At 47.1% G+C, this 104,477-nt stretch carries 100 protein-coding genes, 2 pseudogenes and 2 other annotated features; of the genes and pseudogenes, 85 read left to right on the top strand and 17 right to left on the bottom strand.

The genetic code is table 11. The annotated features are described in order from the left end of the window. Window positions 1-189 precede the first annotated feature (189 nt). Window positions 190-388: a binding site (T-box leader), on the top strand. Window positions 389-428: 40 nt separating this feature from the next. The 13 genes from alaS (at window position 429) to KSZ58_RS15425 (ending at window position 11,879) form a co-directional block, all read left to right on the top strand. After that, complete coding sequence (alaS, locus tag KSZ58_RS15485; protein ID WP_148558592.1) at window positions 429-3,056, top strand: alanine--tRNA ligase; 2,628 nt, start codon at window positions 429-431, stop codon at window positions 3,054-3,056. Window positions 3,057-3,117: 61 nt separating this feature from the next. After that, the gene (locus tag KSZ58_RS15480; RefSeq protein ID WP_002609268.1) at window positions 3,118-3,375 is read left to right on the top strand and encodes an IreB family regulatory phosphoprotein; all 258 of its coding nucleotides are present in this window, start codon (window positions 3,118-3,120) and stop codon (window positions 3,373-3,375) included. Further along, window positions 3,375-3,788 carry a Holliday junction resolvase RuvX gene (gene ruvX, locus KSZ58_RS15475; protein WP_009270295.1) on the top strand — a complete coding sequence of 138 codons (414 nt, stop codon included), beginning with the start codon at window positions 3,375-3,377 and terminating at the stop codon, window positions 3,786-3,788. The genes KSZ58_RS15480 and ruvX overlap by 1 nt, the downstream gene beginning before the upstream one ends. Before the next feature lie 36 nt (window positions 3,789-3,824). After that, the gene (locus KSZ58_RS15470; RefSeq protein WP_008817111.1) at window positions 3,825-4,085 is read left to right on the top strand and encodes a DUF1292 domain-containing protein; all 261 of its coding nucleotides are present in this window, start codon (window positions 3,825-3,827) and stop codon (window positions 4,083-4,085) included. Then, window positions 4,063-5,133, top strand: coding sequence for an endolytic transglycosylase MltG (gene mltG / locus KSZ58_RS15465; RefSeq protein WP_008817112.1), 1,071 nt, complete (start codon window positions 4,063-4,065; stop codon window positions 5,131-5,133). Before KSZ58_RS15470 ends, mltG begins: the two co-directional genes overlap by 23 nt. A gap of 9 nt (window positions 5,134-5,142) precedes the next feature. Then, window positions 5,143-5,775 carry a uridine kinase gene (gene udk / locus KSZ58_RS15460; RefSeq protein WP_009270296.1) on the top strand — a complete coding sequence of 211 codons (633 nt, stop codon included), beginning with the start codon at window positions 5,143-5,145 and terminating at the stop codon, window positions 5,773-5,775. Between the two features lie 25 nt (window positions 5,776-5,800). Then, window positions 5,801-6,280, top strand: coding sequence for a transcription elongation factor GreA (greA, locus tag KSZ58_RS15455; RefSeq protein WP_002609263.1), 480 nt, complete (start codon window positions 5,801-5,803; stop codon window positions 6,278-6,280). An 84-nt stretch (window positions 6,281-6,364) separates the two neighbouring features. Continuing rightward, a complete protein-coding gene (locus KSZ58_RS15450; protein WP_008817114.1) occupies window positions 6,365-6,829 on the top strand; it encodes a helix-hairpin-helix domain-containing protein in 465 nt (154 codons plus the stop codon). Next, the gene (locus KSZ58_RS15445; RefSeq protein WP_008817115.1) at window positions 6,826-8,793 is read left to right on the top strand and encodes a ComEC/Rec2 family competence protein; all 1,968 of its coding nucleotides are present in this window, start codon (window positions 6,826-6,828) and stop codon (window positions 8,791-8,793) included. The genes KSZ58_RS15450 and KSZ58_RS15445 overlap by 4 nt, the downstream gene beginning before the upstream one ends. Window positions 8,794-8,932: 139 nt before the next feature. Further along, window positions 8,933-9,892 carry a DNA polymerase III subunit delta gene (gene holA / locus KSZ58_RS15440; RefSeq protein ID WP_009587393.1) on the top strand — a complete coding sequence of 320 codons (960 nt, stop codon included), beginning with the start codon at window positions 8,933-8,935 and terminating at the stop codon, window positions 9,890-9,892. Then, on the top strand, window positions 9,889-11,091 hold the full coding sequence (locus KSZ58_RS15435) for an L-serine ammonia-lyase, iron-sulfur-dependent, subunit alpha (RefSeq protein ID WP_009270358.1): 1,203 nt from the start codon (window positions 9,889-9,891) through the stop codon (window positions 11,089-11,091). Before holA ends, KSZ58_RS15435 begins: the two co-directional genes overlap by 4 nt. Window positions 11,092-11,110: 19 nt before the next feature. Next, window positions 11,111-11,611 carry a flavodoxin family protein BilS gene (gene bilS, locus KSZ58_RS15430; protein WP_009270359.1) on the top strand — a complete coding sequence of 167 codons (501 nt, stop codon included), beginning with the start codon at window positions 11,111-11,113 and terminating at the stop codon, window positions 11,609-11,611. Next, the gene (locus tag KSZ58_RS15425; RefSeq protein ID WP_009270360.1) at window positions 11,580-11,879 is read left to right on the top strand and encodes a GIY-YIG nuclease family protein; all 300 of its coding nucleotides are present in this window, start codon (window positions 11,580-11,582) and stop codon (window positions 11,877-11,879) included. The genes bilS and KSZ58_RS15425 overlap by 32 nt, the downstream gene beginning before the upstream one ends. Before the next feature lie 310 nt (window positions 11,880-12,189). Here KSZ58_RS15425 and KSZ58_RS15420 read toward each other — a convergent pair whose 3' ends face one another. Next, window positions 12,190-12,843 (bottom strand): hemolysin III family protein, encoded by a 654-nt coding sequence (locus KSZ58_RS15420; protein ID WP_009270361.1) that lies wholly within the window; start codon window positions 12,841-12,843, stop codon window positions 12,190-12,192. A 285-nt stretch (window positions 12,844-13,128) separates the two neighbouring features. Here KSZ58_RS15420 and KSZ58_RS15415 point away from each other — a divergent pair, with 285 nt between their 5' ends. The 15 genes and pseudogenes from KSZ58_RS15415 to obgE all read left to right on the top strand — a co-directional run bounded on the left by KSZ58_RS15415 (window position 13,129) and on the right by obgE (window position 31,767). Further along, entirely contained in the window at window positions 13,129-16,059 is a 2,931-nt protein-coding gene (locus KSZ58_RS15415; protein ID WP_009270362.1) for a chromosome segregation protein SMC, read from the top strand. Next, window positions 16,059-17,030: a signal recognition particle-docking protein FtsY gene (gene ftsY, locus KSZ58_RS15410; protein WP_008817123.1), complete on the top strand. Its 972-nt coding sequence runs from the start codon at window positions 16,059-16,061 to the stop codon at window positions 17,028-17,030. Before KSZ58_RS15415 ends, ftsY begins: the two co-directional genes overlap by 1 nt. Beyond that, window positions 17,023-17,337: a YlxM family DNA-binding protein gene (gene ylxM / locus KSZ58_RS15405; RefSeq protein WP_008817124.1), complete on the top strand. Its 315-nt coding sequence runs from the start codon at window positions 17,023-17,025 to the stop codon at window positions 17,335-17,337. Before ftsY ends, ylxM begins: the two co-directional genes overlap by 8 nt. A 15-nt stretch (window positions 17,338-17,352) precedes the next feature. Beyond that, window positions 17,353-18,546 (top strand): acetate/propionate family kinase, encoded by a 1,194-nt coding sequence (locus KSZ58_RS15400; RefSeq protein WP_008817125.1) that lies wholly within the window; start codon window positions 17,353-17,355, stop codon window positions 18,544-18,546. 2 nt (window positions 18,547-18,548) lie between these two features. Then, window positions 18,549-19,499, top strand: a complete 951-nt coding sequence (locus KSZ58_RS15395; RefSeq protein WP_008817126.1) for a bifunctional oligoribonuclease/PAP phosphatase NrnA — start codon at window positions 18,549-18,551, stop codon at window positions 19,497-19,499. A gap of 121 nt (window positions 19,500-19,620) precedes the next feature. Beyond that, window positions 19,621-20,772 carry an SMI1/KNR4 family protein gene (locus KSZ58_RS22800; protein WP_009270363.1) on the top strand — a complete coding sequence of 384 codons (1,152 nt, stop codon included), beginning with the start codon at window positions 19,621-19,623 and terminating at the stop codon, window positions 20,770-20,772. Next, window positions 20,747-22,123: a hypothetical protein gene (locus KSZ58_RS22795; protein WP_009270364.1), complete on the top strand. Its 1,377-nt coding sequence runs from the start codon at window positions 20,747-20,749 to the stop codon at window positions 22,121-22,123. Before KSZ58_RS22800 ends, KSZ58_RS22795 begins: the two co-directional genes overlap by 26 nt. A 17-nt stretch (window positions 22,124-22,140) precedes the next feature. Continuing rightward, window positions 22,141-23,834: pseudogene (locus KSZ58_RS15385) on the top strand (Hsp70 family protein). Between the two features lie 8 nt (window positions 23,835-23,842). Beyond that, entirely contained in the window at window positions 23,843-25,231 is a 1,389-nt protein-coding gene (locus KSZ58_RS15380) for a hypothetical protein (protein ID WP_217752796.1), read from the top strand. Window positions 25,232-25,475: 244 nt separating this feature from the next. Continuing rightward, entirely contained in the window at window positions 25,476-28,556 is a 3,081-nt protein-coding gene (dnaE, locus tag KSZ58_RS15375) for a DNA polymerase III subunit alpha (RefSeq protein WP_009270365.1), read from the top strand. 18 nt (window positions 28,557-28,574) lie between these two features. Continuing rightward, window positions 28,575-29,063, top strand: coding sequence for a GNAT family N-acetyltransferase (locus tag KSZ58_RS15370; protein WP_009270366.1), 489 nt, complete (start codon window positions 28,575-28,577; stop codon window positions 29,061-29,063). Between the two features lie 337 nt (window positions 29,064-29,400). Continuing rightward, window positions 29,401-29,474 (top strand) — a sequence feature (ribosomal protein L21 leader region). A 17-nt stretch (window positions 29,475-29,491) separates the two neighbouring features. Continuing rightward, window positions 29,492-29,803 carry a 50S ribosomal protein L21 gene (rplU, locus tag KSZ58_RS15365; protein WP_002609244.1) on the top strand — a complete coding sequence of 104 codons (312 nt, stop codon included), beginning with the start codon at window positions 29,492-29,494 and terminating at the stop codon, window positions 29,801-29,803. A gap of 3 nt (window positions 29,804-29,806) precedes the next feature. Beyond that, entirely contained in the window at window positions 29,807-30,121 is a 315-nt protein-coding gene (locus tag KSZ58_RS15360; RefSeq protein WP_002609243.1) for a ribosomal-processing cysteine protease Prp, read from the top strand. 2 nt (window positions 30,122-30,123) lie between these two features. Continuing rightward, entirely contained in the window at window positions 30,124-30,408 is a 285-nt protein-coding gene (rpmA, locus tag KSZ58_RS15355; protein WP_002609242.1) for a 50S ribosomal protein L27, read from the top strand. A gap of 69 nt (window positions 30,409-30,477) precedes the next feature. Then, window positions 30,478-31,767 carry a GTPase ObgE gene (obgE, locus tag KSZ58_RS15350; RefSeq protein ID WP_002609241.1) on the top strand — a complete coding sequence of 430 codons (1,290 nt, stop codon included), beginning with the start codon at window positions 30,478-30,480 and terminating at the stop codon, window positions 31,765-31,767. Window positions 31,768-32,070: 303 nt separating this feature from the next. Here the strand turns inward: obgE and KSZ58_RS15345 are convergent, their stop codons facing one another. After that, complete coding sequence (locus tag KSZ58_RS15345; protein WP_008817134.1) at window positions 32,071-32,499, bottom strand: hypothetical protein; 429 nt, start codon at window positions 32,497-32,499, stop codon at window positions 32,071-32,073. Window positions 32,500-32,559: 60 nt separating this feature from the next. On the opposite strand from KSZ58_RS15345, the gene KSZ58_RS15340 reads away from it, so the two are divergent. From KSZ58_RS15340 to ruvB, 7 genes are all read left to right on the top strand, one after another. After that, window positions 32,560-33,633 (top strand): serine/threonine-protein kinase, encoded by a 1,074-nt coding sequence (locus KSZ58_RS15340; RefSeq protein WP_009270367.1) that lies wholly within the window; start codon window positions 32,560-32,562, stop codon window positions 33,631-33,633. Between the two features lie 63 nt (window positions 33,634-33,696). Beyond that, on the top strand, window positions 33,697-34,449 hold the full coding sequence (locus KSZ58_RS15335) for a protein kinase (protein WP_008817136.1): 753 nt from the start codon (window positions 33,697-33,699) through the stop codon (window positions 34,447-34,449). A 43-nt stretch (window positions 34,450-34,492) separates the two neighbouring features. Continuing rightward, window positions 34,493-35,062, top strand: coding sequence for a DUF4352 domain-containing protein (locus tag KSZ58_RS15330; RefSeq protein ID WP_008817137.1), 570 nt, complete (start codon window positions 34,493-34,495; stop codon window positions 35,060-35,062). Between the two features lie 127 nt (window positions 35,063-35,189). Further along, window positions 35,190-35,954 carry an exodeoxyribonuclease III gene (locus KSZ58_RS15325; protein WP_002609236.1) on the top strand — a complete coding sequence of 255 codons (765 nt, stop codon included), beginning with the start codon at window positions 35,190-35,192 and terminating at the stop codon, window positions 35,952-35,954. Between the two features lie 210 nt (window positions 35,955-36,164). Beyond that, window positions 36,165-36,749, top strand: coding sequence for a hypothetical protein (locus tag KSZ58_RS15320; RefSeq protein WP_008817138.1), 585 nt, complete (start codon window positions 36,165-36,167; stop codon window positions 36,747-36,749). A gap of 489 nt (window positions 36,750-37,238) precedes the next feature. Next, on the top strand, window positions 37,239-37,820 hold the full coding sequence (ruvA, locus tag KSZ58_RS15315) for a Holliday junction branch migration protein RuvA (RefSeq protein WP_002609234.1): 582 nt from the start codon (window positions 37,239-37,241) through the stop codon (window positions 37,818-37,820). A 3-nt stretch (window positions 37,821-37,823) separates the two neighbouring features. Beyond that, window positions 37,824-38,837 (top strand): Holliday junction branch migration DNA helicase RuvB, encoded by a 1,014-nt coding sequence (gene ruvB, locus KSZ58_RS15310; RefSeq protein WP_008817139.1) that lies wholly within the window; start codon window positions 37,824-37,826, stop codon window positions 38,835-38,837. A 1-nt stretch (window position 38,838) separates the two neighbouring features. Here ruvB and KSZ58_RS15305 read toward each other — a convergent pair whose 3' ends face one another. Further along, entirely contained in the window at window positions 38,839-39,192 is a 354-nt protein-coding gene (locus KSZ58_RS15305; protein ID WP_008817140.1) for a DUF3792 family protein, read from the bottom strand. Window positions 39,193-39,255: 63 nt separating this feature from the next. Here KSZ58_RS15305 and KSZ58_RS15300 point away from each other — a divergent pair, with 63 nt between their 5' ends. Beyond that, entirely contained in the window at window positions 39,256-39,918 is a 663-nt protein-coding gene (locus KSZ58_RS15300; protein WP_008817141.1) for a DUF421 domain-containing protein, read from the top strand. On the opposite strand, the gene KSZ58_RS15295 is transcribed toward KSZ58_RS15300, so the two are convergent. Then, on the bottom strand, window positions 39,915-41,219 hold the full coding sequence (locus KSZ58_RS15295; RefSeq protein ID WP_009587426.1) for an oligosaccharide flippase family protein: 1,305 nt from the start codon (window positions 41,217-41,219) through the stop codon (window positions 39,915-39,917). The genes KSZ58_RS15300 and KSZ58_RS15295 overlap by 4 nt on opposite strands. A gap of 141 nt (window positions 41,220-41,360) precedes the next feature. Between KSZ58_RS15295 and KSZ58_RS15290 the strand changes: the two genes are divergently transcribed. From KSZ58_RS15290 to KSZ58_RS15250, 9 genes are all read left to right on the top strand, one after another. Next, window positions 41,361-41,651, top strand: a complete 291-nt coding sequence (locus tag KSZ58_RS15290) for a post-transcriptional regulator (RefSeq protein WP_002609229.1) — start codon at window positions 41,361-41,363, stop codon at window positions 41,649-41,651. After that, window positions 41,648-43,939 (top strand): protein translocase subunit SecDF, encoded by a 2,292-nt coding sequence (locus KSZ58_RS15285; protein ID WP_074748715.1) that lies wholly within the window; start codon window positions 41,648-41,650, stop codon window positions 43,937-43,939. The genes KSZ58_RS15290 and KSZ58_RS15285 overlap by 4 nt, the downstream gene beginning before the upstream one ends. Window positions 43,940-44,031: 92 nt before the next feature. Continuing rightward, window positions 44,032-45,639: a DHH family phosphoesterase gene (locus tag KSZ58_RS15280; RefSeq protein WP_002609227.1), complete on the top strand. Its 1,608-nt coding sequence runs from the start codon at window positions 44,032-44,034 to the stop codon at window positions 45,637-45,639. 61 nt (window positions 45,640-45,700) lie between these two features. Next, a complete protein-coding gene (locus tag KSZ58_RS15275) occupies window positions 45,701-46,216 on the top strand; it encodes an adenine phosphoribosyltransferase (protein ID WP_008817144.1) in 516 nt (171 codons plus the stop codon). A 46-nt stretch (window positions 46,217-46,262) separates the two neighbouring features. After that, window positions 46,263-48,464, top strand: coding sequence for a bifunctional (p)ppGpp synthetase/guanosine-3',5'-bis(diphosphate) 3'-pyrophosphohydrolase (locus tag KSZ58_RS15270; RefSeq protein ID WP_009587392.1), 2,202 nt, complete (start codon window positions 46,263-46,265; stop codon window positions 48,462-48,464). A 40-nt stretch (window positions 48,465-48,504) separates the two neighbouring features. Then, on the top strand, window positions 48,505-49,005 hold the full coding sequence (locus KSZ58_RS15265; protein ID WP_009270368.1) for a GNAT family N-acetyltransferase: 501 nt from the start codon (window positions 48,505-48,507) through the stop codon (window positions 49,003-49,005). A gap of 29 nt (window positions 49,006-49,034) precedes the next feature. Further along, window positions 49,035-49,439, top strand: a complete 405-nt coding sequence (locus KSZ58_RS15260; RefSeq protein WP_308125174.1) for a hypothetical protein — start codon at window positions 49,035-49,037, stop codon at window positions 49,437-49,439. Between the two features lie 35 nt (window positions 49,440-49,474). Then, entirely contained in the window at window positions 49,475-49,903 is a 429-nt protein-coding gene (locus KSZ58_RS15255; protein ID WP_009270369.1) for a hypothetical protein, read from the top strand. A gap of 449 nt (window positions 49,904-50,352) precedes the next feature. Next, the gene (locus tag KSZ58_RS15250) at window positions 50,353-50,826 is read left to right on the top strand and encodes a GNAT family N-acetyltransferase (RefSeq protein ID WP_009270370.1); all 474 of its coding nucleotides are present in this window, start codon (window positions 50,353-50,355) and stop codon (window positions 50,824-50,826) included. 233 nt (window positions 50,827-51,059) lie between these two features. Here the strand turns inward: KSZ58_RS15250 and KSZ58_RS15245 are convergent, their stop codons facing one another. Together KSZ58_RS15245 and KSZ58_RS15240 are read right to left on the bottom strand one after the other, a co-directional pair. After that, window positions 51,060-51,638 carry a YdcF family protein gene (locus KSZ58_RS15245; protein WP_008817152.1) on the bottom strand — a complete coding sequence of 193 codons (579 nt, stop codon included), beginning with the start codon at window positions 51,636-51,638 and terminating at the stop codon, window positions 51,060-51,062. Next, a complete protein-coding gene (locus KSZ58_RS15240; protein WP_008817153.1) occupies window positions 51,635-52,741 on the bottom strand; it encodes a nucleotidyltransferase family protein in 1,107 nt (368 codons plus the stop codon). The genes KSZ58_RS15245 and KSZ58_RS15240 overlap by 4 nt, the downstream gene beginning before the upstream one ends. Window positions 52,742-52,902: 161 nt before the next feature. On the opposite strand from KSZ58_RS15240, the gene KSZ58_RS15235 reads away from it, so the two are divergent. The 9 genes from KSZ58_RS15235 to rbfA all read left to right on the top strand — a co-directional run bounded on the left by KSZ58_RS15235 (window position 52,903) and on the right by rbfA (window position 59,819). Then, on the top strand, window positions 52,903-53,841 hold the full coding sequence (locus tag KSZ58_RS15235; RefSeq protein WP_008817154.1) for an alpha/beta fold hydrolase: 939 nt from the start codon (window positions 52,903-52,905) through the stop codon (window positions 53,839-53,841). Between the two features lie 154 nt (window positions 53,842-53,995). Then, entirely contained in the window at window positions 53,996-54,505 is a 510-nt protein-coding gene (locus tag KSZ58_RS15230; protein WP_002609215.1) for a DUF177 domain-containing protein, read from the top strand. A gap of 15 nt (window positions 54,506-54,520) precedes the next feature. Then, window positions 54,521-54,691: a 50S ribosomal protein L32 gene (rpmF, locus tag KSZ58_RS15225; protein ID WP_002609214.1), complete on the top strand. Its 171-nt coding sequence runs from the start codon at window positions 54,521-54,523 to the stop codon at window positions 54,689-54,691. A gap of 143 nt (window positions 54,692-54,834) precedes the next feature. Then, window positions 54,835-55,302 (top strand): ribosome maturation factor RimP, encoded by a 468-nt coding sequence (gene rimP, locus KSZ58_RS15220; protein ID WP_040014098.1) that lies wholly within the window; start codon window positions 54,835-54,837, stop codon window positions 55,300-55,302. A gap of 18 nt (window positions 55,303-55,320) precedes the next feature. Further along, window positions 55,321-57,021, top strand: coding sequence for a transcription termination factor NusA (nusA, locus tag KSZ58_RS15215; RefSeq protein WP_009270372.1), 1,701 nt, complete (start codon window positions 55,321-55,323; stop codon window positions 57,019-57,021). Between the two features lie 22 nt (window positions 57,022-57,043). Continuing rightward, window positions 57,044-57,301: an RNase P modulator RnpM gene (gene rnpM / locus KSZ58_RS15210; protein WP_009270373.1), complete on the top strand. Its 258-nt coding sequence runs from the start codon at window positions 57,044-57,046 to the stop codon at window positions 57,299-57,301. Further along, on the top strand, window positions 57,298-57,591 hold the full coding sequence (locus tag KSZ58_RS15205; RefSeq protein WP_002609210.1) for a ribosomal L7Ae/L30e/S12e/Gadd45 family protein: 294 nt from the start codon (window positions 57,298-57,300) through the stop codon (window positions 57,589-57,591). The genes rnpM and KSZ58_RS15205 overlap by 4 nt, the downstream gene beginning before the upstream one ends. Before the next feature lie 8 nt (window positions 57,592-57,599). Beyond that, complete coding sequence (gene infB / locus KSZ58_RS15200; protein ID WP_002609209.1) at window positions 57,600-59,465, top strand: translation initiation factor IF-2; 1,866 nt, start codon at window positions 57,600-57,602, stop codon at window positions 59,463-59,465. Window positions 59,466-59,480: 15 nt separating this feature from the next. Continuing rightward, a complete protein-coding gene (gene rbfA, locus KSZ58_RS15195) occupies window positions 59,481-59,819 on the top strand; it encodes a 30S ribosome-binding factor RbfA (RefSeq protein ID WP_002609208.1) in 339 nt (112 codons plus the stop codon). A 396-nt stretch (window positions 59,820-60,215) separates the two neighbouring features. On the opposite strand, the gene KSZ58_RS15190 is transcribed toward rbfA, so the two are convergent. Beyond that, on the bottom strand, window positions 60,216-60,848 hold the full coding sequence (locus tag KSZ58_RS15190; protein ID WP_002609207.1) for a response regulator transcription factor: 633 nt from the start codon (window positions 60,846-60,848) through the stop codon (window positions 60,216-60,218). Next, window positions 60,845-61,921, bottom strand: a complete 1,077-nt coding sequence (locus KSZ58_RS15185) for a sensor histidine kinase (RefSeq protein WP_009270375.1) — start codon at window positions 61,919-61,921, stop codon at window positions 60,845-60,847. The genes KSZ58_RS15190 and KSZ58_RS15185 overlap by 4 nt, the downstream gene beginning before the upstream one ends. A 160-nt stretch (window positions 61,922-62,081) precedes the next feature. On the opposite strand from KSZ58_RS15185, the gene KSZ58_RS15180 reads away from it, so the two are divergent. Genes KSZ58_RS15180 through KSZ58_RS15170 form a run of 3 tightly spaced genes read left to right on the top strand, consistent with a single transcriptional unit; the run spans window position 62,082 to window position 65,357 of the window. Beyond that, window positions 62,082-63,014, top strand: coding sequence for an ABC transporter ATP-binding protein (locus KSZ58_RS15180; protein ID WP_009270376.1), 933 nt, complete (start codon window positions 62,082-62,084; stop codon window positions 63,012-63,014). Window positions 63,015-63,026: 12 nt separating this feature from the next. Then, the gene (locus KSZ58_RS15175; RefSeq protein WP_008817160.1) at window positions 63,027-64,154 is read left to right on the top strand and encodes an ABC transporter permease; all 1,128 of its coding nucleotides are present in this window, start codon (window positions 63,027-63,029) and stop codon (window positions 64,152-64,154) included. Further along, complete coding sequence (locus KSZ58_RS15170; RefSeq protein ID WP_008817161.1) at window positions 64,155-65,357, top strand: ABC transporter permease; 1,203 nt, start codon at window positions 64,155-64,157, stop codon at window positions 65,355-65,357. It begins immediately after the preceding gene. Window positions 65,358-65,516: 159 nt separating this feature from the next. Here the strand turns inward: KSZ58_RS15170 and KSZ58_RS15165 are convergent, their stop codons facing one another. Then, complete coding sequence (locus KSZ58_RS15165; protein ID WP_009270377.1) at window positions 65,517-67,880, bottom strand: HAD-IC family P-type ATPase; 2,364 nt, start codon at window positions 67,878-67,880, stop codon at window positions 65,517-65,519. Window positions 67,881-68,315: 435 nt separating this feature from the next. Here KSZ58_RS15165 and KSZ58_RS15160 point away from each other — a divergent pair, with 435 nt between their 5' ends. Then, the gene (locus tag KSZ58_RS15160; RefSeq protein ID WP_008817163.1) at window positions 68,316-69,869 is read left to right on the top strand and encodes an ABC-F family ATP-binding cassette domain-containing protein; all 1,554 of its coding nucleotides are present in this window, start codon (window positions 68,316-68,318) and stop codon (window positions 69,867-69,869) included. A gap of 104 nt (window positions 69,870-69,973) precedes the next feature. Here the strand turns inward: KSZ58_RS15160 and KSZ58_RS15155 are convergent, their stop codons facing one another. Further along, entirely contained in the window at window positions 69,974-70,912 is a 939-nt protein-coding gene (locus KSZ58_RS15155) for a PD-(D/E)XK nuclease family transposase (protein ID WP_044947788.1), read from the bottom strand. A gap of 625 nt (window positions 70,913-71,537) precedes the next feature. Here KSZ58_RS15155 and KSZ58_RS15150 point away from each other — a divergent pair. Continuing rightward, window positions 71,538-71,720 carry a hypothetical protein gene (locus tag KSZ58_RS15150; RefSeq protein WP_177215800.1) on the top strand — a complete coding sequence of 61 codons (183 nt, stop codon included), beginning with the start codon at window positions 71,538-71,540 and terminating at the stop codon, window positions 71,718-71,720. A gap of 212 nt (window positions 71,721-71,932) precedes the next feature. After that, complete coding sequence (locus KSZ58_RS15145; protein WP_009587419.1) at window positions 71,933-72,208, top strand: hypothetical protein; 276 nt, start codon at window positions 71,933-71,935, stop codon at window positions 72,206-72,208. A gap of 23 nt (window positions 72,209-72,231) precedes the next feature. On the opposite strand, the gene KSZ58_RS15140 is transcribed toward KSZ58_RS15145, so the two are convergent. After that, window positions 72,232-72,684, bottom strand: a complete 453-nt coding sequence (locus KSZ58_RS15140; protein ID WP_009587390.1) for a DMT family transporter — start codon at window positions 72,682-72,684, stop codon at window positions 72,232-72,234. Continuing rightward, window positions 72,681-73,100, bottom strand: coding sequence for a DMT family transporter (locus KSZ58_RS15135; RefSeq protein ID WP_008817167.1), 420 nt, complete (start codon window positions 73,098-73,100; stop codon window positions 72,681-72,683). The genes KSZ58_RS15140 and KSZ58_RS15135 overlap by 4 nt, the downstream gene beginning before the upstream one ends. A gap of 137 nt (window positions 73,101-73,237) precedes the next feature. On the opposite strand from KSZ58_RS15135, the gene KSZ58_RS15130 reads away from it, so the two are divergent. After that, window positions 73,238-73,909: a cyclic nucleotide-binding domain-containing protein gene (locus tag KSZ58_RS15130; protein WP_009587395.1), complete on the top strand. Its 672-nt coding sequence runs from the start codon at window positions 73,238-73,240 to the stop codon at window positions 73,907-73,909. Next, window positions 73,906-74,766, top strand: a complete 861-nt coding sequence (locus tag KSZ58_RS15125; protein WP_009587421.1) for a DUF4299 family protein — start codon at window positions 73,906-73,908, stop codon at window positions 74,764-74,766. The genes KSZ58_RS15130 and KSZ58_RS15125 overlap by 4 nt, the downstream gene beginning before the upstream one ends. A gap of 273 nt (window positions 74,767-75,039) precedes the next feature. Here the strand turns inward: KSZ58_RS15125 and plsY are convergent, their stop codons facing one another. After that, window positions 75,040-75,651 carry a glycerol-3-phosphate 1-O-acyltransferase PlsY gene (gene plsY / locus KSZ58_RS15120; protein ID WP_002609193.1) on the bottom strand — a complete coding sequence of 204 codons (612 nt, stop codon included), beginning with the start codon at window positions 75,649-75,651 and terminating at the stop codon, window positions 75,040-75,042. Window positions 75,652-75,874: 223 nt separating this feature from the next. Here plsY and parE point away from each other — a divergent pair, with 223 nt between their 5' ends. Beyond that, window positions 75,875-77,806, top strand: coding sequence for a DNA topoisomerase IV subunit B (gene parE / locus KSZ58_RS15115; RefSeq protein ID WP_002609192.1), 1,932 nt, complete (start codon window positions 75,875-75,877; stop codon window positions 77,804-77,806). Next, entirely contained in the window at window positions 77,803-80,298 is a 2,496-nt protein-coding gene (parC, locus tag KSZ58_RS15110; RefSeq protein ID WP_008817170.1) for a DNA topoisomerase IV subunit A, read from the top strand. The genes parE and parC overlap by 4 nt, the downstream gene beginning before the upstream one ends. A 215-nt stretch (window positions 80,299-80,513) precedes the next feature. On the opposite strand, the gene rpoN is transcribed toward parC, so the two are convergent. After that, the gene (gene rpoN / locus KSZ58_RS15105) at window positions 80,514-81,773 is read right to left on the bottom strand and encodes an RNA polymerase factor sigma-54 (protein WP_009270379.1); all 1,260 of its coding nucleotides are present in this window, start codon (window positions 81,771-81,773) and stop codon (window positions 80,514-80,516) included. Window positions 81,774-81,894: 121 nt separating this feature from the next. On the opposite strand from rpoN, the gene KSZ58_RS15100 reads away from it, so the two are divergent. The 4 genes from KSZ58_RS15100 to KSZ58_RS15085 all read left to right on the top strand — a co-directional run bounded on the left by KSZ58_RS15100 (window position 81,895) and on the right by KSZ58_RS15085 (window position 87,121). After that, window positions 81,895-83,685: a DNA mismatch repair protein gene (locus KSZ58_RS15100; RefSeq protein ID WP_008817172.1), complete on the top strand. Its 1,791-nt coding sequence runs from the start codon at window positions 81,895-81,897 to the stop codon at window positions 83,683-83,685. Then, on the top strand, window positions 83,682-85,862 hold the full coding sequence (locus KSZ58_RS15095) for a DNA topoisomerase III (protein WP_008817173.1): 2,181 nt from the start codon (window positions 83,682-83,684) through the stop codon (window positions 85,860-85,862). Before KSZ58_RS15100 ends, KSZ58_RS15095 begins: the two co-directional genes overlap by 4 nt. Before the next feature lie 4 nt (window positions 85,863-85,866). Continuing rightward, window positions 85,867-86,286: a VOC family protein gene (locus KSZ58_RS15090; protein ID WP_008817174.1), complete on the top strand. Its 420-nt coding sequence runs from the start codon at window positions 85,867-85,869 to the stop codon at window positions 86,284-86,286. A gap of 286 nt (window positions 86,287-86,572) precedes the next feature. Next, window positions 86,573-87,121 (top strand): GNAT family N-acetyltransferase, encoded by a 549-nt coding sequence (locus KSZ58_RS15085; RefSeq protein WP_008817175.1) that lies wholly within the window; start codon window positions 86,573-86,575, stop codon window positions 87,119-87,121. 676 nt (window positions 87,122-87,797) lie between these two features. On the opposite strand, the gene KSZ58_RS15080 is transcribed toward KSZ58_RS15085, so the two are convergent. Continuing rightward, complete coding sequence (locus KSZ58_RS15080; protein WP_008817177.1) at window positions 87,798-88,322, bottom strand: NUDIX hydrolase; 525 nt, start codon at window positions 88,320-88,322, stop codon at window positions 87,798-87,800. A 46-nt stretch (window positions 88,323-88,368) separates the two neighbouring features. Further along, window positions 88,369-89,079 carry an N-acetylmuramoyl-L-alanine amidase gene (locus KSZ58_RS15075; protein WP_008817178.1) on the bottom strand — a complete coding sequence of 237 codons (711 nt, stop codon included), beginning with the start codon at window positions 89,077-89,079 and terminating at the stop codon, window positions 88,369-88,371. Window positions 89,080-89,210: 131 nt separating this feature from the next. Here KSZ58_RS15075 and KSZ58_RS15070 point away from each other — a divergent pair, with 131 nt between their 5' ends. From KSZ58_RS15070 to KSZ58_RS15055, 4 genes are read left to right on the top strand one after another with little or no spacing between them, the layout of a single operon-like run. Continuing rightward, window positions 89,211-89,654 carry a SpoVA/SpoVAEb family sporulation membrane protein gene (locus KSZ58_RS15070; RefSeq protein WP_008817179.1) on the top strand — a complete coding sequence of 148 codons (444 nt, stop codon included), beginning with the start codon at window positions 89,211-89,213 and terminating at the stop codon, window positions 89,652-89,654. Between the two features lies 1 nt (window position 89,655). Continuing rightward, on the top strand, window positions 89,656-90,654 hold the full coding sequence (gene spoVAD, locus KSZ58_RS15065) for a stage V sporulation protein AD (RefSeq protein ID WP_009587434.1): 999 nt from the start codon (window positions 89,656-89,658) through the stop codon (window positions 90,652-90,654). Beyond that, the gene (gene spoVAE, locus KSZ58_RS15060; protein WP_035302927.1) at window positions 90,654-91,004 is read left to right on the top strand and encodes a stage V sporulation protein AE; all 351 of its coding nucleotides are present in this window, start codon (window positions 90,654-90,656) and stop codon (window positions 91,002-91,004) included. The genes spoVAD and spoVAE overlap by 1 nt, the downstream gene beginning before the upstream one ends. Further along, on the top strand, window positions 91,004-92,380 hold the full coding sequence (locus KSZ58_RS15055) for a spore germination protein (protein ID WP_009270380.1): 1,377 nt from the start codon (window positions 91,004-91,006) through the stop codon (window positions 92,378-92,380). Before spoVAE ends, KSZ58_RS15055 begins: the two co-directional genes overlap by 1 nt. A gap of 521 nt (window positions 92,381-92,901) precedes the next feature. Here KSZ58_RS15055 and KSZ58_RS15050 read toward each other — a convergent pair. Continuing rightward, window positions 92,902-93,387 (bottom strand): hypothetical protein, encoded by a 486-nt coding sequence (locus KSZ58_RS15050; protein ID WP_009270381.1) that lies wholly within the window; start codon window positions 93,385-93,387, stop codon window positions 92,902-92,904. Window positions 93,388-93,934: 547 nt separating this feature from the next. Here KSZ58_RS15050 and KSZ58_RS15045 point away from each other — a divergent pair. From KSZ58_RS15045 to KSZ58_RS14985, 13 genes and pseudogenes are all read left to right on the top strand, one after another. After that, complete coding sequence (locus KSZ58_RS15045; RefSeq protein WP_008817184.1) at window positions 93,935-94,672, top strand: ScpA family protein; 738 nt, start codon at window positions 93,935-93,937, stop codon at window positions 94,670-94,672. Next, window positions 94,665-95,213: an SMC-Scp complex subunit ScpB gene (gene scpB / locus KSZ58_RS15040; protein ID WP_002609177.1), complete on the top strand. Its 549-nt coding sequence runs from the start codon at window positions 94,665-94,667 to the stop codon at window positions 95,211-95,213. The genes KSZ58_RS15045 and scpB overlap by 8 nt, the downstream gene beginning before the upstream one ends. A 757-nt stretch (window positions 95,214-95,970) precedes the next feature. After that, window positions 95,971-96,954 carry a D-alanyl-D-alanine carboxypeptidase family protein gene (locus KSZ58_RS15035; RefSeq protein ID WP_008817185.1) on the top strand — a complete coding sequence of 328 codons (984 nt, stop codon included), beginning with the start codon at window positions 95,971-95,973 and terminating at the stop codon, window positions 96,952-96,954. Further along, window positions 96,951-97,523, top strand: coding sequence for a hypothetical protein (locus tag KSZ58_RS15030; RefSeq protein WP_009270383.1), 573 nt, complete (start codon window positions 96,951-96,953; stop codon window positions 97,521-97,523). Before KSZ58_RS15035 ends, KSZ58_RS15030 begins: the two co-directional genes overlap by 4 nt. Further along, window positions 97,516-98,028, top strand: a complete 513-nt coding sequence (locus tag KSZ58_RS15025; protein WP_009270384.1) for a spore maturation protein — start codon at window positions 97,516-97,518, stop codon at window positions 98,026-98,028. Before KSZ58_RS15030 ends, KSZ58_RS15025 begins: the two co-directional genes overlap by 8 nt. A gap of 30 nt (window positions 98,029-98,058) precedes the next feature. Further along, entirely contained in the window at window positions 98,059-98,388 is a 330-nt protein-coding gene (locus tag KSZ58_RS15020) for a cell division protein SepF (protein WP_002609172.1), read from the top strand. 61 nt (window positions 98,389-98,449) lie between these two features. Continuing rightward, window positions 98,450-99,187 carry a pseudouridine synthase gene (locus KSZ58_RS15015; RefSeq protein ID WP_002609171.1) on the top strand — a complete coding sequence of 246 codons (738 nt, stop codon included), beginning with the start codon at window positions 98,450-98,452 and terminating at the stop codon, window positions 99,185-99,187. Window positions 99,188-99,411: 224 nt separating this feature from the next. Then, entirely contained in the window at window positions 99,412-100,170 is a 759-nt protein-coding gene (locus tag KSZ58_RS15010; protein ID WP_009587399.1) for a 16S rRNA (uracil(1498)-N(3))-methyltransferase, read from the top strand. Continuing rightward, window positions 100,154-100,939, top strand: coding sequence for a hypothetical protein (locus KSZ58_RS15005; protein ID WP_008817189.1), 786 nt, complete (start codon window positions 100,154-100,156; stop codon window positions 100,937-100,939). The genes KSZ58_RS15010 and KSZ58_RS15005 overlap by 17 nt, the downstream gene beginning before the upstream one ends. A 4-nt stretch (window positions 100,940-100,943) precedes the next feature. Further along, window positions 100,944-102,269, top strand: coding sequence for a tRNA (N(6)-L-threonylcarbamoyladenosine(37)-C(2))-methylthiotransferase MtaB (mtaB, locus tag KSZ58_RS15000; protein ID WP_008817190.1), 1,326 nt, complete (start codon window positions 100,944-100,946; stop codon window positions 102,267-102,269). Beyond that, a complete protein-coding gene (locus KSZ58_RS14995; protein WP_009270385.1) occupies window positions 102,247-103,707 on the top strand; it encodes a UDP-N-acetylmuramoyl-L-alanyl-D-glutamate--2,6-diaminopimelate ligase in 1,461 nt (486 codons plus the stop codon). The genes mtaB and KSZ58_RS14995 overlap by 23 nt, the downstream gene beginning before the upstream one ends. Before the next feature lie 123 nt (window positions 103,708-103,830). Beyond that, window positions 103,831-104,010 carry a 30S ribosomal protein S21 gene (gene rpsU, locus KSZ58_RS14990; protein WP_002609166.1) on the top strand — a complete coding sequence of 60 codons (180 nt, stop codon included), beginning with the start codon at window positions 103,831-103,833 and terminating at the stop codon, window positions 104,008-104,010. Window positions 104,011-104,242: 232 nt separating this feature from the next. Next, window positions 104,243-104,362, top strand: a pseudogene (locus KSZ58_RS14985) (ABC transporter ATP-binding protein); the annotation flags it as partial. Window positions 104,363-104,477: the final 115 nt, after the last annotated feature.

The raw sequence follows: 104,477 nt of genomic DNA, 5'->3' as shown, positions 1-104,477 counted from the left end.
ATAGATATAAAAAAGGATATATGAAAGACTAAATGCAATTGTAAGTGTAAATTCAACTAGATTGTTGTGTAAGAGTCTTTTCTACTTAGCTACTTTGAAAGTGGAATTTAACTTTTCACTTCAGCTTATGCTTAAATTATGATAAAAGATTTGCACTGTCTTTTGGATTTTGTTATAATGATAACGTTCATCAGGACGATGAAAAAGAGGAGTACATTCGGGTAACCATTCAAGAGAGGAAGCGGCAGGTGAGAGCTTTCATGGTGAAGAATGGAAGCTGCTTTGGAGTTCTGCGCGTATCTGGCGTTAAAAGAGTAAGTGAGTGTGCCTGTGGAATTCTGTACATGGGTGAACTGGGATGGTACCGCGTATACTATACGTTCCTGGATTCGGGAGCGTTTTTTTATGCTTATAAGGAGGATGCAAATATGAAACAGTTGACAGGAAGTCAGATTCGTCAGATGTTTCTGGACTACTTTAAAAGTCAGGGACATATGATTGAGCCAGGAGCAAGCCTGGTTCCTCACAACGATCCAACGCTGCTTTGGATCAATGCCGGAGTTGCAGCTTTGAAAAAGTATTTTGATGGAAGTGAAAAGCCGAAGAACAATCGGATTGCGAATGCACAGAAGTCCATTCGTACCAATGATATCGAGAATGTAGGAAAGACGGCACGTCACCATACCTTCTTTGAAATGCTTGGGAATTTCTCTATCGGAGATTATTTCAAGGAGGAGGCAATTCCTTTTGCATGGGAGTTTTTAACAAGTCCGAAATGGATTGGTTTTCCAAAGGAGAAGCTATATGTTTCCGTATATACGGATGATGCGGATGCTTACCGGATCTGGACCGAGGTGTGTAAGGTGGATCCTTCCCACATTTTGAAGACAGATGATAATTTCTGGGAGATTGGAGAAGGTCCGGGCGGACCGGACAGTGAAATCTTCTATGACCGCGGTGAGGCATATGATCCGGAGGGTCTTGGAGAACGTCTGTTCTTCGAAGAGCTGGAGAATGATCGCTACATCGAGGTATGGAATGTCGTGTTCTCACAGTTTGACTGTAAGCCGGAGCTTGACCGTAAGGATTACAAGGAGCTGCCGCAGAAAAACATTGATACCGGTATGGGATTGGAACGTCTTGTTGCGCTGGTACAGGGTGGAGAAACCAATTTTGATACAGACTTGTTTCTGCCAATCATTCATGCGACAGAAGCGTATACCGATGCGCGTTATGCAGATGCCCAACATAAAATGGCATTCCGCGTGATTGCCGATCACATCCGAACCGTAAGCTTTGCGCTGGCAGATGGGGCGCTGTTCTCCAATGAGGGCAGAGGCTATGTATTGCGTCGAGTTCTGCGCCGTGCGGTACGGTTCGCGAAGAAGCTGAACATTCAGGGAGCATTTATGTATAAGCTGGTTCCTGTCGTTTATGATATCATGAAGGATTTCTATCCGTACATGGAGGAAAAGCTGGATTATATTGCTCGTCTTGTAAAGGCCGAGGAGGAGCGCTTCCACGCAACACTGGCAGATGGGGAAAGACTGCTGTTACAGGTGATGGAAGAAAAGAAGGAAAGCCGTGTCATTGACGGCAAGACTGCCTTTAAGCTGTATGATACCTATGGGTTCCCGTTGGAGCTGACTGTGGAAATCGCGGAGGAAAGCGGATATACAGTGGATAAGGACGGCTTTGACGCTGAGATGCAGCAGCAAAGAGAGCGTGCCCGTGCTGCCCGCGGAGATGCGGAGTCCATGGGAAGCCAGTCCATTGATCTGATGGAGTTCACGCAGGAGAGCAGCTTCATAGGCTACGATGTGCGCCACACCTCTGCAAAGGTGATTGCACTGTTTCAGGACGGTGTGAAGGTGGATGCCATCAGTGATGAAGGGGATGTCGTGTTTGATACAACGGTCTTCTATGCGGAAAGCGGCGGTCAGGTTGGTGACAGCGGTACGATATGCGCAGAAGGTGTACAGGCTGTCGTGGATACGACAATCAAGGCTCCGCATAAGCAGCATTTGTCCCATGTCATCATTAAGGAAGGCGAGCTGCGTGTAGGGGATGCAGTAGAGCTACAGGTGGATGAGAAAAAGCGCGATATCATTACGAGCAATCACTCCTGTACGCATCTTTTACAGAGTGCTTTGAAGCAGATCGTGGGTAGTCATATCCAGCAGGCCGGCAGCTTTGTCAGTGAGGAATATCTGCGCTTTGACTTTACGCATTTTGAAAAGGTGAACGAGGAACAGCTGAAGGAAATCGAGCGTCTGGTAAACCGGTATATCAGTGGACATTATGCGGTCAGTAAAGTGGAAATGCCGATTGAGGAAGCAAAGAAAAGCGGAGCGACCGCACTGTTTGATGAAAAATACGGGGATGTTGTCCGCGTTGTCAGCATGGGAGATGTTTCCAAGGAATTCTGCGGCGGCTGTCATGTGAATAACACACAGGAAATCGGTGTCTGCAAGATCATCAGTGAGGAGAGCATCGGCTCCGGTATTCGCCGTATCACGGCCAAGACAGGGTATGATGCCTATGCGGAATTCGCGAAGGAGGATGACACGCTGCATGCGGTTGCGTCCGATCTGAAGCTGAAGGGGATTTCCAAGGTGGAAGAAAAGGTTGCATCTGTTTTGGAGGAAAATGTACAGCTGAAGAAGGAGCTTGCGGCGTTGCAGGCATCCATGTTTGCCTTGAAGGCGAGCGATCTTGTCAATCATATGCAGGAGCTGAATGGACGCCAGGTGCTGATTGAGCGCATGGATGGTGCGGATGCAAAAGCGATGAAGGATATTGTTTCCAATATTCGCTCCCAGAGAGAAAACTGCGTTGTTTTCCTTGCGAGCGTCCATGGCGATAAGGTCACCTTTGTTGCCGGTGCGGATAAGGCTGCTGTAAGTGGCGGTATCAAGTGCGGGGATCTTGTCCGGGAAGCGGCACTTGTCTGTGACGGAAAGGGCGGCGGACGTCCGGATATGGCGCAATCCGGCGGAAAAGATGCTTCTAAGGTGGAGGAAGCACTGCATTTAATCAAAAATATGCTGTCATAAGGCTTTCAATTTTGTATAAAGTAGGATAAAATAAAGGAAGAAAACAAAAGGAGGTAATACTATGAGAGATATCACGGAAACCATGTCTTTTAAATCGGATGATTTAAAAAGAGACAATATCAAGCATGTATTACGCTTAGTCAAAGAGGCATTGGACGAGAGAGGGTACAATTCAGTGAATCAGCTGGCAGGTTATCTGATCAGCAACGACCCGGCATATATTTCATCTCACAACAATGCACGTACGATCATTCAGAGTGTGGAACGCTATGAGATCATAGAAGAGCTGGTAAGAGCTTACCTGGAAGAAGACAAGTGATGCGCATACTGGGTCTGGATCTTGGCAGTAAAACACTGGGTGTCAGTGTGAGTGATGCACTGGGCATGATAGCACGCCCGGTGGAAACCATCCGTTTTGAAAGTGATGATTATGAAGCCGCATGCAAGCAGGTACAACCATACATAAAGGAATTTCAGGTGAAAACCGCGGTGCTCGGTCTGCCGAAGCACATGAACGGGGATGTAGGCATACGGGGAGAGATTTCCCTGATGTTTAAGGAAAAGCTGGAAGCTCTCGGACTTGAAGTGGTGCTGTGGGATGAGCGCCTGACAACGGTGGCAGCGGAGAAGATTTTAATCTCTGCGGATGTATCCCGCAAGAAACGCAAAAAAATCATTGATCAGATGGCGGCAGTACAAATTCTGCAAAGCTATCTTGACAGTAAACACTAGGGGCTTGCAAGAGCCCCTTTATAGGAGGAAAAAGCGATGTTAGATTCAAGCAGTCTGTATGTAACAGATGAAAACGGAAACGAAAAGCGAATGGAAATTCTGTTCACCTTTGAGGATGACAACCACGCTAAGAAATATGTGGTATTTATGGATCCTGAGGAAGAGGAGGGAGAAGTGTTTGCTTCCGCCTACGATGATGAAGGGAATCTGATTCCGGTAGAAAGCGATGCGGAATGGCAGATGATTGAAGAAGTGATAGGAGCCTTCCAGGAAGATGAAGAAGCAGTTGAAGAATAAGAAGGTGCTGATTGCCCTCATCAGTGTATGCATTGTACTTGCGGCAGCACTTTCCGTATTTATATACTATAAGACCGGATTGAAGGCGGTGTCCTCCAGGGAAACGCCAACCTCTTTCCAGGTACAGCCGGGAGAAACCAGTGAGGCGGTATTGGATAAGCTGCAGACGCAGGAGCTGATTCGGAATAAAACCGTTGCCAAGCTGTATATGAAATTCCATGGACTCAGCGATATCAAGGCCGGCAATTTCAAGCTGGATGCAAGGTGGGACACTCCGAAAATACTGGAAACGCTGAATGACAGCAAGCAGGCGAATGCGGATGATATTAAAATCACCTTTAAGGAAGGTATGTGGGCAAAGGATGTGGCAGCCCTGATTGAAAAGCAGACAGGTGTCAAGGCCGGGGAGCTGCTCGCATTGTGGAACGACGATGCCTATCTGAACACGCTGATAAAAAAATATTCATTTCTAAGCAGGGATATTCTGAATGCGCAGTACAAGGTGAAGCTCGAGGGATATCTGTATCCGGAAACCTACAGCTTCCATAAGGATGCGACAGCCAAGCAGATAACGGAAACCTTTCTGGATCAGTTTCAGAAAGCGATTGCCCCGTATGAGGCGGATATCAAAAAGAGCGGGATGAGCATGCAGGAGGCTATCACATTTGCTTCCATCGTACAATACGAGGCGAGCACGAAGGAAGATATGGAAATGATTGTCGGTGTTTTCCAGAATCGTCTGAAGCAGGGAATGACGCTGGACAGCAGCGTTACGGTTTGTTATGCACTGTATGATGATATGACATCCGGTGAGGACTGCGAGGTCAATACGCACATTGACTCTCCATACAATACATATAAAAATGCCGGGCTGCCGATTGGACCGATTCTGAATCCGGGGGCGATGGCAATCCAGGCTGTGCTTCATCCAAAAGCGAATGATTACCTGTATTTTGTAGCAGATATCTATGGGGACGGTAAGGTGTACTATGCAAGAACGCTGGATGAGCAGGAAGCGAATATTGATAAGTATAATCTGCGTAAGTAGGTGAAGACCATGAAGAAAACCATACTGATCGGTATTGCGGGAGGAAGTGCTTCCGGTAAGACCTCCATTTCCGCACAGCTGAAGGAGCATTATGAGGATACAAATTCTGTTGTGATTATCCGTCAGGACGATTATTACAAGGATCAAAGTGAGAAGACGATGGAGGAGCGTGTCAAGACGAATTACGACCATCCCTTCGCCTTTGATAATGAGCTGCTCGTGGCGCAGCTGCAACGACTTCTGCAGCGTCAGCCCATCTGTAAGCCTACGTATGATTTTGTACATCATACCAGAAGTGAGGTCATTGAGGAAATCGAACCGAGTGATGTTGTCGTTATTGAAGGACTGTTTGTACTGGAGAATGAAGATCTGCGTAATCTGTGCGATATCAAGATCTTTGTGGATACCGATGCGGATATCCGCTTTATCCGCAGACTGCTGCGGGATGTGAACGAGCGGGGAAGAACGCTGGAGTCAGTGGTGGAGCAGTATACCTCCACTGTCCGTGATATGCACAATCTGTTTATCGAGCCGAGTAAGCGCTATGCGGATGTAATCATCCCAGAGGGCGGCCACAACGTGGTTGCCATTGATTTGCTGATTACGAAAATCAGTAGTATTATTTCAGAAAACGTGGTATAATAGCGGACGAATAGGAGTTGAAACCATGGCTGATGAGAAATTTTTAGTAACCAAGGAAGGCTTGGACGAGCTGCTTAAGGAGCAGGATAATCTGATTCATGTCGTACGTGATGAAGTCATCCGTGAGCTGCAGGAAGCCCGTGCACAGGGTGACCTTAGCGAGAATGCGGATTATGATGCTGCCCGTGACCGTCAGGCGCGTGTAGAAGCAAGAATCCGCGATCTGGAGGCTATGATTGCGAATGCAGAAATCATTTCCGAGGATAAGAAGGCAGCGACCAAGAAAACCGTATCACTGGGTTCTACGGTTACCATTCTGGACATGTCTACCAATGAAGAGGAAACCTACAATATCGTTGGTTCCATTGAGGCAGACCCGCTGAATGGAAAGCTTTCCAATATCACACCGCTGGCAACATCATTGATGGATCACAAAATTGGTGATGTCGTTGAGATTGAAACAGCGGAGGAGCCTTACCAGGTAAAAGTCATCGATTTGAAATAGAGGAAGAGAACAGAAAAAATTCTGTTCTTTTTTTAGGAGTTTTCGTGCTGAATTTCGTATAGATAAGTGGAGGTGTTTGTCTATATGAAAAAAGTACTGATTGTATGTTGTTTGCTTCTGCTCTTTTACGGGCGTTATGAACCGGTGAATCTCACCACGACACAGCGTAAAACAAAACAGATTGAGGTGAAGGGTGAGGTGAAGCATCCCGGTGTGTATACGGTGGATATTCATGCGGATGCCGAGGAGGTTTTGAAAAAAGCAGGCGGATTGAAGAAGGGGGCGGATGTGTCCGGAATCAATCAGACACAGGATTTGAGTGATCACAGTGTTCTGGTTGTTGGAAAGCAGCAGGAGCAAAAGAAGATTTCCATCAACAGCGCTACGGAAAAGGAGCTGCAGACGCTTACGGGAATCGGACCAAGCATGGCACAGCGTATTATTGCATATCGTTCGCAGCAGCCCTTTCAAACCATCGAGGATATCATGAAGGTGAAGGGTATTAAGGAAAAGCTGTTTGCGAAAATAAAGGAACAGATCACGCTATGAAAAACAGTTGGCTGCTGTGCGGATGGTGCTGTCTGCTTCTGCTGTGGGCACACTGGATTTCCATCTGGTTTTCTCTGGCGCTGATGCTGGGGTTGCTATGGTATTATCGCAGCCATTACCGCATACATCCGCTGTTTGTTTTGCTTTTGCTCCTGCTGCAGGGGCGGATGCTGCTGCTTCTGCGGGAACCGGAAACGCCAATGGATACCGTATTGCAGATCAGGGAAATCAAGGCAGGCTATGCAATTGCTCATACACAGGGGCAGGATGTCATGGTCTATGGGCTAAAGCATGCAAATTTTAATGATATCGTACAGGTAAAGGGAACCTATGCTCCAGTTACATCTCTGCATAATTTTCATCGCTTTTATTTTCCTGACTGGCTGAAGAGGCGTGGAATACGCTATCAGATACAGGCACAATCCTATCAGCTTCTGCAGGAGGGAAGCGGCGTGCGCCATACCCTCTATGCACATGTACAGGGGATAGCGGACAGGAAGCAGCGCAGCTGGCTCAATATGCTGCTCTATGGTATTCATGAGGAGGATGTATCCTATTTTCTGACCTCCAGCGGATTACATATCGCAACACTTGCGGCATGCCTGCAAAAGCTTCTGCTTATGATCTGTTCGCAAGCCAATGCCTCTGTGATTGCATTGCTGCTTTTGGGGCTGTGCGGACATGTCACCGTGTTCTCTTCCTCTCTGATTCGCATTCTGCTGTTTCGCCTTGTTACGCTATGCTGTCACAGCAGGAATCCACAGGACCGGCTGGGTATCAGTATGGCAGCCGTTCTTTTGCTGTTTCCCTATATGGCATGGGAGCTGGCGTTTCTTCTGCCATTGGGCTTTCGCATGCTCGCACTTTTCAATGTCAGAAAGCGAAGCAGGCGTCTCACCGGCTTGCTGCTGCTTATTCCGATGCAATTTCTCTTTTTTCAGTCCTGCAATCCTCTGCAGCTGCTGCTGTTTCCCGTTTTCCGCTATGTCTATGCGTTTTTGTATGCGGGTTGTCTGCTGAGTGTGCCATGTTCCTTTGGTGCATTGTTTGCGTTTACAACACGGCTTGCCGACCTGCTGGATGCGCTTCAGCAGTGCGGGATAACGCTGTACTATACTCCACAGCTGCTCTGGCTCTTTCTATGGGGGAAGGGAGCTGTGTGCTATATCAGCTATGCACAGAAAAAGCCGCTGGCTGTTTTGTGTCTTCTATTTTTGTATGCGCCCTTTTCTTCGTGGTTTGATCCCTTTGGGGAGGTGCTGATGATCGATGTGGGACAGGGGGATTGTACCCTGATAACTCTGCCGTTTCATCAGGGGGCTGTTATGATTGATATCATGGGAAGCCGCTACCGCAATATTCCCAAAGAGGTGGTTGTCCCGATTGTAAAAGCAAAAGGCTATCAGAGACTGGATGCCCTGATACTCACGCATGATGACTTCGATCATAGTGGTGGTAAGGAGGAGCTGCTCAAGGAGCTGAATGTAACACGAATCATCGATCATAAGGATAAGGCAGAGCCGATCAAAGGACTGCCGCTGGTGTTTTTACTCAGAGACTATAAGGGAAAGGATAGCAATGATAACAGCATTGTCACCTATATGCAGACAGATCAGCTGAAGGCGCTGTTTATGGGGGATGCCGGCACAGAGGCGGAGGCGGCCCTTTTACAACGCTATGACCTTGCGGTTGATGTATTGAAGGTCGGTCATCATGGCAGTGATACCTCCAGCTCCCTTTCCTTTCTGCATGAACTGCAGCCGCAGCTGGCACTGGTGTCTGCCGGAAGAAACAACCGCTATCATCATCCCAGTACAGCGATCATGCAGCGTCTGAGGCAGGAGAATATCCCTGCGCTGGTGAGTGCCCGGGATGGTGCTGTTTCTATTCGCTTCAGCCGCTATTTCAGTTATTATGTAAGCGCAGAGGGGGCAATCGGTATTCTGCACGGATTGTGGGAATGAGCAAAGCATGAGACAGAATAGGAAAAAACTTACATAAGGTGGACAAGGGCTGTTATGAAGGAAAATATATAGGAAGTTATGTCGAAAAGTCATGGTAATCTATGTGTGTTTCGTTTATAATATTCTCTAGGTGATGAGAATGAATTATGTGTTATACGGAGAAGAACAATATCTGCTGCAGGAATCACTGACAAGGATCGTCAGGAGTCATGTTCCGGATGCCAATGATTTGAACAAACTTGTTTATGATGCGGATACGACGGATTTGGATGTGATTCTGGAGGACGCGATGACGATTCCGTTTTTCTCAGACTGCAAGATCATTCTTGTCTATCATGCGAATTTTCTAAGTGCGGCAAATGAGCATGCAGTGGATACTGCAGCGCTGGAGCGTTATCTGGACGATCCGCTGGAGTCGACAGTACTGGTGCTGATCGGTGATTTTGAAAAGCTGGACGCCAGAAAGAAAATCGTAAAAAAGGTGCAGAAAACATGCAAGGTGCTGCAATATCGAAAGCTGGATGAGCAGGGAAAGCAAAGCTATGTGCAGGAGCAGGTGAAAAAGCGTTCTCTTCAGATAGAGCCCTCTGCCATGCAGGCGCTGCTGCGTCGCTTACCGCTGGATATTCGCACCATACAGACCGAAATGGAAAAGCTGGAGCTGTATGGCGGCGTGATCAGCAGTGATGTTGTTGAAAGGCTGGTGACCCGGCCGCTGGAGGAGGATGTCTTTCAGCTGGTCAATGCAGTGGTGGACCGCGACCTTCGAAAATCCTTTCATATGTGGCAGGATCTGTGTGTGTTGAACAAGGATGCCATTTACCTGATTGCCCTGCTGGCTGCACAGTTTCGATTTCTGTATGAGGTGAAGGCGCTGATGCTGCATGGGAAAGGGAAGGATGCCATCAAGGATGAGCTGAAGGCGCATCCCTATCGTGTACAGCTGGCGATGAAGACGGCGCAGCGGCTGGGTATCGGTTATCTGATGCATATTCTGGAACAGCTGGCAACGCTGGATCAGAATATGAAGGCCGGGCGTCTGGATAAAAAGCTGGGCTTTGAAATGTTTTTGCTGGGAATACAAGGAGTGCGACAATGAAATCACTAAAGGAATTATACAGGATCGGTCCGGGGCCGTCCTCATCACATACGCTGGGGCCGCAGCGCGCCGCCAGCTTGTTTAAGGAGCGTTATCCAAACGCACATCATTATGAGGTGGAGCTGTTTGGATCACTGGCGCTGACAGGAAAAGGGCATTTAACCGATTATATCATCATCGAAACGATGAAGCCGAAGGAATGCGTGGTCCTTTTTAAGAATCGCAGGGAGTTGAAGCATCCCAATACGATGCAGCTGTCAGCCTATGATGAAGCGGACCGGCTGCTTGGAGAATGGACGGTCTATTCCATAGGTGGCGGTGCTATTCAGATTGAGGGTGAAAAAAGCAAGGAAGGCGCGGATGTCTATCCACACCATCTGATGAAGGATATCGAAGCTTATTGCGAGACGCACTCCATGACGCTTTGGGAGTATGTGAATCACTTCGATCCGCTGGATGATTATATGGATACCATCCTGCAGCAGATGATGGCGACGGTTGACGGCGGTCTAGCCAGGGAAGGAGTGCTTCCGGGGGATCTGAAGCTGAAGCGAATTGCAAAGGAATTGAAGCAGAAGGCGGATACGGCAAAAAGTGCCGCCGAGCGGGAAAAACTGCTGCTGTGTGCCTATGCCTACAGCGCAAGTGAGGAAAATGCATCAGGAAGTATGACAGTCACCGCTCCAACGCTGGGAAGCAGCGGCATTCTGCCGGCGCTGGTATGCTATTATCACCGCATTCTGGGAGTATCCAGAGAACAGCTCCGCAACGGTTTGAAGGTGGCAGGTCTGTTTGGAAATCTGATTAAGGAAAATGCCACGATTTCCGGTGCACAGGGCGGCTGTCAGGCAGAAATCGGTGCGGCGGTTGCGATGGGTGCCGCTATGGTTTCCTATCTTCGCGGACAGACGATGCGCCAGATTGAATATGCAGCAGAAATCGGAATCGAACACCATCTGGGTCTTACCTGTGATCCGGTAGGCGGTTATGTTATGATACCCTGCATTGAACGAAATGCTGTCGGCGTGCTGCGTGCTATGGATGCCGCAGTATTAGCGGAGGGCATCAGCGATTTAAGAGAGCATAAGGTCAGCTTTGACATGGTTGTCAACACCATGAATTATACCGGCAGAAAAATCCCAATCGAGCTCAGAGAAACATCACTGGGCGGACTGGCAAGGGTTGTGCCATTGAAATAAGAAAGAAGGATTGGTTTTTATGAAGGGTCTGATTGTATACTCCTCGCTCAGCGGGAATACAAAAAAAATTGCAGAAGCAATCGCAGAGGTTGCCGAGGACAGCGAGCTGATTTCCGTCAGGGAATTTCAGTCTTCGATGCTAGCGAATTTTGATCTGTTTTACATCGGATACTGGGTGGATAAGGGAGATTGTGATGCTGCAACTTTACGTCTGCTCGCTCAGCTGAAGGATAAACGAATTGTCCTGTTCGGAACGCTGGGAGCTGCAGAGCAAACAGAGTATTATGACAGGGTGAAGCAGCAGGTGGAGTCCCACGCCGCACACTGCCACATACTCGGGCATTTTCTGTGTCAGGGTGCTGTCGGTGAAGCGGTGATTGCACGCTATCAAAGCATGCTTGCTGAGCATCCTCAGGATGAGCATATAAAACAGCAGCTTGCCAATTATGAAAACGGAAAGTCCCATCCGGATGAACAGGATCTTGCCAATGCCAGAGCTTTTGCGAAATCCATTGGCTGAGATACCATACACAAAGGGCTTCTATGTCTACATCCTGCGCTGTCAGGATGATTCACTATACACCGGATGGACAACGCATCTTCGTCATCGCTTCCATCAGCATGCGATCGGAAAGGGGGCACGCTATACCCGTGCCCGCCGCCCCCTGGAGCTGTACTACTTTGAATGCCATGCCGACAAGCAGGCTGCCATGCGTAGAGAATATCAGATCAAGCAGCTCAGCAGATCGGAAAAACTAAAACTGAAATATCGCAGCGAGGATGTTTGACCGCATTGCTTGCTGCATTTTTCATTTGATGATCTCTTATCAGTCGGGGAAAGAGTAGTAAAGCAGGCATATTCGAAAAAGTGCTGCAGCAAGGAAAACTCCTCCATGGTTGGGCATTCTCAATGGTGTGTAAGAACAGCTTTCTTAATTGATCCTGCACAAGACATAGCTTCTTTTGACTGTCGGATATGAAAAAAAAGATGCAAATACATTCTTGGATGGAATGCCCTTGCATCTTTTAAGCTTTATAAGCCGGTAAGGAGTGCCCTTGGTGTGATTTTTTGTTTAAGACCTGTGCGCACTTGGCAGATCACATCACGAATACGATGGCAATGAAATGCAGAATACTTGCCAGATTGATACAGACATGCCAGATGGAATGAAAGTATTTTTTTTGTGGCTTTCCATAAAAGAAGGCGCCAATCGTATACATAACACCTCCGCCGACAATCAATACGAGAAACAGGGGACTTGCTTTTGACAGCAGCGTCGGCAGAAAGAAGATAGCCGTCCAGCCCATAATCATATAGATGGTCATGGAAAGCTTGGGATAGCTTTTTGAGCTGATGGCCTTTAACAGCACACCGCCAAGCACTGCACTCCATTCGATTGCCAGTATCAGATAACCCTGCCATCCGCCAATCAGCGTCAGTGCAATCGGTGTATAGCTTCCTGCTATTGCAAAGTATATACAGATGTGATCCAGCTTGCGAAAAACATATTTGTGTGTGGTACCAAACGGCATGCAATGATACAATGTGGATACCAGAAACATCAGAAACAGACATAGAATGAACACCGACACACCGGCCGCCAGTTCGCTCCCTGATTTGTTATAGGAATATACGACTGCTGCCGGAAGAGAGCATATACATAAAAACGCCATGATCCCGTGAGTCACACAGTTGGCGACCTCTTCTCCAAAGCCCAGTCGGAACATATCCCGCATGGATTTTTCCTCCATGAGTATCACCTCCGTAAATCTTATGCCTGTGGTCAGTATAATACAATCTCAAACGGAATGCAATGCTTTTTCCTGAATAAGGTTCATTTTGTGATGATAACTTAATAATATAGTAATCAATACTGTATAGTAGAATATCGATATTTCGAACTGCAATATGCATGTGGTATGAATAAAAGTTAAAAAAGACTGAATTCTTCACAAGTTTTAATGCGAACAGTATAAACTTATGCTATAATAACCATTGGTATTTGCTTTGTTTACAGCAAATGAATGGAGGCATCTATGTTTTTAAAACGTATTGAACTGCAGGGCTTCAAGTCCTTTGCGGATAAATCCATCATCACCTTTGATTCCGATGTGATTGGAATTGTCGGTCCGAATGGATGCGGGAAAAGCAATATCAATGACGCAATCCGCTGGGTGCTCGGTGAACAGAGTGTGAAGTCACTGCGTGGAAATAATATGAGTGATGTCATTTTCAGCGGCTCTACAGCACGCAAGGCAGTCAATATGGCGGAGGTTACGCTGGTGTTTGATAATTCCCGTCATATCATGAATGTCGAATTTGAGGAGGTAGAGGTGACCCGCCGTCTGCACAGGACGAGCGGGGAAGGGGAGTATTTCATAAACAAGGCTCCCTGCCGTTTAAAGGATATCGTCAATCTGGTAATGGATACCGGTCTGGGCAGAGATTCACTTTCCATCATATCACAGGGAAATATTTCTGCGTTTGCCGATGCGAAGCCGGAGGACCGGCGTGCTTTGTTTGAAGAGGCGGCAGGAGTTGCGAAATATAAAAAGCGCAAGAATGAATCGCTGTCAAAGCTGAACCGGACACAGGATAATCTGAGTCGTCTGGAGGATATCATCATGGAGCTGGAGCGACAGGTGAATCCGCTGAAGCGTCAGGCGAAAAAGGCAGAGGTCTATCTGGAAAAGAAAAAGCAGCTGGAGGTTATTGAGGTCAGCGTGCTGGTGGATGAAATCGAGAAGCTGAGCGAGCAGATCGACATGCTGAAGAAAAAGGCGTTTGATCTGGACAGCCAAAAGGCCATGCATGAAACCACCATCCAGGTCGAGGATGTAAAAAACAGCGAGCTGCGTAACGAAATGTATCAGCTGGACCGCGAGGTGAACAAGCTGCAGGAGCAGTATGCCAAGCTGAGCGAGGAATCCAGAATGCTGGAAACCCGGAAAATTGAAATGGATGAAAAACGAAAGTATGCGCTGGAGTTTGCGAGCAATGCCGAAAAAGCCAAAGAGCTGAAGGCAATGATGGAAGAGGCGCATTATGAATATGAAGACCGTTCGAAGCGATTAAAAAATCTGGAAACGGATATTGCTTTGCAAAAGGAGGCAGCGGCCAGGCTGGAGCATGATGTATCCTACTGCACGCAGGAGAATGCGCAGGCAACCTCGATTCTGAACCGTCTGGAAAACCGCAGGGCGGTACTGGAAAATCTGGCAAAGCAGCCGTTTAACCATCAGCAGGCAGTAAAATCCGTATTGGATGCCGGTCTGAATGGAATTCTGGGTGTGGTATCTCAGCTGTTTAAACCGCTGATGAATTATGAAACAGCAATTTCCAATGCGCTTGGCGGTGCGCTGTATCATATCGTGACTGTGGATGAGGAAGCAGCACGGCATGCCATCACCTTTTTGAAAAAGAATCAGTCCGGACGTGCAACCTTTCTTCCGCTGCCGGTTATGAAGCCGCGCTATATGCAGAAGGAGCACCGTATGCTGGCGGAAAACAGTGTCGGTTTTCTGGGCGTTGCCAGCGAATTTGTAGAAAATGACACGCAGTTTGATACCCTGCGGGATGCATTGTTCGGCAATGTTGTTATCACGGATAATCTGATCCATGCGAATGCGATCGCCAAGCTGCTGCGTTTTCAGTATAAAATCGTTACGCTGGAAGGCGATATCGTCAACCGCGGAGGAAGCATGACCGGTGGTAAGGGAAGAAACAATTCCACACCGTTGACAATACAAAAGGAATTAAACCAGGTGCTGCAGAGTCTGGAGGGACAGCAGATGAAGGTGGAGGGATTGAAAAATCAGCTCTATGCGCTGCAGGCTAAAAAGGAGCAAAACAGTGCAAATCTGGTACAGATGCAGATTTCCAGTGCACAGCTGGATCCGATTGTAAAAGCCAAATGGGCAAAATATGATCGTTTGAAAAGCGATTATGAGCAGATTGCACCAAAGGAGGATCTGGATAAAGCCGAGCTGCTGGAGGATGATATCGTCGTTAAGCTGAGCAATGTGCATTCCCGCATTGACGAGGTCAGCTCCTCAATGAAAAGCAAGCGGGAGCGCCGTATGAAGGCCGGCAGCGAAGTGGAACGCAAGGATGCCCAGATTCGCCAGCTGCGAAGGGATCTTAATATATTGCAAAATGAACAGCGTGAGGTGGAGGTGGCACAGGCGAAGGCGGAAACAAAGCTGGAAACCACGCTGGAACGTTTAAGCTCCACCTATGAGATGACCTTTGAATATGCGCAGAGTCAGAAGGCGGAGATCGATATCGTGGAGGCACGCAAGCAGGTTGTGATTCTTCGTCAGGAAATCTCCTCCTTGGGGAATGTAAATCTGGATGCACCGCAGGAATACAAGGAGGTCAGTGAGCGTTTTGAATTCTTAAGCAGACAGCGGGATGACCTGATGGCTGCCAAGGATAAGATTTTGGAGGCCATTGATGAAATGGATGATATCATGGTCAAGCAGTTTCAGGAGATGTTTGATAAGATCAACGCACAGCTCAACGATGTCTTCCGTGCGCTGTTTGGAGGCGGTAAGGCACGCTTGTTCATGGTGGATCCGGAGGATGTGCTGAATACCGGTATTGATATCGATGTGCAGCCGCCGGGAAAAACCGTACAGAATATCCGTCTGTTCAGCGGTGGAGAAAAGAGTCTGATCGCCATCTGTGTCCTGTTCTCCATTCTGAAGGCAAGAACGATGCCGCTTTGTATCTTTGATGAGGTTGAGGCAGCGCTGGATCAGGCAAATGTGGAGCGCTTTGCGAAATATATTGCACAGTTTCGCGGGGAGAGTCAGTTTATCGTCGTGACACACCGCCCGGGAACCATGGCGCAGTGTGATGCCCTGTATGGGGTAACTATGCAGCAAAATGGTGTTTCCCAGCTGCTGAAGGTGAAGCTGCAGGATGCAATCAACATGATTGATAAGGAAGAGGTGAAGGCATAATGGGTATTTTTTCAAAATTAAAGCAGACATTTTCATCCAAAAAGGATGGAGATCGCTATCTGAGCGGTCTGGATAAATCAAAAAAGTCGTTTTCAGAACGCATTCGGAAGCTGGCACTTGGCTTTACCGGCGTCAACGAGGAGTTTCTGGAGGATTTGATGGTCGTACTGCTGGAAGCGGATATCGGCATTAAAACAGCACAGAAAATCGTGGATGAGGTCGAAAGCCGTGCGATGGATCAGAAGCTGAAGAGCTTTGATGAAATCAGTGAGTGCCTGATTGAGGTTATGCATGAGCTGTATGCCAGTGTTGAGGACGAGGATTTCCATAAAAATGAAGATGGTCCGACGGTCATTTTGATGGTTGGCGTCAACGGCAGCGGGAAAACGACAACGACGGCAAAGCTGACAAAGCTGTTTCAATCAGAGGGCAGCAGCGTTGTACTTGCGGCAGCGGATACCTTCCGTGCCGGCGCGATCGACCAGCTGGCAAAATGGGCGGACCGTCTGGGTGTGACCTGCATTAAGGGAAGAGAAGGCGGCGATCCGAGTGCTGCACTAGTGGATGCCTGCCGCTATGCGAAGGAGCATGGCATGGATTATCTGATCGGGGATACCGCAGGACGTTTGCAGAACAAAGCAAATCTGATGCAGGAGCTGAGCAAGATGCGCAGAGTTATCGAACGGGAAATTCCGGGAGCACCGCATGAGGTGTGGCTGGTGCTGGATGCCACAACCGGACAAAACGGAATTTCACAGGCACAGATTTTTCTGGAAACAACGAAGGTAAGCGGTATTATACTGACCAAGATGGATGGTACGGCAAAGGGTGGCATCGTCATTGCGATACGCGATCTTTTGGGACTGCCGGTAAAATACATCGGACTCGGTGAGAAAGAGGACGATCTGCGCCCGTTTGATATTGATTCCTATCTGTACGGTCTGTGCGAGGATATTTTACAGCATGATTGATCAGATGGAACGGATGAATGCGCTTCTGGATGCCTATGAACAATTGCTGACAGAGAAGCAGCGGGAAATCCTGAATCTGTATTACAAGGAGGATTTGTCGTTTTCCGAGATTGCGGAGAATCTGCACATCAGCCGTGCGGCTGTCAACGATCATATCAAGCGCAGCACGCATATTCTTGCGGAATACGAAAAAAAGCTGCATCTTGTGCAAAATTATGAAACAAGAAGCAGGATTTATGATAAAATGAAAACAGTCGGAAACGATGCGATACGAAAACTGGTAGAACAGCTAGAAAATTTAGAATGACTTTAGGAGGATAACATGTCAAAAATTATTTCAGTGAACGCAGGGAGTTCATCATTAAAGTTTCAGTTATTTGAAATGCCGAGCGAGGAGGTTCTGACAAGCGGAATCGTTGAGAAAATCGGATTTGAGGATGCCATCTTTACCATCAAGGTGAACGGAGAAAAAATTAAGAAGGTACTGCCGATTCCGGATCACACAAAGGCAGTCAGCATGCTGCTGGAAGCGCTGGTGGAGTATAAGATTGTAAACAGTCTGGATGAAATCACCGGTGCGGGACACCGTGCTGTACACGGCGGGGAAATTTTTAAGGAAAGTGTACCGGTAACGGAAGACGTTGTAGAAAAATTTGCTTCCTTAAACGATTTGGCACCGCTGCATAACCCGGCAGGTCTTGTCGGATACAATGCATTTAAAAATAATCTGCCTAACTGCAAGCACGTCTTTGTGTTTGATACGGCATTCCATTCCACAATGCCGAAGGAATCCTATATCTATGCATTGCCGATGAAGTATTATGATGAATACAAGATTCGCCGCTACGGCTTTCATGGAACAAGCCATAAGTATGTGTCCCTGCGCTGCGCAGAGCTGATGAACAAAAAGGTGGAGGATACGAAAATCATTACGTGTCATCTGGGAAACGGAGCAAGCATTACAGCAGTTGACGGTGGTAAATCCATCAACACCTCCATGGGCTTCACACCGCTTGCGGGTGTTATGATGGGGACACGCTGCGGTGACATCGATCCTGCAATCGTAACATACATTATGAAAAAGACTGGTGCAACTCCGGATGAAATGGATGATATCATGAACATGCAGTCCGGTATGCTTGGTGTCAGCGGCATCAGCTCCGATGCACGTGACATTGAGGATGGCTGCAAGGAAGGGAATCCGGCAGCACTTCTGACAGCAGAGGTATATGTAAACCGTGTCATCAATGTTGTCGGCGGCTACTACGCACAGCTTGGTGGTGCGGATGCGATCGTCTTTACCGGAGGAATCGGTGAAAACGACACCAACATGCGTAAAATGATCTGTGACCGTCTGTCAGTGGCATTCGGTATCCAGCTGGATGAAGAATTGAATGGAAAGACAAGAGGCAAGGAAGTCCTGCTGTCCACTGCGGAAAGTAAGGTAGCGGTATGGCTGATTCCGACAAATGAGGAACTCATGATTGCCCGTGATACATACCGTCTGATTGCGTAATTATGAATACCGACATTTTATTTGAGCTTGTCGAACAGTATGATATCATTACGATTTACCGCCATGTGTCTCCCGATGCGGATGCCCTTGGTGCACAGTTTGGACTGAAGCAGTGGATACAGGAAACATATCCGCAAAAGCAGGTGTATGCGCTGGGCAGGGATGCCGGCAGCAAGCAGTCATTGTTTCCGCAGATGGACGTTGTCCCTGATGAAACCGTCGCTGCCTCTCTTGCCATCATTCTGGATACGGCAAACGGTGCCCGTGTGGATGATGATCGCTGGAGTAAGGCGGCACGTACCCTGAAAATCGATCACCACATCGTCGTTGAGAGCTTTGCGGATGTGGAGGTTGTCGAGGATTTGTTCGGGGCAACGTGTGAAATGCTGGCCTATATGTTTGAACAGAAGCAGCTGCGGCTGTCAGCAACCTGTGCACAATATCTGTACGGCGGCATTATTGCGGATACCCTTCGCTTTTCCATTGCGACCATAAAGCCGAGAACGCTGCGTACGGCAGCCTATCTGCTGGAAATGGGCGTGGATGTAAAAAAAGCCAACGAGGATCATTTCTCCACCTCCTATCGGCTCTATCGCTTTGAAAACTATATCCGCAGCAATGTTTCCCTGCTGGAGGGACATGTTGCCTATATGATCATTAACCGCGAGGACTATGAGCGTTTTCAGCTTACCTTTAACGAAGCAAAGGAAAAGGTGTTTGTGCTTGGCGGCGTGGATGAATTTGAAGCATGGGCGCTGTTCACGGAAAAAGAACGGGATGAAAACGGCAGACGTATTTACAATGGCAGTCTTCGTTCCAAGAACCGCACGATCAATGATATCGCAAACCGGTATCAGGGCGGCGGACATCGCTTTGCCTGCGGAGTAAAGGGTTTGTATGAGGAAACGATACAGGAGCTGCTGCAGGAGCTTTGTGAGCGTGTAAACGAATAGAAAACAGGCAGTGTACGAGGGTATGCTGCTTTTTCTTATTTGCTTTTGGAAAGTTGACTATAAGAGGTTGTGAGGATGGTGCAGGCTATGGTAAAATTTAAGACAAAGAAAGAGGGATTGGATGGATACGATATTTTCATATGAATTGCGAAGAGAGCAGCCGCTCAGTACAGAAGAAAAACAGAGGATTCGTGTGATTCTGAACGCATACCGCATCCCGGAGGAACAGCTCTCTTCATGGAACGGGGATTCCTGCTCTTTGCCGTTGTTTCGCTGCTTTGAAGTGCCACTGCTGTATAGCGAGCATATTCGAATAGCAGACAGTGAAACAGCATATACAGCGGCAGCCCACTGGTGCTGTATGCTGGATGCCCTGCAGGAGGCATTGTCCGGTGTTGTTATATCCGCAGTGATGCAGGAGGCGGTTGTGCACGATGCAGAGAATGGCTTTCTGATTCCCTCTATGGACAGGGAAGCGTTTCTGCGATGCAAAAGGCAGGAGCGTGTGGAAGCTGCTTTGGACAGTCCGCAGTCGGAAGAACCGGTTTTGTTCACAGAGCAGGCACCTCTATATGCAACCAGGCTGTATCTTAAGCCTCTTTTACAACAGAAAATTGAACAGCAGGTTGCTGCATTTGAAGCCAGACTGCAAATCCTTCTGCCTGCCTGCTATCGTGATTTTTTGATTCGCTACAACGGAGGTGCTGCAACGGATACATATTTCTATATGGAGAATGCAGGGGAAACCGTATATTGTCTGGATCGGTTTTACGGCTTTCATGAGGGGGATACAGGCTTTCCTGCTATGTCAAGGTGCCTATGGTTTACAGAACTGCTGGAACAGGGCTATCTTTGTATTGCAGGGGATGCCTTTGGCAACCATATCGTGCTGCGTATTCGTGAAAATGGCTATGGCGGGGTTTTCTTTTACGCGCACGACAATATTCCCCGTTTTCATGCATTGAGCAGTGATTTCTTTCATTTTATGATGCAGGTGCAATCGCATATTGATGTACTCCAGCCATCGTCTGCACTCACACAGGTATATATTTGCAGGCTGGAGGATGACAGTCAGGATGCACGTGTACAAAAGCGCCCGCTGGATGTATTTCTGGAGGGGGAGATGGCAGCGGATAAGGCAGAAAGGGTGCAACAACTCATGGAAGAGGCAGAGCCGCGTATAGAGGGCTTCCTGCATTTTGACACCTTTGCATTCCGCCTTGCTGTAATAGAGGAGCTGATGTTATGTGCAGAAGCTTCTTCCTTCCTTTGAGCTTTATGACAAACTGTATGAACTGCATGTGGATCCGGAAGGGGATTTCCGTTATCACGGTCCCTTGCTGTATGCGCTTCGTTATTTCAAGGAGCTAAGGATACCCGTGGCATTGGCAGAGCATGTGGAATCTCTGACACTGGATGGAGGAAATGAGATTTATGGACAGATCATGCTGGAGTGGGACGGCGAGTATTCCCTGTTTGATATCGCGGACGTGAAGGAGCGTGAGCTGAAGCAGTTTGGAAATCTGAAGCAGGTCGCTGTAAACGGGCTCGCGGAGCCTGCCTTTGTACGCAGTCTGCGTATGCAGGGAATCCGCGTAACCGATCGCTTTGACGAGCAGGATTATGCTTGTGAAAAGCTGCAGCACCTTCTGACAAACTGGGAAACCTGCTGTGTTTATGCTGAGCGAAGTGATGCGGCAGCACAGCTGCTTGCTGCCCTTCGCTATTGCATGGGAGGTTACTATAAAGAGCTGTTTCATCCATCCTTGCAGCACTGGGAACAGCTGCATGAGCCCGGTGTGGCGAAAGATACGCTTTCAGAGCTTGCGAAACAGCTGCAGACGCTCGGACTCACCCTTATGCGGTATGAGCCGGGTATAGAGGGCTGCTGTCTGCTGGTCACAAGAAATATTACGGCCTGCATTGCTCTTTTGAAAAAAGACGCTAGGTATACACTTGTTCAGCATTGCGGTGTATGGAGCATCAAGGAAACGAATCAGCCAACCCTGACACGGACGCAATCCGATACAGATCCGGGGGGTTCCCAAAGACAGGAGGAAGACGGACAGATATGCAGACCGCAGCCGGAAATGAGAAAGCAGATGAGTCGTATGCAAAAGCGGGTGCTGTTTGCCGTCTGTGCTGCTGTGCTGGGAGGTATTGCCCTTTTCATCATCAATTCCATTCTTGTATCCAATCAGGAAATGATATGGGATGAAAATCTGAATTACGATTATCAGGTGGTATGCAAGGGCAATGACGGGGATTGTCAGCTGCGCAGCAGTGATGGAGTCCTGTATTTCACGCAACCCTTTCAGGAAAGCGAGCCGACCTATTCTTCTCTGCTTGCCGTAAGAGAATATAATAACAGGAATTATGACCGCATCTATGATGTTACGCAGAGGAAATTTCTCCACGGAGATTTTCTGCATGTGCGTGTTGTAGAGCTGAAGGAGGATGGGGAGCCTATGGAATACAGGGGTTTGCTTGCGACAAAGGATAAGAAAAATTATATGCTCTACAGTGAAAAGCATAAAAACGGCATCAGGGTGAAGCCGGATACCTATGGTTCTGTGGGCTACGGCCCCTTTGATGTTGATACAGGAGTTGAATGGAATGACTGAGAAAGGAGGACGCGCTCATGTCCATACTTGGAATTGATCTGGGCACAACCAATTCACTGGCCTGTGTTTGGAAAGGGAAGGAAGCGATATTGATACCGAATGCATTTGGAAGCTATCTGACACCCTCTGTTGTCAGCTTTCTGGAAAACGGAGAGGTGCTGGTTGGGGAGGGGGCTAAGCAGCGGCTGCATACGCATCCTTCACTGACCTTTGCGGAGTTCAAACGCTGCATGGGAACGGATACGGTGTATACGGTCCATGGAAAAACGTATTATCCGCAGGATTTAAGCGCCATGGTGATTCGCAAGCTGGTGGAGGATGCCAGTGTATTCCTGAATGAGAGGATTGAGGAGGCAATCATCAGTGTTCCGGCCTATTTCAATGATGATCAGCGCTGGGCAACCAAAATTGCCGGACAGCTTGCCGGTATCCGTGTGGAGCGTATCATCAATGAACCAGTGCGGCAGCCTTATCCCAGCACATCCAGCAAACGGAAGAGGATATGCTTGCGCTCGTTGTGGATTTCGGTGGAGGAACACTGGACATTTCCATTGTCGAGGCTTTTGAAAATGTCGTGGAAATACGGGCCATCAGCGGGGATAACCATCTGGGCGGCAGTGATTTTGATGAAGCAATCATGGATTGCTTTCTTGAAGAAAACGGGTTGCAGAGAAAAGAGCTGCTCCCACAGGAGCTGGCACTTTTGAAAACCGGGGTGGAAAGGGCCAAGATGCTGCTGAGTGTCCGTAAGGAATACAGCCTGCAGCTTTTCCTGCATCAGAAAAACTGCTGTATGAAATTAAACCGCGGGAAAATGACAGCTATCTGTATGCCTCTTTTACAGCGCATGCAAAAACCGCTGGAGCGGGTGCTGAAGGATTCTGAGATATCCCTGCAGGAGCTGCAGAAGGTCATTCTGGTTGGCGGCAGCTGTCGTATGCCAGCTGTTATACAGTATCTGGAGTTTTTGCTGAAGCGGGATGTAGAGCTGGTGCATGAGCCGGATCAGGCTATTGCAATCGGCTGTGGGACAGCGGGAGGCATCAAGGAGCGCTGTTCGGATATACGGGATGTATTCTTGAGTGATATCTGTCCATTCACACTCGGTTTGGCTGTTTACGATGATGGAGCGAGGGATTATGTGATGGAACCGATTATTGAACGCAACACGGCCTTACCCTGCAGTGTAAACCGCATGTTTTCCTATCGCAGCACAAGCGGAGAGCTGCAAACATCGATCCTGCAGGAGGAGCACCGCAAAGCGGCAGCCAATCTGGTCGTGCGGACAGTGCGTATAAAAGTACCTAAGACAAGCGAAGAATATCAGCCGATTTCCGTCCGGTTTACCTATGATATCAACGGACTTCTGGAGGTGGAAACAAATACCTTCCATGAAGAGAGCGCAAGTCGTGTCGTGATACAGAACCGCATGAACCGGATGAGCGAGGAGGAGGTTCATCAGCGCCTGCGGGAGCTGCAGGCATATAAGCTGCCATCACAGGAAAAAGAGGTATACCGGCACTTGCTGGAACGCGGAGAGCGCATGTATTCTGAAAGCATCGGAGAGAAACGCATGCGGATTGCCGCCCTGCTGGAGGAATTCGAGACAGCGCTGCAGCAGGAACAGCCACAGCATATTCGTGAGGTCTTTCGAAGGGTGAAGTCTGCCCTTGATGAATGGGAAGCGGATGCTGTGAGCTTCTTCAGTTAGGAGAGCGTATGGAACTGGAACAGATAAAAGGGTTGTTGGACCTTGCGAATCTAGAGGATATCACCGCAATAAAAAAAGCCTATGCGAAGCAGGTGAAGCTGCATCATCCGGAGGAGGAACCCCAGGTATTTCAGCAGCTGCAGACAGCCTATCGTGAAGCTGTGCAGTATGCGCAGGCACAGCGCGCAGGACATGCCATCAAAGTGAACGTGCTGCAGGAGAAAGCAGAAGAATCAAATGACGAATCGTTTGAGGCTGTGTCTGCGGGATCCGTGTCTTCCTGTGAGGGGCTGGTACAGGCAGCACCAAAAACGACAGATGAGCGGATCGAAGAGCTGCTGCAGGCACTGCAAAGCGGCAACACGCTCGCACTAAAGAAACAGCTGCAAACGGCACAGCGGCTTGCGTTGTTGCAGGATACAGCATTTCTAACTGCGCTGAGTGAAGGACTGCAGAATCAGGTGAATCTGCTTTCCTATGCGATGCGGCAAACGCTTATCCAGGCGTTTCATCTGGATGCCGGACAGCTGCAGCCGGCACAGCAGGAGCTGTTAAGCAGTATCCGGCAGGGGATACCAGATTTTCAGTCGTATCGTTATTCCTGCAAAAGAGATACGGCATATTTGCTGGATACATGGCGAGCGCTTTGTCATAGCAAAGAGGAAGATAGCGAAGCTTGGCTGGAATTTCTGAACCACAAACACTGGACAAAGGATACCGTGGATGAGCTGACAGCGGAAAAAATTCTGGCACTGGAAATGAAAAAATGCTATGCGCACAGCAGTGCAGTGGCGGGGAAAATCTATTCCTTTCTGCATATCCGAGATCATCTCGCTCAGGACCCCGCACAAACCTATGCAAAGCTGAAGGAGCTGTTGGGTAAGGATGCCTCCTTTACACAGCAGAACTTCATCAGCTGGAGGAACCATGTACAGAAGCAGGCACTGCAATTCTTTGAGCTCTCCCATGAAGACAAGGGAGCTGAGGTATGGGAAGAATGGCTGCATAAGCAAAGCTTGGATAAAGCGGATCTGTATCTGCTGGAAAGGCTATCTTATTATGCGAAACATCACCATTATAAAAAAGAGGTAAGAAATCTCCTGTTTTCTTATTTTGAGCTGGAAACAGCGGATACACCGGCAAAGCAGAGTCTGCGTAAAGCAATTCTGGAGGAACCGCCGGTATATCGCAGAAAAAAACGGATGCTTCTGCTGCTTGTACTGCTTGCTGCTTTATCTGCTGTACTCATACCGGCCCTATTAGATCAGCGGAAAGCGGAGGATAGAAAACAGGAGGAGCTGCGAAATATACAGCAGGAAATGCTGGAGGAATCACAGCGGAAATCGCAGGAGCAGCTGGAAGCATTACAAAAGAAAATAGAAGCTGGCAATCAGTGAGCTGAAGCGGTCAAGGGCTGCTGCAAACACCATCCCGTCCATGCTGCGGATAATTATAAGGAATCATCACCGTGACTGAGGTCATGGTTTTCTTTACGCAAGCTTCCAAAAGAAATTGAGCCAACAAGATGTGCCTGTGGCTAGCATTGGACACGATCGCCGTAAAACTTCAGAAACCATGGTCACGCCCGTATTAAGAAGCATAAAAATATGATAAAATAAAGAAAGAGACGAGGTGTTGAGAATGAGTGTCCACTTACATGTGCGAAGCTGCTATACCCTGCTGCAGAGTACCCTGACAATTTCCAAAATCGTTGCGGCAGCCAAGCGCTGCGGTTATACAGCGGTCGCATTGACTGACAAGCATGTCATGCATGGTGCCATGGCGTTTTACCATGCATGTAAAAAAGAACATATCAAGCCGATTTTCGGGATGGAAGTGGACGTGCTGGAGCAGGAGGAGCTGTATGGCTTTGTCGTTCTTGCGAAAAATGATGCCGGCTATCAGAATCTGCTGAAGCTGTCCACCTGGCTGAATACCGGAGAGGAAAGACGCGTACCGGATTTGGATACGCTCGCCTATTATGCAAAGGACTGCATTGTTTTGACAAACGGCGATCAGAATCAGATGGAAACTCTTATCGTAAAGGAAGAGCTGGATCTTCTGTGCCACTGGCTGAAGCTGTGCAGGAAGCAGTTTGCCGATTTTTATGTATCCATAGCACGCAATGATTCCGGCCTGATGGAAAAGAAAAATCCGGTCTTAAAGCAGCTGTGCGAGGAGCTGGATATTCCCTGTACGGCATTGTCCCGCGTTTATTTCGAACGGGAAGAGGATGAGGAGAGCTATAAGACGCTGTGTGCCATCAATCAGGGCGTATCGCTCCATGATAAAATGCTGAATTACAGTCCGCGCCGTTATTTCCGCAGCCCGCAGGAAATGCAGGAGCTGTATGAGGAGGCGGAGCTGCAGATGAGTGATCGTATTGCAGCACAGTGTCAGGTGGAGATGCAGCTGCCAAAGGCTGTGCTTCCGAAATTTCAAAACAAATACGGCGTAAGCAGTGAGGAATTCTTACGCAGTCTTTGTCAGAAGGGGTTGCAGAAGCGTATGCAGTACCAGCCGATTTCATCCGTATACCAGCAGCGTCTGGACTATGAGCTGGATGTTATTATCCGCATGCAGTATGCCGATTATTTTTTGATCGTCTGGGACTTCATCCGGTTTGCGAAAACACAGCATATTTATATCGGTCCCGGACGAGGAAGTGCTGCCGGCTCCCTGGTAGCTTACTGTCTTGGTATCACGCATGTGGATCCGATTCGCTATCATCTGCTGTTTGAACGATTTCTGAATCCGGAACGTATTTCCATGCCGGATATCGATACGGACTTTCCGGATAACCGCCGGGATGAGGTGATTCATTATGTGGAGCAGCTGTATGGCAAACACAGGGTATCCCATATCATCACCTTTAATACACTGGCGGCGAAGCAGGTGCTGCGGGATGTGGGAAAGGCGATGGAAATCAATCCCCGTCAGATCGACCGCCTGTGTAAGCTGGTTCCCAATGTAATCAAGGTGACACTGGACTATGCATATCAAAATGATGCGCGCTTCAAGGAGCTGATCAACAGCGGAGAAACGATGCGCCGCCTGTATGCGACTGCCCGAAAGCTGGAGGGACTGCCGCGTCATGCCTCTCTGCATGCGGCAGGTATCGTGTTTTCCGATGAAGCCATTGAGCAGGTGTGTCCGCTGATTGATGTGGATGAGGGTGTTTGTGCCACACAGTTTACAATGGAATATCTGGAGGAGCTCGGTCTGATCAAAATGGATTTTCTGGGATTGAGGAACCTTACCATCATCGATGAAATCGTACAGCATATCAATGCGACAGCGGATAAACAACTGGATATCATGCGGATACCGCTGGATGATGCCAAGACCTATGCGCTGATACGCGCGGTGGATACGGTGGGAGTCTTCCAGCTGGAGAGTGAGGGGATGAAAAATCTGATACGGAAAATGCAGCCGGACTGCTTTGAGGACATTGTCGCAACGATTGCATTGTTTCGTCCCGGTCCCATGGAAAACATTCCGGAATATCTGGATCGCAGAGAGCATCCGGAAAAGGTCGATTATATCCATCCCAGCCTGCAGCCGATCTTACAGAATACCTATGGTATCATGATCTATCAGGAACAGATCATGCAGGTTGCACAGACAATGGCCGGCTTCACCCTTGGTAAGGCGGATAATCTGCGCAAGGCCATCAGCAAGAAAAAGGGAGAGGAGCTGCGCAGAATGCAGGAGGAATTCATACAGGGGGCACTGCATAAGGGCTATGATGAGGCTCTGGCACAGAAGGTGTATGCCCTGATTATGAAATTTGCGAATTACGGCTTCAACCGTTCCCATTCCGTGGCCTATGGCATGATTGCCTATCAGCTGGCGTATCTGAAAGCGAATGCACCGCTGTATTTCTTTAACAGCCTGTTGAACAGTGTGATCGGTTCGGAGACAAAGACAAGTGAATATGTATTTGAGGCACGTAAGCGGCATATCAAGATTCTGCTGCCGGATGTCAATCGTTCGTACAATCAATATGGAATCGAGGACAATGCGCTGCGCTTTCCGTTTGTCGGCATTAAGGGTATCGGCAGTGCGGTGTCATCACTGATTGTCGAGGAACGAAATAAAAAGGGCGAATTCCGTGATTTCTTCGACTTCACCGCACGTATGAATGGGAATAAAATCGGTAAAAAAACCATTGAAATCCTGATTAATGCAGGGGCGCTGGACTGCTTTAAGGTCGGGCGTGCGAGTCTGATGGCATCACTGGAGGATGCACTTCGCTATGCGGATCTTGTGAAAATCGAGGATGTGGATCAGGTGCTGTTTGACTTTGATCTGGTATCCAAGCCTGCTATGACAATGATGAGGGATAATGCAGCGATTCGCGCGGAAAAGGAAAAGGAGGCCATCGGCTTCTATCTGTCGCGGCATCCGATTGCGGATGTACGCAGCCGCATGGGAAAGGAGCTTCCGATTTTGATTTCACTGCCCAAGTACAAGGGACGCTATGTGAAATTTGTTTGTCTGGTGGATCGCTGCCGTCAGTACCGTACAAAAAACGGCGATATGATGATGTTCGTCATCGGCAGTGATGAAACAGGAAAATTTGACCTTGTCTGTATGCCGAATATATACCGCCAGCATGCGGATGATCTGGTCAAGGGGAATTATCTGTATGTGGAGGGAATCGTGGACAAGGAAACCAGCTGTCTGGTCAAGAAGCTGACAAGGATAGAAAAGGAATGAAGGAGCAGGAGTGTGCATATGGTAACCATTGATACAGTAGAGGAAGCGGATATTGCAGAACTGGCACAGCTGGAGGCGTGCTGCTTTCCAAAGGAGGAGGCGGCGGATGAAGCGGCGCTGCGCAGACGTGCCAAGACTTTTCCGGAAAGCTTTCTGGTCATGAAAAAGGATGGCGTCATCATCGGCATGATCAATGGCTGTGTAAGCAATCAGCAGGTGATCTGTGATGCGATGTATGAGGATGAAAGCCTGCATGATCCCTATGGCGCCTATCAAACGGTCTTCGGTCTGGATGTGCATCCCGCTCATCAGCATCAGGGGTATGCAGGGGAGCTGATGCAAGCTTTGATTGAGACAGCGAAGAAGGAGGGAAGAACAGGTATGGTTTTGACCTGCAAAAAGCATTTGGTAGGTTTTTACGAGCGGTTTGGCTTTCATAATATGGGAGTGAGTGCTTCTGTTCACGGCGGTGCAGAATGGTATGATATGCTGCTGTGCTTTGCGTGATACAGACCGAACAGACATCATGGAGTTGCTTACTGCTGCAGGATGTGCAGTTGTAATCACAACATAAAGGGGAAGGTGCGCTTTGCGTTTAAGAATTGCTGTATGCAGCCCTGTATGCTCGTACTCAAATTGCAGATATTGGCAGAGGAAAAGGGGAAAACAAAACTGCCGTATGACAGTGATCTCATACAGAACGGAGCGCTCTCTAGGGTATCCTTGATGAACCTGTTATTTTGAGGCGCATATAATGTATGCATGTTTGCATCATGTAAAAAAAATGAAAAAAGTGTTGCGTTAAAAAGCTGTTTATGGTAACATAATCATGTTGTATGTCCTCCCGGATTTACAACCGCTCAGAACAGGGTTTAAGTATGGAAATCATCACCTTGCATGGCGAGTCTTAAATTATTTAGAAGGAGGTGCGATTTATGTACGCAATCATTGAAACAGGCGGAAAACAGATCCGTGTAGAAGAGGGTTCCACAATCTTCGTAGAAAAGCTGGACGTTCAAGAAGGCGAAGCTGTTGTATTTGACAAGGTAGTCGCTTACTGCAACCGTTCTCTTCGTGTTGGTACTCCATATGTAAAGGGAGTTAAGGTCAACGCAAAGGTTGAAAAGCAGGGAAAAGCAAAGAAGATCATCGTCTACAAATACAAGGCTAAAAAAGGTAGCTCACACCGCAAGCAGGGACACCGTCAACCTTACACAAAACTGACAATCGAATCAATCGAGGCTTAATGTATGGTAAGAGTCCATGTAAAGCGGCATCAGGGTATTATACAGGAAGTGGAAATCAGAGATCATGCAGGCTATGCAGATGCCGGTCAGGATCTGGTATGTGCCGGAGTGAGTTCCATAGCTGTAGGAATGATGAATGCTTTAGATGAGATGGTGCCTGAAGCATGCGACTTCGTTTTGAAGGAAGCATACATCAAAATTGAAACGATCCTGCCAGATGCTACAGCAGGTATCCTGTTACAGGGAATGTATTATCAGCTGTCAACCATGCAGGAAAGCTATGCAGACTATATTACAATAAACGATCAGGAGGTGTGATTATGAAATTTGTATTAGATATTCAGCTGTTCGCATCCAAAAAGGGTGTTGGTTCTACAAAGAACGGCCGTGACTCCGAATCCAAACGTCTTGGAGCAAAACTGGCTGATGGACAGTTCTGCCATGCAGGAAGTATCATTTACCGCCAGCGTGGTACGAAAATTCACCCGGGAACAAACGTTGGAAAAGGTGGAGATGACACGTTATTCGCAAAAGTGAATGGTGTTGTAAAATACGAACGTTTAGGTAAAGACAAGAAAAAAGTGTCCGTTTACCCACAGGCGTAATGAAAAAATCCCCGGTATGGGGATTTTATTTTTGAGCAGGATAACAGAAGGAGACAAGGAGGTGCCTGAATGTTTATAGATCGTGTAAAAGTACATGTGAAGGCTGGAAAAGGCGGAGATGGAATCGTTGCTTTCCGGCGTGAAAAATATGTTGCCTACGGTGGTCCCAGCGGCGGAGACGGCGGGGCTGGCGGTGATGTCGTTTTTATGGTCGATGAAGGAAAGACAACACTGCTGGATCTGCGCTACAACCGCAAGATGGCTGCAGAGCCGGGCGGGAACGGAAAGACAAAGAAAATGCATGGTGCCGATGGGGCAGACTGCATTATCAAGGTGCCGCAGGGTACGCTTGTAAAGGATGAGAAAACCGGAAGAATTCTGGCGGATCTCACACGCAAGGGACAAAAGGAAATCATCGCCAAGGGCGGAAAGGGCGGCCGCGGCAATTTCCACTTTAAATCCAGTAAAAACACGGCACCTCAGTACAGTGAGCTGGGCGCACCGGGGGAAGAACGTGATATTATGGTCGAACTGAAGGTGCTGGCGGATGTCGGACTGGTTGGCTTCCCATCTGTTGGGAAATCCACATTGCTGTCCGTTGTATCCAAGGCGAAGCCGGAAATCGCGGAATACCACTTTACAACGCTGGCTCCGAATCTGGGGATGGTGCAGGTTCCGGATGGCAGAAGCTTTGTCATGGCGGATCTGCCTGGACTGATTGAAGGAGCGAGTGAAGGAAAGGGGCTTGGACACCAGTTTCTTCGTCATATCGAACGCTGCCGTGTTATCATCCACGTTGTGGATATGGGAGCGAATGACGGCCGCGATCCTGTTGCGGACTATAAAACCATCAATGATGAGCTAAAGCAGTATGAATACCGTCTGATGGAGCGTCCGCAGATCGTTCTTGCGAATAAGATGGATCTGGATGGAGCACAGGAAAACCTGAAGCGCTTCAGAAAGGCCTATCCCGAGGTTGAGGTATTTGAGACCACAACGATTATTGCAGAGGGTCTGGAGCCGGTTCTCTATCGCGCAGCCGATCTGCTGGAAACAACACCGCAGTTTCCGTTATATAACGATGATGCCAGTGATGAAGAGGCGGAAGGTGTGCTTTACAAATTTGAACCTGAGCAGCCTGCCTTTGAGGTACACAACATGGGAAATGGCAACTGGGAGCTGAGCGGGGAAGAGCTGGAACGCAGCTTTAAGATGAGCAAGATGGATAATGAAGAGGACTTCATGCGATTTGCCCGCAAAATGCGGAAAATGGGAATTGATGAAGCACTGCGCAAAGCCGGCTGTAAGGACGGCGATGTCGTAACCATCTGTGATATTCAGTTTGAATTTGTCGAGTAACGTCATACCGACATTCCCCTTCATGAAACATGGGTTGGCTTCATGGCAAAAAAGCAAAGGCGCAGAAACACACGATTAAAGCGAGGTTCCTGTGCCTTTTTCTTTGCTTTTGCTTATCCCACCAAAACATGCATCTTATCGTTTTGTACAGGCGGATGATAGCACGCCTGCGGGCGGTGATGCTCAATTCCGAAATAAAAGAAGACCTGACAAGTTATCAACGCTCTGCCGGGTCTTTTTCTATAGGATAAGCCTTTTCACGCTGTGTTAAATATTTCAAACCATGAAACATGCTATGTGAAGCTAGCTGAAATCACCGAGCAGCTCATGATGGAACTCATCCAGCAATTCGTTGATCTGTATCAGAGAATATTGCTTGCTGATGCCGAAAATCAATATCGCATCCCGCTGCTGCTTGGCATACAGATGGTTATGATGTGCCACGGTCAACAGACGGTTGGTTTCCTCTAGATTCAGTTTCATAGCTATAGCAAGCTGCAGAATCTTATCTCGACCGGCCTGCTTGCTGCCCTGAAATATCTGATAGGCATAGGTTCTTGGAATCTGGGCATCCCGAATGATATCGGACTTCTCCAAATCCTTTTCCAACAGGATTTCATTGATGTAATCCACAAAGGATACATCACGGATTTCTTTTAAAATACGATCTTTCTCCAGCGCACCGGCCTTCTTCAGGATATCTTCCAAATCCTTCGTTTTCTGTTTCTGCATACAATCACCAGATATTATGATATAATCAAATCACGATTATTGCAAGCTAAAGGAGAATTTATGCGTCTGGATTTATTAGAGGATATATGTACATTGTCCGAAACGGAAGAAAAAACAGTGCAGCTGGTGAAAAACTGCCTGGATCAGAAATTTTACATCAAGAAGATAATGCGGGACTGTGCGGAGCTACAGATTTACCGTCAGCTGATGCAGCATCCCCATCCCGGCATTCCGATGCTGTATGAAGCGACGCGCAGAGGGGAAACGTGCATCCTTGTGGAGGAATTCATCAATGGAACGACACTGGAGTACGTGCTGAGTGAGCGATCACTTGATGATGCGGCTATTCATCATATCATGCAGCAGCTGCTGTCTGCAGTTGAGCATCTTCACAGTCTGCAGCCGCCGGTTATTCATCGGGATATCAAGCCGGGAAATATCATGGTGCTGGAGCATTTGGAGATACGGCTGATTGATTTTGAAATTGCACGGGTTTTCAAGCAGGATAAAAATCGCGATACCCGTGTGATGGGGAGTGCCGGTTATGCTTCACCGGAGCAGTACGGGTTTCATCAAAGTGACTGCCGCAGTGATATATACGCCATCGGAGCGGTCTTAAAAACGATGGTACAAAAGGATGTGACGGCAAAGGATATCCACAGTCCGTTTCAGCACATCATTGAAACCTGTATGCAGCTGGATCCGGATAAACGCTATCAAAGCGTTGGCGAGCTGCAAAAGGCGCTTGGATATTGCGAGGAGAAATCTCTGCCGCACGCTTCCGTTTCTGTCTTACTGTCGCAGCTGCCGGGTATACGAAGGGATTCCGCTGCAAAGCGGCTGCTGTTTCTTGCATATTACGGGCTTTGTATAATTCTGGGAGCATCGATGACCGTGACCCCTCCGCCATCCCCGTATTCACTGATCTGTCAGAGAATCGCCTTTGGTTTATGCCTGGCGATCATCCCGGCAATTACGGTAAATGCAGGGAATGTTCGGGAGCTGCTTCCGCTTCAGGATCATGGACGGGCATCCATACGCTTCTTCAAAGGTTCGATTCTGTGGTTTCTCTGTGCGTTTATCATAATCAGTCTGCTGGTGATTCTGGCAGCCATACTGGAAAGTCTGCTGTAAGCATACCAAAGCTTTCCGGTTTTTTTATATAATTCTGTTCGTGATAAAGAGGGAAGCGTGCAAATGAGATTAGAAGTATATGATGATGTTGCTATGCTGTTTCACAGTGATGAAAAGGATATCCTGCTTGTTCAGCACATGATAGAAAACCTGTTCTTTGTGAAAAAGGTCGTTCGTGCAAAGCTGGATTTTTCTTTGTATCAGTTGCTGCAGAGCCATCCGTATGAACATCTTGCCAATGTGATTGATTTCAGCTACAGTCATGAAAAGACAATTCTGATAGAGGAGTTTGTAAATGGATGTACACTGGAATATAAGCTCAGTCAAAGAAGGCTGCCGGTTGAGGAGTGCATCGGGATCATGCTCCAGCTGTTTGCGGTTGTGGGGCATCTGCATGCACAGACACCACCGATCATTCATCGGGATATCAAGCCGGATAACATTCTGATCGATAAGGGACATGTGGTGCTGATCGATTTTGAGATTGCGAAGCTGATGACAACGCGCAAGGATGTTCAACGTAGCGGAAGTGTAGGCTATGCAGCGCCGGAGCAGTATTACGGCTTATCCGATCAACAAAGTGATATTTATTCCATGGGAATTCTGCTGAAGGAATTGTGTGCACATACGGCATGGAGGAATAACGAAGCGGATATCTTTCTCACCATCATACGGAAAAGCACAGCTAAAAGACAGGAGGAACGCTACCTGACGATATCGCAGATGCAGAATGATTTTATCATAACATGCCGAAGCTGCAGCTCTACAGCAAAGTATGCTGAAAGCATACCAATGCAAAAAGAACAGAAGGTATAATAAAATCATTCCAAAACACAGGATGAGAAAACTGGAGGGACCTATGAAAAAATTAAAGAAATGGCAGATTGTACTTATCGTAATTCTTGCGCTCGGTGTCATTGGAGCACTAGCAGGCAGAGGAGATGAGGAAAAGAAAAACGGCGAGCCGGCAGCAGAGAAAACCGACAACAAAAAGAAAGAAGACAAAAAGAAGGAGCCGAAAGAGAAAACCTACGGTATCAAGGACACGCTGAAGGTAGGCGATGTGGAATACACAGTGAACGGCATTGAAACTACGGATACGATTGGCGATGAGTATCTGAATCAGAAAGCACAGGAAACCTATCTGATTGTTTCGGTTACCGTGAAAAACAACGGAGATGATGCTTTGAGTGTACTGGACAGCTTCTTTAAGCTGAAAAAGGGAGACAAGACCTACAATACAGATTCTACAGCTATTATGTATCTGGGAGATGAAAGCATTTTTGCCAAGGAAATCAATCCGGATGCTTCTTTAAAGGGAAAAATCGTGTTCGATGTAACCAAGGCGACGATTGATGATAAAAATCTGCAGCTGCAGGTACAGACCGGAGCATGGGGCACGGAAAAGGGGCTGATCAATCTGCATTAGACAGATATCGGCTCAGGCAAAAAGAACTGTCGCATATGCGGCGGTTTTTCTTTTCCCCGCTGGTTGTTTGGCTGGCTTTTTTTTATGGGATACGGTATGATTAAGGTATATTCGGGAGGTAGATGTTATGCGATTGGTATCATGGAATGTAAATGGAATCCGCGCCTGTATGCAAAAGGGCTTTATGGATTTCTTTAAGGAGATAGATGCAGATGTATTCTGTATTCAGGAAACGAAGATGCAGCCCGGACAGCTGGAAATCGAAACACCGGGCTACTATCAGTATATGAACAGTGCAGAGAAAAAGGGGTATAGCGGAACCATGGTGTTTTCCAAGCAGAAGCCGCTTTCCGTGACGTATGGTCTTGGAATTGAGGAGCACGATCATGAAGGGCGGGTCATTACCTGTGAGTACGAGGATTTTTATCTGGTTTGTGTATATACCCCTAATTCCAAGGACGGCTTACTGCGTTTGGATTACCGCATGGTCTGGGAGGATGCGTTTCGTGCCTATCTGCACAAGCTGAACGAAACAAAAAGTGTGCTGGTGTGCGGTGATTTGAATGTCGCACATAAGGAAATCGATCTAAAGAATCCAAAGACGAATCGCAGAAATGCAGGCTTCACGGATGAGGAACGCGGTAAGATGAGTGTTTTGCTGGAAAGCGGCTTTATCGATTCCTTTCGATATCTGTATCCAGAGCAGGAGGGGATTTATTCCTGGTGGAGCTATCGGTTCAAAGCCCGCGAAAAGAATGCAGGGTGGCGGATTGACTATTTCCTGGTTTCCGAGGATGCGAAGGAGGCTATTCGGGAAGCAAGGATTCACACGGATATCTATGGCAGTGATCACTGCCCGGTATCTCTTGAATTTGATAAGAAGGCTGTCTAGGACAGCCTTTTACATTCCCTGTTGAAAAGGAGGCTGCAAACCACAGGATACACTCTGGCGGCTGCCTCTTTTTTTCATATATACAGGCTGTACTTTTATCTGGATCAGGGTGTGCATGGATTCGCTGAACGCTTTTGTAGTTGTAAAATACGGAAGATTATGTTATGATAATTGTAAGAAAAATAAGAATTATAAGAAAAGAGGGGAACTATGGATTTCTCAAATAAACTATATGTTTATGTGGATGCTGCAGCCTTGCAGGATCCGCAGGCGGAGCATTTCATGGAGGTACTGGCAAAGCAGTATCGTCAGATAATTTTGTTTGTGGAGAATGTTTGGGAGGAGGAAACACTGAAGCAGCTTCCTGCCTATGGATATATCTGCCGCACCGTTTATGGGCCGGATTTGCAAAGCGTTCTGGAAAAGGACCGTGCGAGGCGTTCTCCGGATAAGACTAAGCATATTCTTTTTATAACAAGGTCATCACAGACACTGCATGGAATCAGTGTGCTTTGTCTTGAGAAGATGGGGCTGGAGCAGATCCTTTTGGAAAAGCTGCAAAATGAGAAAAAGCGCAGAACGGTGGTTGCCGGTATCTGCATGGGCTGTGTTGTATATTTTGCTGTATACTTTATCATGCTGGATAAGCTGCCGCTATGGATGCGGGATGGAGGAATCGCGTTTCTGCTGTGTCTGCTTCCGGCGGAGCTGCTGATTTTGACGCTTCTATACGGTCTGTGCAAACGGGTGATTCCCTTTGATACCATCTTTGAATTTTTTGATATGTCCGGATGAAGGCGGTACATAGTGATTCTCTATTTTATAGGAATTACAGAACCGAAAATAAGAGGAAACAGATACTGTGAAGTAGAAAACGTGACATAAAAGATAACATAAATGATTGTATAAAAGATAAGATATAAGGAAGAGGAAGGCTCTGTACGACATGCTTTCTGACGGTTGTTTTCCGCTTCATAAGGGGAGCTTAACACAGCAGGAGCTGTGAACAGCCGGTTGAAAGGCAGACTGTATATTGCAGCCTTGCTGCCTTGTTTTGCTAATAGAAAACGGAAATACCGGATGGTTCTGTATCAGCAGGTTAGCGCCTCTGTTACATCTGAGCGTGCAGAATTCCCGTAGTCTATGAATACACTGCTTTAAAAGGTGAAATTACACCTCTTTTCCTCCCTTATTTCCAATGATTTTTCAATACAGGGTAAGCACACGGTGGATTTCCACTGTTTTTATTTGTCCAGTCATGATAAAATAAGTGCGGTGATGAAAATGATAGCATTTATTAAGGGAATCATTCACAGCTACAGCAATGATTCTTTGATTATTGAAAACAATGGCATCGGCTACCGGGTCTATGTTGCCAATCCGATGGCAGTCCGGCTTAATGCCGAAGTGATTTTATATACCTATCAGCACGTACGCGAGGATGCGATCACGCTGTTCGGGTTTACCACGATGGAGGAGCATGATCTGTTTCTGCAGCTGATCAGTGTCAAGGGTGTCGGTCCGAAGACGGCCCTGGGAATGCTGGGCGTTTGTCCTGCCAGGAACATGATTGCGGCAATCGAAAGCAATGATGTGAAAACATTGAAGGGACTTCCGGGCATCGGTGCGAAAACCGCCAGTCAGATTGTTCTGGATCTGAAGGGGAAGCTCGTGGAAGAGGTTACGGAGCTGGAAGTTAAGGAAAATGAACAGCTGCTGGATGCGCTGGAAGCATTGAAGGCGCTGGGCTATAAGAATGCAGAGCTGAACAGTATCAAGAAGGAGCTGGGTACTCTGGAAGCGATGACGAGCGATCAGTATATCCGAAAGGGGCTTGGCATTCTGGCGAAGAGAAAAGGAGTCTAGCAAATGGAGAGAATTTTATCAAATGAATCGCAGAGTATGGATGAGGAAGCATCCCTGCGCCCTCAGAGTCTGCGTGAATATATCGGACAGCGACAGCTGAAGGAAAACCTGTCGGTGTTTATTGAGGCCGCAAAGCAGCGAAATGAAGCACTTGATCATGTTTTGCTGTACGGCCCTCCCGGACTGGGAAAAACAACCCTGTCCTATATACTGGCGAATGAAATGGGAGGCAGTATTAAGACGACGAGCGGCCCCTCGATTGAAAAGGGCGGGGATCTGGCAGCCATACTGTCTACACTGGAGCCTGGGGATGTTTTGTTTATTGATGAAATCCATCGTCTGCCGAAGCAGGTTGAGGAAATTTTGTATCCTGCCATGGAGGATTATTGTATCGATATCGTTGTCGGCAAGGACAGCGCAACCACCAGAAGTATACGGCTGGAGCTGCCGCCCTTCACGCTTGTCGGGGCTACGACACGTGCGGGCGATCTGACAGCGCCGCTGCGTGATCGTTTCGGTATCGTTTCTCAGCTGGAATTTTATGAGCTTGCGGAGCTGCAGCAGATTATTTCCAGAACCTCCCGTGTCATGGATACGGAAATCGAGGAGGAGGCCGTGCTGGAGATTGCTTTGCGCTCCCGCGGCACACCGCGAATCGCGAACCGTTTGTTTCGCCGTGTGCGTGATTTTGCGACCGTTATGAATGACGGCATCATCAGTAAGCAGATTGCGGAAATGGCACTGGATAAATTAAAGGTCGACCATCTGGGATTAGATAATGTCGACCATAAGTATCTGAAGGGGATCATTGAGCGCTTCAAGGGAGGACCGGTTGGTCTGGAAGCGCTGGCCAGCAGCATCGGAGAAGAAACGATGACGCTGGAGGATGTGTATGAGCCGTATCTTCTGCAAATCGGCTTTATCAACCGCACACCGCGCGGACGTGTTGTAACAGAGAAGGCCTATCGCCATCTCGGCTATGATCTGCGGGAGGGGCTGTTTCTGCACACAGACTGATTTATCCCTTGTGCGTACGCGAGAATGCAATGACGGCAGCGGCGACATAAACCAGTGCCTTACTGAGATTTTCAAGCAGTGCAGGCAGTGAGAAGCCGCTCAGCAGCAGGGACAGCAGATAGAATACGGCAGCAACAGGAAGCGCATGAAACAGCGCTTTTTTATTTACGCCAATGCCCAGCAATGCTCCGCCGGCTCCATAGGCAATGATACCGCCGATCCAGTTCAAAATGTGAAAAGTCGAAGTCGATACTGCATGAAAATAGTATAAAGCAGCAAATACAAGAGAGAATAACAATGTGAGCGCAAGCAGTACGGCTACGGAGCGCACATAGGTCTGTAGTTTGAATTTCATAAGTGGTCACCTCAGTCTACTGTATGAAATTTACGTACAAACTATGCAGGAAAGGATGGTTTAATGCAGGAATATATAAATCTGATGGTGAAGTGCTTTATCGTATATTTTGTGATAATTTTTGCCCTTCGCATCATGGGGAAACGGGAAGTCGGTGAGCTTTCTGTCTTTGATATCGTGATTTACCTTGTTATGAGTGAGCTGCTGGCAATCTCCATTACGGATACGCATGAAAGCATTCTGAAGTCACTTGTTCCAATCTTCACGCTGGCTTTTTTACAAATTGTGATTTCCTGGGTGCTTTTGAAAAGCAAAAAGACCAGAGATATCTTTGACGGTAAGAATGCGATTCTGATTCATAACGGACATATCAATCAGAGCATCATGAAAAGGGAGCGCTACAACATTGACGATCTCATGTCTCAGATTCGCAGCAAGGATTTGTGCACACCGGATGAGGTTGCCTTTGCAGTGCTGGAGAACAACGGACAGCTCTCCATTCTGCCGAAAAACAAATGCAAGGTGAAGCACCCCGATCCTCTCATCAGCGATGGAACAATCAACAAAAAGGCGCTGCAGGATTTGTCACGGGATGAGGAATGGCTGAAAAACGCCCTGAAGAGTGAGGGCGTGGAGAGTGTGGATGATGTGTTTCTGTGCATTTATCAAAACAACGGCATGTTTGTCATCAAGAAGGAAATGAATTCCAAGGATACCTTCTTTTAATTGTTCTTGAAGGCGATGAACAGGCGGACAGCGTGCATGGTGGTTGTAATGAGCATCCCGGCTGTCAGTGCAATGGGCAAAGAGGCCTCCATGCAGGTTCTGGTCAGAAACAGCACACATAAGATCCGTACCAGAGAGCCGCTCAGGGTGTCTGCGACGGTCTGCTTGCTTAAGGATAAGGCATGGAGCATGCTGGACAGGGGAGGCTGCAGGGAATACAAAGCAAACGGGATGGCCAGCTGCTTGAGCAGCAGGGCACCGTGGGTGTTGTGATAAAACAGATAAAGCAGCTGCTCCGGAAACAGATAGCAGATCACACTGCAGCCCAGACCGACCAGAAAGCAGCAGCCGATGATCATCGAAAACAGACGGCGTGCATGATCGTAGTACCCTCTGGAATAGGAATAGGTAAAGGATGGCAGCAGAAAGTTGCTCAGTGTTACGGTGATAAAGCTTGGCATGGTAATGATGGGCAGTACATAGCCGTTGAGCTGTCCATAGGCGCCTACCATGGCGGCGGATGCTGCCGTGCCAAGCTCCAGTACCATGACAATCGGCTCCATGAAATAGGTAAGGGAGCCGATGAGACGGCTGCCTGTCATCGGTATGGATACCGTCAGCACCTCATCAAACTGTCGGCGGTTTAGATCGCTGAACAAACGCGGAATCCTGGAAAGGGTTCTTTTTTGTCTGCGCAGGGAGATGAGCATAAACAGTGCGCTGCACGCCTCACCAACGCTGACAGACAGCATTGCGATACGGGCCATGGTGATTGCGTCGGTAAAGGGATGCAGATAGAAAACCACAAACAGAAACAGGATGCGGCTGCCTTCTTCAAACAGCTGGGAGGAGGTTGCCTGCACGTGATGCTGCAGACCGAACAGATATCCCTTCAGGATACCGGACAGCGATACCAGTGGAATCAGCGGTATAATGGCATACAGGACGGGCAGAATTTCCTTCTGCTTGAGGATGCGGGTAGCCAGAAAGGGAAGCACGAGCAGAAAGGTCAAAATAATAACGGCATTATTCAACAGGGAAAGAATCACACTGACCTTCAGCGGCTGATGGGGATGGTCGCTTTGCGCAATCACCTTGGATAAGGCCCCAGGGATTCCCATCTGCGCCAGGGTGATGAAAAAGACCATGGTTGGTGCTGCCAGGGTATAATAGTTCATAGCCGAGGGGCTCAGGGTTCTGGCAAGCATGATGCGCACGATGAAAGAAAGGGCCTTGGCAATCACGGATACAATTACCAGAATCACAGTAGACTGCAGTACGGTTTTCTTCAAATAAATCACTCCAATCCAGCTTGCAGATCATGAAAATAATTGGCGATGTAATGATTTTAAAAGACAAAGTGCGGATTCGGGATAAAAAAATACATTGCTTTCATTCATAATTGAAGCTATAATAATGTTTATGATATTAAGGAGGAGCTTATGAGTGGTCAAAGTGAAATCGAAGATAAATACATAAAACTTGCTATTGCTTTGAAAACAAATCAGTTGAAACGAGAAGAGTTATCTTCCTTGACATATCAGCATGTAGAAAGCTCGTTGAAGGAGCATTGGCGCTTTCGCAAGCCTGGAAGCATCCATGAGGCGGTGGAGGATATCCAGCAGCTAAGTGCAAGCGATGTGGTGGCCTATCTGTCCACACAGGCAGTGATTATGGGCTCCCGTATGAACCTCAACGACTTTGATGATTTATTTGGAGGAGATAAACAATGAAGAAATCACGTCTCGTGGTCTTTGTGATAACCGTGTTGACCATACTGACACTGATTGTGACCTGTACCCCATCCGTTCGCAAGAATATGAAGCTGGGGCTGGATTTACAGGGTGGCTTTGAAATTCTGTATGAAGTGAGTCCACTGGAGGGTAAGAAGCTTCCTTCCATGACAGCTGTCGCAAAATCAGTAGAAAAACGTGTCGATGTTCTGGGTGTCAATGAACCGGAAATCACAGTGGAAGGCGACAATCGTATCCGTGTGCAGCTTGCCGGTGTAAAAAATGCCGATCAGGCAAGAAGAGTCATCTCTTCAACTGCCAATCTGACATTCCGTGATGTCAATGACAACCTGCTGATGGATTCCACCGTTTTGCAGGAAGGCGGAGCCAGTGTGATGTACGACAATTACGGCAAGCCGATCGTCAGCCTGAAGCTGTCTGATCAGAAGAAATTTTATGAAGTTACACAGAAGGTTTCCCAGATGGGAAGCGGCAATAATCTGATGGTTGCCTGGCTGGATTTTAATCCGGATACCGATTCCTATGCCAAGGAAAAGGATCAGAAAAATCCAAAATTCATTTCTGCTGCAACGGTGAGTGAGGGGATCAATTCCACCAGTGCGCAGATTAGCGGAAGCTTCACCAAGGAGGAGGCAACCGAGCTGAAGGATCTGATCAACTCCGGTTCGCTGCCTGTGAAAATGAGTGAGAAATACAGCAATGCGGTGACTGCCGATTACGGTATCAACGCCTTCAGTGAAACCATGCTGGCTGGCGGTATCGGTATCGCACTGATCATGCTGTTCATGATTCTGTACTACCGTCTACCGGGTCTGATTTCCGCAGTCACACTGGCAACCTATGTCTTTATCGTGTTCCTCATCTATAATGCCATGGGCGCAGTCTTTACCCTGTCGGGTATTGCGGCCCTCGTGCTTGGTGTCGGTATGGCGGCCGATTCCAACATTCTGACATTTGAGCGTATCAAGGACGCGCTGTATTCCGGACGTAGTGTAAAGACCGCCTTTTATGAGGGAAGCTCCAAGTCCTTTATTACGATTTTCGATGCGCAGGTCACAACCTTTATCTGTGCGCTGATTCTGTATATGATGGGTACGGGAAGTGTGAAGGGCTTTGCGACCATGCTGATCGTATCTACGATTTCCACCATCATCCTGATTGTCTTCGTCACAAAATTCCTGCTTTCTCTTCTGGTTGGCAGCGGTTGGCTGAATGACAAGCTGAGCTGGTTCGGCGTGAAGAAGGCTCATGTTCCGGATGTGAGCAAGGGGCAGGAGCGCTTCTATTTCGGCTTCTTTAAGAATTTTGATTTTGTTAAAAATGCGAAATACTTTATCATCGCTTCTGTGACGGTGCTTGTCATCGGTGTGGGATGTATGGCATTTCAGGGCATGAAGGGCAATGGTATTCTGAACTGGGGCATTGATTTCACCAGCGGAACCAAGCTGACGGTACAAAGCGATACGGCGATTTCCAGGGATAAGCTGAACGATCAGCTGAAGAGTCTTGGAATCAATGCAAGCAGTATTAAAATCAACGGTGAAAAGGATAATGTGGCAAATATCTTTGTGAAGGATGCCATTGATGAACATAAGATGGATACCGTAAAGGCGGGATTGAAGAAAACCTATCAGCACGATGTCAATGACAACGTGGTAACCCCGGTGATCGGGCAGGAGCTGGTGCGCAGTGCAATTCTGATCTCCATTCTGGCATGGATCGGCGTTCTAATTTATATTTCCATCCGCTTCAAGTGGGATTATGCAATCAGCGGTATTGTCGGACTGATTCATGATGTCTTCTTCGTGCTTGCGGCCTGTGCGATTTTCCGTCTGGAGGTTAATACGGAAATCATCGCCGTGCTGCTGACGGTGATCGGATATTCCATTAACAACTCGATTGTCGTCTTTGACCGTATCCGTGATGAGATGAAGGGGCGCAAGCTTGCGACAACGACGAAAGCGGAATATCGTGAAATCGTAAATGAAGCGCTGCAGAGAACGGCGACAAGATCCATTCTCTCCACGCTGACAACGATTCTGCCGGTTGTGTGCCTGCTGTTCTTCGGAAGCAGTGCCATCCGTATCTTCTGTCTGGCGCTGTTCATCGGTATCGCCTGCGGTGCGGGGAGCTCCCTGTTTGTCGCAGCGCAGCTGTGGTACCAGATCCGTATCCATCAGAATCCGAAAAAGCATGTAAAAAAGAAACACAAAAAGAAAAAGGATGAACTGGAGGAAATGATCATTCCGGGCATGAACGACTATTAAAACGATAGAGATATCTGTGACAGCAGATATCTCTTTTGCTTTCTTAAGGCAAAAGAGGAGAAAGTGTGGTATGATATTTCACGGTGATAAATATGCAGATACATAAATTACAGAGCGAACGCTCGCAACAGATACAGGAAATGCATCATGTGAGTGCCTTGTGCGCTAAGGTGCTGGCCTCCAGGGGGTTAAAGGATGAACAGATAGCTGAGCTTTTGCAGAAGCCGCAGCTGGCAGACCCGTTCACGGCAAACGGAATGCAGGAGGTTGCAAAGCGCATCTATCAGGCGAAGCAGAATAAGGAGCGGGTCATGGTATGCGGAGATTATGATGCGGACGGCATTTGCTCTACAGCGATTCTTGTGGATGCGTTGCGCCGCTATGGCATACAGGCCGGATTTTATATACCGAACCGCTTTGCAGAGGGCTACGGTCTGCAGAAGCATACGGTGGAGCTGGCACATGAAAAGGGGTACAGCCTGCTGATCACCGTTGATAACGGCGTGAAGGCACTGGATGCGCTCACGGAGGCAAGAAACAGAGGGGTGGATGTAATCGTTACGGATCATCATGCCATGGATGAGGAATTCCCCTGTCTGTATCTGCTGCATCCGTTTCTGATGGGGGAACGCTTTGAAACATTGTCCGGAGCCGGCGTTGCGCTGGAGATTTCCCGTGCACTGCTGGGGGAGGTAAAGGAGCATGTGGTGCTGGCCTGTGTTGCCGCCATTGCCGATGTGATGCCGCTGCGTCAGGAAACAAGGGCAATTGTGCAGCTCGGACTGCAATACCTCCGTCAGGGCATCTGTCAGCCGATTCAGCTGCTGGCCAATGACCGTTATCCGAAATGGGATGAAACGCTGATCGCCTTTCAGATCGTGCCAAAGCTGAATACGACGGGACGGCTTGCGGATATTGCAAATGCCAACAATACCGTGCGGTATCTGCTGAGTACGAATCTGGAGCAGCTGCAGCATATGGCAAAGCAGATACGGGAGCTGAATGATCGCCGGAAAACGATGAGCGATGACATGGTCAAGGTGGCACGCACGCTGGTACGCCCGGAATATCGGTTTCAGCTGCTGTTTCATGACTCCTTTCATGAAGGTATGGCCGGGCTTGTGGCAGGTAAGCTCAGTGAGGAGCTGCAGCTTCCCGTCATGGTCGCCGCTCAGCGAGAGCAGATGTTTAAGGGCAGTATCCGCTCACTGGATCTGCTGGATCTGACGACCTTTTTTGATGCCTGCCGGCCTTCGCTTTCCGCTTATGGCGGTCACAAGGCGGCTGCCGGTATCGGTTTTCCTTATGAGAATAAACAAATCGTGCAGGACTATGTCAATACCCGCATGGAGGGGATTCACTTCCAACAGGAAAAAAGCTATGACGTGATTCCCATCCGTGTTCAGGAGGCTACACTGGCAGAGGTGGAGAGCCTGTCTGTGCTGGGACCTTTTGGCTGCGGCTTTGAAGAACCGCTGTTTTATCTGGAGGAAGCAAGCGTGCAGGGCTGCCGGTTGCTGGGCAACCGGGAGCATGCGAAATGGATACTGAGTGACAGCCTTGAAGCGATGTATTTTCGCTGCGGCAACGCATATGAACGCCTGCATGAGAAAAACAATGTAAATTTTATTGGAAATCTTCGAATAAATTCCTTTATGGGAAGAAAAAAAGTGAATATTTTTGTAACAGAGGCGTATTAGCTAATGCTTTTTCAGAAAGAATTTGATATAATACATGCATAAGTGCTAGGAGGCTACACACATGAATTTTAAAGATTATATTGCCAGTATTCCTGATTTTCCTCAGGAAGGGGTTTTGTTTCGTGATATAACGCCGCTGATGGCGGATGGGAAGGCGTTTAAGGAGGCCTGTGATAAGGTGATTGATTTTGCCAGATCCGTGAAAGCCGACGTCATTGTCGGTCCGGAATCCCGCGGCTTTATCTTCGGCTGTCCGGTCGCCTATGAGCTGGGAATCGGATTTGTACCGGTACGCAAGCCGGGAAAGCTGCCAAGAGAAACTGTAAGCGTATCCTATGATCTGGAATACGGAAGCAATGAGCTGCACGTTCACAGGGACGGCATCAAAAAAGGACAGCGGGTGCTGATCGTGGATGATCTTCTGGCTACCGGCGGTACCGTGGATGCGACCATTCAAATCGTACAGGAGCTGGGCGGAGAGGTTGCCGGCTGTGCATTCCTGATTGAGCTTGCGGGCTTGAAGGGCCGGGAGCATTTAAAGGATTTTAATGTATTTTCCTTAATGTCTTACGAATAATAAAAACAAAGGGGAGCTTCCCCTTTTCTTGAATGCGGGTGATACTATGGTAAGTAAGAATGTCGTGACCTTTGATGAAATGATGGTTGAGGTCAGAAAATATATCAAAAAAGAAGAAAATATCGATCTGATCACGAGAGCATATCTGTGTGCTGAGAAAAATCATACGGGGCAGTACCGCAAAAGCGGGGAGCCGTATATTATTCATGCGATACAGGTCGGCTACATACTGACGATGCTTCGTACAGGACCAAAGACGATTGCGGCAGGCTTTCTGCATGATGTGGTGGAGGACTGTGACGTTACCATTCAGGAAATGAGTGATATGTTCGGAGAGGAAGTCGCCTCTCTGGTAGAGTCGGTCACAAAAATCGGTGCCCTGAAATTCAAGGATGAAAAAGAATATCTCGCCAGCAATCATCGTAAGATATTTATTGCTATGGCAAAGGATGTTAGAGTTATACTGATCAAGCTGGCAGACCGCCTTCACAATATGCGCACACTGCAGTATATGCGTCCGGAAAAGCAGAAGAAAATAGCTTCTGAAACACTGGAGGTCTATGCGCCGATTGCACACCGTCTCGGTATTAGTGATATCAAAAACGAGCTGGAGGATCTGTGCTTTCAGTATTTGAACAAGGAAAAATATTATGAGATTGCAAAGCTGGTAGAAAAGCGCAAGACAGAGCGTGATGAGCAGGTGCAGCGCATGATTGCCGATATCAGCTCTCTGCTGGATGCCCATCATATCGGCTATCGCATTTTTGGAAGAAGCAAGCACTTGTACAGCATCTATAAGAAAATGATGACGAAAAACAAGCGGTTTGAGGAAATTCTCGACCTGCTGGCGATCCGTATTATCACGGATACCGATACTGCCTGCTATGAAACACTGGGCTATATCCATGCAAAGTACCGACCGATTCCGGGACGCTTCAAGGACTATATCGCCATGCCGAAGGTGAATATGTACCAGTCCTTGCATACGACGATCGTTGCGGAGGATGGCAATATCTTCGAGGTGCAGATTCGTACCGAAGCGATGGATGCCGTGGCAGAGCAGGGTATTGCGGCGCACTGGCGCTATAAGGAAAACATCAATGGCGGACGCGAGGTGCATCAGAAGGAAATCGAGGAACAGCTGCACTGGTTTAAGGATTTCAGTGTCATGAGCGATGAGGTCAATGATGATGCCATGGAATACATGAATCTCTTGCAGAAGGATATTTTTGAAGCAAATGTGTATGTCATGACACCGAAGGGCAAGGTGATTGCGCTGCCCAATGGCTCCACTCCGATCGATTTTGCCTATCGCGTGCATACTGAGGTCGGACATCATACCGTAGGAGCGACCATCAACGGTGTTCTCATGCCGTTGAATACGAAGCTGAAAACAGGGGATGTTGTCAACATCCGTACCTCCAAGCAGTCGCCGGGTCCAAGTGAAGACTGGATCAAGGTCGTGAAATCGGCACACGCCAGAAACAAAATCCGTTCCTTTTTCCAGAAGCAGGAAAGCGAACGCCGCAGCATGGATATCAAAAAGGGTGAGGAGCTGCTTGTCGAGGAGCTGAAACGGCGGAATCTGGATGCGGATACGTATACCGAGCAGAAAAAGCTGGAAAGCATTGCCGGCTCCCTAAGCTTTAATTCCTATCAGGATTTGATGTACGCAATCGGTGTGAAGCAGGTGTCGCTGCCATCGGTTATCGACCGTCTGGTGAAGCATAAGACCAGTGTTCCGCTGGATAATGAAGAGCTGGCAAAGATGTTTAACCGTCAGGAACGCAAGAAGAAGCCGTCCGCTACCGGCATCCGCATTGCCGGTATCGAGTCGATGAAAATCAGTCTTGCGGCATGCTGTGCACCGGTTCCGGGGGATGAAATTATCGGTTATATTACCAAGGGGGCAGGTGTTAAGGTACACCGTGCCGACTGCCCGAATATTATAAACGAAAAGCAGCGGCTGATTCCGGTGGAATGGGATGAGAATATCGAGCAGAAGACCTATGAGGTCAAGCTGATCGTCAAATCCACGGATCGCAATTTCCTGCTGAGTGATATTGTGACGGTCGTGTCTCAGTGCAAGGCCGGTCTGCAGCATGTGGATTCCACAGTGGAGGAGGACCGGATATCCGCGACGACGAAAATGACGGTGGTCGTAGAAAATTCCGAGCATCTGCGCAGTCTGATGGCGAATCTGCAAAAGGTGAACAGTGTGAAGTCCGTCGAACGAGTGATACAGTAAGACCTTCCTAGAAGGTCTTTTTGAAAGGGAGGATGAGGCTATGCTGCACATACGACAGGCAAGAGAAGCGGACAAGCCGGCAATCGAGGCGATGTATGGAAGAAGGGTGCGTTATAATGATGCGCACGGCATCCATCAGTGGAATCCGGATGAGGTGAGCTGGGAGGCGTTTTCCAAGCTGTATTCAATTGCGGATTATTATGTAGGAACCGTAAATGAGAAGGCGGTATGCGGTTTGTTCATCGTGGATGAGGATGCCCTGTACTGGCCGGACATGGAAAAGGGGACATCACTGTATCTGCATAAAATCTGTGTGGACCCCGCGTACAGCGGAAACGGCTATGCGGATGCCATGATTCAATATTTTATTGAAAAGGGACGCAGGGAAGGCTATCCCGACGTGCGTCTGGATGTGCGCGAGCATAAGGATAAGCTTCGAAGGATGTATGAGCGAAACGGATTTCAGCTGTACAAAATAGGGCGATTTCATCCCGACTTTACAACAGCTTTATATATCTATCCGTTTGAAAAGGCCGTATAGCTTTCTATGCCGGTATCATAGCAGCTGGTGTGATTGCTGAATTTGAATTTGAAGAGGAGACTATGATGATAGCTATAATAGGTGCAAGTACGTTTTCTGTGGTAATTATCTTATCTGTTCTTTTGATATGTGGACTGCCATTGGGCGAATTAACAATGGGAGGACGATATAAGGTTTTTCCGAAAAAGCTCAGAATCGTGTTAGTGCTTCAGTTAGTACTGCAAATGTTTTTTGTAATCATAATTTTGCAAATGGGAGGGATCGTTCCTTTATGGTTTTCCCGGAATATAACAAAAATAATTTGTGTTATTATGGCGGCATATCTTTCGTTAAATACCGTTATGAATTGTATTTCAAAAAGTAAGAAAGAAAAAGTTGTTATGACACCGCTTTCGCTGATTTCAGCAATTTGCTTTTGGGCTACTGCGCTGTAAAAAACAGTGTTATTAGAATTTGCGGAGGGAAACTCATGAAGAAAGTGATAGAGATGGTAGTTTGCTGTATGCTGATCGTAACATTAGTCGGATGCAAAAACGCTGTGACAACAAATGTAAAGATTGATTATGGAACATCTGCAATCTACACAAAAGAAGATATGGATTCTGCAATAGATACTATAAAAGAAACCTTCAAATCGTTTGAGGGATGTGAGCTGTATACTCTTTCATATTCATCCGATGATGTTTGTAGGGATGAAGAAAATATTGCATGGATGAACGATTTAGAGAGAGCTAATGATAATAAGCAGATTTTTACACAATGTATTATGTTTGATAGCAGCTTTCGCTCTCCGAAAAAAGGTGGCGGGGCTTGGGAACCTAACGAGGAATATACATGGTCTTGGTGGTTAGCTCGGAGTGAAGGTGGGGAATGGAAACTAATGACTTACGGATATTAAAGAGTGACTAGTTCAGCTTATCTAGCAGAATTATAAGTTGCAGAGATGAAAAACACGAAAATTATCAAAGCATCAGATAGGGATTCAACATTGACAGAGCAGCATTTCTTCATAACAGAGGAAGAAAAGTGTGTATGAAAAAATATGTGCAACAGGCATAAAAGAGATACCTTGTCCGTTATTGAAGAAAACGAAAATCAGGTCCCGGATAAGGGAAAGGCTTGGGCAGAGAATTGCTTACATACGCAATAGATAAATATTTCAGTGAATGATCTGGAGTAAATGAACAAAACCCTCTTGCAAAAGGGTTTATGAATATATGGGATGTAAAATATGGAAAAGGACTGGTGTGATGAACAAGGCAATGTATACCCACTTCTAAATATGAAATTGATTGATGAATTCAGTGAAGAAGTGAGAAAAACAGGAATTCATAAAGAGGTTAAGAAATGAAGTATACGATTAGAGAATTAAACTCAAATGAGTATAAGATACTGGAAGATTTTTTATATGAAGCAATATTCATTCCAGAGGGTGTGGATTCGCCATCGAGAGATATTATAAAGCAACCTGAATTGCAGCTGTACATCAGTGAGTTTGGCAAAGAAGATGATAATGCTTTCGTTGCAGAAATTGATGGAAAAGTTGTTGGTGCAGTCTGGACTCGCATAATGAATGATTACGGACATATTGATGATCGGACTCCTTCTTTTGCAATTTCCCTATACAAGGAATATCGAGGTCTTGGAATCGGAACAGAGATGATGAGACAAATGCTTGTAGTTTTACAGGAGAAAGGGTATAGAAAGGCTTCTCTTGCTGTTCAGCAAGCAAACTATGCAGTCAGAATGTATCAACGGGTTGGTTTTGAAATTGTGGATAAGAATGAAGAAGAATATATTATGGTTTGCAATTTGAAGTAATCAAATTTTTCAAAATTCATCAAATTGCATTTTGTATGATGAGTAAGGCTTTGAAGTCATCATACGGTAAATCCTTTTGATATTGTATATTCCGGAAACACATGATGCTTCTATTATGACACAAACAGAAGAAAAACCCCCTCTTGTCATCTGAGGGGTCTTTTCACTATGAATGAAAAGCGGGCATTGCCAGGAAGATAACACCTGTCTGTAATCCTGATAACCGAAAAAATTCAGCGCTTCCTTTTTCTATACAGCATCAACTCACAGCGAAGACTGTTCCACATGCGGAAGTATTCAGTTATATAATGCCTGCATTTTTCCTTTTCTGCGGTTTTCTGCATCACATAGTCATCAAAGAATTTCCGTACCATATAGCTGGCTCTGCGCACATGAAAGCAGCTGGTCACAACAATGACGTGCTTCCATGCATGTGCATCACATAGTGTTTTTGCATACAGCAGATTCTCATAGGTGTTTTTCGCCTGACGTTCCAGAAGAAGCGCTGCGCTTGGAATGCTGCATCTGATTGCATATGCCGCCATGATATCCGCTTCCGTGTAAGTGTTTCGCACACTGCCGCCACTGATCAGAATACAGCGGACCCGCTTTTCTTTATACAATGTAATTGCCGCATCCATCCGTGTTTTCTGCACACGGGACAGACTGCCGTTCTCCTCTGTCGGACTGCCAAGGACAATCGCCACGTCGTATACTCGATCACTCTGTGGCTTTGGCGGGGCAGGGAAATAATGATACAGAATAAGATTTGCTGCAACCACAAGCAGCACAAGTGTAAGCAGACCTGTCATGATGTGATGTACATGGGACTGCGCAGCTCGCTGTCCATGACTTCCTTTCGTTTGGATAACGGGAAGGCACAGGCGTATGCGGCAGTTGTCCGCAGAAAAATTTCCCGATGCTCCTTTGGAATCTGATGAAAGGCGGAAGCGATCGCGATTTCCTTTTGCTTCAGCTCACGCAAATACGCCCTTCCGGTATCATTGAATGCCAGAATCCGCAGAAAGGTACAGGGGGGAAGGCTGTCGATTTCCTGCTTATCCGTATGGGTCAGAATATGGGTAAGACTTCGCTGGATACTGCTGCGTGGATAACGCTGTGTGATGCATGCCTGTAGAAAGGAACCGTAGTCCATGTGTTTGCGGGCATTGCCTTGCAGCATATGCTCCATACCCTCATCCACCAGTAAGCGCTTCTTCAATTCCTCTGCCGGTGTGCACAGCAGCAGCGTCTGCAAATAAGGATAATAGTCCTCCATAAAAACCCCTTCCTGCAAATCCTCTGCCATGGGTGTTGTATGGCTGATCGGCTTTTTCTCCTTAACGGCTCTGCGTATGGCAGTCGCAGAGCTGATGGCATGCTGAATGTCCTCATCATGGTAACCGTTGGTGCGCTGTATGGCGATAGGCTGAATTGCGCTGTCCTTCAGTGCACGAAGATACGCCATTCCTAGAATATCATTACTGGCAACACGTCCATGCACCATTTCCAGCGTCTTAGCCATAGAAATACCGTTTTTTCTCTGCTTCTGATAGTGCTCGTAAGAGGTATCCGCCAACCGGTGAAGCTGCTGCATGTCAGTTGTTTCACTGCCGAAGACCAGCGTATCGATGCCGGCCAGCTGTAGCAGCGCCACTGCCTGCCTTGCGAAGATGTCCGAACGCTGCACAACATAGGGGTAGGGAAGCTCAATCACCAGATCGCATCCCGCCTGGATCGCCGCCTTTGCACGTGTCCATTTATCAACGATGGCGCATTCACCCCGCTGTACGAAATTTCCGGACATGACCGCAAGCAGGGCATCACAGCCGGAAACTCTGCGTGCCTGCTCGATATGATAGCGATGTCCGTTATGAAACGGATTGTATTCTGTTACAATTCCACAGCTTCGCATGGTATCACCTCCTGCTGTCTTTCAGTATACCATAGCGATTGTTGTATGACTACTGCCAGCTTCTGCTTTTGACACATTTACGGCTTTGTCAAAATGCTGCGGGCAATGCTGTTGAAATTGACACAAGTATGATACAATGCAGGTATAAGGAAGTGAGCACAATGACGACAACATTACAGGAATACAGCTTTATCAGCGATGCGGATGCTTTAGAGATATCCGTGCTGCGCTGCACGCCTGCAGGCAGGCCCCGGGCAATCATCCAGCTGGTACACGGCATGGCGGAGCACAAGGAGCGGTATATGGACTTTATGCAGTATCTTGGAGAGCTGGGATATCTGTGTGTGCTGCATGATCATCGCGGTCATGGCAAAAGTATTCGCAGGGAAGATGATCTGGGCTATATGGGCACAACGAAAGCTGCGGCACTGATAGAAGATATCCGGCAGCTGAATGCGCAGCTGCACAGGGAGTATCCGTCCTTGAAGATTTATATGTTTGGACACAGCATGGGCTCACTGGCGGTACGAGCCTATCTGAAACGCTACGATGATACCATTGATGCACTGATTGTCTGCGGCAGTCCCAGCAAAAATCCGGCTGCCGGTGCCGGAAAGCTGCTGTGCAAGCTTATGAAGTGCATGAAGGGTGCACACTATCGCAGCCCGCTTATACAGAAGATGGCATTCGGTAATCATTGTGATGGCTTTGCAGAGGAGGGCAGCGACAATGTATGGCTGTGCTCGGACATGGAGGTTGTGCGTGCCTATGACCACGATCCGCTTTGCGGGTATACCTTTACCCTCAACGGATTTGAAAACCTCTTTTCCCTGATGCAGGATGTCTATGAACGCAAAAACTGGACGCTGCGCAACAGGACACTGCCGATTCGCTTTATCGCAGGCAGTGAGGATCCCTGTATCATCCGTCGCGGGAAGTTTCAGGAGGCAGCCGGACTTCTGCGTGAAGTCGGCTACAGCGATGTCAGTGCCAGACTGTTTGACGGCATGCGTCATGAAATACTGAATGAACCGGATCATCTGCTTGTATATGAGGATGTTTCTGCATTTCTTTTAAAGGTGGAAGAAAAAAATACGTAAAATCCCGGAAATGAAAAGAAAAATGAAAAAAATACTTTTCATTCCTCCTGTTTTGTGGTTTAATATATAAGCTAGCCTATGGAAGAGAAGATGGTGTTGACTTTGTCGCAGATTTTCCTTATAATAGGATAGGTCAGACAACGAGGTGATTCTTTTGAAATGGTCCAGAATGGAACTGCTGCAGGCGAAGGATGCAACGATCGAATTTGACGAAATGATCCGATTTGAGCCCGAGGTATTTTCTAAGATGCATCAGATCAGAGGATTGCAGGATGTTACGGTATCAGGGAATGTTCATTACGAGGCTTCCAGTGAACGCGTATTTGCGGATCTGGATATTGAAGGCGTGATGATAGTACCGTGTTCTATAACCCTTGAGGATGTAGAATATGATTTCCATACAAAATCTTTAGAAGTGTTCTCCTTCGAAAAGACAGATGACGAAGATGTACACGAAGTTAAAGGTGATGTCGTAGAGTTATTGCCGGTGATCTTTCAATTGATAGTGATGGAGGTTCCCCTGAAAATTGTGAAGGAAGGACTGACACAGTATCCTAAAGGTGACGGTTGGGAAGTTGTCAAAGAGGAAGATTACATAAAAGAAAAAAGCAAAGAAATCGATCCTCGTTTAGCAAAGTTGAAAGAATTCAAATTGGAAGATTAAGTAGGAGGTGCTAACATGGCTGTTCAACAGAGACGTAATTCAAAAACAAGAAAAGCAAAACGTAGAACTCATTATAAATTAGCTGCACCGACATTAGTAAAATGTCCGGCTTGCGGTGAGTACAAGGTGCCGCACAAAATGTGTTCTTGTGGTGAATACAACGGAAAAACCATCGTAGAAAAATAGAGTAAAGGCCGTACATGCGGCTTTTTTTCTGCCTTTTGGAAAAAAGGTTGATGTTTGACCTGTTTCGTGGTATATTATGTACAGATACTTCAACCGGAGTGGGTCAAGCCCACTCCTTCATTATGTTTGTAAAGGAGAATGTTATGGATCAAATACAAAAACTGAAAGAACTGATCACTCTGCTTGTGGCAGAAGACGGTATAGAGCTGTATGATGTTGCCTGGCATACCGAAGGCAGTATGCGCATTCTGCAGGTGTCGATTATGCATAAGGACGGCAGTATGGATATTGATACCTGTGCTGCACAGTCTGAAAAAATCAGCGCGATGCTGGATGAATTGGATATGATTGCCAGTGAATATTTTCTGGAGGTCTGTTCTCCCGGCGCAGAGCGGGAATTGAAAAATGAAGAACAGATCAAGGATGCCATCGGCGAATTTGTATATGTGAAGCTAAAGAATCCAAAGGCTGGCATGGATGATGTAAAAGGAACCCTGACAGCGTTTGAAAACAATACGGTATATCTGGATTACATGGCAAAGGCCGTGAAGAAGAAGGCGGAAATCGAGATGGATAACATCGCACTGATCCGTCTGTCTGTGAAAATTTAGAAAGGATGCGAATAAAAAATGAAATTAAAAGATTTTATGGCTGCGATGCAGGCAATCGAAACCGATAGAAAGCTTTCCAAGGAAGTCGTTGTGGATGCCCTGCAGGAAGCTCTGGCAAAGGCATTCCGTAAGCATATCGAAATACCGGATGCGCTGGTACGCGTGGATGTCAACGAAAAATCCGGTGATATCAAGGTCTATCAGCAGCGTCTGATCGTTGAAAACGTAGAGGATGACGAGCTGGAAATCTCCTTGGAGGACGCAAAGCGCGTCAATCAGGAGCTGGAGCTCGGCGGTGTTGTGGAAGAGGAAGTCAGTATAGCCGATCTGGGACGCGCAGCTGTTATTCTGGCAAAGAATGTCATGAAGCAGAAAATCCGCGAGGCAGAAAAGCTTGTGGTGTATGAGGAATACTGCGATAAGGTGGAGGAAATGGTCATGGGGACGATTGAATCTGTCGAGGAGAAATTCTGTGTTGTCAATATCGGTAAGACTCTTGCTTTGATGCCGAAAAATCAGCAGATACCCAATGAGCGCTACCGTGAGGGTGAAATGATCCGTGTGGTAATCACAGAGGTAAACAAGGAAACCAAGGGTGCACAGGTACTGGTATCCCGCGGGGATGCGACACTGGTAAAGCGTCTGTTTGAAAAAGAGGTTCCGGAAATCTTCCAGGGTATTATTGAAATCAAGGCGATTGCGCGGGAAGCGGGAGAGCGTACGAAAATGGCAGTCTATTCGCACAATGAAAATATCGATCCGATCGGTGCCTGCATCGGTCCAAGAGGACAGCGCGTACAGGTTATCATCGATGAGCTGGGCGGAGAGAAAATCGATATCTTTGAATGGAGCGAGGATGTGACGGAGCTGATTAAAAATGCACTGTCTCCGGCTGAGGTTCTGGCGGTTATCCCGAGTGAGGAGCGCAAGGGCGGACTGCTCGTTGTCGTACCGGATAATCAGTTATCCCTGGCTATCGGTAAGCGTGGAAAGAACGCACGGCTGGCTGTAAAGCTGACCGGAAACAAAATCGATATCAAGGCGGAAACCGATGTGGACGCAGCAGGTATCAACTGGAAGGAAATCGCAATGAAGCAGCGCGAGGAATTCCTGGCACGTCAGCAGGAGGCCAAGCTTGCTGCACAGATGGAGCGCTTTGAAGAAAACGCACAGCCGCAGGATGCACTCAGTCTGGATGATGCAGGCGTAAGCTTCCAGGAGGCTGTAACAGAAGAGGCTGTCAGTGAACCGGTTGTGGATGAAAGCAGTGAACCTGTGGAAGCCACAGCGTCACCGGCTGTTGAGGAAGCAAGTGTGTCTGCCCCTGTTGAAGAGGTGGTTGAGGAAGCACAGCCGCAGGAAGAAACCGACCTGGAAAAGGCTGCCCGCATTGCCAGAGAAAAGCAGAAGCAGGAGGGTCTGAACCTGAAGGAAAAACAGGAATACCGTTCCAAATTCGAGACACTGGCAGATGCATCAGCGAAGCAGGATGATAAGTCCGCTGCAAAACCACGCTATAAGAAATACGACAAATACGAGGAAAAAGAGGAGCGCCGTAAGCCAACCTTTGACCTGAACAAGAAGGATTATGAAATGAAGCCGATCTATTCTGAGGAGGAGCTTGCGGAAATCGAACGTGAAGAGCGTGAGATTGAAGAGAGCGACTGGATACATGATGAAATCGACTTCGATGAATATGATAAATATTACGAAGAATAAGATGTAAGGAGGTAGATGCGACATGAAGAAAATACCGATGCGTAAATGTGTGGCTACCGATGAAAGTCTTCCGAAAAAAGAGCTGATCCGTATTGTCCGTACACCGGAGGGAACAATTGAAATTGATGAAACCGGAAAACGCAACGGCCGCGGAGCTTATCTGAAACGCAGTGTAGAGGCGCTGGAGGCTGCGATGAAGAGAAAATCACTGGTACGTTCTCTGGAATGTGAAATACCTGAGGAAATCTACGATAAGCTGAAGGAGATGTTTAGCAAATGAAGGATGTGACGGGCATACTGGGACTGGCGGCACGTGCAAGAAAAACGGCTACCGGAGAAATCGTCTACACGCAGCTTCGTGCCCGTCATGTCCATCTGCTGATTCTGGCAGAGGATATCGGTGACAATGCGAAAAAGAAGCTGAACGATAAATGCAGCTTTTACAAGGTTCCCTGTGTTTACATGGATGGAGCATTGATGAATATGGCGATCGGCGATCGCAACAGAAAAGCAATCGCAATTCTTGACAAGGGATTTGCAGAGAAGATTGCAGCTTGCTTGAAAGGCTAGGTGATTATATGGCAAGACAACAGCATAGAAGAGGAAATAACAATCGGAAGGGGAATAACAACAACCGATCAAGAAACACAAACACGAATTTTACACCGAAGAAGGAACGTGTAGAAGTAAAGGAAATCACATACAACGGACCGCTGAGTGTAGGAGAGCTGGCAGAAAAGCTGAACCGCAATGCGAGTGAGGTTATCAAGCTGCTGTTCATGATGGGAACAATGGTTACTATCAACTCCACGCTGGACGATGAGACAATTGAGCTTGTCTGCATGGAATGGAATGTAGATGTGCACAAGGAAATTATTATAGAAGAAAGTGATTTTGAAGAACAGATGGAAGAGGCAGAGGATGAAGCCCTTCTGGAAAATCGTCCTCCGGTCGTTACCATCATGGGACATGTTGATCATGGTAAAACAACGCTACTGGATACCATCCGTAAGACACATGTTACGGAAGGCGAGTTTGGTGGTATTACCCAGCACATCGGTGCCTATCAGGTAAATGTAAAGGGAAAGCGGGTTACCTTCCTGGATACACCGGGACATGAGGCCTTTACCGCTATGCGTGCCCGGGGTGCCAAGGTTACCGATCTGGTTATTATCGTTGTCGCTGCCGATGACGGTGTCATGCCGCAGACCAAGGAGGCCGTTGACCATGCCAAGGCTGCAGGTGTACCGGTTATCGTTGCAGTCAACAAAATTGACAAGGCCGGTGCGAACCGTGAACGCATTGTTTCCGAAATGAGTGAGCTTGGTCTGATGCCGGAAGAATGGGGCGGAGATACGATTTACGCGGATATCTCTGCAAAATTCGGAACCGGTGTCAGTGATCTGCTGGAAACCATTCTGGTCGTATCCGAGGTATACAATTTCCGTGCCAATCCAAACAAGCTGGCAACCGGAACGGTTATCGAGGCGAAGCTGGATAAGGGGCGCGGTCCTGTTACCACGCTGCTCGTACAGGGTGGTACCCTGCATACCGGGGATGCAGTCGTTGTTGGTACGGCCTTTGGTAAGGTGCGAAAGATGACGGATGATCACGGTCGTGAAATCAAGAAGGCTCTGCCTTCCACACCGGTGGAAATTATCGGTTTGAATGATGTGCCGATTGCCGGAGATATCTTCAAGGCATTCGATCATGAAAAGAAAGCCCGTCAGATTGCGGAAACGCGTCTGAACAACAAAATCGCTTCCGAACGGAATGCGACAGGCGCTGCGATGTCTTTGGATGATCTGGCTCGTCAGATTGAAGAAGGAGAAGTACAGGAGGTCAACCTGATTATCAAGGCCGATGTACAGGGTAGTGCGGAAGCAGTTCGTGCAAGCATGGAAAAAATCGACGTACAGGGCGTACGTGTCAATGTCATTCGTTCTCAGGCGGGGGCAATAACAGAATCCGATATTCTGCTGGCAAGTGCATCCCATGCCGTAATTTACGGCTTCAACGTACGTCCTAACGCGCTGGTACGTAAAAAAGCAGAAGAGGAAGGAATTGAAATCCGTCTGCACAATATTATTTATAAGGCATTGGAAGAAATGGAAAATGCCATGAAAGGTATGCTGGCTCCTGTTTATGAAGAGGTTGTCATCGGACAGGCTGAGGTGCGTCAGATTTACAAGGTCTCCAAAGTGGGAACGATTGCCGGGTGTATGGTCACCGATGGCTGTCTGCGCAAGGAATGCGGTGTTCGTCTGATTCGTGAGGGCGTGGTTATCTACACCGGCAAGCTGGGATCACTGAAACGTTTCCAGAATGATGCCAAGGAAGTAACCAGCGGCTACGAATGCGGTCTGACAATCGAGAACTTCAACGATATCAAGGTGGATGATGTTATTGAGGCGTATGAAGATCAGCAGGTTGAGCCAGAATAAACATAAGGTGATAACATGACATTAAAGGCTGAAAAAATAGCGGGAATTATTCAGAAGGAAATTTCGGAGATTATCCAGTTTTCTCTCAAGGATCCCAAAATCGGATTTATTACGATTACCGATGTTACGGTGACCAATGATTTATCCATTGCGAAGATTTATGTTTCTTTCCTGGGGCAGAAGCCAAGAGAGGAAGCCGGTATGAAGGCACTGGATCGCAGCAGGGGCTACCTGCGCAGCGAGCTTGCCAAGCGGATGACGATCCGTAAGGTACCGGAGCTGATTTTCAAGCTGGATGACTCTTTGGAACGCGGAAATAAAATCGAGCGCATCATCAGTGAAATCAATAAGTAAATGAAAACGAAGCCGCAAGGATCAAAACTCCTGCGGCTTCGTTTTTTTGTGCAGCTGCCACTGACTGTATACAGGAAGCTGCCTGTAGGGTGCTTTGCCCATTTTTTATGCCGCATCACACTCCTGCATAGAGGGATGAACAGATACTTTAGGAGCGTACAATACGGTGATGAATGGATACAGCTACGAAATGTAACAATCGTGACAAGACATTGTGCTTAGGATCATTTCCAGTGAAACGTAATGAGGTGGGTGATTCCAGAAGATGCCACATCATCAGGACAAAAAATCAATTACATGCGTATAAGCCAATGCAATTGATTCTTTCTAATTTCCTGTTTTTTCTGATGACAGCCTGTTATGAACAGGTTATTCAAGACAGCAGTTAACGGCATGTTATGTTTCTTTTGACTGCAGGTTCTGGTAATAGAAAATCGCAAGCTGGGTACGGTCACGCAGCTGCAGCTTTTCCAGCAGGCTGCTGAGATAGTTGCGGACTGTCCCTTCGCTGAGGAACAGCGTCTGTGCCAGCTCTTTGTTGTTGAGCCCCTTGGCAACCAGCTGAATGAAATGCAGCTCCCGCTCATTCAAATCATAGCTGCACAGCGTTTCCTTTGTATGCTGCTTCAGCAAATCGGGAAGCTTGGCGATAATTTCCGTATTGAAAACATTCTGTCCCATATACACTGCCTCCAAAGCCGGAATGATGGAATCGAAGTTCTGCTTAAGGATATAGCCCTTGACTCCCAGCTTTAAGGCGCGAATGATATAGTCATCATCGGAGAATGTTGTTAGAAACAGAATGCGGGCATCCGGAAAGCTGTGTAGAATTGCTTCACTGGCATCCACGCCGTTCATCCCCTCCATACGGATATCCATCAACAGGACATCAGGGTTGGTTTCCCTGTACAGCTGCAATGCTTCCCGGCCGCTGCAGCCGATACCCGCAATGGTTTGTCCCTGTGCCTCCAATATGGTTTTTAAAGAGCTGCATACAAGTTTGTCATCATCAACAATCAGTATTCTCATGGTTTATCCTCCTTCGGCAGTGTGATATAAATTTGAAAGCCGGATGTGTGTGTGATGTTCAAATAGCCGTGCATGTCCGCTACACGCTCCTGCATGTTGCTTAAGCCGATGCCTCTGGTCTGCCAGGGGACACTGCTGTGCCTGGTGCCGTTATCACGTAGAATCAATTGATAAAAGGCCGGCTGCTCGCGTACGGTAATGCTGTATTTTGTCGCATTGGAATGCTTCATTGTATTGTTCATGCTCTCCTTTACAATGGCAAGGATATGATAGATTGTCTGCTGAGACAGGGGATGCAGCACATCGTATTCCAGCGTACCATCACAAAAGCTGTAGTCCTTGAGCAGACGCTGCAGTGTCACCTGCAAATCCAGTGCATCATCATGCAGGTCATGTACACTGCTTCGTACGTTATCCATTCCCTGAGAAAGGGTATCTCGTAAATTCTGAAGCGGCTCCTTCAGCTTATCTTCCTTTTGAATTGCCTGTATAGCGCCGATCTGCAACAAAGCGCTGCTAAGCAGATGTCCCACATGATCATGAATTTCTCTGGCGATACGGTTTCTTTCATCCAGAATGGCGATTCGGATTTCCTGTTCCTGCTGGACAAGAAGATGCCTGTTTTTATTGGACAGAATATCTGCCAGCTCCTTTGTCGCATCGCGCTGCCGCATGAAGGAAAGCTTAATTTCCTCATTTTCCTCCCACTGCTGCCGAAGGGATATGGCGAATATAGAAAAAATGGCAATGGCAGTGCATAAATACAGATTTTCCATACGCAGATGAAAGAGAATCGGAAGCAGATACAGGAGGATGGTATAAGAAAAATGCTGTCGTCTGATACAGTATAGCAGCAGCGGCAGATAGTACAGAAAGCTTTGCTGCAGGGTGGCGAGCAATGCAAACAGAATCATTGCATACGGCGTCCATGTTCGCCTTGTGTACAGATAGGATATAGAGGCCAGAATCACTGCTGAAAGCAGAGCCAGCAGGAGGTACAGCTGATGGTCATAAAAAAAGCTGAAGCAGCAGCCGATACATAAAAATAACAGATAATTTATAAGCTGTTTCATGGCTTCTCCTCCTGTTCTGTCTCTATTTTACCATTGTTTTGGGACAGATACAATTTGTCATGCGTGAATATGACATCTGTCATATCCGAATGTGAAGATATACACTACCGAAAATTTACCGGATTCCCTATAATATAGACAAGGACAAGGAGGGAGCATCATGATTATTGAAGTAAACAATTTGGTGAAACGATACAAGGAGCTGATTGCGCTGGATCATTTCCGGCTGGAGGTTGAGGAAGGTGAAATTCTGGGACTTCTGGGACCGAACGGAAGCGGGAAAACAACGGCAATCAACTGTATGCTGGCTCTGTTAACATATGACAAGGGAGACATCCGCATTTTCGGAAAGCAGATGAAAGCGGACAGCTACGATTTGAAACAGCAAATCGGTGTGGTTCCGCAAAACGTAGCAGTTTTTCATGAGCTGAGCGTCGAGGACAACATCAATTACTTTTGCGGTCTGTATGTCAGTGATAAGGCAAAGCGTAAAACACTTGTGGATGAGGCAATACGTTTTGTTTCATTGGAGGAGTTTCGTAAATTCCGACCGGGTAAGCTGAGCGGCGGTTTACTGAGAAGGTTGAATATCGCCTGTGGAATTGCACATCAGCCAAAGCTCATTTTCATGGATGAGCCGACGGTCGCAGTCGATCCACAGAGCCGTAATGCGATACTGGAGGGCATACGGCGCCTGAATGCGCAGGGGGCAACCATTGTGTATACCTCTCATTATATGGAAGAGGTTGAGGAAATTTGCAGTCGCATCATCATCATCGACAAGGGAAAAACCATTGCGGCTGGCTCCAAGGAGGAGCTGAAGGCCGGCATTATGATGAAGGAAAAGATCGAAGTGGAGCAGGTGAAGCTGCAGGAGCAGCAGGTACAGGATATTCAGGATATCGCAAATGTGTTCTCCGTACAGTACAATGCCAATGTTCTGCAGGTTAAGTTTACTGAAGGAAAACGCAATCTGGCCAATCTGCTGGATTACTTCACACAGGAGAATATCACCTATGGCAAGGTGTATTCCCAGCAGCCGACCTTAAATGATGTCTTCCTGGAAATCACAGGAAAACAGCTGCGGGATTAAGGAGGGGTGAATATGCTGCATTTACTGAAATACAGGTTTCGCCTGATGATTCGAAACAGAGTACTGCTGTTTTGGACATTGATATTTCCCATGCTGCTGACAACCTTCTTTGGAATGGTATTGAAGGATGCCTATACGGTGGATACCTTTCAAACGGTTCCAATCGCTGTCGTCGAGCAAAAGGATTTGTCACAGCTTAAAGCCGTTCTCAAGGATGTCAGGCAGGGGGATACTGCTTTGTTCAAGGTAAGCTATGTTGGTGAGGAACAGGCAAAGCAGCTGTTAAAGGAGGATAAGGTCAGCGCGGTTGTAAAGCTGCAGGACCCGATTGCAATCACTGTGAATCAAAACGGTCTGGATCAGACAATCACAAAAACCTTCTTTGATGAATACAGCCAGAAAATCCATCTGGTGGAGGAGGCGATGCAGCAATATCCCGATGGCTCTGCTGTATCTGCACTGTTCACACAGACAGCCTCTCATGTGAAGGAAGCGAACACGGATCATACAGATCTGTCCTCCGTCTTCTTCTATACAGTCCTGGCAATGAACGCCATGTTTGGCGGATACTGGGCGATCAATTCCATGTATGAGCTGCAGGCGAATCAAAGCGAACGTGCAGCACGCCTGGCAGTATCACCATTGCACAAGGGAAAGGCACTGCTTGCGGATTTTATAATTGATATAGCGATTCAAATTGTCTTTCTGCTCATCCAGTTTGCCTATATGTATTTCATTCTGGACGTATCCTTTGGATCACAGCTTGGCTATGTCTTCCTCATGATGGTGCTGGGAGCCTTTGCCGGAAATGCTTTTGGCATTCTGATTGGCAGTATCACTAGCAAGATACCTCCGGATGGCAAGACGGGGATCATGACCTCTATCACACTGATCTGCAGTGCGCTCGCCGGTATGATGGCGGTACAGCTGAAATATTATGTACAGGAATATGCTCCGTTTTTAACCTATATCAATCCGGTGAATATGATTACGGATGGCTTGTATTCCCTGTACTACTATGGTGTAGGCGAGCGCTATTTCTTTAATCTGGCATTGCTTGCAGGATTTACGATGGTATGCTATCTGATCAGCTTCCGTGCACTCAGCAGGAAGAGCTATCACAGTCTGGGGGTGCGTTAAATGAGTGTCTTAAAGGTTTATTATAAAATTATGAAATCACATTGGCTGACGCTGATGATCTATATGTCCATCTTCTTCACCGTCTTCTTTGTGTTTGGCATGTCTGCATCTGAGCGCAGTGATATTAAGATGTATGAGGGATCAAAGCCGAATATCGCCGTTCTTGACCGGGATGGCAGCAGTCTGAGTGAAGGCCTGTTAACCTATCTCGGCACACAGGCGAATATCAAGCATAAAAATGTATCGAACAGCGATGCACAGGATGCACTGTTCTATGCAGATGTGTCCGCTATCATAACGATTCCTGAGGGCTTTGAAGAGGAGTTCGCATCCGGGAAAGAAGCGGTTTCCATGAATCAGCGCCCGGATGATGTGAACGGTGTACTGCTTCAGCAGACAATCAATAAATATCTGGATACCATGCATGCGTATGAAAAGCTTTATCCAAAGCAGGGGATTTCTGAGCTGCATACACGCGTACAGAAAAATCTGAATACTACAGCTGAGGTGAAAATGTCAGATTCTGAAGAGGTTGCCACCTCCTCCATGCTGCGTGGTGCATATTTCAATTATGCTTCCTATATTATGCTTGTCATCACCATACTGCTGATCGGTTTAACGATGCATTCCTTTTTCAACGCGGAGATCACCAAGCGGAATCTGATTGCTCCGGTATCACAAAATCGTATGAACCTGCAGCTGGTGTTCTGTAATCTGTCTGTAGGTATCGCGTTGTGGGGACTTATGATGCTGATGATTCTCGGGATGGTATGGGACTCCATGATGACGCTGGGTGGCTTGCTGGAAATTGTCAATGCGTTTGTATTCATGCTGATGTGTGTTTCCATGTCCTTTATGTTCTGTGTGATATCCGCAAAAAGCAAGCATCCGGACGATATGCTGAACGGCATCAGCAATATTGTCGGTTTAGGCTCCAGCTTTCTGTGCGGTGCCTTTGTACCACTGAGTATGATCGGAGAGAATATCCTCGTGATATCCCGTTTTCTGCCGAGCTACTGGTATGTGAAGCTGAATGATTCGCTGACCTCGGCAGTTCATGTAGGAGATGCGCTGCTGCAGGAAGCCTTTATGACCTATGGAATTCTGCTGCTGTTTGCTGCTGCCTTCCTATGTATCGCACTGGTGATTATGAAAAACCGCCGTACGCAGGATGCACTAGAGGATACCAGTATGCAGCCATAATAAAAAGAGGAGGAGCCTTAGCAAGCTCTTCCTCTCTTATTTCCAAAAGAGGGAATCCAAAAGATTGTGACTTATCAATCCATACATGAGTTCCTTTTTTTATATCCGCCAAAAGATCTATGAGGAAGGTTCATTTGATCCGCTCTGTTCTGACGTTTGCTATTTCCCAACCTTAAGCAGCCGTTCCTTTAGCTTGAAGCGGTTTCCAAAACGGAAAAAGAAATCCATGACAAACGGTATAGCTGCCATACCGGCACCGGTCAATACAAACTGCATATAGCTCAGTCGTACCAGAGAGAAAATGCCTGGTAAAAAGACGATGCATGCAACAAAGAGTGCGGTCATGCTGGAGAAGATCAGCAGACGCTTTCTGGTAAACGGCGTACACACCCGATACAGAACGATCAGGGAGCTGGTACCTGTCAGTAATACACACATGGTGGACATAGCCGCCGGCGTCATTTGAAAAAACAAAGAGGATATATTGACATAAAGGATACTGAGTACGACACACAGCGCTCCGGGAAGGGCACGCCCCAGCACATTGATCAGAAAATTTCCCTCCACGCGGGCATGATTGGCTTCCAGTGCCAGGAAGAAGGAAGGAATACCGATTGTACAGGAGGATATCAGTGTAAGCTGAATCGGCTCAAACGGATAGCGGCTCATGAAGAAAAGGGTTAAAATACTGAGGATGGTTGAAAATGTCGTTTTCACAAGAAACAGGGAAGCGGCACGCTGAATATTGTTGATGACTCTTCGGCCCTCATCCACGATATGCGGCATACTCGCAAAATTGTTGTCCAGTAAAACCAGATTGGCGATATTCTTTGCTGCCTCGCTTCCCTGTGCAACAGAGATGCTGCAATCCGCTTCCTTTAAGGCCATGACATCATTGACACCGTCTCCTATCATTGCCGTGATATGCCCCTGTTCCTTTAGAGCGCGAATCATCAGCTTTTTCTGCATCGGTGAAACACGACCGAAAACGGTATAGGCTTTCACTGCTTCCGGAATATCCTCATCCTTTAAGGTGCTGGCATCCACATAGCGCTCATAATTTTTCAGATTAGCCTTATGTGCGATTTCATGAACCGTGCGTGGATCATCCCCGCTGATAACCTTGACATCAACCCCCTGCGACAGAAAGTAATCCAGGGTTTGCGGTGCCTCCAACCGGATGGGATCACTCAGCAGAATCAAAGCGATCACTGTATTGTTCTTGGCAGGCTCCTGTTCCATAGCTTCCTTGCTGTGTGCCAGTACCAGCACCCTGTTTCCAAGACTGGCCTGTTTATCAATTTCAGCCTGCAGCTCTGCATTTTCACTGCCGTTGACAAATTCATAGGCACCCATGATATAGGTTCCGCGATTTTCAAAGCTTACGGCACTCAGCTTTCTTGCACTGGAGAAGGGAAGGGTATGTAATACGCGAAATGCTTCATATTCCTGCGGTGTATGCCTGCGAATCGCCTGAGCAGTTGCATTGTCATCCTGCAGAGCATCCATCATATTTGCAAGAATCAAAAGGATTTCCTTCTCGTCTGCGTTCAGTGCCTGGATACGCTCCACCTGCATATTGCCTTCCGTTATGGTTCCTGTCTTATCCAGACACAGGGTATCCACGCGTGCCAGTGTTTCAATGCAGTACAGCTCCTGCACCAGCGTTTTGCGCTTCGCCAGATTGATGGAGCCAACCGCCAGTGCAACGCTTGTCAGTAAAACAAGGCCTTCCGGTATCATTCCCAGCAATGCCGCAACCGTCGATACGATCGCCTGCGGCAGAGTGCTCTCAGTCAGAAAAAACTGCTTTGAAAACAGCAGAATGCCAACGGGAATAATGATAATACCGATGGTTTTAATTATGAAGTTAATGGAATCCCGCAGCTGTGATTTATGCTTTTTAAATGTTTTTGCATCCTTCATAATCGTAGCGGCATAATTATCCTTGCCGACATGCTGTACCTGTACCTTGGCCTGTCCGCTGACGACAAAGCTGCCGGAATACAGGGTATCGTGCATATGCTTGACGATGATATCCGATTCTCCTGTAACCAGGGATTCGTTAACCTCCAGACGTCCCTCAACAACCATAGCGTCGGCGCATACCTGAGAGCCGGTGGAAAGGCATAGAATATCATCCAGAACGATATCATCCATATGCAGTTCCATTTCTTTTCCGTTGCGCAATACCTTCAAATAGGGCTGCGTAATCAAAGACAGCTTGTCCAATACACGCTTGGCTCGAATCTCCTGAAGGATACCGATGACCAGGTTGGAAATTACAACCCCCAGAAAAAGCAGATTTTTAAAGGAGCCGATAAAAATAATCAATCCTGCCAGAATAGCATTGATCAGATTAAACAGGGTTAAAACATTGTCCCGGAATATTTCCTCATAGCTTTTGGTAATGCGCTCATCCTGTGTATTGACACAGCCTGCATCAATACGCTCCTGAACCTGAGAATCGCTGAGACCCTGTGCTGGATCAATCCATTCTCGTTTGTCGTCATTGCTGTGCATGAAATCACCTCGTATATGTATATTATAGCAAATCCTAATGACTTTGGGCCTTACGCTTTTGTAATTTTGTCGTATTTCTTTCTTAAATATTTCTAAATTCAGCATATGCTTTCGTTAGTATATGTCGAAGCAACACGGATATGAAAGAAATAAGGCAGTGAAAGCCGTTTCTGGAAGTAGCATAGCAATATGAAGCTTGTTGATTAAGCCATTTGGAACCGATTGATATAAAACGGTGAGGCGTATTCGCTTTCTCATAAAAGCATTGTGTTCGGCAGGATTATATTCGAAAACGGCCTGTATTTATTTGTATAAACGTATCACTGGTATTGACGATTTCATCCGAGAAGCAAAGCCTTCTACAAACGGAAAGCAGGATTGCATACGAATGGAGCACATGGTATACTTGTCAGGGTAAGAATTGTGGAGGTAGGTATGAGTATTGTTACGGTAGAAAATGTTTCGCACAGCTTTGGCGGAAGACAGATTCTGGAGAATGTATCCTTTCGTTTGCTGAGCGGTGAGCATGTTGGTCTTGTCGGAGCCAACGGAGAAGGGAAATCAACCTTTCTGAATATACTGACGGGAAAGCTGGTTCCGGAGGAAGGGCGTGTTGCCTGGTGCCGCAGAATCACACGAGGCTATCTGGATCAGCATACGGTTCTGGAGAAGGGAAAGTCGATTCGTCAGGTATTGCAGGATGCATTTTCCCATCTGTTTGAGCTGGAAGCGGAAATGCTGCAGAAATATGAAGAGATGGGAGATTGCAGTGAGGAGCGTATGAATGAGCTTTTGCAGGATGTTGGGGAAATTCAGGACATACTGGAGCACAGCGGTTTCTATATGATTGATGCCAGAATACAGGAGGTCGCACAGGGACTTGGATTACTGGATATCGGTCTGGAAAAGGATGTTACCATGTTGAGTGGAGGGCAGCGCTCCAAGGTGCTGTTATGCAAGCTGCTGCTGGAAAATCCGATGATTCTGATTCTGGATGAGCCGACCAACTATCTGGATGAGGGACATATTGCATGGCTGAAGAACTTTCTGATTTCCTATGAGCATGCATTTATTCTGGTGTCGCATGATATTCCGTTTTTAAACAGCGTTGTCAACATTATTTATCATGTTGAAAACTGTGAGCTGACACGGTATGTCGGAGATTACGATTATTTTCTAGAACAGCATGCGTTAAAGAAACGCCAGCTGGAGGCGGCATATGTAAAACAGCAGAAGGAAATCGCCGATCTGGAGGATTTCATCGCCCGCAACAAGGCGCGTGTTGCAACGCGTAACATGGCTCATTCCCGCCAGAAGAAGCTGGATAAGATGGATCGTATCGAAAAGGTAAAGGAAAAAGTGAAGCCCAGCTTTTCCTTTTTATCGGACCGCGCACCGGGGCGTGTGATTTTCGATGCAAGGGAACTGGTGATCGGCTATGAGGAACCGCTGACAAAAGCAATGCATCTGGTGCTGGAGCGCAATATGCGGGTGGCGATAAAAGGTGTTAACGGTCTTGGTAAGACAACACTGCTGAAAACGCTGATGGGCAGAATTCCAGGCGTCAGCGGAAGCGTTGAGGTTGACCCGTATGCATCCATCGGCTTCTTCGAGCAGGAGGAAGCCGGAGAATCCATGAGTGCACTGGATTATTTCTGGAAAGAGTATCCGGCGATGACAAACGGTGAGGTACGTGCGGCTCTGGCAAAGTGCGGACTGACGACAGATCATATCGAATCCGGAATGTGTGTGCTTTCCGGAGGAGAACAGGCAAAGATTCGTCTTTGCGTGCTGATGAATCGTGAACATAACGTTTTAGTGCTGGATGAGCCTACCAACCATCTGGATGTGGATGCCAAGGAGGAGCTGAAGCGGGCATTGAAGGCCTACAAGGGAACGATTCTTCTGGTTTCCCATGACCCGGATTTCTATGGCGATATTGTGGATGAGGTTTGGAATCTGGAGGAATGGACGACAAAAATTCTGTAAAGCATTCGATGATGTGTATTCTCTGGTGCTATAATGTAAGGAAAAGAACCCGTCAGGCGGCAGGTTCTTTTTTGAATAAACGTTTAAAGACAGGAGAACTTGATCTATTCCGCAGCGGTATGCTTCAGCTTTTCCTTTAAGTCGGGATAGGCTTCACATTCCAGAATAAATATGACGGCAGCATCAATCTGCGCGTTGGACAAGGTATCCACCCATCCATCATCGATTCCATACTTATGGATAATCTGTGCTCTTAATAAGGCTTTCTTGCCTTGGTCAAGACCCTCATCCTTTCCCTGTCTTTTGGCTTCCGCAGTTTGCTCTCTCAGATTTGCCTGTACTGCACGATTTGCAAACTCCACCGATTCCGCCCAGCTGAATAACGGGCCATCCTCACGCATTGCATTATATTTTTCCATAGCCACATTCACCATCCTTCTCTTCATGTTTAGTATAGCATCATCCGGATTATATGCAAGCACATAACAGAAGGTTTCAAATTCTGTCAGGTTTTCCATACCCCCGACCTCCTTCACACGCTGCCTGATCATCGGTAAAAACACAATTGCGCGATGCAGAGTATTGTTTGGTTCTTCCTGATTGTCTTCATCCTTTACCGTATAGTGACGAATCATGCGGCCTCCTGCTTTCGGCATCGAATTCATAAAGATAATCTGATAAAACGGCTTCAGCTTTGTGTAATCATCTCCCTGCTTCAGCTGTCTTTCGACCAGTCGATAGCCATACTGCTGAAAACGCAGCTGTTCCTCCTTCGTATACCCGGATACCTGCATCTCCAAATCATAAAGGTGACCGGTTTCATCCTCCAATACAACATCCAAAACCGCTCGTTTTCCGAAAAAGACTTCCGGCAGCAGCTCCGGATTCAGCACCTGGGTTCTTTGAACCTTCAATCCATAAATTTCTTCAATAATTCTGCTTCTCAGCAATTTAGAGCCTGCATCCTCTCCAATCAGCATATACTTGAAAAAAACATCATTGTGAAAGGGAATCGGATACTCCCTTTTCATCTCTTTTTGCATATGTACAATCCTCCTTTTTTTTATATACAGTCTTATATACGTATCGAACATGCAAAACTCCTAAAATTTTTACAAATATTTTTATTTTTTTTATAATCGATTTTGTAAACATGAGCAAAAAAGTGCTTGTTGGCTGTTGAGGGTTTACGGAATTTGGAATGTGTCAAGGTGGTTAACCGATATCCGAATCAGGTATACAAACACATAAGCGTAACAGGAGTGCAGATAATGATGGCTTTTCCATATTGCAATGATGAATTGTTATGCTGGAATTTGATGCAATCATAAAATCTATGATATGTTGAGAAATAGGTATAAAGGTTACGTGCTATTGTATTATAATGAAAAATATGCTATATATAAGATGTAGAGTGGCAGTTAAATCAGACGGGACATATAGTAATAGATATTAACTGTGAAAAGTATCCATATGTTGGTTCAGTGAAGCATGTATACAATCCAATACAAAGATTCATACTTGATTCCATTCTTCGCATTTTGAGTAGGATGCAAACAGTACATGAAAGTTGATTTAACGTTCTTGTTTTATCATAAAATTAAATGATCTTTCATCTGTCGTATATCCCCCTGCTGCAGCAGGCCGGCTTTGTTTATCTAATCAGGCATGAATAGCAACTGGAAGGAAGGTGAATGTATGTCTCAGATTTCAAAGGAAACAAAGGAATTGAACAAAGCATGGGTTTCCAAACAACAGGATTTACACAAAACATACAGCAGCTATATCATCGGTGGTGGTGTACTCGTTGTTATTGTTCTTCTGATACTGCTTGCAATTATGTACCTTTGAATCTCTGCTGTATCGGCTAATAATGCGGACACAGGATATGAAAACGCATTTGCATGCTTATTCTGTTCGTTTCACATTTTGTCATTGTGACCTGCTGCAGACATATGAAAAGAAATCTTTCTCTGTATTCCCTGTAGAAAACAAAGATAAGATTTCTTTTTAACGATAGATTTGTGATATACTTTTCAGGATAGCTGCAGGAGGAATAGATCATGAGAATTAAGAAAAGAGTCTTATCTGGCGGTGTTGTCGTGCTGACGGTTTTTCTGGTGTTAGGTGTATGCAAACCTGATATCGATAAATTCTGCCGTCAGAATCGAAGCATCACGGCTTTTTTTGCCAGTAAGGGTGTCGATTCGTTTGGAGAGTATCTTGGAGGCTTCATGTTTGATGCTGCAGCATTGGGTGTATGTGCTGTATTGGTTTTTTTTATTGCTCGTCATATCGGCACTCGTTTTCATAACCTTCAGGATCGAAGGAAGAAGTAGCAAACCGATACGATTGTGAAGCCTCAGGCTGCCGGCTTACCCTGCGCATAGGTGTGAATCAGCAGACCGATAACAACGATACTGCAGCCGATCAGCTTGCGCATGGAAAACAGATCCAGCAGAAAATAATCCAGTAGCATACCGCTGGCAAGCTGTGCAACAAATACAATCAGTGTCAGCTGCAGGGGAGGAATGCGGGTTACGATACGATTTAGAAGAATAATATTGATGACACCGATGACACCGCCCATAAGCAGGATAGCGTTCCCGTTTTTCATCAGCTGCGGGAGTGCGGGGGAAATATGCGGGGCAAACAGCAACAGAAAAGCCAGACTCGCCAGCAACCCGCTCGCATAATTGAAAAAGCTGCTGGATAATGCTCCGATTTTTTCCGCCAACAAGGCATTTACACTGCGACTCAATACGATACTGACCCCTGCCAGCAATGCAAAGAAAATGGAACAGATATAGCTCATTCCAGCATCACCCCGATTCCTATTAAAATAATGAGCAGAGATACCAGCTTTATCGGCTGCAGTTTCTGTTTTTGTGTGCCAAGCGCACCGCTTTGTTCCAGAATGATCGAAGTCAGCATCTGTCCACATAATCCCAATGCACTAATCATTGAGGCTCCCAAAATCGTAATGGTCAGATTGTTGAAGAAGACAGTGAATACCCCGATTACACCACCCAGATATAAAAAACGGGAAGCATGGGGAAGGTCTCGAAGCGAAATGTGTTTTACTTTTAAAACGATATACATCGTCAATAACCCGCAGGCATGGATTAGAACCGTTGCGGTATACAGATCGATCAGATCAGAAAGCTGTCCGTTAAATACCATCATGACACTGACCACAATACCACTGAGTATTGCCATACTGATTGCCATATTATCACCTCGTATAGTAGAATACAGGTTTTTCTTGAACACGCATAGGACATATGTCATAATGAGAGAAGAAAGCAGATGATTAAGGAAAGGCGATACACATTGCATACCTTTTCAAAAACGGACGGAGGAAGTGTATGGAAAAAACGGCAGCCGCTTATATTCGGAAATATCGACTCGATCAGATTCTGGAGGAACGGCATGTATCCATGCTGGAATTAAAAACATGGAAGCGGCGGGATATCCTTCTGCATGCAGATACCGAGCTGCATCATCTTTTGTTTCTGGTGGAGGGAAAGGCAAAGACCAGCTATATCAGTGCAAACGGACAAACGGTCCTGCACTCCTTCCTGTATCCGCTCAGTATTCTTGGTGAGGTGGAGCTTTGGAAGCAGATGCCTGTGCTGAATGAAGTGACGGCATTGAGTGAAGTAATAACACTGCAGTTGCCATTAGTTCGCTGTGAACAGTCACTCAGACAGGATGTCCGCTTTCTGCAGTATCTGGTATCCGAGCTGTCGGAAAAGCTGAAAAACAGCAATCGCAACGCATCCATCTCGCTTTCCTATCCGGTTGAAAACCGTTTGGCATCATATCTCATGGCAGTATGTGAGCGGGATGTTTTTCAGGAGGATCATGGTGAGGTTAGCAGTTTGATTGGCTGCAGCTACCGGCAGCTGCAGCGCTGTCTGTCACAGTTTTGTGAACAGGGGCTCCTATATAAATGTGAAAAAGGCGTTTATCGAATCAATAACCGTAAACAGCTGCAAACGCTGGGGCAGGACATCTATGGAGGAATTACATCATGAGTGTGGATATTAAAATTGTAAACAGGGGAATTTTCAAAAAGAAACTCAGTATGCATGATTTTCTGGAAACCGGTCTGCAGGCAGGCGTCATGGACAGCACCTGGCGGATGCAGCCGCTGGAGGCGGAATCGGCAGATGACTTTATCCTGTATGACCCTTCGTGTATCGCAAGAGGTATACAGGTGGTCTGGAAGCAGCCGTATGAGGTGGAGCTGTATCTGCTGCTGCCGACCTGCCATCAGGAAATCGAAGCCTTTTATGCCCTGATTCAGCACCTCTGCAAACGCTGGAAGACGAGTGCCTTTGAACAGGATGGGGAAACACAGGAGCTGCGAAGCATTGCAGGTATTAAGCAGCATCTCACCACATTCAGTGACGAGTGTCTGGGTTCCTTTCTGAAAGAGCATGCGGATGGCTGTTTCTTTTCCGCTATGCACCCACTTTGGTTTGAACAGCAGGATCACGAGGAGATGCACGACGACTTCGGAGCATGGCTGCATAACCATCAGAAGCAGGATGTTTATTATGCAGTACCACGCGTCTACCAGAAGGAGGATGGATTTTTCGGTGTATATACAATAACCTCCACCGTTGACAGTCTGTTGCCAATCAAGCCGGAGGCACCCTTTGGGATGAAGGATCCGGTAAGTGGAGAGGACATACAAATTGATACTTGGTATGCGGCCTTTTATGATCTGGAAGAGGAGACCTTTCTGGGACAGCTTCCATATGAAGCATTTGTAAAGGAAATTCATTTATCGGAATGTGAACGCTATGATGCTAAAATGCGGAAGCTGCCGGGTATGCGTGCCGCACATCAAAGAGAACTGATTCAGCAATATGGTGTGGACATCTGATGGCGCTAGAGGCAAAAAAGAACGCTGTAGTATTCTATAATCAATGGACGATGCTTCCTGCAAAGAAGATTCATGAAGGCGTTCAACATATACATGGCTAAGTATAAAAAAATGCAGCCCATGCGGATGCCAGGTTCTTTCTCGATTGCGGGTAAATATAAAACAGGGAGACTTCAACTTCTATTGATAAATACAATAGTGTTGAAGTCTCCCTTTTGCAAAAACCCTAAAATAAGAAAGAACCGTATGCCGGTCTGCATTTTTCTTATTGGATCACAGCCAGGATATTTTGTTTTCCGTACCGTTTTTAATTTTTACGATATTTGCCCTGTGCCGGTAGATCACCAGTATTGTCAACAGCCAGCTGGCCGCGACAATCTCCACGCTGATATGCAGCTGCATAACCGTGATATAGATACTGCTGGTAAGTGCAGCGCACATGCTGGACAGCGATACCATCTTACCTGCGTACAGCACAACCAGAAATACTGCGAACGGCACGATCAGATACCACGCACTCTGGAAGGTAAAAATGGATGTTGATAACAGAAATCCAAACATTGTCGCAACGGCTTTCCCACCGCGGAACCCTGCAAATACCGGATAACAGTGACCAAATGCCGCCGCAAAGCCTGCCCATATGCTCGCCTCCAGATCAAAGCAGGAAACGACACCGACAGCAACAACAACCTTTACTACATCACAGACAATGACTGAAATTCCGGCTTTTTTTCCTAACACACGTCCTGCATTGGTGCCGCCCAGATTGCCGCTTCCGAAATTGCGGACGTCTGTCTTATAGAAAAGTTTTCCGATGACGAGGGCAAACGGGATGGACCCCAGCAGATACCCCAGCCCCAGATACCAGATCCAGTTGATATTCATAGCTTCACCTCATTCATATTCGTCTATATTTTACCACCTTACCCACATAAGGAAAAGAAAAAAGAAACAATTCTTCTTATTTTCATGTTTTTAGTATATAATAATTAGGCCGTATTGCGGATTTTAAAAGAAATTTAATTGCAGGAAGGTTTTAAATTTGATACACTGAACAAAGCGGGCTGATGATGAGGTCAACGACAGCGAAATAGAAAGAGGTGATGGTATGGCAGAAAATGCATATGATGGAAGCAGTATACAGATTCTTGACGGCCTTGATGCTGTACGGAAACGACCGGGTATGTATATCGGCTCCACAGATTCCAGAGGCTTGCACCATCTGGTTTGGGAGATCGTAGACAACTCGATTGACGAGGCATTGAACGGTCATGGGGATACAATCCGCATAACGATAGAAAAAGACAACGTGATCTGCGTGGAGGATGAAGGACGGGGTATGCCGGTGGATATGCATGCCAGCGGTGTTCCCACTGTGCAGGTCATTTATACGGTACTGCATGCCGGTGGTAAATTCAGCACGGAGGGCGGCTATAAGACCAGCGGCGGTCTGCACGGTGTTGGTGCCAGCGTGGTAAATGCGCTGAGTGAATGGGTGGAGGTTACGGTTCATCGTGACGGTAAAATCTATCGCATGAGCTTTTCCGACGGGGGACGTGAGGTATCCAAGCTGGAGGTTATCGGTAAAACGAACAAAACCGGAAGCAAGGTACGCTTTAAGGCGGATAAAACAATGTTTTCAACGACGAAGTACTCCTTTCACCAGATCGCAGAGCGCGCCCAGGAGGATGCCTTCTTACTGGAGGGCTTAAAGCTAGTCGTACGCGATGAGCGCGAAGGGAAGGAACGCGAGGAGGTTTATCATTATGAGCAGGGGCTGGTTGCCTTCATGGAATATCTTCATGAGGATAAGCAGGTCTTCCATAAACCGGTTGCCTTCAGCGGAATGAGCAATGATATCAAGGTGGACTGTGCCTTCCAGTATACGGATGAGTATCAGGAGAATATTTTTTCCTTTGTCAACATCGTTCGTACCAAGGATGGCGGAACGCATGAAACCGGAGCGAAGAATGCCTTTACCAAGGTGTTTAACGAATACGCAAGGAAAAACGGCTTACTGAAGGAAAAGGATAAAAACTTTGAGGGAAGCGATGTCCGGGAAGGGCTGACGATCATCCTGTCACTGGGGGTGCCGGAAAATCTCTTGCAGTTTGAAGGACAGACCAAGGGCAAGCTGGGAACGGCAGAGGCGAAGGCAGCGGTGGACAGTATCGTAAGTGAAAAGCTGAGCTTTTTCCTGGAGGAAAACAAGGAGCTTGCCATCACACTGATCAAGAAGATGCAGCGTGCTTCGACGGCACGCGAGGCTGCCCGCAAGGCGCGTGAGGATGCCCGTAAGGGGAAAACCAGAGGAAAAACCGAGAAGATCCTATCCGGAAAGCTGGCGAGCGCACAGAGCAAGGATGCCAGAAAAAAAGAGCTGTATCTGGTCGAGGGGGATTCTGCCGGAGGCAGTGCCAAGCAGGGAAGAGACAGCAAATACCAGGCGATTCTTCCACTGCGCGGTAAGGTGCTGAATACTGAAAAGGCAAGCATCACCAATATCGAAAAAAATGAAGAGCTGAATACCATCATTCATGCGCTGGGAGCCGGTGTGGGTGCGAATTTTCACGCAGAGGATTCCAATTACCATAAGGTCATCATCATGACCGATGCCGATACGGATGGTGCGCATATTCAGATTCTGCTGCTGACGTTCTTCTACCGTTACATGCGGGAGCTGATTGAACAGGGCATGGTGTATATCGCACTGCCGCCGCTGTACAAGCTGCAAAAGGGCAAGGAAATCCAGTATGCATGGACCGATGAGGAGCTGGATGAGCTGCGCAAAACCTTCCCGAAGGGCTTCAGTCTGCAGCGCTACAAGGGACTTGGTGAAATGAATGCAGATCAGCTGTGGGATACGACCATGTGTCCGGAAACCCGTACACTGATTCAGGTAACGATTGACGATGCGGTTGTGGCTGAGAAGCGCGTATCTGTTTTAATGGGGGATAAGGCCAATCTGCGCCGTGACTGGATCGAGGAAAACGTATCCTTTACACTGGAAGATGATTATGAAGTGGAGGCAAGACGATGAAGAAAAAAGAACTGCCTGCTGTTGAGCATCACAGCAGCGTCATTTCCTCTCCGCTGGAAGATATCATGGGGGATCGCTTCGGGCGATACTCAAAATATATTATTCAGGATCGTGCGCTGCCGGATGCCAGAGATGGTCTGAAGCCGGTGCAGCGAAGAATTTTGTATGCGATGTATGAGGATGGCAACACCTGGGACAAGGGGTATCGGAAATCTGCGAAGACGGTCGGTCTTGTCATCGGTAACTATCACCCCCACGGGGATTCCTCTGTCTATGATGCAATGGTGCGTATGTCACAGGAATGGAAGATTCGCACACCGCAGATCGACATGCAGGGAAATAACGGATCGATTGATGATGATCCCGCAGCAGCCATGCGTTACACAGAGGCAAGACTAGGGAGGATCAGTGAGCATCTGTTAAAGGATATTGAAAAGGAAACCGTGCTGTGGGCACCGAACTTCGATGATACGGCAATGGAGCCGACCGTGCTTCCTGCCCGTTATCCCAACCTGCTGGTTAACGGCATTACGGGTATTGCTGCCGGGTATGCGACCAATATTCCACCGCATAATCTGAGCGAGGCAATCGATGCGGCTGTGTATCGTATCCAGCATGCGGACTGCAGTCTGGATGAGCTGATGGAATACATACAGGGACCGGATTTTCCAACCGGAGGAATTGTACAGGGAATTGAAGGAATCCGGGAAGCCTTTGAAACCGGAAAGGGCCGCATCATCATCCGCGGTAAGGCAAACATCGAACAGAAGAAAACTGTACAGCAGATCGTCATTACAGAAATTCCGTATGAAGTGATCAAGAGCAACATGGTCAAAAAAATTGATGATATCCGTCTGAACAAAAAAATCGAGGGGATTCTCGATGTGAGGGATGAGAGTGACCGCAACGGGTTGCGTGTCGTTGTGGATATGAAAAAGGATGCCAATGCCCAGGTGATTCTGAATTATCTGTATAAAAATACCGATCTGCAGGTTTCCTATAATTATAATGTTGTGGCGATTGTTGACAAGCGTCCGGTTCAAATGGGTCTGGCTCCGATGCTGGATGCCTTTATTGAGCATCGCCGTGAGGTGATCGAGCGCAGAAGCCGCTTCGATTTGAAAAAGAAGGAAGACCGCTGCCATATTCTGGAGGGTCTGATCAAGGCGGTATCCGTTCTGGATGAAATCATTGCATTGATTCGTGCCAGCAAGGACAAGGCGGATTCCAAGCGCCGCATCATAGATGCCTTTGCCTTCAGCGATGCACAGGCAGAGGCAATCGTTACCATGCGGCTGTATCGTCTGTCCTCCACGGATATTACGCAGCTGCGTGAGGAATATGCCGCACTGCTGAATGAAATAGAGGAGCTGCACGATATTCTGGAGAATCCAAAAATGCTGAAAAAGGTCATGATCCGTGAGCTGAATGAGGTGAAAAAGGCCTTTAAGACACCGCGTTTGACAAGTATTGAGCATGAAATTGAAGAAATCGTTATCGACAAGCTTGCGATGATCAACAGTGAACAGGTGATGTTCACCATTTCCCGTGACGGCTATTTCAAGCGGGTATCCATGCGCAGCTACGGTGCCAGCAGAGACGATATGACCGGCTTAAAGGAAGGCGATCATCTGGTCGGCTATGGGGAAGTGAATACGCTGGATCATGTATTGTTTTTTACAACACAGGGTACCTATGGCTATACGCCGGTATATGATGTCGAGGAATCCCGCTGGAAGGAAATCGGAAGTCATATCAACTCCACGATTCGCATCAGCGGAGAAGAAAAAATCACGGATGCCTTTGTCCTGCGCAGCTTTGCGACGAATGCCTACATGATTTCCGTAACGAAAAACGGTCTTGTGAAAAAGACGGCAGTACGGGAATATGAGGTATCACGGAACAATAAAACCATGAGCAATATGAAGCTGCTGGATGGGGACGCGGTCGTGAAAACGATGGTCGCCTATGCTTATGATGAAATTCTGATTGCATCGAAAAACGGCTTTGTGAGCCGGTATCCGGTATCCCTCATTCCGGAAACCTCTCCACGCTCCAAGGGTGTGAAGGCAATGAATCTGGTCCTGGATGAAATTGTCAGTGCCTGCATTTCTCATGGGGATGCTTCCCAGCTGATCGTCTTTACGGATCAGTGTCAAATGAAGCGCATCAAGCTGAGCGATGTTGATGTGACCGGACGTCCGACCAAGGGCAGCATGATCTGTAAAAAGGTGAAATCCAAGCCTTATCAGATTGCGCATATTGCACTTCATGACCTGAATGATGAGCTTGTCATCATCAATGAGGAAACGCAGAAGATTCTTGCGAAGGATATCAGTCTGATGAGCAAAGACGCCACCTTCTCCTCGCCGTTGCATACCACACAGGATTACTATTTCCTGCGGACACTTGCAGCTGTCGAGCAGCGTGAGCTGCCTGCAATACAGGAGGAAAAACAGGAGTTTGAAGAAATCGAACTGTTTGAAGACTAATTCATAGAAAAAGCCGGGGCGCTATGCTTCGGCTTTTGTCTGTTTTTAGAAGCTTCAACACGCTTCCTTTCAAAGGGCTTGTCTGTTTGAAGTCATTATGTGGTTTATGTTTGTATCAATAAAGAACCATAGCATCATTGGTATGCGAAAAAGCAGATAAAAAAGCAACCATTTTCATACAGATGATTGCTTTTTCACACTGTTTCTTTATGTAATCAGAACTGTTTGCGCTTTGATGCTGCAGGAATTTTCAGCTGATCCCGGTATTTGGCAATGGTTCTCCGGGATATTTCCAGGCCATCCTCCTTCAACAGATCACACAGCTTCTGGTCACTGTACGGCTTCTTTTTATCCTCCTGATCAATCAGCGAGCGCAGGCGCAGATGAACCTCGTTTGCACTCGTGTCCTCATTCACTCTGGCAGGAAAGAAAAACTTCAGGGGAATGATCTGCTGTTCAAATAAGATGGATTTGCCGGATACAGCACGGGATATGGTGGATTCGTGCAGGCTCAGCTTAGCCGCGATATCCTTCATGTTCAAGGGCTTCAGCTGTCCATGCTGCAAAAAGAAATCCTGCTGGACAACGGCAATGACCTCCATGATGCGCTCGATGGTGGAATTGCGCTTTTCAATACTGCTCAGCAGAGCCTCCGCCTGCTTTTGCTGCTGGCTCAGATATTTTGCTGTGTCCGCATCTGCATCCTTTACAGGAGCTTGCAAGCGCAGTCCATAGGTTTTGCGAAACATCTGTATGTGGATTTCATTCTCCTCCACAACGATCTGCATGTCCGGATTTACATAGGCGCTGCTCGTTGCATAGCGTGCCCCCGGCTTTGGGTCAAGTGAGCGGATCAGGGAAATCGCCTGCAGCACATCCTCCAGAGGTATCTGCAGCGCCTCTGCTATCGCAGGAAGCTTGTTCTCGCTAACCTCCTTCAAATAGAAGTTTACAATCATGATGGCAATCTGGGAGTAGGGAATGTCCTCAAAGCACAGCTGAATCAGCAGGCATTCCTGAAGGCTTCTGGCACAGACTCCGGCCGGCTCAAAGGTCTGTATCTCATTGATCGTATCCTCGATGTCATCCAGGCTGTACTGTGGAAGCATTCGCTGGATATCTTCATCCTTCAGCTGCAGATAGCCGTTTCCATCCAGTGAATTGACGATAAACTCTGCAAGCTCCTTATGAAGCGGATGCAGGCATGTGGCAATCTGCTCCTGCAGTACATCCGCAAGGGTCTGCTCATTTGTCACAAAATTCAAAAGCAGGTCAAAATCCTGCTGGGAATGGGATGCGGCCCCGGTTTCATAGGCATCATCAAATTCCAGCAGCGGATTTTTCTCCAGCTCCTCTTCAATCCAGGATTCCAGCTCCTGATTGTTCATTTCCAGTATTTTCAGATCCTGCTGCTGCCGAATGGATAGCTTCTGCTGCTGTGTAAGATTTTGCAGGACACGTGTTTCCAGTTTCATTTTACATCACCATTTTTATTATACATGAAATTGAAAGAGTTTTCATCTGGGAAATTTAGGTTTCTCACACAGGAATCACGAAAAGGTATGGTATAATGAACAGCATGTAAGGAGGGAAGATATGCAGATTGATACTTTACAAAGGAAAATCGATGAAACACAGGCTGTATGCAGAAGCTTAAAGCAGCGCTCCTCTTCCTATGCGATGCAGCGAGGTGTTCTGATTCTGATTGCTCTGTTAGCCCTGTTTCGCGGATATTATTATGAGCAGCTGTTTTATGCGCTCTGTGTGCTTTCACTGGGACTGTTTCTATATATCGCCGCAAAGCACAGGGCGTTGAAACAGAGGATAGAAGATCATGAGGTTATGATGGAGGTACTGCAGGATGTACTGCGGCGCAAGAACAATGGGTGGAAAGCATTTCAGGATACCGGTTCTGAATTTCTGCAGGAGGAGAATACGCAGGCATATGATCTGGATCTGTTTGGGGACGCGAGCCTGTATCAGTATCTCTGTGTGGCAAAAACCGTATACGGAAGAGAACGACTGGCAGAGCTTCTCAGTGCACAGCAGCAGTCCCGCAAAGCGATGCAAAGCCGCAGTGCTGCCGTACAGGAATGCGCCCGAAAGACGACATTCACCTTTACCCTGATACAGCTTTTAAAGCTGTATGAGCGTCATGGACAGCGAAAAAAACGTTCAACCATGGAACATATCCTAAGCTATATGGAAGAAGAACAGGTACAATATCCACGCATTGTGCGTATGCTGTGTGCTCTTGTATCCGCACTCACACTTATGACACTGCTTCTTTTTCTGTCAGGTATCATCCACTATGGCCCCGTTCTCATACTGGCTACCGTTTCTCTGTGTCTTTCGCTTTTGTTTTTTATGAAGCATGCCCAACAGCTGTCCGGCGTAGCACCACTGGCATATCTGATTGAAGATTATGAGCGAATCTTTCATCTGATTGAGGAGACTGCCTTTCAAAGTGATGCTCTTTGCAGGATTCGTTCGGATGTGGAGGAAGCTTGTGCCGCCATAAAAAAACTGCGCCGCATACTGATGCTGGTACAGCTGCGCTCCAACAGTATCCTGTTTTTCCTCGTCAACGCCTTTGGTTTGCTTGATTTCCAATGTGTGATTGCTCTGCAGGACTGGAGACAGCGCTATGGCAGAACCCTGCGCATCTGGCTGCAGGATATCGGAGAGCTGGAAAGCTATCTATCTCTTGCACAGCTGAATCTGGCGAAGGAAGCAGTCTGTATTGCGGACAGTACACCCAAACCTCCTTATCTGCATGCGGTAAATATTGTGCATCCGCTGCTGGAGGAAGGAAGTGCTGTTGCAAATTCTATAACAATCGATAACGGCACCTATATCATAACCGGCTCCAATATGTCAGGAAAAACCACCTTTTTACGAACGCTGGGCATCAATCTTGTGCTGATGCATGCAGGCGCCGGAGTCTGTGCCGATTCCTTTTGTGCAGGCAGCATGAACCTGTTTACCTCGATGCGTGTGCATGATAATGTAAGCGAGGGAATATCGACCTTTTATGCGGAAATTCTGCGCATTCAGCAAATGAATGAGGCAAGCAGAAAGCAGGAGCCGATGCTGGTTTTGATCGATGAGATTTTTAAGGGTACAAACAGCGCGGATCGCATTTACTGTGCAACAAGTGCCATCCGTCATCTGCATCAGCCGTGGATCATCACCCTGATCTCCACACATGATTTTGAATTGTGCGAGCTGAGCGGCGACCCGGCCATACGGGCAGTGAATTATCATTTCTCGGAATATTATGAGAAGGATCGCATCTGCTTTGATTATCGGCTGAAAGAAGGAAAATGCATAACAACGAATGCCAGAGAGCTGATGCGTCTGGCCGGATTCAAGGAGGAAGTATGAGCAAAACATTTGTACTGGCTGAAAAGCCGAGTGTAGGAAGAGAGCTGGGAAGAGTTCTCGGCTGTCCGATAAAAAAGGACGGTTATATGGAGGGAAACAAGTATGTGGTTTCCTGGGCACTGGGACATCTGGTAGAGCTGGCAGACCCGCAGGATTATGATAAACGTCTGGAAACCTGGGATATGCAGGACCTTCCGATGCTGCCGGACAAAATGCAGCTGAAGGTGATCTCACAGACCGCAAAACAATACAAGCTGGTAAAGAGCCTGCTGCACCGCGGAGATATCCGTGATATTGTAATCGCTACGGATGCCGGAAGAGAAGGGGAGCTGGTGGCCCGCTGGATTCTTGAAAAGGCAGGGGTACGCAAGCCGATGAAGCGTCTGTGGATTTCGTCACAGACAGATAAGGCGATCAAGGAGGGCTTTGCGCATCTGAAGGATGCCAGAGAATATGAACCCCTTTACCGCAGTGCGGTATGTCGGGCTGAGGCAGACTGGCTCGTCGGGTTGAACACCACCCGCGCGCTGACCTGTAAATTCAATGCACAGCTTTCTGCCGGTCGTGTGCAGACACCGACACTGGCTATGATTGTCGACAGGGAAGCGGAAATCCGCAAATTCGTACCAAAGGAATATTTCACACTGCGTGTGGATGCCGGTGCCTTTGTGCTGGATTATCGCAAGAACAACAATGCGTCCATAATGGACCGTAAGCAGGCAGAGACGCTTATGAAGCAGCTGAAGCACAAGCAGATTACGATTCAGGACGTGGAGCGCAAGCGTCACAAGGAACAACCGCCGCAGCTCTATGATCTTACCGAGCTGCAAAGGGATGCCAATCAGCGCTTCGGCTTCAGTGCCAAGGAGACGCTGAATTATATGCAGAGCTTATATGAAACACATAAGCTGCTGACCTATCCCCGTACCGATTCCCGCTATCTGAGTCAGGATATCGTTGGGACACTGAAGGAACGGCTGCAGGCGATTTGTATTGATGTGTATGAGCCATTTGCACGTGACTTGCTGAAAAACGGCTATAAGGTAAGCCGCCGCTTTGTCGATGATGCAAAGGTATCCGATCACCACGCTATTATCCCAACCGAGGAATATGTGGAGCTGAACAGACTTTCACCAAATGAAAAGAAAATCTATGATCTGGTGGTTCGCAGGTTTCTGGCCGTACTGGGCAAACCGAGTGAATATGAGAAGACCAGAATTCATGCGGTGTGTGAGCATATGGACTTTTATGCCAGCGGAAGGATTATGATCAGTGACGGCTGGCGCGCACTCTATCAGAAAAACGAACGCTTTGATGAGGATGAAGAGCAGGATGATGATCAGAATCTGCCTTCTCTTGCGAAGGGACAGCAATATCCAATCAGGGATGTGCGCATCACCTCGCATTTTACCAAGGCACCGGCACGCTATACGGAGGCAACCCTGTTATCGGCTATGGAGCATCCATCGAAATTTATCAGCAACAGCCGTATGAAGGCTGTGTTAGAGGATGCGAATGGAATCGGTACCGTGGCAACACGTGCGGATATCATTGAAAAGCTGTTCAAAACCAACTATATTGAAAAACGCGGAAACTCCATCTATCCGCTAAGCAAGGGAATCCAGCTGGTATCGCTGGTACCGGAGGAGCTACGCTCTCCGCTGTTGACGGCGACCTGGGAGGAAAAGCTTACCGCAATCAGCAAGGGGAAGCTGAAGGATAAAAGCTTTATGAAGGAAATGCGCAGCTATGCCAGTGACCTGGTTGAAAAGGTGAAAAACAGTGAGGCAAGCTACCGCCATGACAATATGACGCAGAAGAAATGTCCTGAATGCGGCAGCAACCTGCTGGAAATCAACGGAAAGCGCGGAAAGCTTTTAGCCTGCAGCAGTCCTTCCTGCAAATACAAGCAGAATCTGTCGTTCACCAGCAATGCCCGTTGTCCGAAATGCCATAAGAAGCTGAATGTAGTCGGAGAAAAGGAAAAGCGTCTGTATACCTGTGTGTGCGGCTTTCGTGAGAAATTCGACCGCTTCAACGAGCAGCTGAAGGAAAAGCGCAATGTTGCCGGACGTGCAGAGCTGCAGGATTTCAATAAAAAGCAGGAGGCTGAAAAAAAGCAGGAAAAGAGTGCCTTTCAGCTCGCCTGGGAAGCTGCACAAAAAGCAAAGGAGTGAGACTGTGAAACAGGCAATCGTTCACATTGCGCTTGTCGTACGTGATTATGATGAAGCCATCGAATTTTATACGAACAAGCTGCATTTCACCCTTGTGGAGGATACCTATCAGCCGCAGCAGGATAAGCGCTGGGTTGTTGTATCACCGCCGGGAAGCAATGCCACAACGATTCTGCTCGCAAAGGCTTCCAAACCACGGCAGGAGGCATTTATCGGTGATCAGGCAGGTGGCCGTGTCTTCCTGTTTCTTGCGACGGATGATTTCAAGAGAGATTATAGGGATATGAAGAAAAACGGCATTCACTTTGTACGGGAACCCAAAGAGGCGGATTACGGCACTGTTGCCGTATTTGAAGACCTGTATGGAAACCTCTGGGATCTGGTACAGTTTCAAGAGGGACATCCGATGTGTAAACGTCTGTAACGTGAATCGCCAGTACTGCAGCTGCACGTATACGCGTGGCTGCATTTTCTTATTGTATGCTGTGTTTGCGGATGAAATAGGATATCGTTAAGAAAAGGAAAACGCCTGCGCAGAAAAGCTTCACGGTGATGTCTATACCGGTGTTTGTTATGCTTATGATCATAATCACTGGCTTTATTCTAACAACGGGAAAAGCAATCAGGCAGTGCAAATCAATCTGCAGAGTGCCTGAAGGCATAGTTACAGTAACGCTAGCGTTAACATAAGAAAAGAAATGGAGAATACGATGAAGGAAATACAATTTTTAAAGGGAGAACGGGTGTATCTGCGCCCATTTACAGAAGAGGATACGGATTTTTTTGATGTCTGGTACAACGATGCGCTGACAAGGGCGAAGATTGCCGCACCGTATCCGACAACGGCTGCACAGTCTTTACAATGTGTGCAGCGCAGCGGACATGACTGTATATGGCTGGCGATCGCTACCTGTGAGAAACATGAAGTAATTGGAGAAATCGGACTGCTGCGGATGTATCCTGCCTGGGGGACAAGTGATCTGACGATTATCATTCCCCATGAGGCACATCAGGGGAAAGGCTATGGCACAGAGGCAATCCGCCTGCTGATGGATTATGCCTTTGGCGATCTCGGCTTTCACAGGTTGGCCATCGGTGTTGTGGGATTCAATACAGATGCTTTGCGATTTTACAAGAAAAACGGATTTAAGAAAGAGGGAATTCAGGAAGACGGTTATTACTACCATTATGAATATCACAATTTCATCATGATGCGGATTTTAAAGGAAGAATTTCTGCAGCTTATAAGACAAAAATAAATAAAACAGTGGCAAAATCCTGATTTCAAACAGGTCACTTTTATTGAAATACGTACGCTGTTGTCAGATAGCATAATATGTCTTTTTCAAGTATGCGTATGGATATCCATTCTCGGTTTCTCTTTAAAAAATTTTGGAAACTATTGGGATACAGAGAAAATCTGTGAGAATGGCCAGGACGGTGGAATCTTAGCGGATAAGGGCTAAATTTGCTTATTTCTTTCAGGATGATTCACTATCTCACATGTAGATATGTATAACGGAAAGTAGATCAGAAAAGTGAGCAGTAGATGCACGATTGACATAATACTGACGAAGCGGTTGCAGGAGCTACCGTAGGTTATAATATACAAATAAAAACGATGGAGAGGATAATTGGATTTTTATCTTAACCATCGCTTTTTCTATATTGTATTTTTCTTTTGGAATTCAGTTATCGCTCAAAAAATTGAAGCGATAAGATAAATGCTATGCCTATCCAAAAAGATACGGAACAGGCCAGGAACAGTTTCTTATCTTTCTTTGCAATGAAACTAAATAGTATTTCAAACACTATGATTCCCATCAGGACACTGAGCATACAGATTTCCTTCCTTTACCGAAAATAAAATTCGATTGACCAGTCCTTTGGCAGGCAGAACCGTCACAGACTGTTTTTTTGCTTGGCACCTTTCCCTCAGACAAGGTACAGGTTTGCATACTGTATGGCAATAATCGTTTTGGCATCCTCAATCGTTCCATCGTTCACCATAACGGCAGCCTTGCGGATATCCACCCACAGCGTTTCGATTTCCTCATCCTCATCCATGGCGCGGGGATGCTCCACCGGAATCAGCTTTTTTGTCCAGTACAGATAGATTTTCTCACTGCAGAAGCCGGGTGTTGAGTACATGGCGCAAAGCGTTTCCAGCCGTTCACTCGTATAGCCGCTTTCCTCCTCCAGCTCCCGTAAGCCGCACAGATACGGATCCTCTCCCTTTTCCAGCTTTCCTGCGGGAATCTCCAGCGTTTCCTTCTGAATTGCATAGCGGTACTGTTTGACCAGTAAAATTTTACCATCCCTGATAGCGAGGACACCGACACCGCCGTCATGATGAATCACATCTCTGGGATATGTTTTTCCCTTGATTTCAACCTCATCCCGGCTCATGTGAAAGATCGTTCCCTCATATACCGGTGTAGAAGATATTTTTTTCTGCATTGTATTCACCTCGTGTTCTAATTATAACCTAGAAAAGGTGCGAAAGCTAGAGCTGTTCCAGGATTCCCTGTGCAATGCTTTGAACGAGTGCATTCTGTCCTTCCTCGCTGCACATATAGGCTGCATCCGCACTGTCGGTGATGAAGCCAAGCTCCAGCAGCATGGCAGGCACAGGGTTGCTGTCAATCACATACAACGAGCTATCCTGTGTGCTTTTCAAGCCGCGATTCTGCGTGTATCCCAGCTGCATCAGCTTCTGCTCAATGGACTGCGCCATGGCTGTAATCGTATCATTTTCATAATCGATATAGGCTTCAAAGCCGCTGGCACCATCCCCGTATTCACTGGCATTGGTATGTATGGAAATATAATAATCCGCTCCTGCTTCCTCTCCAATGGCAACGCGGGTGCGAAGATCGTCCCTGTTATCATTTGACCAGCTGACCTCATCACTGGTGCGTGTATATACCACCGTATAGCCTGCCTTCTCCAGCTGCTCTCCGATTTTCTGCGTGATCGCAAGGGTAATATCCTTTTCATAAACCCCGTCATAGGAAATGCTGCCGGTATCATATCCGCCATGTCCTGCGTCCAGTACAATCACGTCACCCGTAGTGTAGGATGCTGCTTCCACCTGCAACGGGCTGCTGGTTGCTTTGTCCGTGAGCCATGCATAGCCCTGCTGCGCCGCCGCACTCAAAAATCCGATTGTTAGACACAGTATAAGAAGGCGAGCCCATCTTCGTATATTTCTCATGTAATCACTTCCTTTTTACAGCTCCATTATCAGGGAAGCGTCTGTTCGGCACTTGTTTGTTTCGTGATGTTTTTCTGAACTCGTTTTATAACTCTATAAAACATGTGCATACTAGCCATGAAGGAGTGATTATGATGGATAAGAAAACATTGCAGGATACTGCAAAGAAGCATGTGCCTGCTCAGCACAAGGGCAGAAATGCACTGATTGCATTCATCAGCGGAGGAGCTCTTGCTGTTGTGGCACAGCTGTTTATGATGCTGTGTATGGATATGTTCGATTTGGATAAGGATACCGCGGTTTCGGTTACCGTTGTTACGGTGATACTGGTCACAGCACTGCTGACCGGGTTCGGTGTCTATGATAAGGCGGCACAGAAATGCGGGGCAGGCTTGTTCATTCCCATCAGTGGCTTTGCGAATTGTTTGACTTCGTGTGCGATTGAGGGACGAACAGAGGGGCCGATTTTCGGTATTGGCAGCAATATGTTTAAACTGGCAGGCTCGGTTCTGACTTATGGAATCGCAGCGGCGTTCGTCTTCGGTACGATTCGCTACCTGCTCTTTGGTGCCTGATATGCGTACGGTTACTTTTAAGAACGTCTATGTACAGGCGCGCTCTGCTGTTGTAGGGCCATTGGAAAAGGAAGGGCCGCTGGGAAGTCTTTTCGATAAGAGCTATGAGGATGCTTATTGTGGGGAGTCCAGCTTTGAAAAGGCGGAACGTGTATTATTGGGAGATGCTGTCGATTTGACCCTGCGCAAAGCGGGGAAGGGAGTTCAGGATATCGATTTACTGGTAGGCGGTGATCTCATCAATCAGCTGACCAGCTCACATTATTTTGCCAAGGATCTGGAGGTGCCGTTTCTTGGAATGTATGGTGCCTGCTCCACCTCCTCTCTGGTCATCGGTACCGGCGCTGTCTGGGTAGAGCATGGATTGGCAAGGCAGGTTTTGGCCTTTACCAGCTCACATGTGGCAACTGCAGAGCGACAATTTCGCTTTCCTAACGAATATGGCATACAGAAGAAGGAGACGACGACCTCGACGGTAACGGGTGCCGGTGCTGCTTTATTATCGAATGAGAAAAGCAACATACGGGTAGCTGCCTTTACGCCGGGCAGAATTGTCGATTGGGATCATAAGGATGCCAATGATATGGGGCTGGCGATGGCACCGGCTGCCTATGATACGATTACTCAGCATCTGAAGGATATGCATCGCGAGCTGAAGGATTATGACATGATTGTTACCGGGGATTTGTCAAAAATCGGATTCTCCTTTCTGGTTGACCTTATGAATCAGGAGGGCTATGACATCGATAACCGCCTGCATGACTGCGGCTTGATGATCTATGATTTTGAGCATCAGGATATCTTTTGCGGTGGTAGTGGATGTGCCTGCAGTATGTGTGTGTCCATGGCAAAGCTGCTGAAAAAGCTGGAGGACGGGGAATGCTCCCGTATCATGGTTGTGGCGACGGGTGCACTGCTGTCGCCGGTGGCAGTTGCACAAAAGGGAACCATACCATGTATTGCACATGCCATCGTATATGAAAGGAGTGATGTGAAATGATGACATTTATCAGTGCGTTTGTAGTGTGCGGCGGAATCTGTCTTGCAGGGCAGCTGATTTATGACAATACGAAGCTTACAGCGGGACATATCACTTCTATATTTGTGGTGATCGGTGCAGCCCTGGATACCTTTGGATGGTATGACAAGCTGTTGGAGTTTGCCGGCATGGGGGCCTCCTTACCGATTACCAGCTTTGGACATTCTCTGATTCACGGGGCGCTTGCGAAGGCGCAAAGCGACGGTGTCATGGGGATTTTACTTGGTATGTTTGATTTGACGGCGGCCGGAATCACCAGCGCCATTCTGTTTGCCTTTCTGGCAGCGCTCGTGTTTCGTGCAAAATCCTGATGAAGGATCTGAATCAGCGGCTGGAGGAAATCCGCACGGCACTGTCGCCGTCCTTTGACATTGTCTATCGCCATGTCACCATACAAAATACACAGGCATGGCTGATTTTTCTCTCCTCCCTGTCGGATAGTGAGCTGATTGCTTCTCTGGTGGAGGGCTTTGTCATCACGGCCGGGAATGATCTGCATATCACCTTTTATCCGGGGGCAATCGATAAGCTGACCGATCGAAAAAAGGCAATCACCAATATGCTGAGCGGGCAGTGTCTGGTGCTGATGGATACCAGCGAGGTTTACTATTGCATAGAAACCCGGCATTATCCTGCCAGATCCACTGCTGAACCGAATGTCGAGAAAAGCGTACGCGGGGCACATGACGGCTTTGTGGAAAATGTTATTCTCAATGTCGGTCTGATCCGCCGCAGAATCCGTGATCCCCGTCTGGTTGTCACGATGAACAAGGAAGGCATCAAGACGCGGACAGACGTTGCCTACCTGTACATCGATGGTCTGGTGGATGTGGACGTGCTGCATGATTTTGAAACACGCATGCATACACTTCCGGAGGCGGAAATCCTCAGCGAGCGAAATCTTGTAGAGCTGCTGTATGGAAAGACATGGAATCCCTATCCGCATGTCCGCTATTGCGAGCGCCCGGACATCTGTGCAATCCACCTGCTGCAGGGATATCTGGTTGCACTGGTTGATAATTCTCCTACCGGTGTGATACTTCCGACGACGTTTTTTGAACAGACCAAGCAGATTGAGGAATATACGCAGACGACGCTGGTGGCGACCTTTACCCGTGTCCTCCGCCTGATTGGGATTGTATTTTCTCTATATCTGCTTCCGCTGTGGATTGCTCTGGTCATCGACCAGAATCCGACGCTGCTCAATATTCCGATTCAGCATGTCAATGTATATCAGTTCGGCTTTCAGGTAATTCTGGCAGATATCATTGTCGAATGGATCCGGCAGTCCCTGATCCATACACCGACCATCCTTTCCAGCATCATGAGCTTTGTGGCTGTGTTTCTGCTGGGGGATATGGCAATTGAGCTGGGAGCCTATACAAAAGAGGTTCTCATCATGGTTGCTCTGGTCAATATCGGCAATCTGTTAACACCAAGCTATGAGCTGTCGCTTGCCAATAAGGTATTTCGTATCTTTATCGGCTTTCTGGCACTCGTATTTGGCGTCAGCGGCTTCTGTGTGGGCGTCCTGCTGCACATCGTGATACTGCTATCGACCAAGACGATTAAATTTCCATACCTGTATCCGCTCATCCCATTTTCCTACAAGGAATGTCAGCGAATCCTGTTCGGTGCTCCCATCAAGGTCAAACGGGACACTACCTCCAAATCAACCAAGAGATAGACAGATGAAACGGTTCTTACTCGATTATGGAGAATTTAACATTGTATTTATCAATAAAAATTTGAATTCTTCTTTTTGTAAACACTCTAAAGTAAGAAAGAACCGATGAAACAATCTGTTCTTTATCCTTATGTTTTATTGATATAAACAAGCCCATTTCAGGTATTCGATTGTCAACAAAATCAAAAGATGAAGTTTGTGGGTGACGGTAGAACTGATGAATAAACATATGAAATAATAGAGAAAAGGAGTAAGCGATTCATCATTGTGAACAGCATTACTCCTTTTTAAACTTTTTGATAACGTAAAGCAATTGATTGTCATTCCTTTTGGATATTGAAAAAGCAGATACATAATGGCTTGTAATAAGCGCCCCTTACGGTAAAACTCTTTCTGTATGTTAGCTTACAGCATGGAATATATCGTTGAAATAATGAAGTAAGTCAGCATACCAAGAAAAAATATGATGATATAGATATATTTCGTTTTCATGATCTCTCCTTTCTGCGGAATTTAAAGAGTTAACCTGAATAGGCACAAACATATTGTGTTCCACTAGGTGTTCTTGTACACTGCTGCCCATCTTTTGTTATATAGCTGTATACATAAGTGGATTTATTTGTATTAAAATAAACCTTAGACGCATTGCGGTTTCCAAAATTTTTTAATGCTGTCAATCCTTGAGCGCATAATTCACCGCCAGAATAACCCGTTGTATAAATGAGAATTCCATCGATAAAATAACCAGCTAAAATTCCAGCTATAAACACTGCAATTGCTCCAGCAGCGCGTTTTTGTCCATCTACAAACAATTTATCACCAATTATTTTGACCTCTTTGCCTTCTAAAGAAGTTCCTTTTAATTTGTATAGTGGAATAGTTTCTCCTTCTTTAATTTGGATGAATTCTATATTATTATGCTCTGCATGTATTGTTTTTGAACCAGAGCCAACCATAACGTAAGATACAGCTAAACTACTTATGAGCAACCATTTTAAAGATTTCATATATTTCTCCTCTCTTCTTATTATACAGATAATCTTTAAATAGATGTGTTACAGTCAATGGATTAGGTACCTTTCCTTAATTAAAGAATACCAGTTTTTTTTAATAATAGTAACCTATTTATAAGTATGTTTAATTCTTTTTGCTGCTTCTTTTACACATCAATTCCTATAAAAAGCCTTCATACAAGATACGTACTATAATACATAGGATCCTTACGGACTTTCTTGTGCTAAAACATGAGAAACTGCTGTGCTATATAGCAATACAGGAGAAAGGAATAGTGGAGTGATGATGGTATTGTCGTTTTGTTTCTACAGGAACAAAGCTGTCCAGCAGCAGTAAGGAAAATGTGCACACGTCTTTTTTGCACGAATGGAATGAATTATTCACATCATAAATTCACACAAATTATTTGAATGAAACAAAGAGAAGGCTCAAAAAAGTGTGAAATCTGTAATAAATCGACTAAAAATAAAGCATGTGTGAAAATTTTTCTACATTTTCATGCGGTTTTTTGCTATAATAAAAAAATGCGAGGTGATTTCTATGGCGTTTACGGTGACAATCGATCAGTTTGAGGGGCCACTTGACCTGATGCTGCATCTGATCAAGGACAATAAGCTGGATTTGTTCGAGCTGGATATGGATTTGCTGACGGATCAGTATTTGCATTATCTCAATGCCATGGAATCGATGCATCTGGAAATAGCAAGTGAATATTTGGCAGAGCTGGCTGGTCTGATAGAATACAAGAGCAAGAAGCTGCTGCCGCGGGAAAAGGTTGTCATTGAAGAAGAGTATGAAGAGGATCAGCGGGAAAAGCTGGTTCGCCGATTGCTGGAATATCAGCGCTATAAGGAAATCAGCGAGCAGTTTGAACAGAAATATGAGGAACGCCAGCTGATGATGAGTAAGCCGATGAGTGAGGAAACACAGAAATGGCTGAATACAACGGTAGAAGGGGAGTTTGTCGGGAATCCCTATGATCTCATTAAGGCGATGAACCGTGTGCTGCGCAGAGCGGCATTGACACATCCTTATGAAACCAGAATGACGGTCAAGGAGTTATCCCTGGATGAGCGCGTTATACAAATTAAAAAACGACTGAAGAACTGGGTAGGAAAGATGAGCTTTGAAGAGCTGTGCAGTGATTGTACGGATCTGCACATGATTATCGTTACGTTTCTGTCCGTTCTGGATTTAATCAAGCATAAGGAAATAACCTTCCACATAGATGAAGAAGAAAACATATGGATCATTCGAGGTGAACAAATATATGCATGAGCATGAAAAACGGGTTCTTGAGGGACTGCTTTTTCTCAGCGGTGATGAGGGACTGAGCATCGAGCAGCTGAACGGCTGTGTCGAGGAGCTGGATAAAAAGGAAATTGAAGTGGTACTGGATGAGCTGATGCAGGATTATCTTGCGGATGTGCATGGGATCGAGCTTGTTCGCTTTGGCGGAATTTATAAATTCGTATCCAAGGAGGCAATCCATCCGTATGCGCAGAAGCTGTTCAGCTCTACCAAGGTGGCAACCCTGTCCAATGCCGCGTTGGAAACTTTGGCAATCATCGCCTATAAGCAGCCGATCACTCGTGCAGAAATCGAGGAAATACGCGGTGTGAGCTGCGATATGATGGTGCGCAAGCTGCTGGCGAGAAATCTGATCAAGGAATGCGGCAGAAGTGATGCACCGGGAAGACCGTTTCTATATGAGGTCACGGAGGAATTTATGGATACCTTCAAGCTGGTCAGCCTGAAGGAGCTTCCGGAGCTTCCGGATTTCAAGGATACCATGGAGGAAGAGCTGTTTGAGGAATAGCTCTTTTTTACATGGTGGAGGTATGATGCAAAAAGACGAAGTGAAAAAAACTATCTTCTTTTGATGAAGCTTAGCATATGCGTATATAGAAAAAGGATATGGATTTTTTGTTTTTGTCACATTTGTGGAAAACCCATAACTTTTCCACTGTATAAAGCGTTGGTATTGTGGGAAACTGCAGTCTTTTCCATAATGATGCCAATTATTCCACAACACTTTACATATGTATCATTGCGGACTATACTGTACTTGTACCAAGGAAAGGTACTTACAAGAGCTTATATACAGGCTGGTACTACAGAAAACTGGATAGATACGGAAGCGATATAATAAAAGAACGGATTCCGTGCACTGGTCAGCGAGTAGGTGGACACCTGTAAAGGCTGTGAGAATCCCGGAAGAAGAAAACTGATGAAACTTATAAATGCGAAGAACGTATGAGAGTTAAGGAAGTCAGGAACAAGGTATTCAAAAGGGAAGCTTGGACATGGGGACGAAAGCAAGCGGAAATTGGAAAAGTGCGAGGAACGCCGGAACAACGAACGCTGTGAAAGTAGGAAGCATGAAAGAGTAGCTCATAGCTGTGGATTGCGGGTATCGAAACTGATGAAACTTATAAGTGCGAGAAACGTACGAGAGTTAAGGAAATCAGGAAACGGGTAGAATCCGTGATTCACGTATATAGAAAAAGGAGAACGCAAAGGAAAAGGCGTTCTCTTTTTTTGCGTGTGCACATATACTTTCGTAGGTGATGTGAATGAAACGAAGTCTTTGTATCCTGCTGTGTCTGCTGCTGCAGCTGATGAGTGTCCATGCAGAGAGCTATGTGGTGTTGAGTGGTGCGGACAATACGATTGTAGAAGAAAAAAACAAGGATGAGAAGCAGAGCGTGGCATCTATTTCCAAAATCATGACCGCTGTGATTGCAATCGAGCATGGACAATTGGATGAATCCTTTGCGGTTGATGATGAAATCAATAAGGCCTATGGAAGCAGTGTCTATCTGAAGCAGGGACAGCAGGTAACCATGCGGGATCTGCTGTATGGACTCATGCTGAGAAGCGGTAATGATGCAGCGGTGGAAATTGCAAAGCATGTTGCCGGCTCTCAGGAAGCCTTTGTTGAGCTGATGAATCACAAGGCGGCAGAAATCGGGATGAGCAATACGACGTTTTCCAATCCCAGCGGTCTGGATGAGGAGGATGGGGGTAATATTTCAACAGCCAATGATATGGCGGTACTGATGAGCTATGCGATGAAAAACAAAGAATTTCGGACCATTACCGGTAGCAAATATTATACGACTGACTGGAATATGCGCTGGAAAAACAAGAATCGCCTGCTGTTTGACTATCCCTTTACCGTCGGCGGGAAAACCGGCTTCACCAAAAAGGCCGGCCGGACACTGGTGAGTGCCGCAGAGCATGACGGTGTGGAAAGCATTGTGGTGACGCTGCGGGAGGGGGATGATTTCGCCTTTCATGAACAAAAGCACACCGAGGTGTTTCAGAAGATGGATGTGGTAACGATCATGCGCAAGGGTGACTATACGGTAAACGGTAGGAAATTCCATGTCCCGGAAACGCTGAAGGTGACGCTGCATAAGGATGGCAGTGACAAGCTGCGCGTTAAAACACACTATGACCATAAGGATTTTGTTGTTGAGGTTCAGAAAAATGACGATGTAAATGTATACAGCTTCGCAAGCAAAAAGGTAAGGGGAGGAGGTCTGTTTTCGTGAATATCATCTGGCTGCTCATCGTGCTGGTCACGATTCTCTACTGTCTGATGACCGGTAATGTCGGTATCATCAATGATGTTTTTCTCAATGTCGGCAAGGAAACCCTCGACTTTGTGATTCCGCTGCTGTGTGTGACCTGCTTCTGGAACGGAATTCTTTACATCGCACGAGACGCCGGGATCATTCATGGACTGGAACGGCTGTTTCATCCTTTGTTGAAGCGGCTGTTTCCGGATTTGAAGGATGATGAGGAAACACTGGGCTATGTGGCAACGAATGTGGTCGTCAATATGGTGGGGCTGGGCTCTGCAGCAACGCCGGTTGGTTTGCAGGCGATGAAGGGCATGCAGCGGCACAATCCGGATAAGGATACGGCCTCCCGCTCCATGATCACCTTTCTCGTTTTGAACACGGCTGGTGTTACCCTGCTGTCCACGACACTGATTGCCATGCGGGCCTCCTTCCACTCCCTGAATGTGACCGGCTTTATGCCCTATGCCATTGTATCGACGCTGTTTGCCTCTGTTATCGGCCTGAGCATTGACCGCTGGTGGAATTACCGTGATTAACACGGAGTATATTTTACCGGTCCTGGTGCTGGTCATCGTCGCGGTCGCCCTGCTTCGCCGTATCAATGCCTACCATTCCTTTACCGAGGGTGTCAAGGATGGGATGAAGCTGTTTCTTGATATTTATCCCGCGCTGCTTGCCATGATGTGTGCAATCGCCCTTTTGCGCCAGAGTGGACTGATGGATATGCTGTGCAGTGCACTGGCTGCTCATATCGCGAATATTCCTAAGGAAATCTGGCCGATGGTAATCTTTCGCCCGATTTCGGGAAGCGCCTCTTTGGCGGTGCTGGTCGATATCTTTCAGGTTTGCGGTGTTGATTCGCTGGCCGGCAATATGGCAAGCATCATTCAGGGCTCTACGGATACGACCGTCTATGTGATCACCCTGTATTTTTCCAGTGTGGGAATTCGCAGGATTAAAAATGCGCTGGCTATCGGACTGCTCGCGGATGTGGCCGGGATTTCCATGGCCATCCTGCTGGCACTGTATGTGTTTGCGTAAAAAAAGATAAAAATAACAGGAGGAATGAAAATGGCTGATATGAACGATGTAAAAAACAGATTAAAGAATATGCTGGCAGTGAATGAGGAAAAGGCGGCGGTAGCTGCGGAAAAAAGCGATCATGTTGTCTGTGTGTTTCGTCTGGACAGCTTTGATGATGTAGAGGCTGTGGGGGAGGCTTTGAAAAAGAATTTCCTGGTGCTGCTGGATATCACCGCATGTGATGAGGAGTGCGCACGCAGAATCCGCGACTTCATGAAGGGGGTTGCCTATCCGATGCAGGTATGGATTCAGGAGATGAGCGAGAACATTCTGGTATATCTGCCGGACGGCTATCAGATTCAGGAATTCCAGAATTAGTCGATTTTGCTTTTCAAAGCGCAGCATTTCATGTACAATACCCATGTGAGGTGTATAGTATATGGAACGATTACAGAAAGTGATTGCGGCAGCCGGAATCACATCAAGAAGAAAAGCTGAGGTTCTGATCAGCGAGGGAAGAGTCGCTGTGAATGGAGAAACCATAACAGAACTTGGATATAAGGTAAAGCGCGGAGATCTCATTGAGGTGGATGGCAAGGCGATTGAAAAGGAAGATAAGGTTTATTTTCTGATGAACAAGCCGAAGCGCACCATGTGTACCAGCGATGACGAATTCGGAAGACAGACCGTGGTGGATCTGGTGGACTGCAGGCAGCGTATCTTTACCGTGGGGCGTCTGGATTACGATACCAGCGGGGTGATTATTCTGACCAATGACGGGGACTTCGCAAATGAGATCATTCATCCGCGATATCACATTCCCAAGGTGTACAATCTGACGATCAATGGCATATTGACGCCGGAGGATATGAAGAAAATAAAAGCAGGTATCGTGCTGGATGACGGCATCAAGACCCTGCCTGCAAAGTATCGCATGACGGAAAAGGATACAGAGAAAAATCAGTGCAGCTTTGATTTAACGATCGTTGAGGGCAGAAACCGGCAGATCAAGCGCATGATGGAGGCACTGGGCTATGAGGTGCGCCGTCTGCACCGCAGCAGGCTTGCTTTCCTGCACTGCAGTGATTTGCGGCAGGGAGAATACCGTGTGCTGAAGCCCTTTGAGGTGAAGCAGCTGCGCAGTCTTGCTCAAAAGGGAGAAATGAAGCAGCGCTAGCAATCGCTGTTGGCTTTTTTGACAGGTGCAGCTATAACAGATGCCATAAGGATATGCAGGCAGATATGAAAAGCCTGAACGTGAGCATGAGAAAAGAGGAACGAATCAGGCAAAGGATGTCGGATTCGTTTTTTGTGCTGTTTCCACATGTGTGCTTACGTTTCTGAAATGTTTTTTTTGTTGAAGAAACACAGAAAATGATGTATGATTAACGCGGTGATTTTATGCAGCAATATTTTGTAAATACACTGGCGATGCCAGGAGAATTGATACCGATGACAAAGGAACAGACACATCACATCCGCCGCGTTATGCGTATGCAGCAGGGGGATGTGATTCGTGTTGCCGACAACAGCGGCCGCGTACTGCTGGCGGAAGTGGAATATCATCAGGAGGAAGCAGCGGCACGAGTGGTAAGGGAAGTGCGTGATTGCTCCCAAACAAGTGTAGAGCTGATTCTTGCACAGGGGATGATCAAGGGGGAGAAATGGGACTATCTGCTGCAGAAAAGTGCAGAGCTGGGGGTGGCGGAAATCATTCCGTTTGTATCCAGCCGCTGTGTTGTAAAAATCAAGGATGAGAAATCGGAAAAGAAAATTGTACGATGGAATAAAATTTTATGTGAGGCCTGTGAGCAGTGCAAGCGATCGACGCTGGTGCGTCTGCAGCCGCCCTGCACATTCTCACAGCTGTCGCAGATCGATGCCGACCTGCGGCTGATAGCCTATGAGGATGCCGATTGCAAAAGCGAGCGCCTGTGTGAGGTGCTGCGTGCACATCCATCCCCAAAGCGTGTTTTGATGGTGGTCGGCAGTGAGGGCGGCTTTTCGGCGGATGAGGTTGAAGCGCTGACTGCAACCGGCTTTCACCGCGTATCTTTAGGCGGACGGATACTGCGTGCGGAAACAGCGGCAATCTCGCTGCTGAATTCCATTGAGTTTTACTACGATATGGCAGGTGAAAAAGATGAAGACGATATATGATCGGCTGAATAAGGTGTATGATAAGACACTTCTGGATCAAAAGGATATCCGGAAGCATTACCGTACCATCTGCGACCTGCTGGAGGAATATCAGATTCCCCATGACGGGAAAAGCGATGATGCTGTGATACAGAATGAAATCGTCTATGAATCCCTGCTCGTAAAACGGCAGTTCGAGGATGTTTTTTTTGATACCTATGTAAAAATGTTCGATTACTGGTATGATCTGAATTATCTGGAGCGTAAGGCACAGATGAATGTGGATGTGGAACGCTTCGTGAAAGAGCTCCGGCATTTTGAGGCGGATGGTGAAACGATTTATATGCCTGCCTTTGCGCCGGGCTTTAATCATCTTTATCATACGGAAATCGTGCTGCTGGATTTGAAGCAGTATCATAAATTCATCCGGGAGTGCGCAAAGGAAGTGCAGTACAGGCGCTATGGTGCCAAGCCGTTTCAGTATGGCTTTTCCAGCTGTGAGCTGCTGGCGGAGGCGGATGAGGGCTATGTCGTCTTCCATCCAATCCTGCATCGCTGGTATCTGTATGATGCAGGCGGATTAAAGCGCAGCGTATCCGTGGATATGAAGCAGGAACTGCAGGAGGACTGGAAGCAGGAAATCGCACTGCTTCTGTTAAAGGAGCAGCACGAAGCACTCGTTGCGTTTTTGAACGAGCATGCACTAATCAAAAAACGATTGGGCAGAAAGCTGGAAAAGCTGCTGGAGAAGCAAAAGAGAAAGCAGGAAAAGAAGGCAGACAAGGAGTGACGACATGACGACATTTGCAATAGCCACACTGGGCTGCAAGGTAAATACATATGAATCACAGGGTTATGAGAGTGCCCTGCTGGAAAAGGGCTATGAACAGGTATCCTTTAAAGAAAAAGCGGATGTCTATATCATCAACACCTGTGCCGTGACCAATACGGCCGGCAGTAAATCCCGTCAGAAAATTCATGCGGCCATCGCTTTGAATCCGGAGGCGCTGATTGCCGTTGTCGGCTGCTATGCACAGACGGCAAGCGAACAGCTGGAGCAGGATGCCAATATTGATATTCTGCTGGGAAGTGATGGAAAAAGCAGACTGGCGGATATGATTGAGGAGGGTCTTCGAAAGAAGCGTCCGCAGAAGCTCATTCATGATGTCCGCAAGGTCAATGTGTTTGAGGCGCTTCCGATTCATCGCTTCGAGCATCAGACACGGGCTTTTTTGAAAATACAGGACGGCTGCAATCAGTTTTGCAGCTATTGTATCATACCGTTTGCACGCGGAGCGGAGCGCTCGTTGCCGGAGGATGAGGTACTTGCCATCGCACGAAGTCTGAGCGAAAGCGGCCATCGGGAAATCGTGCTGAGCGGCATCCATACCGGACGCTACGGCAATGGCATCAACAGCAGTCTGTGCCAGCTGATGAAGCGCATGGTGAAGGAAATTCCCAAGCTGCAAAGAATTCGTATCTCCTCGATTGAAATGAATGAAATCACGGATGAGCTGCTGGAATTTATAAAGGGGGAAGAAAAAATCGCCCGGCATCTGCATATTCCCGTGCAGTCTGCCAATACTACGGTATTGAAGAATATGAATCGTCCCTATACGATAGCATGGTTTATGGAACGGGTGGACTATATCCGCTCCCTTATTCCGGATATTTCCATATCCAGCGATGTCATTACCGGGTTTCCGCAGGAAAGTGAAGAGCAGTTTCAGGATACCCTGGATAATATCGCTCGCATGCGCCTAAGCTTTCTGCATGTGTTCCCGTATTCCCGCCGTGATCATACAGCGGCTGCGCAGATGAGCGGTCATCTGGAAAATAAAATAAAGAAAGAACGCGCATCAAGACTTGCGAATCTTTCCAAACAGTTATATACTGCTTATAAACAGAATTTCATTGGAAAGGAAGTTTCTGTCATTTTTGAGAAGGAAAAAGATGGAAAACTGATCGGACACAGCAGTGAATACCTGGAGGTCGCAGCAGCGGCTCCGCTTGCCTGGCTGCATACGATGCATACCGTACGCATCACGGCACTGGACGGGGATTTGCTGGTTGGCTGTCCGCTAAAGGAGGAGTCTTATGAAGCTGTCTCAAATGTTTGAAAATGCCCCGGAGATTGAAATTGCGGGGCTGTGCATCGATTCCCGCTGCGCCAAGGCGAATGATATGTATTTCTGCATGGAGGGCATGGTGCATGACGGGCATGAATTTATTGATGATGTCATTGAAAAGGGTGTAAAATGCATCGTGCATTCCAAGCCGGTGGACGATATGAAAAAAGGGGTAGCCTATATTCAGGTGGAAAATGTCAATCGCACACTGAATCGGGTGGCGTCCATGTTTTATGGGCATCCAAGCCGTAAAATGAAGGTGTTCGGTGTTACCGGAACAAACGGGAAGAGCACCATCACCAGCATTATTCGGGATGTATATTCCCATTTTGCGCCCTGTGGCTATATTGGGACGATATCCATCAGCTATGGAGAGGTGACTCTGCCGCCGTCTTTGACAACGCCGGATGCTGTACTGATTCATAAAACGATGAAGGATATGGTGGAGCATGGCATGCAGGCGGTTGCTTTGGAGGTCAGCTCGCACGGTCTGGAGCTGGGACGTGTGCAGAGCGTGGATTTTGATGTCGCTGTGTTCAGTAACCTGACCTATGACCATCTGGATTTTCACGGTACGATCGAGCATTACTTCGAAGCGAAGAAAAAGCTGTTCACCAATCTGAAAAAAGAGGGCGTTGCTGTGTTGAATGCGGATGATGCCTATGTGGATCAGCTGGCGGATGCGACCGAGGCCAGTGTTGTTACCTATGGCATTGACAATCACGCGACCTATCAGGCGGAAAATATCCGGATTGAGAAAACGGGATCACGGTTTACCCTGGTTCATGGAACAGAGCGCTATGAGGTTTCAACCAATCTGGTTGCCCTGTATAACATATACAACCTGCTGGGTGCTGTGGCCGCCATGGCGGAAAGCGGTATTCCGATTGAACAGCAGCTGCCCTATCTCCATGATATCCGGCAGATTGAAGGGCGTATGGAACGTATTGACGAGGGACAGCTGTTTAATGTCATCGTCGATTTTGCCCATACTCCGGACGGTATGGAAAAGGTTTTTGAATATGCGAAGGATATCACAGAGGACGGACACAGCATTATTGCCGTGTTTGGCTCTGCCGGCAAGCGGGATACAAAGAAGCGCAGGGTCTTCGGCGAAATCGCGAGCCGTTATTGCGACAGCATCATTCTGACGGAGGATGATCCCCGGGATGAGGATCCGCGGGATATCGCAAATGAAATCAAAAGCGGTATCAGCGATACGAATAATATTTTCATCGCGGATCGTTATGCCGCCATACGGCAGGCCATCGAGAGTGCCAATGTGAAGGATACCGTCCTGATTCTCGGCAAGGGGGATGAGGTATTCATGTATCGGGAGTTCGGACGTGAGCCGTGGATGGGGGATCACAATGTCGCTCGTCACTGCATCCGCAAATACAGTCTCGGACTGGAGGATGATGAAAAATAAGGTTGTAAAATAAGTATAAAAAAATTTTCTGTATGAATTTATAGAAAATGAACATATTTATGTTGCATTTTCATATGTTTTTCAGTATAATAATATTGCTTGCATCAGAAGGGAGGGTAAATCATGCCGAAAGTAGTACTTAAAGAAAACGAAGTTCTTGATGATGCTTTACGTAGATTCAAACGTCAAGTATCAAGAAATGGAACCCTTGCTGAAGCTCGCAAAAGAGAGTTTTACGTAAAACCTGGCGTTCGTCGTAAATTAAAGTCAGAAGCTGCGCGTAAAGCACGTCGTGGAAAATAGAAGAGGCCGATAGGCTTCTTTTTTTATACTTCCGCTTATGCATGGTGAATAGGCTTACCAAGGGAGCTGCTTTGTACAGGGGCTGTGGTGCGTGTATAGAGGAGCCGGCCAAAAGCTGGCGTGGTAAAAAAAGAAATTGAAAAAAGCTGCTGTGCAGGGGGTTGTGCAAACGAGTCAATCTGCTATAATCAGCATGAAGATGAGATACACCATGAACATGGGGAGGTATACTATGCAAATCATCGAAATAGAGCGTCTCAGCCGCGATTATGGAGAGGGGAGGGGAATCTTCGATATTTCCTTTTCCATCGCTGAGGGAGAGGTTTTCGGCTTCCTGGGGCCGAACGGTGCATAGATATATAGACAAAAATTGCTAAACAGCTAATGTAGATTTAGATAGTGAGGGTAGTGTATAAACACGTCCCTCTTTTTTAGATGTGTTTTGATTGTTTGAGATAAAGTCTAAC

The sequence above is a fragment of the Erysipelatoclostridium sp. DFI.2.3 genome (assembly GCF_019132535.1).
Taxonomy (GTDB): domain Bacteria; phylum Bacillota_I; class Bacilli_A; order Erysipelotrichales; family Erysipelotrichaceae; genus Clostridium_AQ; species Clostridium_AQ innocuum.
The sequence above is the reverse complement of the archived record's forward strand: the minus strand, read 5'-3'. Positions and strand labels throughout refer to the sequence as shown.

What these genes read in the sequence shown, in the direction of transcription:
- KSZ58_RS15045 (WP_008817184.1), top strand. Translation starts at nt 93,935, where the DNA reads ATGGCGTTTACGGTGACAATCGATCAGTTTGAGGGGCCACTTGACCTG.
- holA (WP_009587393.1), top strand. Translation starts at nt 8,933, where the DNA reads ATGAATTATGTGTTATACGGAGAAGAACAATATCTGCTGCAGGAATCA.
- KSZ58_RS15445 (WP_008817115.1), top strand. Translation starts at nt 6,826, where the DNA reads ATGAAAAACAGTTGGCTGCTGTGCGGATGGTGCTGTCTGCTTCTGCTG.
- KSZ58_RS15080 (WP_008817177.1), bottom strand. Translation starts at nt 88,322, where the DNA reads ATGCAGAAAAAAATATCTTCTACACCGGTATATGAGGGAACGATCTTT.
- spoVAD (WP_009587434.1), top strand. Translation starts at nt 89,656, where the DNA reads ATGCGTACGGTTACTTTTAAGAACGTCTATGTACAGGCGCGCTCTGCT.
- KSZ58_RS15395 (WP_008817126.1), top strand. Translation starts at nt 18,549, where the DNA reads ATGAATACCGACATTTTATTTGAGCTTGTCGAACAGTATGATATCATT.
- KSZ58_RS15240 (WP_008817153.1), bottom strand. Translation starts at nt 52,741, where the DNA reads ATGCGAAGCTGTGGAATTGTAACAGAATACAATCCGTTTCATAACGGA.
- spoVAE (WP_035302927.1), top strand. Translation starts at nt 90,654, where the DNA reads ATGACATTTATCAGTGCGTTTGTAGTGTGCGGCGGAATCTGTCTTGCA.
- KSZ58_RS15325 (WP_002609236.1), top strand. Translation starts at nt 35,190, where the DNA reads ATGCGATTGGTATCATGGAATGTAAATGGAATCCGCGCCTGTATGCAA.
- KSZ58_RS15185 (WP_009270375.1), bottom strand. Translation starts at nt 61,921, where the DNA reads ATGAAACAGCTTATAAATTATCTGTTATTTTTATGTATCGGCTGCTGC.
- udk (WP_009270296.1), top strand. Translation starts at nt 5,143, where the DNA reads ATGAAGAAAACCATACTGATCGGTATTGCGGGAGGAAGTGCTTCCGGT.
- KSZ58_RS15265 (WP_009270368.1), top strand. Translation starts at nt 48,505, where the DNA reads ATGCTGCACATACGACAGGCAAGAGAAGCGGACAAGCCGGCAATCGAG.
- rplU (WP_002609244.1), top strand. Translation starts at nt 29,492, where the DNA reads ATGTACGCAATCATTGAAACAGGCGGAAAACAGATCCGTGTAGAAGAG.
- rpmF (WP_002609214.1), top strand. Translation starts at nt 54,521, where the DNA reads ATGGCTGTTCAACAGAGACGTAATTCAAAAACAAGAAAAGCAAAACGT.
- KSZ58_RS15155 (WP_044947788.1), bottom strand. Translation starts at nt 70,912, where the DNA reads ATGCAAAAAGAGATGAAAAGGGAGTATCCGATTCCCTTTCACAATGAT.
- dnaE (WP_009270365.1), top strand. Translation starts at nt 25,476, where the DNA reads ATGAGTGTCCACTTACATGTGCGAAGCTGCTATACCCTGCTGCAGAGT.
- KSZ58_RS15175 (WP_008817160.1), top strand. Translation starts at nt 63,027, where the DNA reads ATGCTGCATTTACTGAAATACAGGTTTCGCCTGATGATTCGAAACAGA.
- parE (WP_002609192.1), top strand. Translation starts at nt 75,875, where the DNA reads ATGGCAGAAAATGCATATGATGGAAGCAGTATACAGATTCTTGACGGC.
- KSZ58_RS15435 (WP_009270358.1), top strand. Translation starts at nt 9,889, where the DNA reads ATGAAATCACTAAAGGAATTATACAGGATCGGTCCGGGGCCGTCCTCA.
- rbfA (WP_002609208.1), top strand. Translation starts at nt 59,481, where the DNA reads ATGACATTAAAGGCTGAAAAAATAGCGGGAATTATTCAGAAGGAAATT.
- greA (WP_002609263.1), top strand. Translation starts at nt 5,801, where the DNA reads ATGGCTGATGAGAAATTTTTAGTAACCAAGGAAGGCTTGGACGAGCTG.
- KSZ58_RS15270 (WP_009587392.1), top strand. Translation starts at nt 46,263, where the DNA reads ATGGTAAGTAAGAATGTCGTGACCTTTGATGAAATGATGGTTGAGGTC.
- KSZ58_RS15190 (WP_002609207.1), bottom strand. Translation starts at nt 60,848, where the DNA reads ATGAGAATACTGATTGTTGATGATGACAAACTTGTATGCAGCTCTTTA.
- KSZ58_RS15400 (WP_008817125.1), top strand. Translation starts at nt 17,353, where the DNA reads ATGTCAAAAATTATTTCAGTGAACGCAGGGAGTTCATCATTAAAGTTT.
- KSZ58_RS15380 (WP_217752796.1), top strand. Translation starts at nt 23,843, where the DNA reads ATGGAACTGGAACAGATAAAAGGGTTGTTGGACCTTGCGAATCTAGAG.
- rpsU (WP_002609166.1), top strand. Translation starts at nt 103,831, where the DNA reads ATGCCGAAAGTAGTACTTAAAGAAAACGAAGTTCTTGATGATGCTTTA.
- KSZ58_RS15290 (WP_002609229.1), top strand. Translation starts at nt 41,361, where the DNA reads ATGAGTGGTCAAAGTGAAATCGAAGATAAATACATAAAACTTGCTATT.
- obgE (WP_002609241.1), top strand. Translation starts at nt 30,478, where the DNA reads ATGTTTATAGATCGTGTAAAAGTACATGTGAAGGCTGGAAAAGGCGGA.
- nusA (WP_009270372.1), top strand. Translation starts at nt 55,321, where the DNA reads ATGAAATTAAAAGATTTTATGGCTGCGATGCAGGCAATCGAAACCGAT.
- KSZ58_RS15330 (WP_008817137.1), top strand. Translation starts at nt 34,493, where the DNA reads ATGAAAAAATTAAAGAAATGGCAGATTGTACTTATCGTAATTCTTGCG.
- KSZ58_RS15135 (WP_008817167.1), bottom strand. Translation starts at nt 73,100, where the DNA reads ATGGCAATCAGTATGGCAATACTCAGTGGTATTGTGGTCAGTGTCATG.
- KSZ58_RS15280 (WP_002609227.1), top strand. Translation starts at nt 44,032, where the DNA reads ATGCAGATACATAAATTACAGAGCGAACGCTCGCAACAGATACAGGAA.
- KSZ58_RS15170 (WP_008817161.1), top strand. Translation starts at nt 64,155, where the DNA reads ATGAGTGTCTTAAAGGTTTATTATAAAATTATGAAATCACATTGGCTG.
- KSZ58_RS15285 (WP_074748715.1), top strand. Translation starts at nt 41,648, where the DNA reads ATGAAGAAATCACGTCTCGTGGTCTTTGTGATAACCGTGTTGACCATA.
- rpmA (WP_002609242.1), top strand. Translation starts at nt 30,124, where the DNA reads ATGAAATTTGTATTAGATATTCAGCTGTTCGCATCCAAAAAGGGTGTT.
- KSZ58_RS15010 (WP_009587399.1), top strand. Translation starts at nt 99,412, where the DNA reads ATGCAGCAATATTTTGTAAATACACTGGCGATGCCAGGAGAATTGATA.
- infB (WP_002609209.1), top strand. Translation starts at nt 57,600, where the DNA reads ATGGCAAGACAACAGCATAGAAGAGGAAATAACAATCGGAAGGGGAAT.
- KSZ58_RS15015 (WP_002609171.1), top strand. Translation starts at nt 98,450, where the DNA reads ATGGAACGATTACAGAAAGTGATTGCGGCAGCCGGAATCACATCAAGA.
- KSZ58_RS22800 (WP_009270363.1), top strand. Translation starts at nt 19,621, where the DNA reads ATGGATACGATATTTTCATATGAATTGCGAAGAGAGCAGCCGCTCAGT.
- rpoN (WP_009270379.1), bottom strand. Translation starts at nt 81,773, where the DNA reads ATGAAACTGGAAACACGTGTCCTGCAAAATCTTACACAGCAGCAGAAG.
- KSZ58_RS15335 (WP_008817136.1), top strand. Translation starts at nt 33,697, where the DNA reads ATGAGATTAGAAGTATATGATGATGTTGCTATGCTGTTTCACAGTGAT.
- KSZ58_RS15095 (WP_008817173.1), top strand. Translation starts at nt 83,682, where the DNA reads ATGAGCAAAACATTTGTACTGGCTGAAAAGCCGAGTGTAGGAAGAGAG.
- KSZ58_RS15235 (WP_008817154.1), top strand. Translation starts at nt 52,903, where the DNA reads ATGACGACAACATTACAGGAATACAGCTTTATCAGCGATGCGGATGCT.
- scpB (WP_002609177.1), top strand. Translation starts at nt 94,665, where the DNA reads ATGCATGAGCATGAAAAACGGGTTCTTGAGGGACTGCTTTTTCTCAGC.
- ruvA (WP_002609234.1), top strand. Translation starts at nt 37,239, where the DNA reads ATGATAGCATTTATTAAGGGAATCATTCACAGCTACAGCAATGATTCT.
- KSZ58_RS15415 (WP_009270362.1), top strand. Translation starts at nt 13,129, where the DNA reads ATGTTTTTAAAACGTATTGAACTGCAGGGCTTCAAGTCCTTTGCGGAT.
- KSZ58_RS15425 (WP_009270360.1), top strand. Translation starts at nt 11,580, where the DNA reads ATGCCAGAGCTTTTGCGAAATCCATTGGCTGAGATACCATACACAAAG.
- ruvX (WP_009270295.1), top strand. Translation starts at nt 3,375, where the DNA reads ATGCGCATACTGGGTCTGGATCTTGGCAGTAAAACACTGGGTGTCAGT.
- KSZ58_RS15130 (WP_009587395.1), top strand. Translation starts at nt 73,238, where the DNA reads ATGGAAAAAACGGCAGCCGCTTATATTCGGAAATATCGACTCGATCAG.
- KSZ58_RS15020 (WP_002609172.1), top strand. Translation starts at nt 98,059, where the DNA reads ATGGCTGATATGAACGATGTAAAAAACAGATTAAAGAATATGCTGGCA.
- KSZ58_RS15250 (WP_009270370.1), top strand. Translation starts at nt 50,353, where the DNA reads ATGAAGTATACGATTAGAGAATTAAACTCAAATGAGTATAAGATACTG.
- KSZ58_RS15150 (WP_177215800.1), top strand. Translation starts at nt 71,538, where the DNA reads ATGAATAGCAACTGGAAGGAAGGTGAATGTATGTCTCAGATTTCAAAG.
- KSZ58_RS15470 (WP_008817111.1), top strand. Translation starts at nt 3,825, where the DNA reads ATGTTAGATTCAAGCAGTCTGTATGTAACAGATGAAAACGGAAACGAA.
- KSZ58_RS15205 (WP_002609210.1), top strand. Translation starts at nt 57,298, where the DNA reads ATGAAGGATGTGACGGGCATACTGGGACTGGCGGCACGTGCAAGAAAA.
- KSZ58_RS15035 (WP_008817185.1), top strand. Translation starts at nt 95,971, where the DNA reads ATGAAACGAAGTCTTTGTATCCTGCTGTGTCTGCTGCTGCAGCTGATG.
- rnpM (WP_009270373.1), top strand. Translation starts at nt 57,044, where the DNA reads ATGAAGAAAATACCGATGCGTAAATGTGTGGCTACCGATGAAAGTCTT.
- KSZ58_RS15305 (WP_008817140.1), bottom strand. Translation starts at nt 39,192, where the DNA reads ATGAAATTCAAACTACAGACCTATGTGCGCTCCGTAGCCGTACTGCTT.
- KSZ58_RS15075 (WP_008817178.1), bottom strand. Translation starts at nt 89,079, where the DNA reads ATGAGAAATATACGAAGATGGGCTCGCCTTCTTATACTGTGTCTAACA.
- KSZ58_RS15180 (WP_009270376.1), top strand. Translation starts at nt 62,082, where the DNA reads ATGATTATTGAAGTAAACAATTTGGTGAAACGATACAAGGAGCTGATT.
- KSZ58_RS15245 (WP_008817152.1), bottom strand. Translation starts at nt 51,638, where the DNA reads ATGACAGGTCTGCTTACACTTGTGCTGCTTGTGGTTGCAGCAAATCTT.
- rimP (WP_040014098.1), top strand. Translation starts at nt 54,835, where the DNA reads ATGGATCAAATACAAAAACTGAAAGAACTGATCACTCTGCTTGTGGCA.
- KSZ58_RS15360 (WP_002609243.1), top strand. Translation starts at nt 29,807, where the DNA reads ATGGTAAGAGTCCATGTAAAGCGGCATCAGGGTATTATACAGGAAGTG.
- KSZ58_RS15300 (WP_008817141.1), top strand. Translation starts at nt 39,256, where the DNA reads ATGCAGGAATATATAAATCTGATGGTGAAGTGCTTTATCGTATATTTT.
- KSZ58_RS15085 (WP_008817175.1), top strand. Translation starts at nt 86,573, where the DNA reads ATGAAGGAAATACAATTTTTAAAGGGAGAACGGGTGTATCTGCGCCCA.
- plsY (WP_002609193.1), bottom strand. Translation starts at nt 75,651, where the DNA reads ATGAATATCAACTGGATCTGGTATCTGGGGCTGGGGTATCTGCTGGGG.
- KSZ58_RS15140 (WP_009587390.1), bottom strand. Translation starts at nt 72,684, where the DNA reads ATGAGCTATATCTGTTCCATTTTCTTTGCATTGCTGGCAGGGGTCAGT.
- KSZ58_RS15340 (WP_009270367.1), top strand. Translation starts at nt 32,560, where the DNA reads ATGCGTCTGGATTTATTAGAGGATATATGTACATTGTCCGAAACGGAA.
- KSZ58_RS15275 (WP_008817144.1), top strand. Translation starts at nt 45,701, where the DNA reads ATGAATTTTAAAGATTATATTGCCAGTATTCCTGATTTTCCTCAGGAA.
- KSZ58_RS15480 (WP_002609268.1), top strand. Translation starts at nt 3,118, where the DNA reads ATGAGAGATATCACGGAAACCATGTCTTTTAAATCGGATGATTTAAAA.
- alaS (WP_148558592.1), top strand. Translation starts at nt 429, where the DNA reads ATGAAACAGTTGACAGGAAGTCAGATTCGTCAGATGTTTCTGGACTAC.
- KSZ58_RS15345 (WP_008817134.1), bottom strand. Translation starts at nt 32,499, where the DNA reads ATGCAGAAACAGAAAACGAAGGATTTGGAAGATATCCTGAAGAAGGCC.
- ylxM (WP_008817124.1), top strand. Translation starts at nt 17,023, where the DNA reads ATGATTGATCAGATGGAACGGATGAATGCGCTTCTGGATGCCTATGAA.
- mltG (WP_008817112.1), top strand. Translation starts at nt 4,063, where the DNA reads ATGAAGAAGCAGTTGAAGAATAAGAAGGTGCTGATTGCCCTCATCAGT.
- KSZ58_RS15370 (WP_009270366.1), top strand. Translation starts at nt 28,575, where the DNA reads ATGGTAACCATTGATACAGTAGAGGAAGCGGATATTGCAGAACTGGCA.
- ftsY (WP_008817123.1), top strand. Translation starts at nt 16,059, where the DNA reads ATGGGTATTTTTTCAAAATTAAAGCAGACATTTTCATCCAAAAAGGAT.
- KSZ58_RS15420 (WP_009270361.1), bottom strand. Translation starts at nt 12,843, where the DNA reads ATGGAGGAAAAATCCATGCGGGATATGTTCCGACTGGGCTTTGGAGAA.
- KSZ58_RS15125 (WP_009587421.1), top strand. Translation starts at nt 73,906, where the DNA reads ATGAGTGTGGATATTAAAATTGTAAACAGGGGAATTTTCAAAAAGAAA.
- parC (WP_008817170.1), top strand. Translation starts at nt 77,803, where the DNA reads ATGAAGAAAAAAGAACTGCCTGCTGTTGAGCATCACAGCAGCGTCATT.
- KSZ58_RS15165 (WP_009270377.1), bottom strand. Translation starts at nt 67,880, where the DNA reads ATGCACAGCAATGACGACAAACGAGAATGGATTGATCCAGCACAGGGT.
- KSZ58_RS15070 (WP_008817179.1), top strand. Translation starts at nt 89,211, where the DNA reads ATGATGGATAAGAAAACATTGCAGGATACTGCAAAGAAGCATGTGCCT.
- KSZ58_RS15100 (WP_008817172.1), top strand. Translation starts at nt 81,895, where the DNA reads ATGCAGATTGATACTTTACAAAGGAAAATCGATGAAACACAGGCTGTA.
- ruvB (WP_008817139.1), top strand. Translation starts at nt 37,824, where the DNA reads ATGGAGAGAATTTTATCAAATGAATCGCAGAGTATGGATGAGGAAGCA.
- KSZ58_RS15320 (WP_008817138.1), top strand. Translation starts at nt 36,165, where the DNA reads ATGGATTTCTCAAATAAACTATATGTTTATGTGGATGCTGCAGCCTTG.
- bilS (WP_009270359.1), top strand. Translation starts at nt 11,111, where the DNA reads ATGAAGGGTCTGATTGTATACTCCTCGCTCAGCGGGAATACAAAAAAA.
- KSZ58_RS15050 (WP_009270381.1), bottom strand. Translation starts at nt 93,387, where the DNA reads ATGAAATCTTTAAAATGGTTGCTCATAAGTAGTTTAGCTGTATCTTAC.
- KSZ58_RS15145 (WP_009587419.1), top strand. Translation starts at nt 71,933, where the DNA reads ATGAGAATTAAGAAAAGAGTCTTATCTGGCGGTGTTGTCGTGCTGACG.
- KSZ58_RS15160 (WP_008817163.1), top strand. Translation starts at nt 68,316, where the DNA reads ATGAGTATTGTTACGGTAGAAAATGTTTCGCACAGCTTTGGCGGAAGA.
- KSZ58_RS15450 (WP_008817114.1), top strand. Translation starts at nt 6,365, where the DNA reads ATGAAAAAAGTACTGATTGTATGTTGTTTGCTTCTGCTCTTTTACGGG.
- KSZ58_RS15055 (WP_009270380.1), top strand. Translation starts at nt 91,004, where the DNA reads ATGAAGGATCTGAATCAGCGGCTGGAGGAAATCCGCACGGCACTGTCG.
- mtaB (WP_008817190.1), top strand. Translation starts at nt 100,944, where the DNA reads ATGACGACATTTGCAATAGCCACACTGGGCTGCAAGGTAAATACATAT.
- KSZ58_RS14995 (WP_009270385.1), top strand. Translation starts at nt 102,247, where the DNA reads ATGAAGCTGTCTCAAATGTTTGAAAATGCCCCGGAGATTGAAATTGCG.
- KSZ58_RS15005 (WP_008817189.1), top strand. Translation starts at nt 100,154, where the DNA reads ATGAAGACGATATATGATCGGCTGAATAAGGTGTATGATAAGACACTT.
- KSZ58_RS15255 (WP_009270369.1), top strand. Translation starts at nt 49,475, where the DNA reads ATGAAGAAAGTGATAGAGATGGTAGTTTGCTGTATGCTGATCGTAACA.